Here is a 115343-nt window from a genome sequence, read left to right on the forward strand (position 1 = left end):
GCTACTACGACCTGCCGCAGATCGAACGCGGCGAATACGGCGTGGCCATGCTGGTGGCCGCCGGCGACAGCCAGGACAAGGCGCGCAAGTACGCCGAGCATGGCATCCGCCTGCCCACCACGGTCGAGACCGCCAACTGGTACATGGGCTTCAACTGGCTCGACCCGGTGGTGGGCAAGGGCGACACGCCCGAGCAGGCCGAGAAGAACCGCAAGCTGCGCCAGGCCATCAGCATCGCCTTCGACTGGGAAGAGTACGTGGCGGTGTTCGAGAACAGCCAGGCCTCGGTGGCCTACGGCCCGGTGCCGCCCGGCGTGCTGGGCTACCGCGAACCGCCCGAGGGCGTGAACCCGGTGGTCTACGACCTGGTCGACGGCAAGCCGGTGCGCAAATCCATCGACACCGCGCGCAAGTTGCTGGCCGAGGCCGGCTACCCCGACGGCCGCAACGCCGTGACCGGTGCGCCGCTGGTGCTGTACTACGACTCCATGACCGGCGGCGGCTCCAATCCGCAGTTCGACTGGATGCGGCGGCAGATGGCCAAGATCGGCGTGCAGATGGACGTGCGCTCGACCGACTACAACCGCTTCCAGGACAAGATGCGGCGCGGCTCGGCGCAGATCTTCCTGTGGGGCTGGAACGCCGACTACCCCGACGCCGAGAATTTCCTGTTCCTGCTATACGGCCCCAACGCCAAGGCCAAGAATGGCGGCGAGAACGCCGCCAACTACGACAGCCCCGAATACGACAAGCTGTTCGAGCAGATGAAGTTCCTGGACGACGGCCCCGAAAAGGAAGCCCTGATCCAGCGCATGGTCGCCATCGTGCAGCGCGACGCGCCGTGGATGTTCGGCTACTTCCCGATGTCGGGCGGCGCCTACCAGCAGTGGGTCGGCAACGCCAAGCCCACCCAGATGGTGCGCAACACGCTGCAGTACATGAAGATCGATGCCGCCCTGCGCGAACGCAAGATCGATGAATGGAATTCCCCCATCTGGTGGCCGGTGGGCCTGTTCGTGCTGCTGATCGCGCTGGCGATCTGGCCGTCCTACGTGGCGCTCAAGCGGCGCGAACGCCAGACCGCCTTCGCCCAGGCTTCCCGCAAGGAGCATCAATCATGATCGGCTACGTCATCCGCCGGCTGCTGTATGGCGTGCTGATCCTGATCGGCGTGAACCTCTTCACCTTCATCCTGTTCTTCGCGGTCAACACACCCGACGACATGGCGCGCCTGGCCATCGGCGGCCAGCGCATCAGCCAGGACGCGGTCGAGAAATGGAAGGTCGAGCACGGCTACGACAAGCCGCTGTTCTACAACGCCCAGGCCAAGGGCGCGGCGCAACTGACCGACACCGTGTTCTACCAGCGCTCGGTGCCGCTGTTGGCGATGGACTTCGGCGCCTCCGATGGCGGCCGCGACATCGGCCGCGAAATCCAGACCCGCATGGGGCCGAGCCTGGCGCTGGCGGTGCCGACCTTTTTCCTGGGGCTGTTCGCCAGCATCGTGTTCTCGCTGACGCTGGTGTATTTCCGCGCCACCCGGCTGGATTTCTGGGGCGTGGTGGTGTGCGTCATATTGCTGTCGATCTCCAGCCTGTTCTACATCATCGCGGGGCAGTGGATGTTCGCCAAGCTGCTGCGGCTGGTGCCGTTCTCGGGCTTCGAGGGCGGCCTGGACATGGTCAAGTTCCTGGCGCTGCCGGTGCTGGTGGCGATCGTCTCGCGCCTGGGGCCCGAGGCGCGCTTCTACCGCACCCTGTTCCTGGAAGAGATCGGCAAGGACTACGTGCGCACCGCGCGCGCCAAGGGGCTGGCCGAGCGCGTGGTGCTGTTCCGCCACGTGCTGCGCAACGCCATGCTGCCGATCCTGACCAGCACGGTTGCCGCCTTGCCGCTGCTGTTCATGGGCAGCCTGATCGCCGAATCGTTTTTCGGCATCCCGGGCCTGGGCAGCTACACCATCGACGCCATCAACGCGCAGGACTTCTCCATCGTGCGCGCCATGGTGTTCCTGGGCGCGTCGCTGTACATCGTGGGGCTGATCCTGGCCGATATTTCCTACACGCTGGCTGACCCCCGCGTCCGATTCGAGTAGCCGCCATGCCCAAGTTCGTATTCCTCTGGACCGACATTGCGCTGTGGCTGATGGTGCTGGGCGCGCTGGCCTATGCCTGGCACGTGCGGCGCAGCCCGAACCTGCGTTCGACCTGGTCGCGGGTGGCGCGCGACACGCCGGCGATGTGCTCGGCGGTGGTGCTGGCGGCGTTCGCGCTGGTCGGCCTGCTCGATTCCGTCCACTACCGCCCGCAACTGCCGCCCGCGCCGGGCGCCGCCGCCGACGCCGCGCCGGTCTACGCGCCAGCGGTCAAGTCGGCGCTGGACGGCCTGCTGCGCGGCAGCGTGCTGACCCAGCCCGAGAAAACCTATTCCAGCCCGCTGGCGGTGCGCCAGTTCACCAAGGAAACCCTGCTGGTCGACGACAAGCCGGTGCGCGACTTCCCGCGGTTGCGGGCGGCCGGCACGCACCTGGCCGACCCCGACCGCGACCACCTGGGCGACGTCTATTACCGCCTGGGCCTGGGGCTCGCGGCGGGGCTGGCCGTGTCGCTGATCGGCGCCGGCCTGCTGTTCGCCTGCCTGGCGCGGCGCGGCGGCGCGGCGGCGGCGGCCGAGGCCCTCCTGGGCGGACGCGCCGAGGTGCCGTGGCGCGCCATGGCCATCACCTTCACCCTGCTGTGCCTGGTGACGGGGGCGCTGGCTGGGCTGTCCAGCGGCTACCACGCCCTGGGCACCGACCGCATCGGCAACGACGTGCTGTGGCAGGCGCTCAAGAGCATTCGCACCGCGCTCGTCATCGGCAGCCTGACCACGCTCGCCATGCTGCCGCCGGCCATCGTCTTCGGCATCGCGGCCGGTTATTTCAAGGGCCGCGTCGACGACGCCATCCAGTATCTCTACACCACCATCACCTCGATCCCGGGCGTGCTGCTGGTGGCGGCCTGCGCCCTGATGATGCAGGTCTACATCGACAACCACGCCGATCTGTTCGACACCTCGGCGGCGCGCGCCGACCTGCGCCTGTTCCTGCTGTGCATGATCCTCGGCTTCACCGGCTGGGCCGGGCTGTGCCGGCTGCTGCGCGCCGAGACCCTCAAACTGCGCGAGCTGGAATACGTGCAGGCCGCGCGCGCCTTCGGCGTGTCGCACTGGCGCATTATGACGCGCCACCTGCTGCCCAACGTCGCGCACCTGGTGCTGATCACCGTGGTGCTGGAATTTTCCGGGCTGGTGCTGTACGAGGCGGTGCTGTCGTACCTGGGCATCGGCGTCGATCCCAGCATGAATTCGTTCGGCTCGATGATCGATGGCGCGCGCCTGGAAATGTCGCGCGACCCGATGATCTGGTGGAACCTGATGACCGCGTTCCTGTTCATGCTGGCGCTGGTGCTGGCCGCCAACCTGTTCGCCGACGCCGTGCGCGACGCCTTCGATCCGCGCACCCGCCGCTACAAGCCGGGCCGCCTGCCGGGCATGGGCTGGTTCGGCCGCCGCCCGGGGGCCGCGCTGGCGGCCGATGCCCGATCCACCAAACCGGGAGACGCGCCATGAGCCAGGATATCCGCCAAGACGCCCCCTTGCTGGCCGTGCGCGGCCTGGACGTCGACATCGCCGGCGAAAGCGGCATGACGCACGCCGTCAAGCGCCTGCAGCTGGCCATCTCGCAGCGCGAGACCTTCGCCCTGGTGGGCGAGTCCGGCTGCGGCAAGAGCATGACCGCGCTGGCGCTGTTGCGCCTGCTGCCGGACGCCGGCCGCATCGTCGGCGGCCAGATCGACCTGGATGGCGAAGACCTCAACCGCCTGCCCGAGAGCGCCATGCGCGGCGTGCGCGGCGGCCGCATCGGCATCATCTTCCAGGAACCGTCCACCAGCCTCAATCCGGTGATGCGGGTCGGCGACCAGATCATCGAGACGCTGGTGGCGCACACGCCGCTGCGCGGCGCCGCGGCCCGCGCCCGCGCCATCGACTGGCTGCGGCGGGTCGGCATCCCCGAGCCCGAGCGGCGCGTGGACGATTATCCGTTCCAGTTCTCCGGCGGCCAGAAGCAGCGCGTCATGATCGCCATCGCGCTGGCGGCCGAACCCTTGCTGCTGATCGCCGACGAACCCACCACCGCGCTCGACGTCACCGTGCAGGCGCAGGTGCTGGCGCTGCTGGCCGACATCCAGCGCGAGATCGGCATGGCGGTGCTGCTCATCACCCATGACCTGGCAGTGGTGCGCAACGTCGCGCACCACGTGGCCCTGATGCGCGGCGGCGAGATCGTCGAAAGCGCCAGCGCCGAGGAATTCTTCCGCGCGCCCAAGCACCCCTACGCGCGCCAGCTGTTCGACGCCATTCCCACTTTCGAGAAGCGCGGCGTGCCGTTGAGCGAGGCCGGCCGCGCCGCCCTGGGCGCGGACGCGGCGCGCAAGCGTCCACGCGAGCCCGGCGTGGTGCTGGACGTGCAGGACCTGAAAGTCCATTACCCGGTGCGCAAGGGGCCGTTGCGGCGCGTGGCGTCGTGGGTCAAGGCGGTCGACGGCGTGACCTTCAGCCTGCGCGCCGGCGAGACCCTGGCGCTGCTGGGCGAGTCCGGCTGCGGCAAAACCACCACGGGCAAGGCGTTGCTGCGGCTGATCGACGGCGCCCGCATTTCCGGCCGCGCCATGCTGCAGGGACAGGACCTGCTGACCGCCGACCGCGCCCGGCTGCAGCGCCTGCGCCAGGACATCCAGATCGTATTCCAGGATCCCTACGCCTCGCTCGATCCGCGCATGAGGGTCGGCGACATCCTCGACGAGGGCCTGGAATCGCTGCGCCGCGGCATGAGCGCGCAGGCGCGCCGCGACCGCGCCGTCCGGCTGGTCGAACGCGTCGGCCTGCCGGCCAATACGCTGGCGCGCTATCCGCATGAGTTCTCGGGCGGCCAGCGCCAGCGCATCGCCATCGCGCGGGCCCTGGCGGTCGAACCCAAGGTGCTGATCTGCGACGAGCCGACCTCGGCGCTGGACGTGTCGGTGCAGGCGCAGATCCTGGACCTGCTGCGCGAGCTGCAGGACGAGCTCGGCATCGCCTACCTGTTCATCACCCACAATTTCGGCGTGGTCGAGTACCTGGCCGACCGCATCGCGGTGATGGAGGGCGGCCGCATCGTCGAACTGGGCGAGGCCGACGCCGTGCTGCATGCGCCGCGCCAGGACATGACGCGCCGGCTGCTGGAAGCCGTGCCGCGGCTGCAATTCGGCCAGGCCTGATCCGGCGCCGCCCCTCGCCGTCGAGGCGGGGGAGGGCCGGAATCATGCGATACTGTCTATTCGAACACCGCGAAAAACGATCCTGCGCGTGACGCCGCCGCCCGGCCGCGTCCCGCCCGGATCGCGCACACGTCACCCGGCCCGCCAGGCCAGGTCGGCCAGCGATTCCCCCGACAACCGTCGGAACGTCCCGAGTCATCGCGCCCTTGGCGCACATGGCTCGTTTCACCGGAATACGCCATGCACCGACCTTTCTCTCCCACCCTTTCCCTGACCCACGCCACGATCGCCATTGTGGGCGCCGGCCTTGGCGGCCTGACGTTGGCCCGCGTCCTGCACCGCCACGGCATTGCCGCCACGGTCTACGAGGCCGATGCCTCGCCCGAGGCGCGCACGCAGGGCGGATTGCTGGATATCCACCCGCACAATGGCCAGGCCGCGCTGCGGGCCGCCGGCCTGTACGAGGCCTTCCTGCCGCTGGTGCGGCCGGGCGAGGACGCCAAGCGCGTGGTCGACCGCCACGGCTGCGTGCTGCTCGACCGGCCGGGGCAGGGCCAGGCCCGGCCGGAGGTCGACCGCGGCGAGCTGCGCCGGCTGCTGATCGATTCGCTGCCGCCGTCCGCGATCCGCTGGGGCCACAAGCTCACCGCCGTCGCGCCGCTGGCGCCGGGGCGGCACCGGCTGGCCTTCGCCAACGGCGCGGCGGTCACGGCCGACTTGCTGGTCGGCGCCGACGGCGCCTGGTCGCGGATCCGTCCGCTGCTGTCCGGCGCCGCGCCGGCCTACGTCGGCACGACCTTCTTCGAGACCACGCTGTTCGACGGCGACCGCCGCTATCCGGACAGCGCGCGCGCGATCGGCCACGGCACCCTGATGGCGGTCGAACCCGGCCAGGGCATCCTGGCACATCGCTACGCCGATGGCACGCTGCGCAGCTACGCGGCGCTGAACTGGCCGCTGGCGGCGGTCGACGCGCTGGCCCGCGAAGGCCAGGCGGCCATGCGTCAACGCATCGCCGCCGCATTCGTGGGGTGGGCGCCGGCGCTGCGCGCGCTGGTCGCCGACAGTGACGTGGAGATCATCGCCCGGCCCCTGCACGCGTTGCCGGTCGATCATCGATGGCCGCGCAGCGCCGGCGTCACGCTGCTGGGCGACGCGGCGCATCTGATGTCGCCGTTCGCGGGGGAGGGCGCCAACCTGGCCCTGTTCGATGGCGCCGAACTGGGCCAGGCGCTGTGCCGCCATCCGGCCGACCTGGACGCGGCCCTGGCGGCGTACGAACAGGCGCTATTGCCGCGCAGCGCGGCGGTGGCGGCGCGAACGGCGCGGAACCACCAGCGCTTCTTCGGCCCCGACGCGCCCGGCAGCGTGGTGGCGCTGTTCGGCGCGCATTGAGGGGCGTCCCATGGAAACCGCTCCATGGCCCCCCCAATGAAAACCGCGCCCGGATCCTCGCGGATCGGGGCGCGGCGTGTCGAGACTGGCGCCTCAGTCGTGGGCGTTGCGGGTCTCGAGCCAGACCAGGGTGTCGTGCCTCAGGGCGCGCACGCATTGCGCCAGGAAGGCATGCACCACTTCCAGTTCGCCGGCGTCGTAGCGCCGGGCCATCAACACCACCGCCTCGGCGACCCACTGGCGTTCCTGGGCCAGTTGCTGGCACTGCTCTTCCACCGGCCGGATCACGATCATGCGGCGATCCAGCGGATGGCGGCCCCGTTGCACATAGCCAGCCGCTTCCAGGCGGTTGATCAGGGCGGTGGCGCCGCCGGAGCTGATGCCCATCAGCTGGGCCAGTTGGCCGGTGGGCAGGGCATCGAACTCCATCACCAGTTCCAGCGCTTTCAGATCCGCCAGGGGGATACCCATTTTCTCCGCCAGGGCCGATTGGCAGGCCGCGTTGTACACGGCGAACTGTCGGCCCAGCATCAGGGCGATATCGTCAAGCATTCCGGGCCGCAGATCGTTGTTGCGAGATTCAGGCATCACGGTCACATGCTCGTGGTGAACGATGGATTCTTGTTGCAGCATGGCGTCGCTCCCTCACGGATCCGGTTGATTACTTCTTGGCCGTCAGGCCGCCGAGCAGGCCGCCCAGCAGACCGCCGTTGTTGCCGCCGGTGCTGGCGCCGCCGCTGACGCCGGCCGTCACACCGCCCAGCAAGCCGCCCAGGAGGCCGCCGTTGTTGGCCGAACCCGAGCCGCCCGCTCCCGCTCCGGCGCTGGCGCCGGCCGAGGCGTTGCCGCCGGTCAGGCCGCCGAGCAAGCCACCCAGCAGACCGCCGTTGGCGCCCGCGGTGCCGCCAGCCGTGCCGCCCGCGCCGCCGGTCACGCCGCCGAGCAGACCGCCCAGCAAGCCGCCGTTGGTCGCGCCGCCCGTGGCGCCGCCCAGGTTGCCCGTCAGGCCGCCCAGCAGGCCGGTCACCGGGGCCAGCAGGCCGCCGTTGCCGCCGGTTGCGCCGCCGGTCACGCCGCCCAGGATCCCGGTGATCGGGCTGAGCAGGCCGCCGTTGTTGCCGCCGACCGCGCCGCCCAGGCCCAGACCGCTGGTCAGGGAAGCGACCGCGCCGGTGGCATTGGCCAGGGTGGCGCCGAGCGGGTTGGGGTTGCCCGGCGTGGCGTTCAACAGGCCGCCGGCGCTGCTGACCGCGCCGCCCAGGCCTTGCAGCACGCCGTTCAGGCCGGCCACGTTGCCGCCAGGCAGTTGGGTGCCCAGGTTGCTGACCGTGCCGCCCAGCGTGTTGAGCAGGCCGGCGACCGGCGCGCCCAGCTTGGTGGTGGCGCCGACTTGCTGCGTCAGGCCGACCACCGTGCCCGCCAGGGGGCTGGCCGTCGGGTCGAGCGCCTTGCCGAGGCCGCCCAGGGTCGGCTGCAGGCCCAGCGGCAGCACGTTGTCGACGGTCTTGCCGACATTACCCAGCGCGGGTTCGAGCAGCGGCTTGGAGGGGCCGCCCAGCACGCCGCCGGTAACGCCGCCGACCAATTGGTTGACGGGGTTCAGCAACCCGCCGGGGCCGGACAGGCCCGCGGTCAGCGCGCCCACCGCGTTGGTGGCATTGCCCAGCACCGTGGTCAACGGCTGCGGATTCTTGGGATCGGCATTGAGCAGGCCACCGGTGCTGGCGACCGTCTTGCCCAGGCCTTCCACCAGGCCGCCGACGCCAGCGCTCAGGCCGCCGGGCAGGCCGGTGCCCTTGACCGTGGTGCCCAGGCCTTCGACCAGGCCGCCCACTTGCTTGACGGTGCCGTCGACGGGCTTTCCCAGTCCGGTGGTGGCGCCGACTTGCTGCGTCAGGCCGACGACGGTGTCGGCGACCGGCTTGATGGTGGGGTCGAGCGCCTGGCCGACACCGCCCAGCGTCGTGCCCAGATTCAGCGGCAGGGTATTGTCGACGGCCTTGCCGGTATTACCCAGCGTGGTTTGCAGCAAACCGGTGGTGACCGGGTTGTTGGGGTTATTCGGCTCGTTCGGGCCGCCAGGGCCGCCAGGGCCACCGGGGTTGCTGGGATTATCCGTGCCAGGCAGGCTGGCGGAACTGTTGTGACCACCACCACCGCCGCCGCATGCGGCCAGCGCGCTCATCAGAGCGGCCGCCATAACGGTGGAGGTCAGAATACGTTGTACGCGCTGCGTGTCAATCTTGGCATTCATGGCGAGCTCCTGTGGGGGAAGTGTCAGGCGTCGAAACTGCCCGATACATCGCTACATGCATAAACCGTGCCAATATTTTTCAAACGCGCTTCCGATATGCGTTCAGGTCGTTTTTAGATAAATAAAAATCCTTTTAAATCAATTGCTTGAATTTAAAACAGAGGGTTTGTACCAATATTGGGAATCCCCCATTTTTACGATCACGCCTCACCTGCGAATGTTACGTCCGGGCCCGTTTGGGCCGTTACGTTACGGCCCACGTTACGTAACGTGGTGTATGGAACAGGCAAAAAAAAGCGCCTGTCGAAACAGGCGCGGGTACTTTGGCGGGATCGCGGCGCGGCCGCCGGCGGCGCGCTAGAACGCGTCGTAATACAACGAGTAATTGGCGTTGAAGCGCACGTCGCGGCCATTGTTTATGGTGGCCGAACCGATCGGCTTGGCCACGTTGAAATCAAACAGGTAGTACTTGTCGTCGGTAAAGCGCAGCCCCAGCGCCACTGAAGACAGGTGCCGCTGGTTCAGTTGCTGCAGGCTGGAATTGTTGTACCAGGTGCGGGCGTAGTCGATCAGCGCATACGGCTGCACGCTCGACAGGTACTGCCAGCCGGTGCCGAAGCGGCGATTAACTTCGGCGGAAACGCCGACGCCTTTATCGCCACTCTGCTCGCCTTGCGGATAACCCATCGCATACCGCCAGCTGCCGTACGACACCTGTTCCGACGAGGGCAGGATATTGCTGGAGTACTGGGCGGCCCCGGACAGGGTCAGGCCGAACTGCGCCGGCAGCGCGAAGGTCTGCTTGGCGTTGAGGTTGTAGCGGGTGAAGTCCAGGTCCAGGATCGGCACGGCCGAATAGCCGTAGTTGGTGGTGATCTCTTTCTTGGCCCCGGCGCCGGTGAAGCCCCGGGCCACCGCCAGCGTCACGTCGGTGGTCTTGGACTCGGACACCTGGATATAGCGCATCTCGAGGTTGGCGGCGCGCACCTGGGCGTCCTGCTGCAGCCAGCGGTCGGAATTCTTGGCTTCGTAGCGGTCCTTCGAGTTGGCCGCGTAGACCCCGAGCGTGCCGGTCAGCGAACGGGTGTTGTTCAAGAGGAACGGATAGCTGACGCCGATGCCGATGCGGTCGTTCTTGACCCGGCGGTTGAAGCCCAGGTATTCGATCGCCTCGTCCTTGGGCCGGGCGTCGTAGTGGTAGCCGTCGACCTTGACCGCCAGGCCGTCGTTGCCCAGCGGCACGCGGACCTCGCCGGAAATGTATTTGACGTCGTCGGTGTTGAACGGCACCGCCGCGGTCAGCTTGACCTGTTCGCCCAGCGGCGTGAGGCTGTTGGTGGCCAGGTTCACCAGCGGCTGCATGCCCGTGCCCAGGTCCGCCACTCCGCCGGTCAGGCTGACCGGCTGGCGCGAGGCCGCCAGCACCAGCTCGGTGGCGCCGTCGGCGCGCCGCGGCAGGTCGAGCGACGGCGTGAACTTCACGCCCGGCACCGTGCGCATCAGGTTCAGCACGCGTTCCAGCGTGGCCTGCTTCAGCGGTTTCTCTTCCTTCAGCGGCTCGGCCAGCGATTCCAGCCGGTCCTGGGCGTTGCCGAGATCGCCCTCGATGCGCACCGTGCCGATATAGCCTTCGACCACGGTCACCACCACCAGCCCATTGGCGAAAGTCTGGTTCTGCACCAGGGCGAACGACAGCGGATAGCCACGGTCGCGGTACAGCTGGGTGATCTTGTCGACCTGCTGCACCAGCTCGCCCAGGCTGATTTCCTTGCCGGACAGCGGCGCCAGCAGGGCGGAGACTTCCTCGAACGGCATGGCATGCACGCCGGTGACGTCGAAATGCCGGGGCACGATGCGCTGCGCCAGCCGGGCCTGCAGGGCCAATTGTTCGGGAGTGGGGGCCTGGACCACAGGCGGTGGCTGCGTGGCGCCGGGCGGCCGTTCGATCTGCGGCAGCGCATCCACCGGATTGCCGCGCAACGGGCCGTCGGCGCGTGCCGTGCCGACGGCGGCCAGGGTGCAGATAAGGGCGAGGGAAAGCGGACCTGCGGGAAGCGTGCGTCTCATGCCTGGTTGTCTCTCTTTTGCCGCTGGCGCCGTTTAAACAGGGCACCCGTATTAAGGGTCTGGATAAAGGCTTAAATATATGGGGCCGCTATATAAGTAAACCGGTGGCGCGCCGCTCAGGCGGTATGTTGCCAGCGCGCCGAGGCAATGACAAATTATTTCATTGTGACTGGCCGGAAACGTGGATATAACAACAGAGCGACATACAAGGCAATCTTTCCGCGGCCGAATTCAGGGTTTACCGGTACATTGAAAAATGACCCTGGCTAATTTCCGAGTATTCGTTACAAGTAAGCTGTCGCACTGTTGCGAATACTGGTATAAACCCTGATGTGTATTAATTGTTAATAGATAAGACTATATAAACGTATCAAAACACATCGGGTTTACCGGCTCTCGGGAGTCCACAGATGGACCAGGATGACCGCAACAAAATCGTCGCACGTCGGCCTGCCGCAAGCGCCTGCCGACCGCCGGCTCACAGGGGCCGTGCATGAACCCGGGCGATATCGTTCCCCTTTCCTTCAACGCCGGCCTGGTGGCGCTGTCGTTCCTGATCGCGGCGTTCGGCTCCTACGTGGCGCTGCTGGCCGCGGTGGGTATCCGCGCCGAAATGCGGGACGGCGAGATCCGCATCGGTTACATCATCATCGGCGCCCTGGCGATGGGCGGCGTCGGCATCTGGAGCATGCACTTCATCGGCATGCAGGCACAGGACTTGCCTTTCGCAGTGGGTTACCAGATCGGTTTGACCGTGCTCAGTTTCCTGGTGGCGGCGGGTTTCTCCGGCTGGGCCTTCTGGTATGTGGGCCGCGACCGCTTCACATTTATGCGCTGCGTGGTGGGCGGCCTGGCCGCGGGCCTCGGCGTGGCGGCGATGCATTATGTGGGTATCAGCGCCATGCGCATGCCCGCGGTATTTATCTGGAATCTGCCGATGGTTGTTTTGTCGGTATTCATCGCGGTTGTGGCCGCGTCAGCCGCGCTGTGGCTGGCTTTCAATACGCAGAATGAGTTCCAGCGCGTCGCGGCGGCCATTTTGATGGCGATCGCGGTGTGCGGCATGCATTACACGGGGGCGGCCGCCGGCACGGTGGTTTGCACCGCCCCGCGCGATTTTTCCAGCATGCAGATCGGCGGGGTGATGCTGCCGTACATCGCGTTCGCGCTGTCGTTCGTCATGCTGCTGGTGATGCGCTGGCATTTGCAGCGGGCTTCGCGCCGTTTCCGCGCACGCCTGGCGCAACGCATCGACTCGATCATTGAATCGGCCCCCGTGGTCGATCCGGGCAGGGCGCCCGGCTCGACGCTGGGACCGGGTTGAGGGCCCGTCGGCAGCGACGGACCTGGCGGTACCCCGGGGACGCGAAGGTGTGGAACACGCCAGCGCGCCGGCAGCACCGGGTTTAGGGGGCCACGCCGTCCCTGCGGCATGGCTCGATCATCAAGCGAGACCCGAGGAGCTCGACATGAAAGCGAAACTTGCGCAGTTCTGGAACGATGAAGAAGGCATTACCGCCCTGGAATACGGGCTGATCGCGGGCACCATCGCGGTGGCGCTGGTGGCGGCTCTGGCGACGTTCACGGGCGCGCTCAGCGGCCTGTTCACGTCGCTGCAGGCCAAGCTCGCCAACGCATCCACGTGAGGCCGAAGGCCCCGGTCGTCCAAGTGAGCCTGGCCATGGCCAGGCGGCGTCGGACGGCCGGGTCTGCCGCCCTACGGGTGTGGAGCTGATGTTGACGACACTTCCCGCGCAGCGATTTCGGGCGGTTGCGGATTGACGGCGTTGCGCGCATCGGCTCCTGCGTACTGCGCGCCCATGTTTTGCCAGATTGAACCCGAAACCGTCAGAAGGTCCTGCCTTGTATCCAGGGGAAGTGCTGTGGTGGCTGTTGTTCGCATGCTGGAATCTGGTGTTGATATACACCGATCTGCGCTATCGCCGCGTACCCAACACGCTTATCGTCGCGGGGTTCGCGGGACAGGCGCTGTGGCTGCTCGCGGCGTGGCTCGCGCCAGCCTGGGGCTATCCACCGCGCTGGGCCGGCTGGCCCATGGCGTTGGCCGGATTCGCGCTGGCCTTGCCGTTCTTCCCGCTCTGGCTCAAGCGCCTGATGGGCGCGGGCGACGTCAAGGCGATCGCCGTGCTGGGGCTGCTGACAGGCTTTGCGCCGCTCGTGATGACGCTGGTGGCCGCGAGCCTGCTGGCCGGGCTGCACGCCTTGCTCTACCTGTTTCTTTCCCGAAGCTGGGCCTTGCCGCTTCGGGCTCGCCAGATCCCGTACGGAACCTACCTGGGCGCGGCCGCGCTCAGCGTGGTGTTTATTCCCTTGAATTCGGACTGGTATTCGTGGTGTTTTTCCTGGTGTTCTACGCGATCCTGACGTACGCCCTGGTGTTCACCGCGCAGCATTCGGTCACCCTGGCGGCGCAGGACGGCGCCCGCAAGGTCCTGCAATGGCAGCCGGGCGCCGCCTCGCTGACCGTGCGCGCCAACGCCGGGCGCGACAGGGCGCTGGACCGCGCAGGCTGGATCACCACCATGTCGTCGGCTGCGGTGGCGGTGGCGGTGTGCGGCGCCAGCGGCACGCTCAGCAGCACCGCCGGCGGCGCCTGCAGCGGCCAGCCGCTGAGCGCCGACCAGATCGAGGTGACGGTCAGCTATCCCTACGGCGCCAACCCGCTGATCCCGAATTTCCCGTTCCTGGCGCAGGCGCTGATGCCGCCGTCGAGCGTGCTGTCGGCCCGCGCCACGGTCCACCTGGGCAACGGCCTGGACGGGAGCAACTGACATGAATGCGCGCCGCGCCCCTGGCCATCCCCACGGTCGCAAGCGCGGCCAGCGAGGCATTGCCGCGCTCGAGTTCTCGTTGATGGTGACGATGCTGCTGATGTTCGTCTGCGCCGTCGTCGGCTACGGCGTGCTGTTCTGGATGCAGCAGCAACTGGCCGCGGCGGCCTCGGAAGGCGCGCGCGCGGCGGTCCATGCGCGTTTTTCCGGGCAGGCCGACGTGCCGACCGCGGCCTGCGGCGCGGCCATGAGCGTGTTCGGCAGCGGCTCGGCGGTGATTTGCGTCACCAGTAGCGCGCCGTGCGCCTGGAGCGGCTCGGGCGGGCAACCGGCCCAATGCAGCACGGTCACCATGACATTCAACGTGCAGGCCTGGCCGGTGCTGTCGACCTTCCAGGCGCTCATCGCCATGTTGCCCGGGACGGACAAGAACTGGATACCGACCCGGCTGTCGTCGAAAGCCATCGTGCAAATCTCCCAAGGGACACCATGAGCAGTCTGAGCAAAATCATCGCGGGTGTGTTGTTGGCGGCGGGCCTGGTGCTGGCGTTCGTGGCCTGGCGCCTTGCCTCGGCGCCGTCGGCCCCGGCGCCGGTGCCGACCGGCCCGGTGGCGACGGCGCCGGCCACGCCGGCCGAACCGCCGGCCAAGCGCTATCCGGTGGTGGTGGCGGCGGCGCCGATACCGGCCGGCACGCGCATCGACGGCGACAAGATGCTCAAGGTGGACCAATGGCAGGTGGCGCTGTCGGGTGGCTACAGCTCGCCGGCGCCGTTGCAGGGCGCCTATGTGCGCGTGGACGTCGCGGCCGGCGATCCGCTGCTGCCCGGCATGCTGGCGCAGGGGCTGGGCCGCCAGCTCAAGCCGGGCGAGCGCGCGGTGGCGATCGCGGTGGACGAAGTGGTGGGCGGCGGCAATCGCATTGCGCCGGGCGACCTGGTGGACGTGTTCTTCATGCTGGAGAAGGGCGTCGAGGTCCAGGGCGGACAGGCCCGCTTGCTGCAATCGCAGGTGCGGGTGCTGGCGTATGGCGCGTCTTCGGTGGATGGCCCGGAGGAGAAATCGGCGCTGCCGGGACCGCCCGGACAGCCCGCCAGGACCGCCGTGCTGGCGGTGCCGGTGGAACAAGTCAATGAGTTGATGCTGGCCAGCCGCTCTGGTCGCCTGCAGCTGGCGCTGCGTCCGGTCGGCGACGACGGCAAGCCCGATACCCAGCTGTTCGCGCAGCGCGGCGCGGTGCTGCCGGCGCGGCCGGACCTGACGCCCGAGCAGCGCGAGCAATTGCTGAGCGGCCCGAACCGCGCCTACGCCGGCGAAAGCCTGGCGCAGCTGGAGAGCAGCGTGCCCACGCCCGCCGCCAAGCCGGCCCCGGTCCGCGCCACCGGCGGCGGGGGCGGCCGTACCGTCGAAATCCTGCGAGGAGACAAATCCGAGCGCGTGCGCTATTGAAACGTGGCTGCGCGTGGCCTGGTGCCGCCCGCGGCTGGACCTTACCTGCCAAACCAGATCCAGCACAATGAAGAGATTCCAGCGCACCACCCTGATCTGCGTCCTGTCGGCCGCAGCGGCAATGACCTACGGCGTGGCCGGCATGGCGCAGACCGCCATCCAGTCCGACCCGGGCGCCAGCGCGCCCGCCCGCGACATCGCGGTCGCCGTGAAGGGCCAGCAGACGCTCATGCTGGACGGCGCGCCCGCCCGCATCGCCATCGGCGATCCCGAGGTGGCCGACGTCAAGGTGCTGGCGGCCTCCGGCAAGCGGCAGGCCTCGCTGCTGCTGTACGGCAAGAAGCCGGGCACCACGCAATTGCAGATCTGGACCGGCAACAACGCGGCGCCGCAACTGTGGACCGTGCGGGTGGCGGGCAACGTGCAGCAGGTCATGGCCGGACGCGGCATGGCCGGCGGCGCCAACGTCGACGTGGCCGGCGACCGCGCGGTGGTGTCGGGCCAGGCCGATTCGCCCCTGTCGCACCAGGCCTCGGTGGCCGCGGCCGGCGCGGTGGTGGGCGACAAGAACGTGGTGGACGTCTCGACCGCCGGCACCGGCGGCGTGGTGCAGGTCGAGGTCAAGGTGGTCGAGGTGTCGCGCTCGGTCATGAAGCAGGCCGGCATCAGCTTCGCCGGCCGCGCCGGCCCATGGGGCGGCACCAACTCGATCACGCCCGACGGCTTCCCGGCGCCGCTGGGCTTCAGCAAGAGCGCGGCCCTGGCCTCGGGCTTTTCGCTGTTCTACGACTCCAACGATTTCAGCGCGCGCCTGCGCCTGCTGCAGAACAACGGCATGGCGCGCGTGCTGGCCGAGCCGACGCTGGTGGCCCTGACCGGGCAGAGCGCCAGTTTCCTGGCCGGCGGCGAACTGCCGATTCCGGAGGCCGGCGGCCTGGGGACGACCACAGTGACGTTCAAGCCGTTCGGCATCGGCCTGACGGTGACGCCGACGGTGCTGTCGCGCGAGCGCATCGCGCTGAAGGTGGCGCCCGAGGCCAGCGAACTGGACTACAGCAACGCCATCGCGGTTTCCAGCGGCACGAATACCACCACGTTGATTCCGGCCCTGCGCACGCGCCGCGCCGACACCACGGTCGAGCTGGGCGATGGCGAGAGTTTCGTCATCAGCGGACTGGTGTCGCGCCAGACCAAGGCGCTGGTCAACAAGGTGCCGATGCTGGGCGACCTGCCCATCATCGGTTCGTTTTTCCGTAGTGTCGATTACACCCAGGAGGATACCGAGCTGGTGATCGTGGTGACGCCGCGCCTGGTGCGGCCCATTGCACGCGGCGTGACCTTGCCGCTGCCGGGGGCCAAGCAGGAGGCGGCGGACACCGCGTTCAACGCTTGGGGCTATTACCTGATGGGTCCCGCAGGTGGGCAGCAAATGCCGGGTTTTTCACGGTGAGCGATATGAAGACACATGCCAGGGAGTGGGTTGGCTTGCAGAATAGCAACCGGTTTTTATTTTGTTCCAAGGGTGACGGCGTGGCCGCGCAGCTCGGGCAGGCGCTCGGCGACATGGGCATGCTGACCCAGGAAGTTCCGGGTGTCGAGGAACTGGGGCGGCGCCTGGCCGAAATCGAGCCGCAGGTGGTGTTCCTGGACTTCACCCTGAGCGAGGACGAGCCGGGCAAGCTGTTCAAGTCGGCCGAGTTGGCGCGCCTGCTGGCGCGCATCGCGCCGGCGATTCCGCGCGTCGCGGTGGGGCTCCTGAGCCAGCCGGAAGGCGCCATCGCCGCGTTGCGCGCGGGCGTCAGCGATTTCGTCGACCCGACCGTGGCGCCGCAGGAAGTCAAGGACGTGGTGCAGCGGCTGCTGGACCTGCCGGCGGGCGGCGGCCGCATGGACGGCTCGCGCCGCAGCGTGCTGCTGCTGGGCGCGCGTCCCGGCGTGGGCACCAGCACGCTGGCCGTGCACCTGGCCGGCATGGTGCAGGACCGCCTCAAGCAGCAGCATGGCTCGCGCGCCGCGGCCACGGGCGCCAAGGGCGCCAAGCCGGCCGCCGACAATGGCAGCCAGCTGCCCCTGAACAGCCGGGTGGCGCTGATGGACCTGGGTTGGCCGGTGGGCGACTGCCAGCTGTACCTGAACATCGGCGGCGATTTCGATTTCGCCGAGGCGGCGCGCAACCTGCGGCGGCTGGATTCGACCTTGCTCAGCTCGGCCATGTCGCACACGGCCAATGGCCTGAGCGTGCTGGCGCTGCCGCGCGACCTGGACCAGATGCGCGATGTCTCGCAATCCGACTCGCTGCTGGTGTTCGAGCGCATGCGCCAGCACTTCGGCGTGGTGGTGGCCGATTCCGGCGGTTTCTCCAACCCCGAGTTCGTGGCGGGCCTGGCGCGCGCCTCGGAACAGAACTGGATCGTCACCGACCAGAGCGTGGGCGCGCTGGTGTCGCTGGCCGGCCTGCTGCAGGAACTGGAGCAGCTGCACGTGGACCGCCGCAGCCTGGGCCTGGTCGTCAACCGCTACGACGAGCGCTACGGCATGACGGCCCAGCAAATCGCCGAGCGCTTCCAGCTGGAGCTGATCGGCACGCTGCCGGACCGCACGCTGGCGCTCATGGTGTGCACCAACCAGGGCCACCTGCTGCATGAGGAAGCCGAGCGCGATGTCTACGTGCGCGCGGTGCAGGCGCTGGCCGAGAAGCTGAGCGCGGAAGAGAACACCCCGGGCGGCCGGGCAAGCTGGCTGGCCACGTGGCTGCCCGGCGTGCACCGCCGCATGGTGGTCGAGTAACGGACGGCGGCGGAATCCCACATGATCATGACAGCGACCATAGAATTCGGCGGCGATGGCGATAAGGGTTTCGCGTCGTCCAACCGCTTCCAGGAAGTGAAGACGGCGGCCTACGAGCACCTGCTTTCCCGCATCGAGGAGCTGGGCGCGGAGTTCGGCCGCTGGGCGCGTTCGGCGATCCAGGAGTTCGTCGATATCGAGGTGGCGAGCTTTGTGCGCCTGCGGCGGGTGCCGATCAACGAAGGCGAGATGCGCCAGATCGCCGAGGCCCTGACCAAGGAATTGGCCGGCCTGGGGCCGCTGGAGGACCTGCTGGCCGATCCCGCGGTCGAGGACATCCTGATCAACGGCTACGACAATGTGTTCGTGTCGCGCCGCGGCGTGCTGGCGCGCGAGACGCTGCGCTTCACCGACAACCAGCACGTGCTGCGCATCGTGCGCCGCATCCTGGCGCCGATCGGCCGCCGGCTGGACGAGTCCAGCCCGATGGTGGACGCGCGGCTGCCCGACGGCGGTCGCCTGAATGTGGTGATCGAACCGCTGGCCGTGGACGGCCCGATGGTCTCGATCCGCAAGTTCCGCCAGGATCCGCTCAAGCCGGCCGACCTGCTGACGCTGGGCACCTTCGACGAGGAAATCTACCGGCTGCTGCACGAGGCGGTGAAGAACCGCTGCAACATCCTGGTGTCCGGCGGCACCAGCTCGGGCAAGACGTCGCTGCTGAACGCGCTGGCCTTCTTCATCTCCGACACCGAGCGCGTGGTGACGGTGGAGGACACCGCGGAACTGTCGCTCAACCACCCGCACGTGGTGCGGCTGGAGTCGCGCCAGGGCGGCTTCGACGGCAGCGGCGCGGTCAGCATCCGCGAGCTGATCCGCAACAGCCTGCGCATGCGCCCGGACCGCGTGGTGGTGGGCGAAGTGCGCGGCGCCGAGGTCATGGACATGCTGCAGGCCATGAACACCGGCCACGAAGGCTCCATGGCCACGATCCACGCCAACTCGCCGCGCGAATGCCTCTACCGGATCGAGATGCTGGCGGGTTTCGCCGGCTTCCAGGGCAGTGAAGACAGCCTGCGGCGCCAGATCGCCAGCGCGCTCGACTTCATCGTGCAGATCGGCCGCCTGTCCAACGGCAAGCGCCGGGTGCTGTCGGTGACCGAGGTCACGGGCATGGGCGACAACGTGATCTCGACCCAGGAACTGTACCGGCACGAAACCTTCGCCACGCCCGAAGGCGAGGAAAAGGACCGCTGGAACTGGCTCGGCATCCATCCGCACACTCCCAAGCTGGCCAAGATGCGCAACGAGCAGCGGCCGGCCGAGACCGCGCCGCCCGAGTCCGACGGCGGCGGCTTCTGGAGCAGGAGGCGCTGATGCTGCAAGCCGGGGTGTTCGCGGGTCTGGCGCTGGTGCTGGCCTTGGCGGCGGTGCTGCTGTGGCGCCATGCCAATAGCGGCCAGCGGCGGGCCGCCAGCTCCGCCTTTCTCGAAGACCAGCTGCGGCGCGGCCGCGGCGCGCCGGTCAGCGGCAAGATGCCGTTCGCGCACGGCGCCCGCGCCTTGCGCAGCGGTTTCTCGCGCTGGGACATGCTGCTGCTGCAGGGCGGCGTGCGCCAGAGCCCGGGCTTCTACGCCAAGCTGATCCTGCCCATCGTGGCGGGCGCGCTGCTGGCCTGGGCCTTCCTGGGCTGGCTGTCGGCCCTGGTGGCGCTGGTGCTGCTGACCGTGTTCGCCTATTTCCTGCTGTGGCTGCGCGCCGACCGGCGCCAGCGCCGCCGGGTGTCGCAACTGCCGGCGTTCCTGGACAACATCGTGCGCCTGGTCACCATCGGCAACAGCATGGCGTCGGCCTTCCAGACCGCCGCGGCCACTACCGACGAGCCGCTGCGCGAGGTGGTCGAGACCGCCGCCGCCCTGAGCCGCTCGGCCAAGGAGCTGGACGCGGCGCTGGTGCAGGTTTCGCGCCAGTACGACATGAAGGAACTCTACATGGTGGCGGCGGTGGTGTCGGTGGCCCTGCGTTTCGGCGGCCGCAGCGACCAGGTGCTCGAACGCATGGCCGCGTTCATGCGCGACATCGGCCAGGCGCGCGCCGAACTGTCGGCCAGCTCGGCGGAAATCCGCCTGTCGGCCTGGATCCTGGCGCTGCTGCCGCTGGGCATCGCCGGCTTCATCATGGTGGCCAACAACGACCTGTTCATGGGCCTGTGGGTGGACCCGCTGGGCTTCAAGATGCTGATGACGGCGGTCTGCCTGCAACTGGGCGGCTCCTACATCCTGTATCGCATGGCCAAGGCCATCTGAGGACGACGCGGATGCAAGCGATCGAATCCTGGAATGTCTCGACGGTGTTGGCGGTGGCGCTGATGCTGGTGGCCGCCGCCATGCTGATCCTGGGCTTGAGCATGACGCGGCGCCTGCGCGGGCAGGACCGCAGCCGGCAGGTGGTGGAGCAGGCGCTGGCGACGCGCGAGGGCCGCGTCAAGGCGGCCGCCGCGCCCGCCGCCGAGGGCGGGCAGGGCAGGCTGGCCGCGGCCACGCGCGCGGCCGACTCGTTCGGCAAGCGCCTGAGCGAAGGCCGTTTCGCCGAAGCGCTGCTGGCCGGCGAGGACCGCAAGCTGGTGGACATGGCGGGCTACGAAAACCCGGCCACGGCGCGGCTGCGCTTCATCGTCGCGCGCTTCACGCTGGCGCTGCTGCTGCCGGCGGCGGCCGTGGCGCTCGACCTGGGGCGCAGCATCGGCTCGTCGCTGGGCCTGTTCGTGGCGGCCTTCTTCGGCTTCGCTATCGGCTACATGCTGCCCAAGTGGTTCGTACGCCGGCGCCTGTCGCGCCGCCGCAAGCAGGCCGCCAATGAATTGCCGCTGCTGATCGACCTGCTGCGGCTGCTGCAGGGCGTGGGCCTGTCGATCGACCAGAGCCTGCAGGTGCTGACCAAGGAATTCGACCAAGTGCTGCCGGTGCTGGCGTACGAGCTGCGGCTGGCGTCCGAACTGTATGTGCGCGGCCGCACCCGCGAGCAGTCGCTGGCGCGGCTGGCGGCGGGCTTCGACAACGACGACCTGTCGGCCATCTGCCGCCTGATCGCCCAGGTCGACCAGCACGGCGGCGCGGTGCAGGAACCGCTGAACCGGTTCGGCGAGCGCCTGCGCGAGACGCGGCGCCTGGAACTGAAGGAAAAAGTGGGCAAGACCACCGTGAAGATGACGGCGGTGATGATCGTGACCCTGTTGCCGGCGCTGTTGATCGTGACCGGCGGGGCGGGGTTTGTGGCGGTATTGCGCGGCTTGTCGCGCATGGGGGGATGTAATGGCGGGCGGTATGGAAAGCGCGCGGCGCGCATGGCGTTGGACCCTGGTGGCGGCGGCGGTTGCCGGCGCCGGGACGTTGGCCGGTTGCCAGAGCAACAACGCCGAGACCGCCTGGCAGTTGATCCAGCAACAACAGCAGGAACAGGCGCTGGCGCGCCAGCGCGAGGACGAGGCGGAGAACCGCCGCAAGCCGGCCGAGCCGGAGATGATGCTGTCGATGATCGCCGAGTCGCAGCGCCAGGAACGCTATTTCGCCTCGCTGGCCTATATCGAGGCGTTCCAGCAGAAGTTCGGCAACGATCAACGCATCGCGGTGCTGCGCGCCGAGGCGCTGCGCCAGACTGGCCAGACGGCCTCGAGCGAGCAGGCCTACCGCGCCCTGATCGGCACCGCGCAGGCGGCCGACGGCTGGCACGGGCTGGGCCTGATCGCCGGCTCGCGCGGCCAGTTCGAGCAGGCCGCCGACGACTTCGCCCGCGCCGCCAAGCTGGCGCCGATGGATCCGCGCATCCTGGGCGACCTGGGCTACGCGCGGCTGCGGGCCGGCGATCCGGCCGGCGCCCGCGTGCCGCTGGGCCAGGCCGCCGAGCTGGCGCCCGAGAGCGGCAAGGTGCTGGCCAACCTGGCCCTGCTGCTGCTGGTCGAGGGCGAACCGGTGCGGGCCCAGCACGTGATGGATCGCGCCAAGCTCGGCGACGAGGCGCGCGGCCAGGTCCTGCGCCTGGCCTCCGAAATCCGCAGCCAGAGCGCCGCGCCGCGCGGCGTGGCCCCGTCGGCCGCGGCGGCCGATCCGTCGGCGACCCGGGTGTCCCGTGGCGAAGGCATCGTCATGCCGGTCATGAGCCCCTTGATGGACAGACTGGGCAACGGCCCGATCATGCGCTAACCAGGAATCCCAACATGTCTCGAACCGTACGCTTCGTTCCGTTTTCCCTGGCGCTGCTGGTGGCCGCCGCCATGCCCTGGACCAGCCAGGCGCAATCGAACGCGCCGCTGACCGGCGGCGCCATGGGCGGCGGCGTGGCCCAGGCCTCGCCCGTGCCGCCTGCCGCCGCGCCCGCGGCGCAGATGCCGGCGCGGCCGGTGGTGCAGCAGGTGCAGACCCCGATGCCGCAGCCCGCCGCGCAGCCCGCGCCGCAAGCGGCGGCCGAGGCGCCGGAGGCCTTCGGCGACATCACCCGCGGCCTGCTGGCGGCGCAGGCCGACGGCCGCCGCGCCGGCGCCGCGTTGCCGGTGCTGGGCGCCGCGTCCACCGCTGCCTGGAACCGCTACGTCGACAGCTTCACCCGGCCGATTCCCGAGTGGTTCACCAAGCGGGTACAGACCAACAACACCAACTAGGGTCGACAGGCCCCGGGATTGCCCGTCTCATCGAGTCAGGGAGCCGCGATCATGCCAGCCACTCATCTTCGTTTTGCGTTCCTGCCGCGGCAGCGCGGCAGCATGACGGTGGCCATCGTTTTCGTGGTCATCGTCGGCGTGGTGCTGCTGGGCGTGGCCCAACTGGGGTATGCCTATTACATGAAGCGGGAAATGCAGAAGGCGGCGGACCTGGCCGCGCTGTCGGCGGTGCAGGTGCTGGGCATGGGCGCGCCGGCCGACTGCACCCGGGCCCAGGCCGCGGGGCAGACCGCGGTGCTCGCCAACGTGCCCAGCATTCTGGAGACCTTCGTCGCGGCCGACGTGTCGGTCGAGTGCAAGGTCTGGGACACCACCCGCGCCGACGCCGCGGGCATGTACGTGTTCGATCCGGGCAGCGGCCAGGTGCCGAATGCGCTGCGCATCACCATCACCAAGTCCCTCAGGAGCCTGCTGCCGGGCATTGCCGGCAGCGACACGGTCCAGGCTATCTCGGTCGCGAGCCTGACCCAGCCGGTGGCCGTCTTCACCGTCGGTTCGCGCTTGCTGCGCCTGCAGAAGGGCGGCCTGCTGTCGCAGCTGCTGGCCACCGTGGGCGCCACGCCAGCCCAGCTCGACATCCTCGACGCGGCCGGCCTGGCCACCGTCAACATCACGCCGTCGGGCCTGCTGGAGGCGCTGGGCCTGCCGGTGTCGGTGGCCACCGGCGTGGGCACGCCGTCGCAGCTGGCCGCGCTCAACAACCTGACGCTGGGCCAGCTGCTGCAGGCCACGCTGACCGTGATGAACAAGGCCGGCAACACCGCCGGCGCCAGCCTCGGGCTGCTGTCCAACGCCATCAACGTGGTGCTGAACGTGATGCCGGTGAACCTGCCGGTCAAACTGTTCGGCAACGGCGGCATCCTCGACCTGAACGTGGTGGGCGGCGACGTCAACTCGGCGCTGCAGGCCAACATCAACGCGCTCAACGTGCTGGAGACCGCGCTGGTCATCGCCAACGGCCAGAACCTGGTCAACCTGGGCCTGAACGTGCCGCTGCTCGGCGTGCAGTCGCAGGTGCGCATCGTCGAGCCGCCCACCATCGGCGTGGGCGGGGTGGGCACGCAGGCCACCAGCGCCGGCATCCGCGTCTACCTGCGCGCCAACACCAGCAACATCCCGCTGGTGGGCCCGCTGCTGGCCAACACGCTGGGCACCAAGATCGACCTGCCCGTCATCATCGACGTGGCGCAATCGACCGGCACCGTGTCCAAGCTGTGCCAGGCGCCGCTGACCGAGTCGCAGGCCACCATCGACGTGACCTCGTCGGTCGCCAATATCTGCCTGGGGCGCTTTCCCGGCATGGCCTCGGCGGTCGACAACGTGCAGGCCAATTTCCTGTCCCTCACCAACAGCTGCCAGCCCAGTTCGTTCGCGGCGATCCAGCGCTACCAGATCCTGAACGTGCTGAACATTCTGCCGCTGACCAGCAGGGTCACGCTGCCGATCTTCAACTCGACCGCGCCGGTGTCGGTCACGCTGACCGAGCCGCCGTCGCCCAATTCCACCGCCACCGTCAACGCCACCTCGATCAACCTGGGCGCGTTGGCCTCGAACCTGGCCGACGCCGTGGTCGGCGGCATCCTGGGCGACCTGGTCGGCACTGGCACGCCGCTGACGCCGGAGCAGCGCGCCTCGCTGGCCACCAAGCTGGTGGGCGGTGGCGGCAACAATGCCGGAAAGTCCATTTCGCAGGTGGTCAACGACATGCAGTGGTCCTCGACCGCGCTCAACCAGCTGGGCCAGCGCATGTCGACCGGGGGCCTGACCGGCGTGCTCGGCGGCACGCTGCAGCTGGTGGGCAATATCCTCAACTCGCTGCTGCTGGCGCCGCTGAGCGACCTGACCTGCGCGCTGGCGATCACGCCGGATGCCGTTCGCCAGTGCCGCGTCAACGCGGTCTCGTCGCTGGCGTTGAGCGGCGGCAACCAGGTGGGCGGCGTGCTGTCCATCGTGGTCACGTTGCTGCAGCCGCTGCTGGGCATGCTGACCACCTTGCTGCAGAACTTGCTGGACATGCTTGGCCTGAGTGTCGGCCAGACCGATGTATCGCTGCTGTCGGTGGACTGCGGCAAGCCCCGCCTGGTGTATTGATGATGAAGCCCTTGATTTGCGCCCCTTCGCGGCCGGCCCGGTGGTCGCCATGACCCAGAAATTCTCGCGCGAGGAGTTCGACGTCTACGTCTGGGAGGGTACGTCCGACATCGCCAGCCGGGCCGAGCGCTGCCTGGCCGGCATGGACGTGTCGCTGGTGCGCGCCGATGCCGGCACCGCCTTTCCGCCGCCGCGCGACCCGTCGCGGCCGGCGGTGGCGCTGGTGTCGGTCTCGGTCATGGGCGACAACCGCTTCAGCGGCTACGACTGGCTGTCGGTGCAGGCCATGCCCGTCATCTGGGTGGCGTCCGAGGCCCGCGGCCGCGATCCGCGTTATTACCCGCCGGAATATTCCTATACGTTGCCGCTGGCCTTCACCACCACGGACCTGCGCAAGCTGCTGTTCGAGCTGCTGGGCACGCTCGACCAGCTCAGCCGCACCGCGCCGCGCCGCGAGCAGCCGCTGATCGCCGTGTCGGAGCCGATGCGGGCGCTGCTGGCCGAAGCCGACATGTTCGCCGACTGCCGCAGCAACGTGCTGATCCACGGCGAGACCGGCGTCGGCAAGGAGCGCATCGCGCGCTTGCTGCACGACCACGCCGCCTGGTCGGACGGCCCGTTCGTCGCGGTCAACTGCGGCGCCATCCCGGAAGGGCTGTTCGAGGCGCACTTTTTTGGCCACGCCAAGGGCGCCTTCACCGGCGCCGTGGGCGCCCACAAGGGCTATTTCGAGCAGGCCAGCGGCGGCACGCTGTTCCTCGATGAAATCGGCGACCTGCCGCTGTACCAGCAGGTCAAGCTGCTGCGCGTGCTGGAACAGAGCGCCGTGACGCGACTGGGGTCGACCGTGGAGGTGCCGGTCGATTTCCGCCTGGTGGCGGCGACCAACAAGGATCTGCGGGTGCTGGTGGGCCAGGACGAGTTCCGCGCCGACCTGTACTACCGGCTGGCGGTGATCGAGCTGCGCATTCCCAACCTGGAGCAGCGCGGCCCCGAGGAAAAGGCGGCGATCTTCCGCGCCTTGCTCGAACGGCTGGGCGCCGAGGGCGAGCCGCCCGGCTGGCTGCTGGAACGCGTGGCGCGGGCGCGATACGCCGGCAACGTGCGCGAGCTGTCCAACGTGGCCGAGCGCGTGGCCATCGTGCGGCGCCAGTTCCAGGCCTGGGACCAGACCCGCATCGAGCGCATTTTCGACCAGCTGGCCGAGCCGCTGGGCGGCCCCGCGGCCTTGGCGACGGCGGGCGCCAGCACACAGTGCGAGCCGCCGGTCTTCAGCGACGCCGAACGCGCCGAGCGCGCCCGCATCCTGGCCGCGCTGGACGTCAACGGCTGGCGTCGCCAGGACACCGCCAATACCCTGGGCATCAGCCGCAAGGTGCTGTGGGAGAAGATGCGCAAGCTGCATCTGGGCGGGGGCCAGGGCGAAACCGCCGACGGCATCGTCGAAGCGTCGTGAGGCGCAATAGGGAATGTCCCAGGGCGCGCGACACTATCGCCGCGTGTTATTCACGCGCGTCAGCTTCAAACGGAATAAATTGCTATAGTTCCGCAACGATTTTTTTGGGGAAGGCATGAACGTCCACTTTATCCGTGCCGCCGCTCGCATGGCGCTGTTGGGTACGGCCCTGTCCGGTCTGGCCGCGTGCGCCATCGCGCAACCCGAGCCCCCGCGCCCGACGGTGCAGCAGGTCGAGGACAAGCAAGCCGCCTCCACTCCGGTCACCCCGCCCGCGCCGGCGCCCGCCGCGCGCCCGTCCTCGACGGTGGCCGAGCTGCAGGCACTGATCCAGAACCGCCAGGTTTCCGAGCTGCGTACGACCTACAACGGCACCTACGGCGCCAGCCTGCTGTTCAAGCCGGACGACCTGACCTACTACGTGGCCCTGTTCCAGCAGAAGGATTTCTGGCGCGTGCTCAAGACCAAGTCGGACAAGCAGGCCGAAGCCACCTACCGCGCGTTCGCCGCGCAATCGGTGGAACTGGCCGACGTGGACATCCAGCGCATCAAGCTGCAGGCCGAATACACCCACGCCGAGAAGCTGCTGGCCAGCCGCAACGCCGAGCTGAGCACGCTGCAGGCCGACCGCACGCTGCGCATGCAGCAGGAAGAGCAGGTCGCCGCGCGCCAGGAGCAATCGCGCCAGGAAGCCACCGCGCTGGCTGATCAGCAGAAGGACGTGCGCCAGCAACTGCGCGACCTGCAACGCCAGATCGACGCCTTGCAGGCGCAGCAGGCGCAGATCCAGTCGACGGCCGCGCCCAAGCGCGGCAAGTAAGCGCCAGGCATGGAAAAAACGGGCCCACGGGCCCGTTTTTGTTTGACCCCGCGCTTTCTTGTATTCTGGCCGCTAGCCCCCATATCACTCCCATGGCTCTCAAAGTTTTCGACCTCCAGTGCGAGCACGGCCACATCTTCGAAGGCTGGTTCGGTTCGCACGAAGACTATGACGCGCAGCAGGCGCGTGGCCTGGTGTCGTGCCCGGTCTGCGCCTCGGCCAGCATCACCAAGCGCCTGTCGGCCCCGCGCCTGAACGTGGCGCACCTGCACGCGCCCGCCGCCCAGCCGGCGCTGCCGGCCGGCGCCTCCGACGCCGAGAAGATGTCGGCCCTGCAGGCGGTGGTCATGCGCCAGGTGCGGGCCGTGCTGCGCAACACCGAAAACGTCGGCACCCGCTTCGCCGAGGAAGCGCGCCGCATCCACGAGGGCGACGCCGACGAGCGCCCCATCCGTGGCACCGCCACGCGCGAAGAGCGCCAGGCCCTGGCCGAGGACGGCATCGACGTCATGGCCGTGCCCGACTTCCTCGACGACGAACGCCTGCAGTAGCCGCGTTCGCCGAAAAAAAAGCGCCAGACCCCGAAGGGCTGGCGCTTTTTCGTACCTGCTGCCGGATCAGTTGTTGACGCGGCTGCGGTATTCGTTGGTACGCGTGTCGATTTCGATCTTGTCGCCGATGGCGCAGAACAGCGGCACGTTCAGTTCGTAGCCGGTGTTGATCTTGGCGGGCTTGGTCACCTTGCCCGACGTGTCGCCACGGACGGCCGGTTCGGTGTAGGTGATTTCGCGCACGAGCGTCGTGGGCAGTTCCACCGAGATGGCGCGGCCGTCGTAGAAGACCACTTCCACGGGCATCGCTTCTTCCAGGTAGTTCAGGGCGTCGCCCATGCTTTCGGCTTCGATTTCGTACTGGTTGTACTCTTCGTCCATGAAGACGTACATGGGGTCGCCGAAGTAGGAGTACGTGCACTCCTTGCGATCCAGCTGGACGACTTCGAACTTTTCGTCGGCCTTGTAGACCGATTCGCTGGCCGAGGCGGTCAGGAGGTTCTTGAACTTCAGCTTGACGACGGCGGCGTTACGGCCGGACTTGTTGTATTCGGCCTTCTGGACCACGAGGGGATCCTTGCCGACCATGACCACGTTGCCGACTCGCAATTCCTGAGCGGTTTTCATCGATAAAACTCCGGGGGGAAAGGGTGCACTCGCCGTGCTTGCAGAAAGCCGCCGCAAATGCGGGCGCCAGGCAACGGGGCAGGCCCGCCATCTGAGCCCGCGGGCCCTCGAAACAGGCCCGCACACTCGGCTTCATGCACACCCCGGGAGGCGTCATAGTTGAGGCGCCGACAATCCAGGGCGACTCGGAAAACTCTCTATTCTAGCGTTTCTTGACCAACTCTGCGCAAAAATCGGCCAGATTTTCCGCCAGATCGGGGCGGGCGGCCTGCGCCGCGTCCCAGTCGCGCGCCGCTTGCGTCCAGGCCTGCCAGGCGAGCGGCGCCAGGGCGGCGCCGATGGCGCGGGCCACGGCGCCGGCGTCGGGCAGGTTCCAGGCGCGGAGGGTGGCGGCCGCGGTTTCCGGGGCCGGATAGCGCGCCAGCCAGGCGTCCAGCTTTTCCAGGTGCACGTTCTCTTCCTGGGGGTAGATCTGCCAGACCAGCGGCCGGGCGGCCCAGGCGGCGCGCACGAAGGAGTCCTCGCCGCGCACGAAATTCAGGTCGGCGCACCACAGCACGCGGTCGAAATCGGGTTGCGCCACGAACGGCAGGCGCGCCACCACCGGACCGCCGGGCCGCGCGCAGGCCGCCTCGAGCCCGGGAGCGACGCCTTCCGGCGCCAGCAGCAGCGCGGGGCGCGCATCGGCCGCCAGGGCCTGCGCCAGGCCATCGACCGGGGCGCTCGGGTAGCAAAACAGGGACACGGTGCGAGCACCGTGGCGCCGTTGCGACAGCAGGGGCTCGGCCACGCCCAGCCCGCGCAGGAACGCCGCCTGCGCCTCGGGATCGGCCTGGAAAGCGTCGCGCTCGGCCGACAGGCCCGGTTCGCGCAGCAGGCCGCCGGTGGCGGGGGTGAAACCGGGAAAGAAAAAGTGCTTCACCAGCCCGTCGGGCCGCTGCGACGGCAGGCCGTGGCAGCTTTCCACCCAGGCCTCGGCGCTCAGGTATTCCAGGTTGATCCAGGCCGGATGGCGCTGGCGCATGCTGTCCAGGAAGGCCTCGGGCGGATCGCAGGCGAAGGCCTCGATCACCACGTCGCGGGCCGCCAGCGCCGGATCCGGCGTGTCGGTCCAGCGCACGATGTCGACGTCCTGCAGCCGCTGGCGCGCGGCGCCGGCGTCGATGCCGGGCTGGATGCGCGCGAAGCTGGCCAGGTCGTCCACCCACAGGCGCACGTCCCAGCCACGGCCGTGCGCCAGCCGGCGCGCCAGGCGCCAGCAGACGCCGATGTCGCCGTAGTTGTCGACCACGCGGCAGAAGATGTCCGCTTGCATCGACGCGCTCAGTGGAACTTGGCGGGCGCCGCCTCGGCGTCTTCGGGCAGCTCGGCGTGCACCAGTTCGCCCAGGGGATTGGGGAAGTAGGGCGCGCCGCAGTCCTCGCAGTATTCCGGCGGCAGCACGCCGGGAATGCGGCGCACGTCGCTCACGCCGTATTCCTTGAGCAGCGCCGCGATCTCGTCGACCACGTCGGGCTGGCCCTCGTCGGCCGGCAGGTCTTCCTCGCGGCCGTACAGCGGCCAGACGCAGCCGTAGTAGACGTCGTTGCTGTTGCGCGCGGTGAAGCTGACGCGGTATTCGTCGACCCGGCTTTCGCCGCAGCCGGCCACCACGGCGCGCAATTGGGAGGCCTCGAGATTGACCGCGCCTTCGAGCCAGCTGATGGCGGCGCGCAGCGACAGCGGCCGCACGCGGCGGTCGGCCTCGCGGTTGCTGACGTAGTAGGCGTCGGGCAGCAGGGCCTCGAAACCGCAGCCCGGCAGCAGGCCGGCCAGCGTCGGCTGGGCCTGCGCGGCCCATTGCGCCAGGCAGGCGTCGCGGCTGGCCTCGGCGTCGCCGATCTGCTCCTGCCAGCGGAACACCGGCGCGAATTCGGGCACCGCCACGGCCGCCACGATGTAGCGCGTGTCGGCCAGCATGTTGGCGGTCTCGGCCTCGGCGTTGAGCGCCGGCTTGGTGGTCTCGGCGCCGAGCGCCTGCGAGCCCAGGCGCTGCAGCCATTGCCAGGTCTCGGCGAAGGTGCGCGGCATCTGGTCCACGCTCACCAGCATCGGCATCAGCGCGCTGCGGGCCTGGCTCGACAGCACGTGGCCATGCAGTTGCGCCAGCAGGGCCTGCTGGGCGCTGGCCGATACGGGGCCGGTCGGGATGGCGTAGCGGGTCCACGCCACGATGGGCGCGACGATCAGCAGGATGTCGTAGCGCACGCCGTTTTTCTCGATCTTCATCGATTCGGACAGCGTTTCGGCCTGCTCGATCAGGACTTCGTAGGCGCCCACGTCGCCCTGGGCGAGATGGTCCAGCGCGGCTTCCAGCGGGGCATCCTGGCCTGCCTTGAGCAGCTTCGGAATCGCTTCGCCAAGCTGATTCTCCCAGTACACGTCTTCGACGCGGCTGCCCGAGCGGTTGAGCGACTGGGCAAGCGTGATCAGGCGGGTGGCGTCGCGGGTCAAGCGGGGAGCGGATTGGCTGCGGGATCGGGCCATAACTTCGGAGGACGTCCAGTAAGTGTGTAACGACGTAGTTTAACGCCCGCCAGGGTCAGGGGCGGCGACGTGCGCCACCGCACCGGCCGGCCCGCCGCCACCGCACCGGCCGGCCGATGGCCTCCCGCCATATTGGTGCTGATCTGGCAACAGATCATCCCTTTTGCAGGGGTTTATTGCAGATTCGAAACGACAGAAAATACCTGCATCAACCTTGTTTTCTGGAGGCACCGCCATGCGCTGGCCTACGCTTTTCGTTTCCCACGGTTCTCCCATGCTGGCCGTCGAACCCGGCCTGACGGGCCCGGCCCTGGCCGCCTGGAGCCAGGCCCAGGGCCGCAAGCCGCGCGCCATTCTCGTGGTCTCGCCGCACTGGATGGGCCACGGCCTGGCCCTGTCCACCCGCGACCAGCAGGTGGCCTGGCATGACTTCGGCGGCTTTCCGCCCGAGCTCTATACGCTGCAATACGCCGCGCCCGGTTCGCCCGAATTGGCGGCGCGCACGCAGGCCCTGCTGGCCGAGGCCGGCATCGCCGCCGACCGCGATCCGCGCCGGCCGCTGGACCATGGCGCCTGGGTGCCGCTGCGCTACCTCTATCCCGAGGTCGACGTGCCCGTGGTGCAGCTGTCGCTGGACATGGGCCGCGACGCCGCCGGCCAGCTCGAACTGGGCCGCGCGCTGGCGCCGCTGCGCGACGAGGACGTCCTGATCATCGGCTCGGGGTCGCTGACGCACAACCTGCGCGACGTGCGCATGCCGCAGAACGCGCCGGCCACGCCCTACGTGCCGGCGTTCCAGGACTGGTATGCCCGCCATCTGGCCGCGCACGACGTGCCGGCGCTGCTCGACTGGCAGGCCCGCGCGCCCGGCGCGCGCCAGGCCCATCCGCACGATGACCACCTGATGCCGCTGTACGTGGCGCTGGGCGCGGGCGGCGAACAGGCCACGCGCCTGAACGACGAGGTCTCGTACGGCGCGTTGGCGATGGATGCGTATGCGTTCAACTGAAGCCTGTTGACGCTGCTCACCGCCGCGAACGTTTGGTTACCCCATGCGGTCCCAAACGCCCGAGCGTCTATGCATAATGGCAGCCGCCCGCATCGCGGGCGTTTCCTTGTTCTGGACGCATGCCGGCGCCTGCCGGCCGGGAGTGTAGAGATCGTGAATGCGCATATCGTGAAATCCGCGTGTCTGGCCATCGCCGCCGCAACGCTGGCGGCCTCGTCCGCCTGGGCCGAGGACGTCAAGGGATCGCGCGACCATCCCGCCCTGACTCGTTTCACGGGCGCCGAGATCCGGGCCTACGAGTTCAAGGACTACGACGAGGCCGTGATGCCCGACCGGCCGATCACGCGGGAAGACGAGGCCAAGGGCCTGACGCTGGAAGGCAAGCTGACGCGCATCGCCTATCGCATCGATGGCAAGAAGTCGGCGCTGGAGGTCTACCGTAACTACCAGGGCGCGCTGCAGGCCGGCGGCTTCAAGACCCTGTTCGAATGCAAGGGCGACGAGCAGTGCGGCGGCGACTTCCAGTCGTTCGTGCTGAACAGCGGCAAGGTCAGCCAGCCGGGGCAGGGCGACGCGGCCTTCGGCGGCAAGTACTACGCGGTGCTGGCGAAGAAAGAGGCGCCCACGGGCGACATCTATGTGTTCCTGGATGTGATGGACGACACCTCCAACAACATCACGCCGGTGTTCCAGCAGGTGATCGAGACCAAGCCGATGCAGACCGGCCAGGTCAAGGTGCTGGACATGGCGGCGATGCAGAAATCGCTGGCCGAATCGGGCCGCGTGGCGGTCTACGGCGTCTACTTCGATACCGACAAGGCCGAGGTCAAGCCGGAATCCAAGGCCGCGCTCGACGAGATGGGCAAGCTGCTCAACGCCAACCCGAAGCTGAAGGTCTACGTGGTCGGCCACACCGACAACCAGGGCACGCTGGCCGGCAACCTGGACCTGTCGCAAAAGCGCGCCGACGCCGTGGTCAAGGCGCTGGAGGCGGGCTACAAGATCCCGGCCGCGCGCCTGTCGGCGCGGGGCGTGGCCTCGCTGGCGCCGGTGGCCGCCAACGACGCCGAAGCCGGCCGCGCCAGGAACCGCCGGGTCGAACTGGTTGCCCAATGACGCAGCGAGCCTGACGCGCCGCGATGGCATGAAAAAGGGGCCCACGCGGCGCCTTCGGCTTGCTGCCCCCCACGGGGGCGTTTTCATCTTGAGGCGGCTCGGCGATGAAAAAAGCCCCTGGAACCTCGGTTCCAGGGGCTTTGCCTTTGAGGCTCGCGCGTTACGCGGCCAGCAGCTGGCGCAGCACGAAGGGCAGGATGCCGCCGTGCTGGTAGTAGTCGACCTCGATCGGGGTGTCGATGCGCAGCAGCACCGTCACGTCCTGCTTCGAACCATCCTTGCGGGTGATCGTCAGCGTCACGTCCTGCATCGGCTTGATGCCGTTTTCCAGGCCCGAGATGTCGTAGGTTTCCTCGCCGGTGATGCCCAGCGACTGCACGCTGTCGCTGCCCTTGAACTGCAGCGGCAGCACGCCCATGCCCACCAGGTTGCTGCGGTGGATACGCTCGAAGCTGCGCGTGATGACGGCCTTGACGCCCAGCAGCTGGGTGCCCTTGGCGGCCCAGTCGCGCGACGAGCCGGTGCCGTACTCTTCGCCGCCGAACACCACGGTGGGCGTGCCGGCCGCCACGTACTGCATGGCCGCGTCGTAGATCGACATCTGTTCGCCGGTCGGCTGGAACAGGGTTTCGCCGCCTTCGAAGCGGCTGCCGTCCGGACGCGCCGGGATCATCAGGTTCTTGATGCGCACGTTGGCGAAGGTGCCGCGCATCATGATTTCATGGTTGCCGCGGCGCGAGCCGTAGCTGTTGAAATCGGCCTTCATGACGCCGTTTTCCTTGAGCCACTTGCCCGCGGGCGAGGTTTCCTTGATGGAGCCGGCCGGCGAGATGTGGTCGGTGGTGACCGAGTCGCCGAACACGCCCAGCGCGCGGGCGTTCTTGACGGTCGGCATCTCGCCCGGCGTCATGCCGAAGCCGTCGAAGAACGGCGGCTCGGCGATGTAGGTCGAGTCGGGCCAGTTGTAGGTCTCGCCCGTGACGCCCTTGATGTTCTCCCACAGCTTGCCGGGGTTGCTCTTGACCTGGCCGTAGTTGGCCTCGAAGGCCTTCGGGTCCAGCGCGTACTTGAGCAGCGCCTCGACTTCCTCGGTGGTCGGCCAGATGTCGCCCAGCCAGATGTCGCCGTTCTTGCCGCGGCCGACCGGTTCGGTCATCAGGTCGCGCGTCACGGTGCCGGCCAGGGCGTAGGCCACCACCAGCGGCGGCGAGGCCAGGAAGTTGGCCTTGATGTTCGGGTGGATGCGCGCCTCGAAGTTGCGGTTGCCGGACAGCACCGCCGAGCACACCAGGTCATTGCTGGTGATGACGTCGTTCAGGTCGGGCGTCAGGTCGCCGGCGTTGCCGATGCAGGTGGTGCAGCCGTAGGCGGCCACGTCGAAGCCCAGCTTTTCCAGGTAGGGCAGCAGGCCGGTCTTGGTCAGGTACTCGGTGACCACGCGCGATCCGGGGGCCAGCGAGGTCTTGATGTGCTTGGGCACCTTCAGGCCGGCTTCCACGGCCTTCTTGGCCAGCAGGCCCGCCGCCAGCAGCACGCTGGGGTTGGAGGTGTTGGTGCAAGAGGTGATGGCGGCGATCAGGATGTCGCCGTTCTTGACCTTGGTGCCGGTGCTGGTGGTGAAGGTCTGCTGCAGCTTCTCGGCCGGCTGGTTGAAGCCGTTCTCGGCGACCGGCTTGGAGAACAGGTCGATGAAGGTGCTCTTGACGTTGCCGATCTCGATGCGGTCCTGCGGGCGCTTGGGGCCGGCCAGCGACGGCGCGACGGTGGACAGGTCCAGCGTCAGCAGCTTGGTGAAGTTGATGTCCTTGGCGGCGGGCACGCCGAACATGTCCTGGGCCTTGAAGTAGGCCTCGAACGCGGCGATTTCGGCTTCCGTGCGGCCGGTGCCGCGGAAGTAGTCGATGGTGCGGCCGTCGACCGGGAAGAAGCCCATGGTGGCGCCGTATTCGGGCGCCATGTTGCCGATGGTGGCGCGTTCGGCCACCGACAGGCTGGCCGTGCCTTCGCCACAGAATTCGACGAACTTGCCGACCACTTTTTCACGGCGCAGCATTTCGGTGATGGTCAGCACCAGGTCGGTGGCGGTGACGCCGCCGCGCAGCTTGCCCTTGAGTTCCACGCCGACCACGTCGGGGGTCAGGAAGTACACCGGCTGGCCCAGCATGCCGGCCTCGGCCTCGATGCCGCCCACGCCCCAGCCGACCACGCCGATGCCGTTGATCATGGTGGTGTGGCTGTCGGTGCCCACCAGCGAGTCGGGGTAGTAGACGTTGTTCTTCTTGTCCTGGTGCACGCCGCGCGCCAGGTATTCCAGGTTCACCTGGTGGACGATGCCGAAGCCCGGGGGCACCACGCCGAAGGTGTCGAAGGCCTGCATGCCCCACTTCATGAACTGGTAGCGCTCCTGGTTGCGCTTGAATTCCAGCTTCATGTTCAGGTCGAGGGCGTTCTTGGTGCCGAAGTAGTCGATCATGACCGAGTGGTCCACCACCAGGTCGACCGGCACCAGCGGCTCGATGCTCTTGGGGCTCTTGCCCATTTTGTCGGCGACCGAGCGCATGGCGGCGATGTCGGCCAGCAGCGGCACGCCGGTGAAGTCCTGCAGCACCACGCGGGCCACCACGAACGGGATTTCATCCTCGCGCCTGGCGTTGGCCTGCCAGTTGGCGAGCTGGCGCACGTGCTCCTCGGTGACCTTCTTGCCGTCGCAGTTGCGCAGCACGGATTCCAGCACGATGCGGATGGAGACCGGCAGCCGCTGCACGTCGATGCCCAGGGACTTGCCCAGCGCCGGCAGCGAATAGTACTGACAGGACTTGTTGCCGATCTTGAAATTCTTGAGTGTGTCGAGGGTGTTGTGCGGCATGATGGACTCCGTGGTTTTGCCCGCGTAAAGCCGGCATTTTCAGGCGTTTCGGCGCGTTTGTCATTCCGGGCGACAGCAGCGCGATGAGCGTTATGTCTTATATCTTATATAAGACTTGAGGGGCGCGTCAAAGTTCCGGCCCGCGCCCCGGGGGGCGGGTCGCGCGGCGGCGCCGCCACCCCATACTGTGGAGCAGCCGTGCCGTCCCTGCAAGTCCCCTTTTTTTAACAAAAAAGTCCTACAGGCGCGTGGCGGGGGGCGGGCGACGGGCCGCCGCCGCTCAGGCCAGCAGGGTCGGCATTTCCGCCACCGCGAAATCCAGGAACCGGCGCAGGGCCAGCGGCGCGCCGCGGCGGGCGGGCATCACCGCGTAGATGCGGGCCGGCGCGGTCTGCCAGGCGGGCAGCATGTGGATCAGGTCGCCCTTGGCCAGGGCGCCGGCGCACAGGTAGTGGGGCAGCAGCGCCACGCCCAGGCCGGCCCGGGCCATTTCGCGCAACGCCGCCAGGTTGCTGCTCAGGCAGCGCGGCAGGTATTGGACCGACTCGGTTTCGCCGGCCGGACCGGTGAAGTGCCAGCTCTGCGGGCTGTCCTGGGTGGCATGGGCCAGGAGCGGCAGGGCGTTCAGCTCGCGCGGATGGCGCGCCGCCGCCTGCGCCATGGCCGGCGTGCCCACCAGGATCAGCGGCACCGGCGCGAGTTCGCGCGCCACCAGGCGGGAATCGGTCAGCGAGGCGCCCTGGGCGCGGAAGGCCAGGTCGTAGCCTTCGCCCACCAGGTCGATGATCTGGTCGCGGGTGTCCAGCAGCACCCGCACGCCGGGGTGCTTCAGGCAGAAGCGCGCCACCAGTTCGCCCAGCAGCGTCACCGCCAGCGCCGACGGCGCCGTCATGCGCAGCAGGCCGCTGGGCGTGTCGCCCATGGCCGCCGCCAGGTCGAAGGCGCTGCGGGCCTCGCGCGCCATGGCCAGCGCGTGCACGTAGATCTGCTCGCCCATGGGGGTGAGCGACACACGCCGGGTGTTGCGCTGGAGCAACCGCAGCCCCAGGCGCGCCTCCAGTTCGGCCACGCGCCGGCTCAGCTTGGAGCGCTGCATGTTCAGCACCCGGGCCGCGGCGGAAAAGCCGCCTTTCTCCACCACCTCGCTAAAGAGCAGCAGGTCGTCGAGATGATGGAGATAGGAGTGCATGGGGTTTACGTGGGTGATTGTCCTACTTAACAGGACAATTATTCCTGAAATTGGCCTCTACTGTGCTGGCGGCAGAACCCATAAGCTCTGCGCCACGTAAAAACCTGGTAGCACACCCTTGACCATCCGCCTCAGTCCTCCCGTCGCGCGGCCCTTCGAACCGGCCGGCGACGCTTGTTCCATCCGGCAATTCCGCCACACCGATTTTCCCCTGGGCATGTCGCCGCTGGTGCTGGTCGACCATTTCGTCATGACCGGGCCGACGTTCGCGCCCCATCCCCATGCCGGCATGTCCGCCGTGACCCTGCTGCTGGAAGACAGCCTCGGCGTCATGCGCAGCCGCGACAGCGTCCACAACGACCACGAGATCCGGGCGGGCGACCTGCACTGGACGCTGGCGGGGCGCGGCATCGTGCATACCCAGCAGCCGGTGGGCGAGGCGCGCCTGAACGGCCTGCAGCTGTTCGTCAACCTGCCGCAGCGGCTCAAGGCGCTGCCGCCGGCGACGTCGCTGCTGCGCGCCTGGGAAATGCCGGTGCTGCAGAGCGACGCCGGCCGGCTGCGGGTGGCCGCCGGCCACTACGACGGCTGGGACGCGCCGCTGGAAACGCCCGAGCCGCTGCTGATCCTGGACGGCTGGCTGCGTCCGGGCGCGTCGCGCCTGGTGCGGTTGCCGGCCGGCTGGAACGCCTGGCTGTACGCGGCGCAGGGGGAGCTGGGCGTGCGGGCGCGCCACCAGACCACGCCGCCGCGGGCAGCGCCGGACGCCGTCCCGGCCGAACCCTCGCCGGCGCCGGTGGCGGCGTTCCGGTCGCCGGGACGCACGCGGATCGCCTGCAAGCCGGTCGCCGACCCCGACTTCGCGGTCCTGCCGCCGGGCGCGGCGTTGGCCGCCTCGGCCGACAGCGAGGGCCTGCTGCAGTTGATCGCGTCCGGCGCGCCGGTCCACTTCATCCTGGTGGCCGGGCCGGCCATCGACGAGCCGGTGATCCAGCGCGGCCCGTTCGTGATGGCGGACGCGCGCGCCCTGACGCGGGCCATGGCGGCCTACGAAGCGGGCGAGTTCGGGCAGCTGCGCCAGGAAAGCGGCGTTCCCGGCTAAGGCGGCGGGCCGGCGGCGGCCGGACCGACCTCGTTGCTCCGTAGCAACAGAAACAGAATTCTATATAGGGGACGTAATGAGAATGATTCTGTTTTATTTAGAATCTCTAACGCACGATCTCAATACCCCTTGGAGAACGGGCTCGACAAGGCCGGGATGACCGGCTCCGCGGCAGTTCGAGTGGCAGGCCGTTACCCGCGCGTGACCCCATCGGGATTTTTGCGATTCCCTGCTTCTCGCGAAGCGCCCGCCTACAGACTCCCGACATGAAATTACGAACCCTTGCGTGCGTGGTTGCGGCCCTGCCGTACACCGCCATTGTCCACGCCCAATCCGCCACCCCCACCAACGGCTCCGTCGTCTCGATGGACGCGATCAAGGTCGAGGCCAGCGCCGACGCCTCGGCCGGCGGGCTGGCCGAACCCTATGCCGGCGGCCAGGTGGCCCGCGGCGGCCGGGTCGGGGTGCTGGGCACGCAGGACATCATGAGCACGCCGTTCAGCATCACCAGCTACACCAACGAGCTGATCCAGGACAAGCAGGCGCGTAGCGTCGGCGATGTGCTGCAGAACGATCCGGGCGTGCGCGTGGCGCGCGGCTTCGGCAATTTCCAGGAGTCGTACTTCATCCGCGGCTTCATCCTGAGCTCCGATGACGTGGCCTACAACGGGCTCTACAGCCTGCTGCCGCGCCAGTACATCGCCACCGAACTGTTCGAGCGCGTTGAGGTGCTGCGCGGGGCCTCGGCCTTCCTGACAGGGGCGGCGCCCAGCGGCGGCGGCATCGGCGGCGTCATCAACCTGGTGCCCAAGCGCGCGCCGAACGAGCCGCTGACGCGCTTCACCACCAGTGTGTCGAGCGGCGGCCAGGTCTCCGTGTCGACCGACATCGCGCGCCGTTTCGGGCCGGACGACAGCACCGGCATCCGCCTGAACGTGGCCAACCGCAGCGGCGACACCGCCATCGACGACGAACACTCGCGCACCAGCCTGGTGTCGCTGGGCCTGGATTGGCGCTCGGCGGATACGCGCCTGTCGGCCGACATCGGCTGGCAGGAAAACAAGCTCAAGCGCGCCCGCCCGAACGTGTCGCTGCGCGGCGTGACCAGCGTGCCGGACGCGCCGGACGCCAGCTCCAACTACGCCCAGCCCTGGTCCTATTCGAACGAGCGCGACGTGTTCGGCACGGTGCGCGCCGAGCACGATTTCAGCGACAAGCTGACTGGCTGGGCCGCCTTCGGCATGCGCCGCAGCGACGAGGCCAACTCGCTGGGCAACGTCACCGTGACCAACGGCAGCACCGGCGACGGCAACTTCTACCGCTTCGACAATACGCGCAAGGACAGCGTGAACACGGGCGAACTGGGCCTGCGCGCCAAGGTGCGCACCGGTCCGGTCGGCCACGAGTTCGTCGCCTCCGCGTCCTTCTTCGACCTCAAGAAGAAGAACGCGTATGTCATGGACTACCTGAACACCTTCCCGACCAACATCTACAACCCGGTCAGCTACGACCGCCCGGCCTTCAGTGCAGGGGCGCTGGTCGGCAATGACCTGGACGATCCCGCGCTGCAGGGCCGCACCCGCCTGAGCAGCTATGCGTTCGGCGACACCATGTCGTTCCTGGACGACAAGGTGCTGCTCACCCTGGGCATCCGCCACCAGCGCCTGTCGCAGCGCGACTACGCCTACAACACCGGCAAGGAACAGAGCGCCTACGACGCCAGCCGCAACTCGCCCGCCGCCGGCATCGTCTTCAAGGTGACGCCGAGCGTGTCGCTGTACGCCAACTACATCGAGGCCCTGGTGGCCGGCGATACGGCGCCGCAGACGGCCAACGGCAAGCCCGTGCCCAACGGCGGCCAGAGCCTGCAGCCCTACGTGTCCAAGCAGAAGGAAATCGGCGTCAAGTACGACGGCGGCGGCCTGGGCGCCGGCCTGGCGCTGTTCTCCACCGACAAGCCGCGCGCGGCCTACAACGCCAGCAACGAATTCACCGCTTCCGGCAAGGATCGCCACCAGGGCGTCGAGCTGACCGTGTTCGGCGAACCGGTCAAGAGCGTGCGCGTGCTGGGCGGCCTGACCTTCCTGGACGCCAAGCAACGCTCCACCGGCAACAGCGCCATCGACGGCAACCGCGTCATCGGCGTGCCGCGCTTCCAGGCCAACCTGGGCGCGGAATGGGACATCCCCGGCGTGCAGGGCCTGGCCGTGGATGGCCGCGTGGTCTACACCGGCGCCTCCTACGCGGATGACGCCAATACCCTCAAGGTGCCCGGCTGGACCCGCTTCGACGCCGGCCTGCGCTACATGATGGACGTCGACGGCCACGTGGTGACGCTGCGCGCCCGCGTCGAGAACATCGCCAACCGCAACTACTGGTCGTCGGTGGGCGGCTACCCCGGCAACGGCTACCTGGTGCTGGGCGGCCCGCGCACCTTCTCGCTGAGCGCCAGCATGGACTTCTGATCCCTAGGTCATCAGCCAGCCGCCCGCCACGTCCAGCACCTGCCCGGTGACGAACCGAGCCTGGTCCGAGGCGAAGAACAGGCAGGCGTCGGCCACTTCCTCGGGCGTGCCGAGGCGGCGCAGCGCGGTGACGTCGGCCACCGCGTCGTTGATCTCCTTGGGCACGCTCTTCAGCAGCGGCGTGCTGATGCGGCCGGGCGCCAGGCCGTTGACGGTGACGTCGTGCTCGCCCAGTTCCGCGGCCCAGTGGCGCGTCAGGCCCAGCAGCGCGGCCTTGGTGGCGGCGTAGTGCGCGGCGACGATGTCGCAATAGGCCTTGCCGGCCACCGACGACATGTTGATCACGCGCCCCTGGCGCTGGCGCACCATGTGCGGCGTGGCCAGGTGGGTCATGTAGAACACGCTGTTCAGGTTGACCGCCACCACCTTGTCCCACTCGCCCGGCGTCATCTCCCACACCTTCAGCGCGCGGCCGTCGGTCTTGGGCGAGATGCCGACGTTGTTGACCAGGATGGTGGCCGGGCCCAGGTCGCGGGTGATGCGGTCGTAGGCGGCCTGGCACTGGTCGAAGTGCGAGACGTCGGCGTGCACGAAGGTCACGGCGTGGCCGCGCTTTTTCAGTTCCTTTTCGTAGGCCTGTCCGCCCTGCGAATTGAAGTCGATCAGCCCGACCTTGCCGCCTTCGGCCAGGAAGCCCTCGACGATGGCCGAGCCGATGCCGCCGACGGCGCCGGTGACGATGATGACCTGATCCTGGAAGCGCGCGCTCATGCCCGCACCTTCAACATGATCTTGCCGATGTGCCGGCTGCTTTCCATCAGCGCGTGGGCCTGGGCCGCCTGTTCCAGCGGGAACACCGCGTGGATCAGCGGCCGGCAGCTTCCCTGTTCCATCAACGGCAGCACCTTGTCGGCCAGCGACCGGGCAATGGCGCCCTTGTCCTCGTCGGAGCGCGGCCGCAGGGTGGAGCCGGTGAACGACAGCCGCTTTGTCATGATGGGCAGGGCGTCGATCTCGGCCTTGCTGCCTTCCAGGAAGGCGATCTGCACCAGCCGGCCGTTGACCGCCAGCAGGCGGATGTTCTTGTTGATGTAGGCGCCGCCGACCATGTCGAGGATCACGTCCACGCCCTGGCCGCCGGTGGCCTGGCGGACCGCCGCTTCGAAGTCGGTGTCGCGGTAGATCAGCGCGTGCTGCGCGCCGGCCTTCAGGCAGGCCTCGGCCTTCTCCTGGTTGCCCACCGTGGTCCAGACCTCGGCGCCGAAGGCGCGCGCCAGCTGGATGGCGGTCAGGCCGATGCCGCTGGAGCCGCCGTGCACCAGGAACTTCTCGCCGGCCACGAGGCGGGCGCGCTCGAACACGTTGGTCCAGACGGTGAAATAGTTCTCCGGGATGGCGGCGGCCGACAGCAGGTCCAGGCCGCGCGGCACCGGCAGGCAATGGCGTTCGTCGGCCAGGCTGTACTGGGCGTAGCCGCCGCCCGGCGTCAGGGCGCAGACCGGGTCGCCGACGCGCCACTGCGTGACGTCGGGACCGACGGCGGTGACGGTGCCCGCGACCTCCAGCCCGAGGTAGGGCGAGGCGCCGGGCGGAGGCGGGTACGAGCCCGAGCGTTGCAGCACGTCGGGTCGGTTGACGCCGGCGTAGGCGACCTCGATCAACACCTGGCGGCCGCTGGGGGCGGCCATGTCGCGTTCGGCCAGGCGCAGGCAATCGGGCGCGCCGCCCGTGCCGTGGTCGATGAATGTGCAGCGTAAAGACATGAATGCGGTCCTTCGGGTTCAGTGGCCCAGATAGGCCTTCTTGACATGGGGATCGGCCAGCAGTTCGGCGCCGGTGCCCGTGCGCACGATGGCGCCGTTCTCCAGCACGTAGCCGCGGTCGGCCAGGCGCAGGGTGCGGAACACGTTCTGCTCCACCAGCAGCACCGTGACGCCGTGGGACGTGACGTCGCGGATGATGTCGAACATCTGCTGCACCAGCAGCGGCGACAGGCCCAGCGACGGTTCGTCGAACACCAGCAGCTTGGGGTCGGCCATCATGCCGCGCGCGATCGCCACCATCTGCTGCTCGCCGCCGGACAGCGAGCCGGCGTACTGCGCCAGGCGCTCGCGCACCCGCGGGAAGATCTGCAGCACTTCCTCCAGCTTGCGCTGCACGATCGGGCGGGCGGCGCGCTTGTACGAACCCATCAGCAGGTTGTCGCGCACCGTGAAGTGGGGGAACAACTGGCGGCCCTCGGGAATCATGGTGATCCCGGCGTCGACGATGTCGTAGGGCGTGCGGTTGGTCAGGTCGCGGCCCTCGAATTCGACCCGGCCGGCGGTGGCGGCGACCACGCCGCACAGCGTCTTCAGGGTGGTGGTCTTGCCGGCGCCGTTGGCGCCGATCAGCGTCACGATCTCGCCGGCCCGCACCTCGAAGTTCAGGCCGTTGAGCACCTGGCTCTTGCCGTAGCCCGACGAAAGATCCGAAACCTTAAGCATCCTGGTACTCCTTGCCCAAATAGGCCTCGATGACGGCGGGGTTCTCGACCACGTCCTTCGGCGCGCCGCTCACCAGCACCGCGCCTTCGTTCAGCACGATGATGCGGTCGGACAGCGCCATGGTGGCCTGCATCATGTGCTCGATCAGCAGCACCGACACGCCCGAGTCGCGGATGCGGCGGATCATCTTGATCGACTTCTCGATGTCGGTGGGATTCAGCCCCGCCATGACCTCGTCCAGCAACAGGATGCGCGGCCGGATGGCCAGGGCGCGCGCGATCTCCAGCCGCTTCATGCCGCCCACCGTCAGGCTGCGGGCCTCGGTGTTCAGGTACTTGAGCAGGTCGGTTTCCTCGGCGACCTTCAGCGCGATCTGCTCGGCCTCGTCGCGGTCGGCGGTGCGGATGAAGGCGCCCAGCATGATGTTTTCCAGGACCGTCAGGCCGGTGAAGGGCTTGGCGATCTGGAAGGTGCGGCCCAGGCCCTGGTGCGCGAACTCGTCCGGCGTGCTGCACGAGACCCAGTTGCCGCGCGCGTCCAGCATCGACACCGCGCCCTTGTCCGGCGACAGAAAGCCCGACAGCAGGTTGAACACGGTGGTCTTGCCGGCGCCGTTGGGGCCGATCATGCCCAGGATCTCGTACTGGTTCAGCGTCAGCGAGACATCGTTGGTGGCGCGCAGGCCGCCGAAGCTCTTGAACAGGTTCTCGGCCTTGAGCACCGGCTGCTCGCGCCGCGCCGCGTCGGTCGAGCGGGCGGCCTCGACCCGCTGGCGCCGGGCGCGCGGCGTGCCCAGGTACGGCAGCCGCGCCAGGGCGCGCTCGATCGCCGGGCCGAAGGCGCCGGCCAGGCCGCGCGGGATGGTCAGCACCACCGCCACCAGGATCAGGCCGTAGATCAGCCCGTGCATGCCGTTGCCCACGCTCGACAGCCAGCCGCGCGCCAGCTCGGCGATCGGCAGCACCAGGAAGGTGCCGGCGATGGGGCCGGCCACCGTGCCCAGGCCGCCGATCAGCGCGAACATCGCCACCTGGATCGACAGTTCCAGCGAGAAGGCCGAGCTGGGATCGACGAAGGTCAGGTAGGTGATGTGGAAGGTGCCGATCACGCTGGTCAGCATGGCCGACACCACCGCGGCGATGATCTTGACGCGCACCGTGTGGATGCCCACCGCCAGCGCCGCGTCCTCGCGTTCGCGGATGGCGATCAGGTAATGGCCGATGCGCGACTTGCGGATGGTCCACGAGACCCAGGTCACCAGCAGGAACAGGCCGAAGGCGATGATCACGTAGTTGATCTTCTCGCGGAACACGATCCAGGCCCAGCCGATGTTCAGCGGCAGGCTGATGCCGCTGGAGCCGCCGGTCCAGCTTTCCTCGTGGATCACCAGCAGCCGCACCACTTCCAGGATGGCGATGGTGGCCAGCGCGAAGAACGGACCGCGCAGCCGCAGCGTGGGGTAGCTGATGATGATGGCCACGACGGCCGAGATGAGCGCGCCCGCCAGCATGCCGAACCACGGCGAGATGCCGAAGTTCTGCGTCAGCAGGGTGGCGGTGTAGCCGCCGATGCCGTAGAACACCGCGTGGCCCAGCGACAGCTGGCCGGCGTAGCCGCCGACGATGTTCCAGGCCACCGACAGCGCGGAAAAGACGAACAGCAGGACGAACAGGTTGGTCCAGAAGGGCGTGCCCGTGACGACGGGCACGATGAACATGACGATCAGCAGGATCAGGCTGACGTAGGCTTTGGGGCTTCGAAAGTCGGGAAACACGTCTCGCTCCTTGTGGCTCTGATCACTCTGTGCCGACGCCGAACAGGCCGGTCGGACGCAGGACAAGGATCAAGAGGAAGATCCCGAAATAGACGACCTCTTTCAGGTCGGGGGCGATGTAGTAGCCGGCCAGCGTATCGACGATGCCGATGATCATGGACCCGGCCACCGCGCCGTACAGGCTGCCCAGGCCGCCCAGCACTACGATCACGAAGGCGGTCAGCACGAAATACGTGCCCACCGTCGGGAACACCGGGTACTGCGGCGCCAGCAGGCCCGCGGCGATGCCGACGAAGGCGGTGCCCAGGCCGAAGGCGATGGCATAGACGTTGTTGACGTTCACGCCCATCAGCGTGGCGGCGTAGCGGTGCTGCGCCACCGCCCGCAGCGCGCGGCCCAGGTAGGTGCGGTGCATGAACAGGTGCAGCAGCACGGCCAGGCTCAGCCCGACCACGAAGGTCACCAGCTGGCCGGTGACCATGGAGTAGTTGCCGACGTCGATGGCGCTGGTGCCCAGTTGCACCGGGGCGCGGAACACGTTGGCGCCGAAGATCACCAGCGCCAGGTTCAGCAGGATGGTGGACACGCCCACCGTGGCGAAGATCTGGATGTGCTGGTCGGCGTTGAGCAGCGGCTGGATGATGCCCTTCTGCGTCAGCGCGCCCAGCGCGAACAGGATGACCGCCACCGGCACCAGGCCGATGTACGGATGCACGCCGAACTGCGCCGCGATCAGATAGACCAGGTACATGCCGATCATCAGGAATTCGCCGTGCGCGAAGTTGACGACGCGGACCACGCCGAAGATCAGCGTCAGCCCCAGGCTGATGATGGTGTAGGCGCCGCCCAGCAACAGGCCATTGATGACCAGTTGAATGAATATATCCATGGTGCAACCTCTAAGAGCGGGGTGCGCCCCGGCGCCGTGGCGCGGCCGACGGAACCGGGGCCCGCGGGCCCCAGTGAAACGCCGGACGCCCCCGAGCGTCCGGTTTGCTGGCTTGCCGTGCCGGGCCTGCCGGTTGGCGGCCCTGGCGTTCTATTTCTTGAAGACGGGCTTGCCGAGCGCGAGGTTGTCGGGCGCGATGGTGACCAGCTTGCCGTCCTGCCACTGCATCACGTAGAAGGTCGAGGCGTTGTTCTGGCCGTCCTCGCCGAAGTCGAAGGCCCAGCCGTTGGCGGTCTGGCCGGCGGGCTTCTTGTACGCCAGCACGGCCGCGCGGATCTTGTCCTTGTCGGTCGACTTGGCGTTGGCGATGGCTTCGAAGAAGGCCTTGGCGCCGACGTAGTTGGTCAAGCTGTGGCCGGACTGCGGATCGCTCTTGTAGGTGGCCTTGTAGGCTTCCAGGAACTTGTCCAGGCCCGGCGCGCCGGCCGGGTTGATGGACGATTGCGGGAAGTCCAGGTCGAACACGCCGTTCATGTCGGCGCCCACCGCCTTGGCGGTGTCGGCCAGCGAGTAGCCGCCGCCGGCGCCGATCACCACCTTGGGCTTGAAGCTGGCGGCGCGCGCCTGGCTGAAGTACAGGATGGCGTCGTTCTGGTAGGCCGTCTGCAGCACCACGTCGACCTTGGCGCCCTTCAGGCGCAGGATCAGCGACGACAGGTCGACCGTCTTGGCCGAGTAGGGCAGCACCTCGGCCACGGTGTAGCCGAGCTCCTGGGCGCGCTTTTTCTCGGTGGCGGCCACGTCGGTGCCGTAGGGGCCGTCCTCGTGGATGATGCCGATGCGCACTTCCTTGGGGTTCAGGCCCATGCCCGGCCCGATGATGTCGTGCAGGGCGTTGACCACCGACACGCCGTACAGCGCGGTGTTGGGGTTGCTGCGGAACAGGTACTTGTAGCCGCGCGTGGTGATCTTGTGGGCGGTGGCGCCCAGCTCGAAGTAGGGCACGCCGGCCAGTTCGGTCACGGGCGAGGCCGCGTACGAGATGCCCGAGGCGTAGCTGCCGAACACGCCGACCACGTTCGACGAGATCAGGCGCTTGGTCTCGGACACCGCCTGGGTCGGGTCGACCGCGTCGGCCTTGATGATCTGGATCTTCTCGCCGTTGATCCCGCCGGCGGCATTGATTTCGTTGACGGCCAGTTCCAGGCCGCGATAGCTCTCTTGTCCCAGCAGCGCCAGGGCGCCGCTGAACGGGAAGAGGGCGCCCACCTTCATGTCGGCCGCCGCGGCGCCGCTTGCCAGGGCGCCGCACAGGCCCAGCGCGATGGCGAATTTGTTGATCTTGAACACGGTCTACGCTCCTTTGTGGGATTGGGATGCGGACTGCTTTGTGAATCGTCCGTCTGTTTTTGAATATATGATATATGCACCGGAGGGGTGTGAGAACCTCGTCCTGGATTCTAGTGCCGGACTTGCCCGGCTGAATCGGGGATTTCCCTCAAGCCGCATGAATAAAGCGTTTGCGGGCAGTTTTGCATTGGGGGAAGGGCCAAATTCCGCTGGGCGGGTGCTGTTTCGAGGACCCTTTTCGGGCATCGATCCTGGCAAGAAAGTTCCCCTTTACATCATATATCCTATATGATCGAAAGGCGTTTGAGCATAAGAATCCAGGAGACAAGAGCATGTTCGAGGAAGTGGATTTCGCCGGAAAAAAGGTACTCATCACCGCCGGCGCCGATGGGCTGGGCCTGGAAATGGCGCAGGTGTTCCACCGCGCCGGGGCAGCAGTGCTGGTGTGCGACGTCAACCGCGAGCGGCTGGCCGCGCTGCCGGCCGAATTGCCGGGCGTGCGCGCGGTGCATGCCGACGTGTCCGACGAAACCAGCGTGGCGGCCTTGTTCGAGACGGTGCGCCAGCAGTTGGGCGGCCTGGACATCCTGGTCAACAACGCCGGCGTGGCCGGCCCCACCGGTTTCGTCGAGACGCTCTCCAAGGCCGACTGGGACCGCACCCTGGCGGTCAACATCACCGGCCAGTTCCTGTGCGCGCGCCAGGCCATCCCGCTGCTCAAGCAGTCGCCCGCCGGCGTCATGATCAACCTGTCGTCGGCCGCGGGCCACCTGGGCTTTGCCGGGCGCTCGGTCTATTCGGCGTCCAAGTGGGCGGTGATCGGCTTCACCAAGTCGCTGGCGATCGAGCTGGGCGGCCACGGCATCCGCGTCAACGCCATCCTGCCGGGCGCGGTCGAAGGGCCGCGCATCCGCGCCGTGATCGAGGCCAAGGCCAAGACGCTGGACAAGCCGGTCGACGAGATCGCCGCGCTCTACGAGAACCAGGCGGCGCTGGGCCGCATGGTCACGGCGCGCGACATCGCCAACATGGTGCTGTTCAATGCCAGCGAGGCCGCCCGCAGCGTCACGGGGCAGGCCATCGTGGTGGACGGCTTCACGCAGAAGCTCTACTGATGGCGGCCGACCCGCAGCGGCGCCGCGCCGCCATCGTCGGCACCGGCCTGATCGGCCAGGCCTGGGCCATCGTGTTCGCGCGCCAGGGCTGGCAGGTGCGGCTGTACGACGTCAACGCCGCCATGCTGGCCGAGGCCGGCGCGTTGATCCGGCGCCAGCTGGATGAATTGCAGGCGCATGGCCTGCTGCGCGACGCGGCGGCCGCCGCCGCCCGCATCGAGGTGGCCGCCAGCCTGCCCGAGGCGCTGGCCGGCGCCCGCTACATCCAGGAGAACTCGCCCGAGCGGCTCGATCTCAAGCGCGACCTGTTCGCGCAACTGGACGCGGCGGCCGAACCCGACGCCATCATCGGCAGTTCCACGTCCAGCATTCCCGCCAGCGAATTCACCGAAGGCCTGCCCGGCCGGGCGCGCTGCCTGGTGGCGCATCCGGTCAATCCGCCGTACCTGATCCCGGTGGTGGAGCTGTGCCCGGCGCCCTGGACCAGCGAGGCCGCCATGCGGGCGGCGCGCGACATCATGCTGGATATCGGCCAGAAGCCGGTGACGATGCGGCGCGAGATCGAGGGCTTCATCCTCAACCGGCTGCAGGGCGCGCTGCTGCACGAGGCTTTCCGCCTGGCCGCCGCCGGCATCGCCAGCGCCGAGGACATCGACACCACCGTCAAAGACGGCCTGGGCCTGCGCTGGTCGTTCATGGGGCCGTTCGAGACCATCGACCTGAACGCGCCCGGCGGCATCGCCGACTACTGCGCGCGCTACGGCGGGCTGTACCAATCCATCGGCGCCACCCAGGGCGAAGCCGTGCCCTGGGACGGCGCCCTGGTCGAGGCCCTGGCCGCCGAGCGCCGTGGCCTGCTGCCGGCCGACGACCTGACGGCGCGCCGCTACTGGCGCGACGAACAACTGATGCGCCTCATGCGCCACAAGCAACACCAAGACAACGGAGACGAAAATGGCTAAACCCAAGCAGAAAGTCGTGATCACCTGCGCCGTGACGGGCGCCATCCACACGCCCAGCATGTCGCCGCACCTGCCGGTGACGGCCGACGAGATCGCCGAGGCCGCCATCGGCGCGGCCCGCGCCGGCGCCGCCGTGCTGCACCTGCATGCGCGCGACCCGGAAACCGGCAAGCCGTCGCAGGACCCGGCGCTGTTCGAGCCGTTCCTCAGGCGCATCAAGGCCGAGACCGACGCCATCATCAACATCACCACCGGCGGCAGCCCGCACATGACGGTGCAGGAGCGCATGCGGCCGGCCACCACCTTCAAGCCGGAGCTGGCGTCGCTGAACATGGGGTCGATGAACTTCGGCCTGTTCCCGATGCTGGGCCGCTTCCAGGACTTCAAGCACGACTGGGAGCGCGAGCACCTGGAGAACAGCCGTTCGCTGATCTTCCGCAACACCTACCAGGACATCGAGTCGATCCTGGAGCTGGGCAACGCCAACGGCACCCGCTTCGAGTTCGAGTGCTACGACATCAGCCACCTGTACAACCTGGCGCACTTCGTCGACCGCGGCCTGGTGAAGTCGCCGCCATTCATCCAGTCGGTGTTCGGCATCCTGGGCGGCATCGGCCCGCACCCCGAAGACCTGATGCACATGAAGCGCACCGCAGACCGCCTGTTCGGCAATGAGTACGAATGGTCGATCCTGGGCGCCGGCCGCAACCAGATGCCGCTGGCCACTATCGGCGCCGCCATGGGCTCGAACGTGCGGGTGGGACTGGAGGATTCGCTGTGGATCGGGCCGGGCCAGCTGGCCGAGTCAAACCGCTCGCAGGTCGAGCGCATCCGCACCATCCTGGAAGCGCTCAACCTGGAAGTGGCCACGCCGGCCGAGACCCGCGCCAAACTGGGCCTGAAGGGCGGCGACAACGTGGCGTTCTGAAGCCAATCCGGGCGAGGGCGTGCGCGCCGCCGCCGGGCCGATGCCCCCGCTGATGGGGCGGCGCGCGGCCCGCCGGATGCGGGGCGTGGCGCTCCCGGGCGCCGCCCGCGGGACGTCGCCCGCGCGAGCGGCGGAGCGTCAGGCGTGGCGGCGCAAGGCGTCGACGAGGGTATTGATGTCCAGCGGACGATCGAAATTGGCGGCATGGCGCGCGGCCAGCGTCAGCTCGGCGGCCCGCGCCAGTTCGGCGTCCGACGGCGCGGCCGCGCCCAGCGCACTCAGCGTGGTGGGCAGGCCGACCTGTTCGTACCACTGCGTCAGGGTGGCCAGCATGCCGTCCTGGCGCGCCTCCAGGTCCAGCTGCACCAGCAGGCCGACGGCCACCTGCAGGCCGTGCGGCGCGTTGGCCAGGCCGTTGATTTTCGGCAGGCCGCGCGTCAGGGCGTGGGCGATCGACAGGCCGCCGCTCTCGAAACCCAGGCCGCTCATCAGGATCATGGCTTCCACCACCCGTTCGAACGCGGGCGTGGGCTGGCCGCTGCCGGCCGCCGCCAGCGCGTCGGCGCCGTCGGCCAGCAGCGTGCGCAGGCAGCCGTCGGCGATCAGTTGCGCGGTCAGCGGCGGGACGCCGTCGTACATGTTGCGCCCGCCGTTGCGGGCGCATTGCTCGGCCTCGAATTTCTTCGAGATGGCATCGCCCAGGCCGGCGCGGAAGAACGCCGCGGGCGCGGTGGCGATGACGGCGGTGTCCACCAGCACGATGGTCGGGTTGAACAGCATGTGTTCGACCGCCAGGAGGTTGTGATGGGCGTCGTACAGCACATAGTTCTTGCTGGTGGGCGCGTCGTTGGAGGCCACCGTGGGCACGGTGACGAGATGGCAGTGCTCGGCCTTGGCGACCGCCTTGCCGGCGTCCAGCGCCTTGCCGCCGCCCACCGCGATCACCATGTCGGTGGCGGCGGCCGCGGCCTGCGCGCGCAGCGCCGCGATCGAGTCGGGCGTGATGTCGCCTTCGACCGGCAGGGCGGTCAGCGCCACGCCGTGGGCGCCGCACAATGCCTCGATTCTCGGGCCCAGCACGCCCTGCACGTAGCGGTCGATGACCAGGGCGGCGCGGCGGCCGAACAGGGCGGCGTATCCGCCCAGCGCGTCGAGCGCGCCGGCTCCCTGGATGTAGCGGCCGGGAGCGCCGAAAATCTTCAGCATCGAATCTTCCTATTTGCGAGGCCCGGGCGGGCGGTAGTCGAGTTCTTTTTCGCGTTCGACCAGCCAGTCGATCATGATCTTGCCGCCCCACACCAGGTCGGCCTGGATCGCCTTGGTGGCGGCTTCCGGGTCGCGCGCCTCCAGCGCGGCCAGCACCGCTTCGTGGCGGTGTTCGTCCTGGGAGTAGTCGAGCCCGGCCGTCTTGATGTGGAACACCTTGAGGATCGGGCCGGTGATGACCCAGAACGATTCCACGGTGTTGCGCAGGATGGGCTTGTTGCTGGCTTCCAGGATGCCGAAGTGGAACTTGCGGTTCAGGTAGCTGGCGCGCTTGGGGTCGGTCGAGGTGCAGGAGATGAAGTCCTTCTGCAGCGCGATCAGGTTGTCCAGCTGCTTGCGCGTGATGTTCCTGGCGGCCTCGGCCGCGCCCATGCCTTCCAGGTGGAAGCGGATCTGCTGGATCTCGCGCAGCTTTTCCGAATTGACATAGGGCACGTAGACCGCGGTGGCGGCCTGCATTTCCAGGCCCTGTTCGCTGATGAGGCGGAAGATGGCCTCGCGCACGGGCGTGATCGAGACGCCCATTTCCTGGGCCAGCTCGCCAATGATGAGGCGTTCTCCGGGTTCGTACTGCCCGTTGATCAGGGCGTTACGGATCTCGTTGTAGACCTTGACGGAGAGGTTCTCTTTTTTTACCGGTTTAAGGCTGGGCATGACGGTCGAGGCTTGCGGGTTCGATGGAATGGACGGAAGCCGTGAAACGGCGCCCGGCTGAATTCTATCCCGCCCTGGCCAATTCAAGCGCGATGGGTATATTATATATCATATATTCTAATGAGCGAAGGAGACGCCATGCGCCAGGACCGGGGAGACCCAAGCGAAGACGAGGTCCGGATGCTGCGGGAAAAGGCCCGCCACATCCGGCTGGAAACCATCAGGCTGATCGAGATCGCCAAGGTCGGGCACTACAGCTCGGTCTTCTCGTGTGCCGAGATCTTTGCCGCGCTGTATTACGACGTGATGCGGCTGCGCCCGGGCGAGCCGGCCTGGCCGGATCGCGACCGCTTCCTGATGGGCAAGGGCCACGCCGCGGTGGGGCTGTTCCCGGTGCTGGCCGACCACGGCTTCATCCCGCATGCGTTGCTGGACGGCTACACCCGCCTGGGCAGCCCGCTGGGCGACCATCCCGACATGACCAAGGTGCCGGGCGTCGATTTCAGCTCCGGCTCCATCGGCCACGCGCTGTCCAACGGCGCCGGCATGGCGCTGGGCGGCCGCATGAGCCAGCGCGACTTCAACGTGTTCGTGATGCTGGGCGACGGCGAGATGCAGGAAGGCCAGGTGTGGGAGGCGGCGCTGTTCGCCGCGCACCACAAGCTGTCGCGCCTGGTCGCCATCATCGACCGCAACGGCTACCAGCTCGACGGCAAGGTCGATGACGTGATCGGCGTGGAATCGCTGCGCGACAAGTGGCAGGCCTTTGGCTGGGAGGTGCACGAGGTCGACGGCCACGATCTGGTGGCGCTGACCGCGCTGCTGCGCCGCCTGCGCGCCGACGAGGCGCGCGCGCGGCCCGCCTGCGTCATCGCCAGGACCATCAAGGGCAAGGGCGTCTCCTATATGGAAACCGAACCCGGCTGGCATCTGGGCTACCTGGCGCCGCAGGACGCGCAGGCCGCCATCGACGAAATCATGACCCGCGAGATCTGAATGGCACAGGCACAGACGCTTTCCCCCGATTCCTGGCAGTACCGCGCGCTGAACGCGGTGAACCCCGGGTTGTCGTATCTTTCCGACGCGCTGGTCGAACTGGCGCAGGCCGGGCACCCGGTGATGGCCGGCTCGGCCGACCTGCAGTATTCCAACGGCCTGAACCGCTTTGCCTCGGCCTATCCCGACCGCTACGTGCAGTTCGGCATCTCCGAGCAGAACATGGTGTCGGCCGCGGCCGGCCTGGCCACCACCGGCGCCATGCCGTTCGTGGCGACCTTCGCCTCGTTCCTGGGCCTGTTGTGCTGCGAACAGATCCGCATGGACGTGGCCTACACCAGGCTGCCGGTGCGGCTGATCGGCCATCACACCGGCATCAGCCTGGGTTTCTACGGCACCTCGCACCACGCCACCGAGGACATTTCGACCATGCGCGCCATCGCCGGCCTGACCGTGGTGTCGCCGGCCGACGGCCCGCAACTGGCCGCCGCCATCAAGGCCTCGGTGGACTGGCCCGAGCCGATCTACTTCCGCATTGGCCGCGGCCGCGATCCGCAGGTCTATGAGGACGGCACGCCGTTCACGTTCGGCCGCGCCATCGTCCATTCGCGCGGCAGCGACCTGAACATCATCGCCTGCGGCATCACGCTGCACGCGGCGCTGCAAGCCGCCGCCCGGCTGCGCGAGGACGGCCTGTCGGTGGGCGTGATCGACATGCCCACCATCAAGCCGCTGGACCGCGAGGCGGTGCTGGCGGCCGCCGGGCAGGCGCGCGTCCTGCTGACGGTGGAAGAGCACAATGTGATGGGCGGCCTGGGCTCGGCGGTGGCCGAGGTGCTGGCCGATGCCGGCAGCGGCACGCGGCTGCGGCGCCATGGCATCTACGACGAATACAGCCTGATCGCCCCGCCCACCACGCTGTACGCGCACTACCAGCTCGACGGCGCCGGCATCGAGGCGGTGGCGCGCGAACTCATCGCGCGATAGGGCGTGCCAGCATTCACGGGCGCCGGACGCCGGCGCCACGAAACGGAGACAGAGCAATGAAGGAAATCAGCGGCAACACCCGCCTGTTCGGCATCCTTGCCGACCCGATCTACCACGTCAAGACCCCGCAGCGCATGAACGAGCATTTCGCCCGCATCGGCTTCGACGGCGTCTGCGTGCCGTTCCATGCGCGGCCGGACAACCTGGCCGAGGTGGTGGCCGGACTGCGCCGGCTGGAGAACCTGGGCGGCCTGATCGTCACCATGCCGCACAAGGCGGCGATCCTGGCGCTGGCCGACGACGCCACGCCGGTGGCGCGCAAGATCGGCGCCGCCAACGTGGTGCGGCGCGAGGCCGACGGCCGCCTGGTGGCGCACATGCTGGACGGCGAGGGCTTCGTGCGCGGCCTGCGCACGCACGGCGTGGCGCCCGAGGGCAAGAGCGCCTATCTGGCCGGCGCCGGCGGCGCGGCCAACGCCATCGGCTTCGCGCTGGTGCAGGCGGGCGTGTCGCGCTTGACCATCGCCAACCGCACGCCGGCCAAGGCCGAGGACCTGAAGGCGCGCATCCTGTCGCTGCATCCCGGGGCCGACATCGCGGTCGGCACGGCCGATCCGTCGGGCCATGACCTGGTGGTCAACGGCACCTCGCTCGGCATGAAGCCGGACGACGCGCTGCCGCTGGACGCGGCGCGGCTGACGTCCGACCAGCTGGTGTGCGAAGTCATCATGCAGCCGGCCGACACGCCGTTGCTGGTGGCGGCGCGGGCGCGCGGCTGCAAGGTGCACTACGGCGCGCCGATGCTGGCCGGGCAGATCGAGCTGATGGCGGAAATGATGGGCGTGGCGCCGGCCGCGCAACGCTGAGGCGCGACGGACGAGACGATGGGCGACTACGACTTCATTATCGCGGGCGGCGGCACCGCCGGCTGCATCCTGGCCAACCGCCTGACGGCCGACGGCCTCCACCGGGTGCTGATGCTGGAGGCCGGGCACGAGGCGCGCAGCATGTGGATCTCGATCCCGGCGGGCTTTTCCAAGCTGCTGGTGAACCCGGACTACAACTGGCGCTTCGCCACCGAGCCGGAGGACAACGTCTACGGCCGCACCATCGCCGTGCCGCGCGGCAAGGGCCTGGGCGGCTCGACGCTGATCAACGGCATGATCTACGTGCGCGGCCGGCCGCAGGACTACGACGGCTGGGAGGCCGCCGGCGCCACCGGCTGGGGCGGCGGCACCGCCGAGCGCGTGTTCCGCAAGATCGAGTGCTTTGAGCCCGGCGGCGAGACCCGCGGCAAGTCCGGGCCGATGCACCTGGAGGAAGTGGCCGAGCGCTTTCCGGTGTCCGACGCCTTCCTGCGCGCGGCCCAGGAAGACGGCCTGCCGCTCAACCCGGACTACAACGCCGGCCGTCAGGACGGGGTCGGCTATTACCAGGTGGTGCAGCGCCGCGGCCGCCGCTGGAGCGTGGTGGACGGCTACCTGAAGCCCGCCGCCGGCCGCAAGAACCTGACGGTGGAGTGCGGCGCGCACGTGACGCGGCTGCTGTTCGAAGGCAAGCGCTGCGTCGGCGTGGCCTACCGCAAGAACGGCCAGGAATTCACCGTGCGGGCGCGGCGCGAGACGCTGCTGTGCCTGGGCGCGGTGCAGTCGCCGCAGCTGCTGGAGCTGTCGGGCGTGGGCCACCCCGCGCTGCTGCAATCGTTCGGCATTGCGCTGGTGCACGCGCAGCCGCAGGTGGGCGAGAACTACATCGACCACTTCGCCACGCGCATGAACTGGCGGGTCCGGAACACCGTGACGCTCAACGAGATGTCGCGCGGCTGGCGCCTGGCGCGGCAGGTGGCGCGCTACTACACCCGCCACAAGGGCATCCTGACGCTGGGCACGGGCCTGGTGCATGGCTTCGTCAAGAGCGCGCCGGACCTGCCGGCGGCCGACGTGCAGTATTTCTTCGTGCACGCCAGTTACGCCAACGCGGCCGAGCGCATCCTCGACCGCGCGCCGGGCATGACCATCGGCGTGGCGCAGCTGCGGCCGGAGTCGGTGGGCTCGATCCACCTGAAATCGGCCGACCCGCTGGCCGCGCCGTCGATCCGGCCGAACTTCCTGTCGGCGCAGGTCGACCGCGACAGCCTGGTGGGCGGCATGCGGGTGGCGCGGCGCATCGTGCAGCGGCCGGCCCTGCAACACTATGTGGAAAGCGAGTTGAGCCCGGGGGCGGCGGTGGACAGCGACGAGCAATGGCTGGACTTCGCGCGCCGCAACGGCCAGACCATCTACCACCCGATCGGCACCTGCCGCATGGGCACGGATGCCGGCGCCGTCACCGACCCGCGCCTGCGCGTCCATGGCATCGCCGGCCTGCGGGTGGTGGACGCCTCGGTGATGCCGAAGATGGTATCGGGCAACACCCAGGCGGCGGTGATGATGGTGGCCGAGCGCGGCGCCGAGATGATCCTGGAGGATGCCGCCGCCGCGTGAACGGTGGCAGGGCGTCGCCATCGGCCGGACGGCGCGCGCCAGGGCGGCCATGGCACCGTGCCGCGGCCGCCCTGGCGCGCTATCAACCGTGGCGGCTGCGGTGCAGGGTCAGCTTGCCGATGCGGTCCCAGTCCCAGGCGATGCCCAGGCCGGGTTCATCCGACGGGATGGCGCGGCCGTTCTCGATGCGCATGCCGTGTTCGGTCACCATGTCCAGCTGCGGGATGTATTCCAGCCAGCGGCTGTTGGGCACCGCGCAGCACAGCGCCACGTGGATTTCCATCAGGAAGTGCGGGCACACCGGCACGTTGTAGGCCTCGGCCATGTGCGCCACCTTGAGCCACGGCGTGATGCCGCCGATGCGGCCCACGTCCACCTGCACGACGGAGCAGGCCTCGCTTTGCAGATAGTCCTTGAACTGCGACAGGCTGTAGAGCGATTCGCCCACGGCGATGGGCAGGGTGGTGGACTGGCTCAGCCGGCGATGGGCCTGCACGTCGTCGGCGTGGATCGGTTCCTCGAACCAGGCCAGGTCCAGCGGCTCGAAGCAGCGCGCGCGGCGGATCGCCTCGGGCAGCGAGAACCCCTGGTTGGCGTCGGTCATGATGTCCCAGCCGGCGCCGACGGCGGCGCGCACCGCCGCCAGCCGCGCCACATCCTCGGCCACGTGCGGCCTGCCGACCTTGATCTTGGCGCCGCCGAAGCCGCCTTCGCGCGCCTTCAGCGCCTCGTCCACCAGCTGCGACGGTTCAAGATGCAGCCAGCCGCCTTCGGTGGTGTACAGCGGGATGTCGGGCCTGGCGCCGCCGGCCAGCCGGTGCAGCGGCAGCCGGGCGCGGCGCGCGCGCAGGTCCCACAGCGCGGTGTCGATGGCGGCCAGCGCGATCGAGGTCAGCGCGCCCACGGTGGTGGCGTGGACGCGGTACATCAGGTCGCGCCAGAGCCGTTCGATGTCGTCGGCCTCGCGCCCCAGTAGTAGCGGCGCCAGGTGGTCGTCCAGCAGCCGGATCACCGACGAGCCGCCGGTGCCGATGGTGTAGCTGTAGCCGGTGCCGATGACGCCATCGGCGTCGGTGATGCGCACGATCGGGGTTTCCTGGCGCTCGAAGCTTTGCACGGCGTCGGTGCGCCTGACCTTGGGTTGCAGATCGACCTGCAGGATGTCGACGGAAACGATGCGGGCCATGGGGTCTCCTGTGCGGGGTCAGCCGCCGGTCTTGGTGACTTCCTGCGGCAGGTCGACGCCGTGGAATTGCTTGTAGATGGTGTTCAGTTCGCCGTTCTTGAGGTTGGCGCGCACCCAGCCGTCCAGCTTGTCCTTGAGCGCCGGCTCGTTCTTGCGCAGGCCGATGGCCAGCATGTTCAGGCGCATCACGAACTTCGATTCCATCTGCTTGGCGGGCGCCTTTTCATTGATGGTGCGCAGCAGGGCGGGCGCGGTGGCGAAGATGTCGGCCTGGCCGCTGACGACCGCGGTGATCGAGGTGGCGTCGTCGTCGAAGCGGATGATCTGCGCGTCCTTGGGCGCGATCTTGGTCAGCTCGGTGTCGTTGGTGGTGCCGCGGGTGGCGATGACCTTCTTGTTGGACAGGTCGGCCGCGCTGGTCAGCTTCATGCCCTTGGGCGCGCCGACCACCGCCAGGATGGCGGCGTAGGGCGTGGAGAAGTCGATGACCTTCTGGCGCTCGGGCGTGACCGACATGCTGGAGATGACGATGTCGGCCTTGCCGGTCTGCAGGAACGGCACGCGGTTGGCGCCCGTGGTGGGCACGATCTCCAGCTCCACGCCCAGGCCCTTGGCCAGCAGGCGCGCGGTCTCGACATCGGAGCCGGTGGGGTTGAGCGCGGCGTCCTTCATGCCATAGGGCGGCACGCCCAGGTCGATGGCCACGCGCAGTTTCCCGGCCTTCATGATGTCGTCGAGCTGGTCGGCGTGGGCGGCGCCAGACAGGGCCAGGCCGCCGATCAGGGCCAGGCCGGTGAAAGCGGCGCGCAGCCGCGGCGGGAATACGGACTTGTTCATGCGGGTTGTCTCCATTGTCGTTGTCATCGGGCAGGGGGCGGGGCCGGCGGCCCTACAGTCCGCTGCCCAGGAACTGCCGCAGTTCCGGCGTGGCGGGGGCCGACAGCATGCTGGCCGGCCCCTGCTCCCAGACCTGTCCCTGGTGCATGAAGATGACCTTGTCGGCCACTTCGCGCGCGAACGCCATCTCGTGCGTGACCAGGATCATGGTCATGCCCTCGGCGGCGAGGTTCTCCATTACCTTGAGCACCTCGCCGGTCAGTTCCGGGTCGAGCGCCGAGGTCACTTCGTCGAACAGCATCACCTTGGGCTGCATCGCCAGCGAACGGGCGATGGCCACGCGCTGCTGCTGCCCGCCCGACAGTTGCTCGGGATAGGCCTCGGCCTTGTCGGCCAGGCCGACGTGCGCCAGCGCCTGCATGGCCTGTTCGCGCGCCTGGGCTGGCTTGACGCCCTTGACCGAGCGCGGCGCCAGCGTGATGTTCTGCAGCGCCGTCATGTGCGGGAACAGGTTGTAGCTCTGGAACACGATGCCCACGTCCTTGCGCAGCGCGCGCAGGTCCAGGCCGTCGCTGTCGTGCAGCGCGTGGCCGCAGACGCGGATGGTGCCGGCGTCGGTGGTCTCGAGCCGGTCCATGCAGCGCAGCGCGGTGCTCTTGCCCGAGCCGCTCTTGCCGATGATGGCCGCGACCTCGCCGCGATTGACGGAAAACGACACGCCGCGCAGCACGTGGGTGCCGCCGAAGCGCTTGTGGACCTGGTCCAGTTCAACGACGGGATGCATTGAGTCTCCTTTCCAAGGAACGGCTCCAGCGCGACAGCGGGTAGCACATGAGGAAGTACAGGACGGCGGCGCAGCCGAAATAGACGAAGGGCTGGAAGGTCGAGTTGTTGAGGATCTTGGCGTTGTAGGCCAGCTCCGGATAGCCGATCACCAGCGAGGCGATCGAGGTGTTCTTGATGATCTGCACCAGGAAGCCGACGGTGGGCGGGGTGGCGATGCGCAGCGCCTGCGGCAGCACCACCTTGGCCATGCGCTGCAGCCGCGACAGGCCCAGGCATTCGGCCGCTTCCCACTGGTTCTTCGGCACCGCCTGGATGCAGCCGCGCCAGATCTCGCCCAGGAAGGCGCTGGAATAGATCGTCATGGCCAGGCCGGCCGCGGCCAGCGCCGACAGCTCGCCCAGGCCGAACAGGCTGGGGCCGAAGAAGCACAGGCCCATCAGCACCAGCAGCGGCGTGCCCTGGATCACCTGGATGTAGCCGGCGGCGGCCGCGCGCAGGGCGCGGCGCGGCGAGACGCGGGCCAGCGCCAGCAGCAGGCCGGCCAGGCCGCCGCCGGCAAAGGTCCAGGCCGACAGCTTGACGGTGCCCCAGGCGCCTTCCACCAGGTACCAGGCGTGTTGTTCGGGAATGAAGAAAGCCATGGCGCGTCCCCTACAGCGGCGTGCCGAGCTTGCGCCGGCGCGGGAACACGACCTGGGCCAGCAGCCAGAAGCCCAGCCGCATCAGCCACGACAGCGCCAGGTACACGCCCCACAGCACGATGAAGACCTCGAAGTTGCGGTAGGTGTCCGACTGGATGCGGTTGGCCACGCCCAGCAGTTCCTCGGCGCCCACCGCCGACATGATGCTGGAGGCCAGCATCAGCAGCACGAACTGGCTGGTCAGCGACGGATAGACGCGTTCGACCGCGGGACGCAGCACCACGTGCCAGAACACCTGCAGCCGCGACAGCGCCAGGCATTCGCCGGCCTCGAGCTGGTCCTTGGGGATGGATTCGATGCCGGCGCGCACGATCTCGCAGGTGTAGGCGCCGATGTTGATCACCAGCGCCAGCACCGCGCCCGCCATGATCGGCATGGTGAGGCCGGCGCTGGACAGGCCGAAGATGAGGAAATAGGCCTGGATCAGCAGCGGCGTGTTGCGGATCAGCTCCACATAGCCGCCGGCCAGGGCGCGCAGCCAGCCCAGGCGGCTGTTGCGCGCCAGCGCGCACAGCGTGCCGAGGATGAAGCCCAGCACGGTGGCGCAGAACGACAGCTTGACCGTGACCCACGCGCCCTGCGCGAGCAGGGGCCACTGTTCAAGCACCGAGGCGAAATCAAACGTGTAGTTCACCGTCTCGCTCCCTGGGGCCGCGTCAGGCCGCGCGGCTCAATGGCAGGCAGGACGGGCCGATCGGCTCGAACGCCTTGTAGGTGAGGATGAATTCGCGGTGGCCCAGGTCCTCGGACTTGCTGGGCGCGCCGTTGGCGACCGCGCGGACCTGGGCGTGGATCTCCTCGGCCACCTCCTGCAGCGAGCCGCGGCCCTCCAGGATGCGGCCGGCGTCCACGTCCATGTCCTCGCCCAGGGCGCGGTAGGTGTCGGGGTTGGCGCAGACCTTGATCACCGGCGAGACCGCCGAGCCCACCACCGAGCCGCGCCCGGTGGTGAACAGGATCACGTGCGCGCCGCAGGCGATCAGTTCGACGATCTCGGCGTTGTCGCTGATGTTGGGAAAGCCGAAGCGCGGTTCGCCGTCGGGCACCACGTCCAGCAGGTAGAGGCCGCCGAACGGCGGCACGTCGCCCGGCTTGATGATGCCGTCGATGGGCGAGGCGCCGCTCTTGGCGTAGGCGCCGAGCGATTTTTCCTCGATGGTCGAGAGGCCGCCGTCGGCGTTGCCGGGCGCGAAGCTGCCGTGGCCCATGATGCTGTAGTAGCGCGCCGCCTTGTTGACGCAGGCCACGATCTCCTCGCCCAGCTCGGGCGTGGCGGCGCGGCGCCGCATGTGGAATTCGCAGCCGACCAGTTCGCCGGTCTCTTCGAAGATACAGGTGGCGTCCTGCGCGATCAGCATGTCGAAGGCGCGGCCCACCGCCGGGTTGGCGGTGATGCCGCTGGTGCCGTCGGAGCCGCCGCAGATGGTGCCGATCACCAGCTCGTCGATGCCCATCGGCACGCGTTGCTGTCGCGCCAGGGCCTGCGCGGTGTCGCGCACCCAGGCGCGGCCCTCGGCCACGGTGCTGCGGGTGCCGCCGCGCTGCTGGATGGTGAGGGTCTGGACCGGACGGCCGGAGTCGGCGATGGCCGCTTCCAGCTTGCGCTTGTTCATGCTTTCACAGCCCAGCGACACCAGCAGCGCGGCGCCGACGTTGGGATGGGTGGCGATGGCCGTCATCATGCGTTCGGCATAGGCGTTGGGGTAGCAGCCGGGAAAACCCACCAGGTGCACCTGCACGTCGCCGGCCAGGTCGCGGAAATCCAGCGCGATCTCGCGCGCCACGTGATGGGCGCATTCGACCAGGTAGGCGACGACGACCACGTTGCGGATGCCTTTGCGGCCGTCGGCGCGCGGATAGCCCTGCAGGGGCTGGGACAGATCGGTCATGGCGGAAACCTCAGTGCCGGTCGGTGAAGGCGCGGCCTTCTTCCAACGTGTAGGTGGGGGTGTAGTCGCTGTCGAGGTTGTGGGTGTGGATGTGGTCCCCGGCCGCGACGGCGGCGGTCAGGCTGCCGATGATGGCGCCGTACTTCAGGATCTTTTCGCCGGCCGGCATGGCGCGGCGCGCCAGCTTGTGGCCCAGGCCCAGCGGCGCGGCGATGACGGCGCTGCCGTCCTCGAGCTGCACGCGGGCGCCGGCGGGCAGGGCGTGGCGCACGATCAGGCAGTTGTCTTCGGGGGAGATCAGCAATAGCTGAGGGTCCAGGGTGGCTTGTCTCGTCATGTTTTTTAGCTCTCGTTGTTTTGTATATAAAAGCAATTTTCATATCTATGGTCAACACAGGTTTGCCCTGATTTCTGAAAATCAGGATGAAATTCGGGTAATTACTGAGCATGGACGCCGACATTCCCGTTGCCTGATCTTGGAATTCCCGTATATTTCGTTTTATGAGTGAAAAGTTAATTTCATAAGGCAAATGCGGCGGCACGATAAAACGCGCCGCCGCCCGCGTTCCCCCACCGACGAGAAGAGACATGACCCTACGTTTGCAAGACAAGCGGGCGCTGGTCACGGCGGCCGGCAACGGCATCGGCCGCGCCAGCGCCCTGGCCCTGGCGCGCGAGGGCGCCCAGGTCTGGGCCACCGACATCAACGAGGCCGCGTTGGCCGACCTGGCCCGGGAGGCCCGCGAAGCCGGCCTGGACGGGTTGCGCACCCGCGTGCTGAACGTGCGCGACGGCGCCGCCGTGGCCGACTGCGCGCGCGAGACCGGCGCGGTCGACGTGCTGTTCAATTGCGCCGGCTTCGTCCACGCGGGCTCGGTGCTGGACTGCGACGAGGCCGACTGGGACTTCAGCATGGACCTGAACGTCAAGACCATGTACCGCACCATCCGCGCCTACCTGCCGGCGATGCTGGAGCGCGGCGGCTCGATCATCAACATGGCCTCGGCCGCCTCCAGCGTGAAGGGCGTGCCCAACCGCTTCGTCTATGGCGCCTCCAAGGCCGCCGTGATCGGCCTGACCAAGGCGGTGGCGGCCGACTTCGTGGCGCGCGGCATCCGCTGCAACGCCATCTGCCCCGGCACGGTCGAGTCGCCCTCGCTGCGCGAGCGCATCGCCGCCCAGGCGCGGCTGCAGGGCAGCGACGAGGCCGCGGTGCGCGCCGCCTTCGTGGCGCGCCAGCCGATCGGCCGCGTCGGCCGGGTCGAGGAGGTCGCGGCGCTGGTGGTCTACCTGGCCAGCGACGAATCCGGCTTCACCACCGGTACCATCCAGGTTATCGACGGCGGCTGGTCCAACTGAGCCGCCGGCCCGCTTTCTTTTCCTTCAAGGACTCCGCATGAAACTCGTACGCTACGGCCAACCCGGCCAGGAAAAACCCGGCCTGATCGACGCCCAGGGCGCGCTGCGCGACCTGTCGGGCGTGGTCGCCGACATCGACACCGCCGCCATCGCCCCGGCGACGCTGGCCAGATTGGCCAAGCTCGACCCGGCCAGCCTGCCGCGCGTGGACGGCGCGGTGCGCTACGGCTGCCCGGTCAACGGCGTGGGCAAGATCGTCTGCGTCGGCCTGAACTACGCCGACCACGCCGCCGAGTCGGGCCTGCCGGTGCCTGCCGAGCCGGTGCTGTTCCTCAAGCCCAGCTCGTCGCTCAGCGGCCCGGACGATCCGGTGATCATCCCGCGCGGCTCGGTCAAGACCGACTGGGAAGTGGAGCTGGGCGTGGTCATCGGCAAGAAGGCCTCGTACGTGGAAGAGAGCGAGGCCATGGACTACGTGGCCGGCTACACCGTGGTCAACGACGTGTCCGAGCGCGAGTACCAGATCGAGCGCGGCGGCCAGTGGGACAAGGGCAAGGGCTGCGACACCTTCGCGCCGGTCGGCCCGTGGCTGGTGACGCGCGACGAGATCGCCGACCCGCAGAACCTCGACATGTGGCTGGAAGTGAACGGCCACCGCTTCCAGAACGGCAGCACCCGCACCATGGTGTTCGGCGTCAAGACGCTGGTCAGCTACATCAGCCGCTTCATGTCGCTGATGCCCGGCGATATCATCAGCACCGGCACGCCGCCCGGCGTGGGCCTGGGCCAGAAGCCGCCGGTCTACCTGAAGGCGGGCGACGAGATGCGCCTGGGCATCGCCGGGCTGGGCGAGCAGCGCCAGGCCCTGCGGGCCTGGACCCGGGCCGAATAAAATCGGGTTTCAATCCAACGCCGACGCCATGACCGCTTCCAAGATTTCCTCTCCCGATCCCGCCACGCCCGAGGCCGACGCCGCGGACTCGCCAGGCGCGCAACGCTACGCCGCGCCCGCCCTGGAAAAGGGGCTGGACATCCTGGAGGCGCTGGCGGCCAGCCCGGCCGGCTACACGCTGGCCGAGCTGGCGCAGAAGATCGGCCGCAGCGTCAGCGAGATCTTCCGCATGGCGGTCACGCTGCAGCGGCGCGGCTTCGTGCAGGTCGACGACAACGACCGCTACACGCTGACGCTGAAGATGTTCGAGCTGGCGCACCGCCAGCAGCCGCTCAAATCGCTGGTGAGCGTGGCGCTGCCGCTGCTGCGCGAACTGGCCAACCGCGCGCGCCAGTCCTGCCACCTGGCGGTCTACCAGGCGGGCCGGGTGGTGGTGATCGCCCAGGTCGACAGCCCCGAGCGCTGGTCGTTCGGCCTGAAGGTGGGCGTGATGATGGGCCTGACCGACACGTCCTCGGGCCACGTGCTGCTGGCCTTTCGCGACGAGGTCGAGCGTACCCGCATGCTGGCCGCCCACATCAAGGTGGAAGGCGAGCTGGAGTCGGATCCGGGTGAACTGTTCCCGATCCTGGCGGACGTGCGCAAGAACGGCTGCGCCTGCATGGCCAGCCGCCAGATCCGCGGCATCACCAACGTGGCGTATCCGGTGATGGGCGTGGGCAACCACGTCATCGCCGCCATCAACGTGCCGCACATCGAGCGCATCGACCGCAAGGAATCGCCCAGCATCGCACAGGTGCAGGAGATCGTCGGCAACGTCGCCCAGCGGCTGTCGACCCTGATGGGCTACAGCGGCTACCTGCCGGAACAGGCGTAGGAGCGGCAACGGCGTGAGCGGCGCGGCGCACGCCGTCTTCGCCGACGCCTACAGCGCCCGCACGGGCACGCACAACTCGCACACGAAGCGCCCGCTGGCCGGATCCTGGTCGGCGGGGCGGAAGCGCTCGAACAACGGCCGCTCGTCGCATTGCAGGCCGCTGCCCGGCAGCCATTCGCGGCACAGCGTCATCCAGGCGTCGGCGATCCGCGCGGGCGGCGCATTGAACACGGCGGCGGCGTAGCGGCCGCCGGGCAAGGTCGTGACCAGCGCCTGGCCGCCTGCCAGGAAGCCGTCCGGCACGGCGATGCAGGCGTCGTAGCGGCACTTGGCCGGCGCGGTGATGGCCGGATCGTCGTGGCCGACGCCGAAGCACTCGGCGTTGTCCAGGCCGTGCGACAGCATCCAGGGCTTGACCACGCCGCGCCAGAACTCGCCGATGGCAGGGCCGTAGGGGCCGATCTTGCGCAGGTAGGCGACGCGGGTCGCGGGCAGGTCGATGAGTCTGACTTCCATGGTGGGCTCGCAGAAGAAAACGGAGCCGTCATGGTCGCGGGATTGCCCGTCCGGCGCCTGACCGGGCTTGCGCTCGGCCTGATCAGGATTGCTGTCCGCGCCGCGCCGGCGCAGGCGGCGTTCCTGGATGTCGGCCAGGCGGCGGGCGTCGGCGCCGGCGCGCCAGGCCGTGGGGGTGCAGCCGAACTTCTGCTTGAAGGCGCGCGCGAACGCTTCGCCGGAGCCGAAGCCGGTGGCCAGGGCGATGTCGAGCACGGCGTCGGCCGGACGGCAGCACAGCAGGAAGGCGCCGTACTCCAGGCGCCGGCGGCGCGCGTAGTCGCCTAGCGTCTCGCCCATCCAGGCGGCGAACACGCGGTGGAAATGGAAACGCGAGAAGTTGGCCACGTCCGCCAGCTGCGCCAGGTCCAGCGGCGTATCCAGGTGGCGGTCGATGTGGTCCAGCACCCGGTTCATGCGGCGCGCGTATTCGGCGCGGTGCAGCGGGGCGGCGGTATCGGGCGGGAGGTCGGAAGCGGGTGGGTTCAAGGCCGGGGCGCGACGAACGGAACGGTGACCGGCCGATGCGGCCGGGCGCCCGGGGGGCGGGCGCCTGGCGGCACTATAGAAGATCGCGCCGCCGGCTGCACGGCGTGGCGCGGCCGCGCTCAAGCGGCCTGGATCGGGATCACCGCATGCACCGAACGGCCGCGCGCATCGATCGCCACCGTCACCGGCATGTCGCGCACCTCGAATTCGTAGATGGCCTCCATGCCCAGGTCCTCGAAGGCGACCACGCGCGCCGCGCGCACGGCCTGCGACACCAGGTAGGCGGCGCCGCCCACCGCGCTCAGGTAGGCGCCGCCGTGCGCCTGGATCGCCTGCACCGCCAGCGGCCCGCGCTCGGCCTTGCCGATGGTCACCAGCAGGCCGCTGTCGGCCAGCAGTCGCGGCATGAACTTGTCCATGCGGGCCGCGGTGGTGGGGCCGGCCGGGCCGACCGCTTCGCCGGCCACCGGATCGACCGGGCCGACGTAGTACAGCGCGCGCCCTTGCAGCGGCACCGGCAGCGGTTCGCCCCGCGCCAGCAATTCGTCCATGCGCTTGTGCGCGGCGTCGCGTCCGGTCAGTAGCCTGCCGGACAGCAGCAGCGTTTCGCCCACCTTCCACGATGCCACCTCGGCGCGCGTCAGGGCGTCCAGGTCGACGCGCCGGCCGCCGCTGGCGGGCAGGGCGTCCGGAATGCCGTCCCACGTCGCGGGGTCCGGTTGCGGCCATTGCGCCGGCCCGCTGTCGGGCATGGTGAACGTCACGAATCGGGTGGCGGCGCAGTTGGGCAGCAGCGCCACCGGCAGCAGCGCCGCGTGCGAGGCGGCGGTCGCGACCTTGACGTCGAGCACGGTGGTGTCGCCGCCCAGGCCCTGGGCGCCGATGCGCAGCGCGTTGACGCGCTGGTGGACCTCGATCCGCAAGCGCTCGACCGGATCACGCGCGCCGCGCGCCAGCAGCTCGGGCATGTCGATCGGCGTGAACAGGGCGCGCTTGGCCAAGGCCATGGCCTGTTCCGGCGAACCGCCCACGCCCAGCCCCAGCACGCCCGGCGGGCACCAGCCGGCGCCCATGCCGGGCAGTTGCGCCACCACCCAGTCGGCGACCGAGTCGCTGGGGTTGAGCATGGCATAGCGCGCCTTCACGTCGCCGCCGCCGCCCTTGGCGACCACGGTCAATTCCAGCCCGTCGCCCTCCACCAGTTCCACGTGCAGCATCGCCGGCGTGTTGTCGCGGGTGTTGCGGCGCAGGCCCAGCGGGTCGCGCACCATCGAGGCCCGCAGCGGATTGGCGGCACAGCCATAGGCGCGCGCCACGGCGCGGTCGGCCAGCGCCTGCAGGCTGGGCGTGGGGCCGGGACCGTCGGCGCGGATGCGCGCGTCCATGCCGAGCCGGGCATACACGTGCGCCACGCCGGTGTCCTGGCAGACCGGGCGCCGCGCCCGCGCGCTCATCTTGCTGTTGACCAGCAATTGCAGCAACGCATGGCGCGCGGCCGGGGCGGTCTCGCGCTCATGGGCGGCCTTCAGCGCCCGCACGAAATCGGGCGGATGCGTGTGGCTGACCGCCTGCAGGGCCTGGGCGATGCTGGTTTCGATATCGGAAGCGAGCAGGACGCGCATGGGATGCCGGGCCTATTGCAGCGTGATGCCGGCCTGCTTGATGACGCCGGCCCAGCGCTTGCCTTCGTCGGCGGTGAACTGCTGGAAAGCGGCGGGCGCGTACTGGCCTTCGGGCAGCAACTGGATGCCCTGTTCCACCATCTTGCTGGTGAAGTCATTGTCGGCCAGCGCCTTCTGCCAGGCGCGGTACAGGGTCTGCACCACCGCGTCCGGCGTGCCCTTGGGCGCGTACAGACCGTACCAGGTGGATACCTGGAAGCCCGGCAGGGCCTGTTCGCCCATCGGCGCCACATCGGGGAACTGCGCCATGGCGGTGGCGGAAGTCAGCCCCAGCGCGCGCACTTTGCCGCCGCGGGTCTGCGGCAGCGCGGTGTTGGTCTGGTCGAACATGGCATCGACCTGGTTGCCCATCAGGTCGTTCAGCGCCGGCCCGGCGCCCTTGTAGGCGATGGGCGTGATCTCCATGCCGGCCTGGCTGGCGAACATGGCGGCCACCAGGTGCGAAGTCGAGCCGACCCCGGCGTTACTGAAGTTGAGCTTGCCCGGATGCTGCTTGCCGAAGGCGATCAGTTCGGACACCGACTTGTACGGCGAGCTTTTGCCCACCAGCAGCACCAGCGGCGTGTCGGGGAAGCGGAACACCGCCTGGAAGTCCTTGGTGGGGTCGTACGGCAGCCGCTGGTACAACGACGGCGCGGCGGCCATGTAGCCGATGTGGCCCACCAGGAAGGTGTAGCCGTCGGGCGTCGACTTGGCCGCCTTGGCGGCGCCGATGGTGCCGCCCGCGCCGCCCACGTTCTCGATCAGGATGGTCTGCTTCAGTTCCTGCGCGACCCGGTTGGCGACGTTGCGCGCCATCGCGTCGGTGGGGCCGCCGGCCGCGAACGGCACGATCCAGGTGATGGCGCGGTTGGGGTAGGTGTCCTGCGCGTGCGCGCCCGGGGTCAGGGCGAACGCCGCCGTGGCGGTGATCGCCGCCAGCCAGTTCTTCATGGTTTGTCTCCTTGGGGATTTTTTTATCGGGGGGAAATCGGCGCCGCGGTTCAGGCGGCGTCGGGTTTGAGATGGGCGCGCATGCGGTCCACCATCTGGGGCGCGGCCCCGAGGTAGTGGGCCGGGTCGCACAGCCGTTCGATCTGGTCCGCGCCGAGCCGCTGGGCCACCCGCGCGTCCTCGCGCAGCACGTCGGCCAGGCGGCGGCGCGACGTGGCCGCCTCGCGGCAGGCGTCGTAGACCACGTCATGCGCGGTCTGGCGGCCGATGTGCGGGGCCAGGCCCATCATCACGGCCTCGGCCACGATCAGGCCGCCGGACAGATCCAGGTTGCGCGCCATGCGCGGGGCATCCACTTCCAGGCCGCCGAGCATGAAGCGGGCCTGGCGCAGCGAGCCGGCCGTCAGCACGAAGGCCTCGGGCACGGCCGACCATTCGATGTGCCAGGGGCCGGTGGCGCGCTCGAAGTCCTGCAGCATGGCGTCCAGCGCCAGCCCGGCGTGCTGGCGCACGGTCTTGGACGCCGCCCACATCAGTTCGCACGAGATCGGATTGCGCTTCTGCGGCATGGTGCTGGAGGCGCCGCGGCCCTTCACGAAGGGCTCGAACGCCTCGCCCAGTTCGTTGGTCATCATCAGCATGATGTCGACCGCGATCTTGCCCAGCGAGCCGCACACCAGCGCCAGGAACTGCACCGTCTCGGCCAGCCCGTCGCGCGCCACGTGCCAGGTGACCGGCGCGGCGCCCAGGCCCAGCTCGCGCATCAATGCGCCATGCACCGCCAGGCCCTGGTCGCCGAGCGAGGCCAGCGTGCCGGCCGCGCCGCCGAATTGCCCGATCAGCACCCGCGGCCGCAATTGCGCCAGGCGCTCGCGATGGCGCCGCAGCATCAGCAGCCAGACGGCGGCCTTGTAGCCGAACGTGATCGGCAGGGCGTGCTGCAGATGGGTGCGGCCCGCCATGGGCGTGTCGCGGTATTGCGCGGCCAGGCTGTCGAGGATGGCGTCGAGCGCCTCCAGGTCGGCGTCCACCAGCTCCAGCGCCTCGCGTACTTGCAGCACGGTGGCCGTGTCCATGATGTCCTGCGTGGTGGCGCCCCAATGCAGGTATTCGCCTTCCGCGCCGCACTGGCGCGACAACTGGTGCACCAGCGGCAGGATCGGATAGCCGACGATCTCGGTTTCCTCGCGCAGCAACGCCATGTCCAGGGCGCTGGCGTCGGCGCGCGCCTCGATGGCGCGCGCCGCCTCGGCCGGGATCACGCCCAGCCGGCCCTGTACCCGCGCCAGCGCGACTTCGGTTTCCACATAGCGCCGCACGGTGGCGGCATCGTCGAACACGGCTCGCATCGCGGCGGTGCCGAACATGTCTTTGAACAGGGTGGATTCGAGGACCGAGACTGGCATAAATGTACGCTCTTAAAAAGTTGTACGTACATTTAAGCAGGGCCGTCGGCGGGCGTCAATGCCGGGGAATACCCGCGCCCGGGCAGCAGATAGAATGGAGCCTGTCGCAAACACCCCCGGTTCCATGTCCATCTCGCTGTACACCCGCATCTCCGAAGAACTGGCACGACGGATCGCCGGCGGCGTGTATGCCGTGGGGGCCGTGCTGCCGTCCGAGAACGCCCTGGCCGAAGAGTTCGACGCCAGCCGCCACACCTTGCGGGCGGCATTGCGCCAGTTGCAGGACCTGGGCCTGATCGCGCGCCGGCGCGGCAGCGGCACCGTGGTCACGGCGGCCCGGCCCAAGGCGGGTTTCAGTCAGTCGCTGCGCTCGCTGGAAGACCTGGTGCAACTGGCCGCGCGCACGCCGCGCACCATCCTGCAGGTGCAGGAGATCGTGGCCGACCTGGATCTGGCCGCCCGCCTGGGCGTCGGGCCGGGCACGCGCTGGCTGCGCTTCGCCTCCACCCGCGGCACGCCGGGGCAGGCGCCGGTGGTGTGGACCGAGCTGTACGTGGATGCCCACTACAAGGGCGTGCGCAAGCTGGCGCGCCAGCATCCCGACCGGCTGGTGTCGGAATTGATCGAGGAACACTACGGCCGCCGCATCGCCTCGGTCGAGCAGACCATCTCGGCCTGCGCCATGCCGGCGGCGGTGGCGGGCGAATTGCAGGTGACGCCCGAGTCGCCCGGCCTGCTGATCCTGCGCCACTACAAGGACCAGGCCGGACAGATCGTGGAGGCGTCGTGCTCGTACCATCCGGCCGGACGCTACGAGTTTTCGACGACGTTGATCCGCGAGCACTGAGCCGGTTGGGCCCGGCGCCGCCTCACAGCCGCGTCACCTGCAGCACCGCGTCGGCGAAGGCCTGGGGCGCTTCCTGCGGCAGGTTGTGGCCGATGCCGCCGGTGACGTCGACGTGGCGGTACTTGCCGCTGAACTGGCCGGCGTAGGCGGCGGGCGCGGGGTGTGGCGCGCCGTTGGCGTCGCTTTCCAGCGTGATGGTGGGCACCGCGATCTTCGGCGCCACGGCCAGGCGCTGTTCCAGCGCGTCGTAGCGCGCTTCGCCGTCGGCCAGGCCCAGGCGCCAGCGGTAGTTGTGGATGACGATGGCGACGTGGTCGGGGTTGGCGAACGCGCGGGCGCTGCGCGCATAGGTGGCGTCGTCGAAATGCCATTGCGGCGAGGCCAGTTGCCAGATCAGCTTGTTGAAGGCGTCGACGTTGGCGGCGTAGCCGGCCGCGCCGCGCTCGGTGGCGAAGTAGAACTGGTACCACCACTGGAACTCGGCCTGCGGCGGCAGCGGCTTGCGGTTGCCGGCCTGGCTGCCGATCAGGTAGCCGCTGACCGACACCAGCGCCTCGCATCGCTCGGGCCACAGGGCGGCCATGATGTTGGCGGTGCGCGCGCCCCAGTCGAAGCCGGCGATCACGGCCTTGCCGATCTTCAGGGCGTCCATCAGGGCGATGATGTCGACCGCCACCACCGCCTGCTCGCCGTTGCGCGCGGTGTCGGCCGACAGGAAGCGGGTCGAGCCGTAGCCGCGCAGGTACGGCACGATGACGCGGTAGCCGGCGGCGGTCAGGCGCGGCACCACGTCGATGAAGCTGTGGATGTCGTAGGGCCAGCCATGCAGCAGGACCGCGACCGGGCCGTTGGCCGGGCCGGCGTCGACGTAGCCGATGTCCAGGTCGCCGGCGCGGATCTGGCGAATGGCGCTGAAGGTGGCGCCGGCGGCGCTGCGTGCCGGGGCGGGGGAGGTCTGCGCCAGCGCGCTGGCGTTCAGGCCCAGGTTCAGCAGGCTGGCGCCGGCCAGGGCCGAGGTGGCGCCGAGCAGGCGGCGGCGTTGGGTGTCGATGGGGGCGGGCATGGCGAGGTCTCCGAAAGGGTGGGGAAAGGCTGCAACCGGGTTGTAGCCAGCCTCGCGCCGCCGCGGGTGTCGCAATGTACGGGCCGGGTGGGGCGATACATTACGACGCGAATCCGGCCGGCCGGCGCGGCTTGGCCGTCGGGGAAAGACGCTCGCCGATGACGCTTGCGTGACACCTGGTTGTGCATTCGGCGCGGACTTGGCATGATCCGCGCCATGGCAATGCACCCGAGACCCTCCGCATGACGCGCCCGCGCTTTCGTCGCCCGGGCCGGACCGCATGGCGGTTGGCCTTGGGGCTGGCCGCGCTGGTGGCGGCGGCCTACGCGGCCACCGCCGTGATGGAGATCCCGCCGCCGCACACGCTGTGGCGGCTGGAGGTGTCGGCGCCGTCGCGCCGCGGCGACCTGCTGCCGGTGCGGCAGGTGCCGGCTTCCGCCACGCCCTCGGTGCTGGCGTCCAGTCCATGGCCGCCACCGGCGACGGTGCCCTGGAAGGGCGCCGAGATACCGTTCACCCGATTCCTGCAGGACACCGCCACCAACGCGCTGGTGGTGCTGCGCGACGGCCAGCTGGAGTACGAGTGGTACCGGCCGGGCGTGCGCGCCACCGACACGCAGTCGTCATGGTCGATGGCCAAGTCGGTGGTGTCGCTGCTGGTGGGCCAGGCGATCGCGCGCGGCGAGCTGCGCGAGGACGACCGCCTGACCGCGCTGCTGCCCGAGCTGGCGGGCGCGGGCGACTACGACCGCGTCACGCTCGGGCATCTGCTGGACATGGCCTCGGGCATCGACGTGTCGGAGAATTACCGGGCCTACTGGCCCTTCACCGGCGCCGCGCGCATGTACCTGACGCGCGACCTGGCCGGCTTCGTGCGTGATCATCGCCGGATGCATTTCACGCCGGGCAGCGACGGCGATTACCGCAGCATCGATACGCAGTTGCTGGGCATGGCGCTGACGCGGGTGACCGGCAAATCGTTGGCCGACCTGCTGGCCGAGCGCATCTGGGGGCCGATGGGGGCGGAGTCCGCCGCCACCTGGAACCTGGACCAGCCCGGCGGCGTCGAGAAGGCGTTCTGCTGCCTGAACGCCACGGCGCGCGACTTCGCCCGGGTCGGGCAGCGCGTGCTGGAAGCGGGGCAGGGCGGCGACCTCGTGCCGGCCGCCTGGGTGGCGCGCATCGCGCATCCGGCGCCGCATGCGGTCGACGGCTGGGGCTATGCCGCGCAGTGGTGGCAGCTGGATCCGGCGGGCGGGCCGGATTTCGCGGCCGTCGGCATCCATGGCCAGTACCTGTACGTCCACCCCGGCCGGCGCGTGGTGATCGTCAAGCTCAGCGACTACGGCGAGAACCAGGACGAGCGGGAAACCTACGCCGCGCTGCGGGCGATCGCCGACCGCTGATGCGACGCCGCGCGGGGCGCGGGTGGCTGGGCGCGATCCCTGCGCCCGCTACAGCAGGCCCGAGGTCAGCGCCTTGAGCGTGGCGGCCGCGCGGGTCGAGCATTCCAGCTTGCGGAACACGCTCTCGACGTGGGTGCGCACGGTGCTGGGGCTGATGTTCAGCGCGCGCGCGGCTTCCTTGTTGCTGGCGCCCAGGCTGATCTGCCGCAGCACCTCGAGTTCGCGTTGCGACAGCGGCGAGACGGCGCGGCGCGGGGCGGCGGTCTCGCCGCCCGCCGCGGCGATGGCGGCCTCGGCCACGTCGGCGTCGTAGCGGCCGGCGGCGGCGTCCTGGCGCAGTTGCCGCGCCGCGTCCGCCAGCGCAAGCGCGGGACGCCAGGGGCGGTCCTCGAGCAGCGCCTGCAAGCTCACGCAGGCGGCCAGCACGCGCTGAGGCAAGCCCAGGGCCGCGCCCGCCGCGCCGCGGAAATAGCCGCTGCCGTCGAGCCGTTCGTAGGCATACGAGGCCAGTTCGGCGGCCTGGCTCAGGCCCTTGATCTGGCGCGCCGCGCGCGCGGTCCAGTAAGGCATCAGGCGCACCTGCTCCCATTGGTCCGGCGACAGCTTGCCGGCGGTGTTCCACAGGCGGTTCGGCAGCGCGGCGCGGCCGATGCCATGCACCAGCGCGGCGGCCTGCAGTTGCGCCTGCGTCGCCGCGTCCAGTTCCAGCCGCGCGGCGGTGGTCACGGCCAGCGCCGCCACCCGGCGCGAATAGCCGGCCAGCCAGGGCAGCTTGAGTTCGGCCACGTCGGCCAACAGCGTCAGCGCGGCCGGGGCGCCGGCGCGTTCGCCGGCCAGGTTCCAGTCGGCGCCGTCGGGCGGATCGGTGTCGATCCGGTCGAGCCAGGCCGGGCCGTGGCGCACGGCCAGCGCGGCGACGTCGGCGGGATACTTGGCGCCGGCCTGCTGGCGCAGGAAGTCCAGTGCGCTGTCGCGGCCATGGGCGCGGCTGAGTATCTCGAGGTCGCTGGCGGCGTTGACGATGAACGCCAGCGGCGAGACGGCGTCGCCGTCCAGCGCCTGCGGCATGCCTTTGCCGTCGTGGCGCTCGAAGGCGTGGCGCAAGCCGGTCACGACCGCGTCGGGCATGCCCAGGCTGACGGCGACATCGCCGGAAATCTCGCAATGGATCAGCGCCAGCGGCACGATCAGCGACTGCGTGCGCGCGTCCAGCGGCGGCAGGGTCTGCGCCATCATGGCTTCGCGCGAGGCGATGTCGTCGCCCAGCAGTTCGGCGAAGCCGCCGGCGTTGGCGGTGCAGCCGGACCAGCGCAGTAGCGCCACCGCGCGGGCGTGGTCCTGGCCCGCGAGATCCGCGCCGTGCGCCGCGGCCAGCAGGCCCGCCAGGCAGGCGGTGCGGCGCGAATGGTCGGTGGCCCGGCCCATGCTGAGGTCGCCGATGAAGGCCATGGCCAGCACGGCGTCGGTCAGTTCAATGGCGCTATCGGCGATCATGGGGCCAGGCGGGGCGGTAAATGGGGGCGGTGGCAAAAGCGGAGAGGCGGGAGGGGCGAGGACCGGCGCATCGGTCAATCATCCGATACCGCGCGACCGGCGGGAAAACGACACTGGCGTCAACCAAGCGCCACGTCGGCGTTTGATCCCGAAAAAGGAATCTCCATGAAGCGCCATATTATCGCAGCCTCCCTCCTGGTCGCCGGCCTGTTCGCGGTGCCCGCCTCGCAAGCCCTGGCCGCCGGACCCGATTCGGCCCGCCCCTCCGTCGTGATCGTGCACGGCGCCTTTGCCGACGGCTCGGACTGGGCCAAGGTGGTCGCCCTGCTGCAGGCCAAGGGCGTGCAGGTGCAGGCGGTGCAGAACCCGCTGGAATCGCTGGCCGGCGACGTCGCCGCCGCCAACCGCGCCATCGACAACCAGCCCGGCAAGGTGGTGCTGGTCGGCCACTCGTGGGGCGGTACGGTGATCACCGAGGCCGGCAACCATCCCAAGGTCGCCAGCCTGGTCTACGTGGCCGCGTTCGCGCCCGACGCCGGCCAGTCGGTGGCGACGCTGACCGAAGGCACCCCCAAGGCGCCGGGTTCGGACAGCATCGGCGCCGACAGCCACGGCTGGTTGAGCCTGTCGCCACAGGGCCTGGCGCGCGACTTCGCGCAAGACGTGCCGGCCGCGCAGGCCAAGGTGATGGCGGCCACGCAAGGCCCGATCAAGGCCAGCGCCTTCGGCGAGCCGGTGTCGGCCGCGGCGTGGAAGACCAAGCCGTCGTGGTTCGTGGTCAGCAACCATGACCGCATGATCCTGCCGGCGCTGCAGCACCAGATGGCCAAGCGCATCGGCGCCAAGGTCACCGACCTGCAGACCAGCCACGTGCCGCAGCAATCGCAGCCGGAAGCGGTGGCGCGGGTGATCCTGGACGCGGTGGCGAGCGTGAAGTGAGGGCCGTGACAGCCCGGTGACGTGACATCGGGCTGTCACTTATGAACGCCGCGCGTCCGTCGGGACGCGCGGCGTTTCAGCATCCGGAGGCCAGTTGTTCCAGTGGCGCGAGCCGCAGCACGTACAGCGTGCCGCGTCGGCTGGCGATGATGCCTTCGCGGCGCCACTTGGAGAAGATGCGGCTGAGCGTCTCCGCGCGCATGCCGAGCTTGACCGCGATCTGCGAATGACTCAGGGGCAGCGCCAGCGGCTGGTCGGCCTGGGGCTTGCCGGCGCGCAGCACGTATTCGGCCAGCCGCTCCTCGGCCGAGCTGGAGGTCAGCCAGTCGATCTGGTCGGTATGGTGGCGCACCAGGTTGGCGCCGTGCGCCATGACGCGGCAGGCGAAGCGGGCGTCATCCAGGCACAGTTGCCGGAAGGCGTCGGCCTGCAGCAGGCAACCGTTGCCGGCGGTGCGGGCGCGTACGCTGTGCAGGTGGCGCGGCGTGGTTTCGAACAGCGTCAGCGCCGACAGCCAGCCGCCCGGCCCGACGTGGCCGAAGACCTTGTCGCCGCCGTCGGCGGTGTAGCGCAGGCCCTGCACCGATCCCGCGCAGACCAGAAGGCAAGAGGTCGCCGCCTGGCCTTCCGAGAACAACGTGTCGCCGGCTTCGAACTGCAGCCAGCGGCTGCGTTCGGCCAGCGTGGCCAGCGCCGCGTCGCCGACGCCATCGAACCAGGTATGGTCGCGCAGGGCCGCCAATAAGAGGGACTTTGACGAATTGACAATAGTCATTTGAGGGAGCGGCCCCGCCGCTTAGAATTAAATAAGATTGATTCTTATTTGTAATGGTACCACCGCGTCATCCGACGCCGCCCGTATCCCCTCGCTTCCCATGGCTATCCGATTCCTGCGCAGTGCCGCGTTCGCGGCGCTGGTCCTGTTGCCGCCCGCCGTCCTGCCGGCCCCCACCGCCTTCACCGACATGCTGGGCAACCCGGTGCCGCTGGCGGCGCCCGCGCGCCGCGTGGTCACGCTGCCGATGCCCGCGGGTTCGCTGCTGATTTCGCTGGACGGCGGCGCGCAGCACCTGGCCGGCATGCACCCCAACGCCCATGAACTGATGAAGGACGGCCTGCTGGCGCGCATGTTCCCGGCCCTCGCCGCCGTCCGGACGGACATCACGCGTTCGGGCTTCGCGCCCAACGTCGAGACGCTGCTGCAGATCCAGCCGGACCTGGTGTGGCAGTGGGGGCACATGGGCGATGACCTGATCGCGCCGCTGCGCAATGCCGGCCTGCCGGTGGCGGCGCTGCTGTATGGCGACGAGGCGCGCAGCCGCGAATGGATCCGGTTGATGGGCCGGTCGTTGGGGCAGGAGGCGCGCGCCTCGGCGCAACTGGCGTGGCGCGACCAGGTGCGGGCGGACATCGCCAAGGTGACCGATGGCCTGCGGCCGGACCAGCGTCCAGGGGTGCTGTACCTGGCGCGCTACGCGCCGCAGTTGCGCGCCTCGGGCGCCGGCACCAGCTTCGACGACGACATCCGCCTGGCGGGCGGCCGCAACGTGGCGGCGGCGATCGGCAACGGGCAGACCATCAACATCGAGCAGCTCATGGCGTGGGCGCCGGACGTGATCCTGCTGAACAACTTCGAGCCGGGGCTGACGCCCGCCATGCTGTACCGGGATCCGTTGTTCGCCGACATCCCGGCGGTGCGCAACCACCGTGTCTACAAGATCCCGGCCGGGGGCTATCTGTGGGATCCCCCCAGCCAGGAATCGCCGCTGTACTGGCAATGGCTGAGCCAGCTGCTGCATCCGGACCGCTTCGACTGGCCGCTGCGCGAGCACATCGCGCAGGCGTACGCGCAGCTGTATGGCCACACGCCCGATGCGGCGGATATCGACGCCGTGCTGCACGCGCGGCAGAACCAGGGAGCCGCCGGCTATGACCGCCTGCGCTGAATCCGTGCCGCTCGAGGCGGGCGTGGCACGCCGCCGCCTGGCCTGGCCGTGGTTGTTGATGGCGCTGGCGTTGCCGGCGTCGATGCTGGCGGCGTTGTGCGTGGGGCGTTATCACTTGCCGCTTGCGCATGTGTCCAGCGTGCTGGCGGGGCTGGCGCTGCCCGATGGCCTGGCCGACTGGCTGCCGGCCGTCAGCGGCGCCGAGCAGCGCGTGGTGTTGCAGGTGCGGCTGCCGCGCGTGCTGCTGTCGGTGCTGGCCGGCTCCAGCCTGGCGCTGTGCGGCGCGGCGCTGCAAGGCGCGTTCCGCAATCCGCTGGTGGGGCCGCAGATCCTCGGCATCTCGTCCGGCGCGGCGTTTGGCGGTTGCGCGGCGATCCTGCTGTTCTCGTCGCTGTGGGCGACGCTGGGGCTGGCCTTCGCCGGCGGGCTGCTGGCGGTGGCCATCGTCTATCTGCTGGGGCGCTCGCAGGGCCGCACCACCATCCTGATGCTGGTGCTGGCGGGCGTGGTCACCAGCGCCTTCTTTTCGGCGCTGATCTCGCTGGCCACGTACTTCGCGGATCCCAATGACAGCCTGCCGGCGATCGTGTTCTGGCTGATGGGCAGCTTCGCCACGGCCTCGTACGTCAAGCTGGCGGCCGCCGCATTGCCGATCTTGGCGGGCATGGGCCTGCTGTATGCGCTGCGCTTTCGCATCAATGTGCTGTCGCTGGGCGACGAGCAGGCCAGCGCCATGGGCATCGCGGTCGAGCCGCTGCGCTGGCTGCTGCTGGGCTGCGCCACGTTGGTGGTGTCGGCCAGCGTGGCGGTGTCGGGCACGGTCGGCTGGGTCGGGCTGGTGGTGCCGCACATCGCGCGCATGCTGGTCGGCCCCGACCATCGCGCGCTGCTGCCGGCCAGCGCGCTCATCGGCGGCACCTACATGGTGTTAGTCGACACGGTGGCGCGCAGCGCCACCAGCGCCGAGATTCCGCTGGGCGTGATCACCGCGCTGATCGGCGCGCCGCTGTTCGCCTGGCTGTTGCGCCGCACGCAGGGCGGGGGAGCGCACCATGCTTGAACTCGATCGCCTGGCGGTGCAGGCGGGCGGCCGCCGCTTGTTGTCGGACCTGTCGTTGCAACTGCGGGCCGGACAGATCCTGGCGGTGCTGGGGCCGAACGGCCGCGGCAAGACGTCGCTGCTCAAGACCCTGCTGGGCCTGCGGGCGCCGGCCGCCGGCACGGTGCGGTTGCAAGGCCATGCGGCCTACGTGCCGCAGCGCACCGACGCGCTGTTCGCCTACGACGTGCTGGCGATGGTGACGATGGGCCGCGCCCGCCATCTGCGCTGGTATGCGTCGCCCGGCCCGCGCGATCGCCAGATCGCCCGCGACTGCCTGCGGGCCGTGGGGCTGGAGTCGTTGGCCGAGCGGCCGTTCCAGGCCTTGAGCGGCGGCCAGCAGCAACTGGTGTGCATCGCGCGGGCCATGGCCAGCGCCAGTTCCCTCATCGTGCTCGACGAACCGGGCGCGGCGCTGGACCTGCGCAACCAGGACATCATCCTGTCGCTGCTGCGTCGGCTGGCGCGCGAGCAGGGCCTGGCGGTGGTGTTCTCGACCCACCAGCCGCAACACGCGCAGCACATCGCCGACCAGACGCTGCTGATGCATGACGACGCCTGCGAAGTCGGCCCCACCGACCGCATGTGCACCGACGAACGCCTGAGCCGCCTGTACCGCATGCCGGTGCGGGTGGCGTCGCTGAGAGGCGAGGCCGGCGAGGTGCGCGGCGTGATTCCTCTTTTCCGTTGATCCATGATGACCTCCATCGTCTACCTGAACCACTGGAGCGGCAACGGCCCCGCCGCGCTCACCGGCGGCGAGCGGCCGCGCGCCGTGGCCGAACCGCTTTACGCGCTGGACCGGCTCGACCTGGCGCGCGTGCGCGCCTTGCTGGTGCCCGCCAACGTCGACCAGCGCTACCTGCTGGGGCAGCAGGGGCGGCTGGAAGCCTACCTGCTGGCCGGCGGCGCCATGGTGTTCAACGGCCACGTCGCCTATCCGTTCCTGCGCTGGCTGCGGCCGTTCGTGCCGGGGGCCGCGCGCGGCCTGGATGGCCTGCGGGTGCATCGCGCCGCCGCGCATCCGGTGTTCGAGGGCGTGGACCCGGAACACCTGACCTTCCGGCGCGGCGTGGCCGGCTTCTACGCCCGCGGCGGCAATCCGCCGCCCGATGGGGCGCGGGTGCTGAACACCCTGGGTCCGGATGCGCTGGCGGTGGATTGGGTGCTGGCGCTGCCCGGCGGCGGCCGCCTGCTGACGCACAGCGGCAACGACCTGTGGATGTACGCAGGCAGCGCCGACAGCGCCGGGCGCATCGTGCCGCAGCTGTTCGACTGGCTACGGGGAGACGCCGCATGACCGCCGCCATGACTGCGCGCACACCTGTGGTCGCGGCGCTGGACGCCGGCACGTATTACCACCACCGCACCTTCCACACGCCGGAACTGATGCCGTATCTCGACCGCCACCTGTACCTGCCGGAGCTGGATGACGCCGCGCTGGCGGGCTGCGATGCCCTGATCGTGTCGTGCCGCACCAATCCGGACCTGCTCGTGCCGCACCGGGAACGCTTCGCCCGCTTCCTGGCCGCGGGCAAGACGCTGGTGGCGATGGGCGAGACCGGCGCGCACCGGTGGCTGGATGGCGTGCGCTGGACCGATTGCGAAGTGAATTTCTGGTGGTGGAAGACGCCGGGCGCCGATTCGGGCCTGCGGCTGGCGCACCCCGCGCACCCGCTGTTTTCCCACCTGACGCTGGCCGACGCCACCTGGCACCAGCACGGCACCTTCACGCCGCCGCCCGGCGCGCGGTCGTTGATCGACAAGGCCGGCGCGGGCTCGGTGCTGTACGAGGACCGCCACAGCACGCCGGGGCGCCTGATCGTGACCTCGCTGGATCCGATGTACCACCACGGCAGCTATTTCATGCCCGCCGCGTCCCGTTTCCTGCGTGGCTTCCTGCCCTGGCTGAAAGCTTCGACTCCCGCCGCCTGATGCGGCTTTGCCCGACCCCTGGTCTCTTCTATCGCGCTCTCGTATGTCACGTCCTTTCCCTCTTTCGCCCCTTGCCCGCGCCGGTCTGCTGAGCGCCGCGGCCATCAGCGCGCCGGCGGCCGCCGCCGAGGCGCCGCAACTGCCGGCCATCCAGGTCAGCGCGGAACGTCCGGCCGACGACGGCCGCCCGCAGCCGCTGGGCGCCACGCCCGCGCCCGCCACCATCGACCACGCGGTGACGCAGCCGGTCACCGTGATCGAGCGCCAGGACATCGAGCGTCTCAACACCGACAGCACGCTCGACCTGCTGGGCCGCGTGCCCAACGCCACCGTCAGCCGCAGCGGCGGCATCGCCGGCACGATCTTCCTGCGCGGCCTGAACACCAACGACATGCGGGTGCCGATGTTCATCGACGGCGACCGCTTCCGCGGCCGCAACACGCTGCAGTTCATGCTGATCAGCCCGACCGAGATCGAACAGGTCGAGGTGGTGCGCGGCCCGAATTCGTCGCGCTTCGGCAGCGACGGCCTGGGCGGCCTGATCAACTTCGTCACCAAGCGCGGCCATGGCAACCTGGAGCAGCCGTTCAGCCTGAACGGCGGCGAGGCCTCGGTCACCTATCGCAGCAACGGCCACGGCGTGCAGAGCAACGTGGCGGTGGAAGGCGCGGGCGACGGCTTCGACCTGCGCGTCTACGCCACCGGCCGCCGCGCCAGCAACTACGACAGCGCCACGGGCGAGGTGCCCAACAGCGACTACCGCGGCGCCGGCGGCGGCATCGTGCTGGGCTACATGCCCGACGCCCGCCAGCGCATCGAGGCCAGCGCGCGCGTGGCCTACGTCAAGGACGGCGCCGCCGGCACCGTGCCGCCCTATCCCGCCGCCAGCAGCCGCCGCGACCCCAATCGCGTCAAGCAGGCCCGGCTGGCCTACAGCGGCGAATTCGACGGCGCCATCAGCGCGCTCAAGGCCAGCGTCTACGTCAACGAGTTCGATACCTGGATGTCGGCGCGCAACCAGACCAACCCGGCGCGCCTGGTCGAGACCCGCAGCCACGTGGTCGGCCCGGTGGTCTATGGCGGCAGCGTGGCCGCGACGGTGCCGTGGGCGCAGACCACCACCACCTTCGGCCTGGACTTCACGCACGAACGCCGTCCGGGCTCGGAAAGCCGCAGCGACATCACCGTGTACCGGCCCAACGGCACCTCGACCACCACCAGCACCCCCTACGCCAAGACCGGTCCCAACCAGTACCAGACCAACGTCGGCGCGTTCGTGACGACGGAATGGAAGCCGGCGCCCAAGTGGACGGTGACCGCCGGCGGCCGCTTCGACTGGTTCCGCTCGGACGTGGGCCTGGATGCGCTGCCGTCGCCCAACCTGCTGCCGGCCTTCCGCGCCGCGCAGGACAGCAAGCAGACCGCCACCACCGGCAGCCTGGGCCTGTCGTATCGCGCCACCGAGGTGGTTGAGCTGCTGGGCAGCGTGGGCACCTCGTTCCGCATGCCGTGGACGTCCGAGATGTTCAGCGCCGGCTATACCGGCACCAGCTACACCATCCCCAACCCCGAGCTGAAGCCCGAGCGCGGCACCACCGTCGAGGCTGGCACCCGCCTGCACTTCGACACCGCCACCGTCGGCCTGACCGCCTTCCGCAGCGACTACCGCGACTTCCTGGAGAACGCCACCACGACCTACCTGGGCCTGCCCGCGACCCAGCGCCGCAACGTCGGCAAGGTGCGCATCCAGGGGGTGGAGACCGATTGGCGCTGGCAGCTGACGCGCACCGTCAACCTGTACGGCAACGCCAGCTACCTGCACGCCACCAATCGCAACACCGAGCGGCCGCTGGCATCCATCGCGCCGCTCAGCGGCATCGTGGGCCTGCAGTATGTGGGCGCCAGCGAGGCCTATGCGCTGAGCGGCGAGGTGCAGTGGGCCAAGGGCCAGAGCCGCTATGACGCCCGCACCGAATATCCGGCGGCCGGCTACGGCGTGGTCAACCTGTACGCGCAATTGCAGCTGGACCGCCTGGGCCTGCCACAACTGGGCAATACCCAGGTGGTGCTGGGCGTGAACAACCTGTTCGACCGCGCCTATCGCACCGCTGCCACCTCGTCCAACGTGGCCTACGCCATGACCGACCTGAATCCGCTGCTGGAACCGGGCCGCAGCTTCAGCCTGACGCTGCGCACGCGCTTCTGATAGCCCCCCGCCGGCCGGCCGCCTGGCGCGGCCGGCTTTTCTTCTTATGGAGACCTTCATGACCATTCCGACCATTCCCGCCGGCAGCGAACTGCGCGTGCAAGGCGAGCAGGGCCCCCTGCGGATTCCGTTCGACGCCGTCATGGCCTATCACGGCCACGGCGCGCTCGCCATGCTGGCGCTGATCTTCCAGGGGCTGCGCGGCGCGCTGGCCCGGCTGGAAGAGGACGGGGCGCCGGTGCCGCGCGGCGAACTGAGCGTGGTCAGCGGCCATCCCGGGCCGGGCGTGCGCGATGCCATCGAGTTCGCCACTCGCGCCGTCACCCGCGGCTGTTACCGGATCGACCTGTCGCTGCCCGAGGCGCGCTACAGCCAGGCCGCGGACAAGTCGTATAGCTTCTGGCTGACGCGCGGTGAGCGGCAGGTGCAGGCGGTGCTACGCGAAGGCGTGCTGCCGCCGGCGTTCTTCGCGCTGCTGGGCAACCCGGCGCCCGAGGCGCAGCGCGAACATGCGCGGCTGCGGGCGCGGATCGCGGAAACGGTGCTGGGGCAGGTGCCGGAGGCGTTGTTCGTGTTCCGCGCGCACTGACGGCGTCCGCCGCGGGGGCGGCACTGGCCGGGTGATTTCAGAGCAGTCTGATTCCCGCCGCGCGGGCGCGCCGATACAGTGCCGCCATGACTGCCGCTCCTGCATCGCCGCCGTTTCCGGATGACCCGGGCGTGTCCACGCCGGGCGATGACGCGCTGGCGCCGGTCGAGGGGTTGAGCACGTCGGCCCTGTTGTCCATGTGGCTATCGGCGCGCGCCGCCGCCCCGTTGCATTGTTCGGTGGTGCGGGCGCTGATGCGGACGCATGGCTGGACCAGCCTGCGCGCCTGGCGCCATTGGCGCGGCTATGCCGCGGACGACATGGCGCGCCGGCTCAACGTCCATCCGGCCACCTATGCGCTGATCGAGGACGGCACCGTTGACCTGGGGCCGTGGCTGCTGCCGGCGGTGGAGAAAGTGCTGGCGGACTGAGGCGCCGGCATGCCGGGAACTGATCGGACCCGCGCCGGTCTACCTGCTACGGCTCAGCCGCGGGCCCTTCCCACGACGGCACATTCTAGGAATCTCACATGTTCGGTATTGGAATCGCCCTGGCCATTCTCGGGGTCGTGTGCCTGCATGCCGCCTATGGCACCCATCGGTCGGGCTGCGAACGGCGCGACACCTACGCGCTGGCCGGGCTGGGCGTCGTTGCCTCGAGCGGCGGCGCCTTGTTGCTGGTCTAGTTTCGTCCGTTCCCCCTCGTTGTCTCGCGCCGCGGCCCTGTCGCGGCGCGTTTGCTTTGCGGCCGGGATTCCGCTCCCCCGACGCCGCCATCACGGGCTCCTGAAGCAATCGCCAACGCGCGCTTTCAGATTTAGGAGCATTCCGATTCCGGCATGAAATCGATGCCGATACAGTGCGATCCACGATGTTTCTTCGTGCGATGCGCGCTTCCCCATCCGAGGCGCCGGCCGGTTCATGGCCCGCGACAGGCATCGCGTTCAGCCGCCGGCGCCTCGCATGAGCCAGGCGCCGGCGCGCAACACCCAGACCCGCGCCGGGCATCGTCACGCGGATATCCAGGCAGGCCGCCACAGCAGGGGCCGCCGACCACGAATCAGCAAGTGAGCGTATTGTGAAGACCCATCCCTTTGTGGCCGCCGGTTCCGGCGCTCCCGATCACGGCATCCCTGCTTCGCACGCAGGCGCGGGCATGGCGGCGCAGGTTGCGCCCCGGTCGTTGCGCAGGCGCGTCAGCGCGCTGCTGCGGCTGGCCTGCCGCGTGTTGGGGCTGAAGCGGCGCAAGGGCATGGGGCTGGCGCTGCTCGGGACGGCGGGCCTGGCCCTGGGCGCCACGCCGCCGGCCTTCGCGGCTAATGGCTTGCACATCAATGCGAACGCGGACTTTTCCTGCGTCAGTATCAACGACCCGCAGACGTCCGTCAGAGGGGGCAGCAGCGTCGACACATACTTGCGCGAGAACTTCCAGTTCACGGATAACACCGAGCGCTGCTCCCCGGAGGTCGGTGGCAAGATCAACTACGGCGGCGTTGGCCAATCCAGGGACTATGTTCTGTTTTTCCCGGGCAGGGGCGCGAGCGGTGTCGGCGCCAGGTCCTTGATGCTCGGGGGCGAGCTGGCCGTCAACAGTGGCTACATCAAGTTGGGCGACGCCACGACCGGCCAGCGCATCGGCTTGTTCGATATCGACGTAGGCGATCCGCTGGGCCTGGAACTCGGCGGGTTGGCCGAAGCGAAGCGATTGGGCATCGCGCTTGGCCATACGGCGCAGGCAACGGGCGCCGAGGGCGCCACCGCGCTGGGCAACGGCAGCAGGGCGCTTGGCGAGTACGCCACCGTGGCTGGCATCGCATCCCTGGGCCGTGGCTTGCGGTCGACCGTGCTGGGGCCGAGTTCGCTCATCAATGCGGACTATTCGGTCGCGGTGGGACGTTTCGTACAGATCGGGGCCGACGCCACCCACGCCGTGGCGTTGGGCCGAAGCACCATTGTGCGCAATGCCGACAGCGTGGCGATCGGGTTGAGCGCGGCGACGTCCAGCGGCTTGTCCGTCTCCCTGGGCTCCGGCGCGCAGACGCGGGACGCGATTGCGCCGTCCGCCGTTGTGCTCAATGGCATTTCCCATCGCTTCGACAGCACTCCGCTGCAGGCGGTGGTCAGTGTCGGCAGCGCCATCCGCCAGCGGCAGATTCTCTACGTGGCGCCGGGGATGGTCGATGCGCGAAGCACCGACGCGATCAACGGCTCGCAACTGTTTGCCGCCTATGACGCCATCAAGGCCCGAGGCGCAGTCGATCAGGCGCAGGAGGGCGCGTTGGCGCGCAATGCGGCGGATCTCGCCAGCGCGCGCGGCGGGCAGGCCGCCATGACCGGATCGTTTGCGCGAGCGGTTGGCAACGCCTCGGTCGACGCGCAGGGGCGGGTCGTCATGCCGGCGGCGGCATCCGGCAATGGCGCCGCGCCAGGGCAGCCGGCGACGGTCCTGGGCGCGGTCGCTGCGTTCGATCGTGATCTCAGGGGCCAGGACGACCGCCTGGGGCAGACGTTCGATCAGGCGCTGGCCCTGATCGACAAGGTCGACGGTGTGACGCTGCCCTTGCAGGGGCTGTCGTCCGGCGAGACCGTGGCGGGCCGTATCGATGACCTGAAAGAGGCCCTGCTGATGTGGGATCCGGTCCAGGGCGTCTACCGCGCCACGCCGGTCGCCGGCTCATCGCGCCGCATTTCGAACCTGGCGGCGGGCCAGGCGGAGACGGATGCGGTCAACAAGGGGCAGCTGGATCAAGCCATCACCCAGGTGGTGGCGCAGCGTGACGGGCTGCTGCGCGAAAGCGGCGGGCAGTTGCAGGTGGGCGCGCAGTCGGCGGCGACAGTGGTGAACCTGGCCGGGAACGCGCCGCAACGCGATGCCCGCGGCAACCCGGTGTTGGGCGCGGACGGCCAGCCCGTGATGGCGGCGACGGATCGCCAGGTGACGGGCGTGGCGGCGGGCGTGAACGGCAATGACGCGGCCAACAAGGGCCAGCTGGATGGCGTGGCGCAGACCGCGACGGCGGCGCGCGACGCGGCGGCGCAGGCCGGACAGGCCGCCAATGCGGCCGGCGAGGCGGCGGCCGGCGCGCAGCGTGCCGCGGACGCGGCGCAAGGCACGGCCAGCGGCGCGCAGCAGGCGGCCACGGCGGCGCGGGACGCAGCCACGGCGGCGCAGCGCTCGGCCGACAGCGCCAATGCCAGGCTGGCCGGCATCGGTGATGGGGAAACGGTGGCGGGCCGCATCGATCAGGCGGCCAGCGCCGCGACCGACGCGGCCGGGCGGGCTGCCAATCAGGCGCTGGCCGCCGCGTTGGGCGGCGGCGCCACGGTGGGCGCGGACGGCAAGGCCGGCGCGCCGGCCTATGCGATCAGCCAGATCGGCGCGGACGGTCAGGTCGCCGGGCAGGCACGGACCGCCGCCAACGTCGGCGATGCGGTGGCGGCGCTCGACGCCAATGTGATCAGAGTGAATGACCGGGTGCTGGCGCAGGACGGCAAGCTGGGCCCGTTGATGCAGGACCTGAGCGGCCTGCGCGACGACAGCCTGTTGTGGGACGAGGGCGCGCAGGCCTTCAGCGCCAGCCATGGCAGCGCTTCGCCCAACCGCGTCATCAACGTGGCCGAGGGCCAGGCCCGCACCGATGCGGTCAACCTGGGCCAGCTGGATGCCGTGGCGCAGCTCGCGGACGCGGCGGGGGATACGGCGGCAGCGGCCCAGTCGGCGGCCGACACGGCACAAGGCGCGGCGACCCAGGCCCGGCAGGACGCACGGCAAGCGCTTGGCGCGGTGGACGGCGCGCGGCAGGCCATCGACACGGCGGACAGCGTCGCGGCGGCCGCGCGGCAGAGCGCGCAGGCGGCGCAAGAGGATGCGGCACAAGTGCGGCAGCGCGCCGAGACCGCGCAACGTGCGGCGGCGCAGGCACAGCAACAGGCCGATGCGGCACAGGGCGCGGCAAGCGGCGCGAAGCTGGTCGCCGACGACGCCCAGGCGGCCGCGACGCAGGCCGGACAGCATGCCGGAACGGCGCGGGCCACGGCCGCGACGGCCGGCACTGCCGCCGAGGCAGCGCGGCAGGCCGCGGCGGCCGCGCAGCAATCGGCCGACAGCGCCAATGCCAGGCTGGTGGGCATCGGTGATGGGGAAACGGTGGCGGGCCGCATCGATCAGGCGGCCAGCGCCGCGACCGACGCGGCCGGGCGCACCGCCAGTCAGGCGCTGGCCGATGCACTGGGCGGCGGGGTCACGGTGGGCGCGGACGGCAAGGCCGGCGCGCCGGCCTATGCCATCCGCCAGATCGGCGCCGACGGCGAGGCGGCCGACCAGGCCTTGACCGCCGCCAATGTCGGCGATGCCCTGGCGGCGCTGGATGGCAGCGTCATCAAGGTGAACGATCGGGTGCGGGCACAGGACGCCCGCGCCGCGCAGCTGACGCAGGACCTGAGCGGCCTGCGCGACGACAGCCTGTTGTGGGACGAGGGCGCGCAGGCCTTCAGCGCCAGCCATGGCGGCGCCTCGCCCAACCGCGTCATCAACGTGGCCGAGGGCCAGGCCCGCACCGATGCGGTCAACGTGGGCCAGCTGCATACGGTGGCGCAGGTCGCGGACGCGGCGGGGAACGCGGCGGCAATGGCCCAGTCGCAGGCCGACACGGCACAAGGCGCGGCGACCCAGGCCCGGCAGGACGCACGGCAAGCGCTTGGCGCGGTGGACGGCGCGCGGCAGGCCATCGACACGGCGGACAGCGTCGCGGCGGCCGCGCGGCAGAGCGCGCAGGCGGCGCAAGAGGATGCGGCACAAGTGCGGCAGCGCGCCGAGACCGCGCAACGTGCGGCGGCGCAGGCACAGCAACAGGCCGATGCGGCACAGGGCGCGGCAAGCGGCGCGAAGCTGGTCGCCGACGACGCCCAGGCGGCCGCGACGCAGGCCGGACAGCATGCCGGAACGGCGCGGGCCACGGCCGCGACGGCCGGCACTGCCGCCGAGGCAGCGCGGCAGGCCGCGGCGGCCGCGCAGCAATCGGCCGACGACGCCAACGCCAGGCTGGTGGGCATCGGTGATGGGGAAACGGTGGCGGGCCGCATCGATCAGGCGGCCAGCGCCGCGACCGACGCGGCCGGGCGCACCGCCAGTCAGGCGCTGGCCGATGCACTGGGCGGCGGGGTCACGGTGGGCGCGGACGGCAAGGCCGGCGCGCCGGCCTATGCCATCCGCCAGATCGGCGCCGACGGCGAGGCGGCCGACCAGGCCTTGACCGCCGCCAATGTCGGCGATGCCCTGGCGGCGCTGGATGGCAGCGTCATCAAGGTGAACGATCGGGTGCGGGCACAGGACGCCCGCGCCGCGCAGCTGACGCAGGATCTGGGGGCGTTGGGCGGCGATGGCATGCGCTGGGACGCCGGCGCCGCGGCATTCAGCGCCGCCAGGGCGGGCGACTCGCCGCAGCGCATCGTGCAGGCGGCGGCGGGGATCGACGCCACCGACGCGATCAACCTGGGCCAGGTGCAGGCGGTGGCGGGCACGGCGGCCACGGCGGCCGATCTGGCGGACGGGGCGGGGCGAACGGCGCAGGCCGCCGATGCCACGGCGACAGCGGCCGCGCAGTCCGCGGACGCCGCGGGCGTGACGGCTGGCGCGGCGCGACAGGCGGCGGATGCGGCCGACGCCAGACTGGCCGGCCTGGGCGCCGGCGAGACGGCGGTCGGCCGCATCGCGCAGGCGAGCCAGGCGGCCAGCCAGGCGCGCGCCGATGCGCTGGGGGGCGGCGCGGCGGTGCGCGCCGATGGTTCGCCGCAGGCGCCGGCGTATGCCGTGACCGCGATCGGGCCGGACGGGCGAGTACAGGCGCCGACGGCGCCGGCCACCAGCGTCGGCGCCGCGGTGCAGGCGCTGGACGACAGTCTGGTGGCGGTCAACGACCATGTGCGACAGGTGCGCGCGGAGGTGGCGACGATGCGCGATCAACTGGACGCGGGCGAACTCGGTCTGGTGCGCCAGGACGCGGCGACGCGCGACATCACGGTGGCCCGGCAGGCCGATGGCACGCGGGTGACGTTGGCGGGCACGGACGGTGCGCGCACCGTGTCGGGCGTCAAGGAAGGCGGGATCAGCGCGAGCAGCAGCGAGGCGGTGACCGGCTCGCAGCTGTTCCGCGTGAATCAGGATCTGTTGGCCAATACCCGGGCCGTGGGCGACCTGGAAGCCTTGACCGGCCGACAGGGCGTGACGCTGACCGCCTTGTCCGACCAGGTGCGCAGCGGCGATGTCGGGCTGACGCGGGACGAGCCCGCCAGCAACCGGGTGACCGTGGCGGCGGATCGCGGCGGCGACCAACTGGCGGTGTCCGGCACGCAAGGCGCGCGCCAGGTCACGGGCGTGCGGGACGGCCGCGTCCAGGCCGGCGGCAATGACGCGGTGACCGGCGGGCAATTGCACGCGGTGACCGAGCGCGTGAACCGGCTCGATGCGCAGGCGGGCGGCGTGGCGGTGGACAACCGTGGCGCCGGCCGCGGCGCGGCGGCGACGCCGGGCAATGGTGGCGTGGCGGCGGGCGCCAATGCGCGGGTGACGGGCGAGCGCGGCACGGCCATCGGCGGCGACGCCCAGGCGCGGGCCGAACAGGCCAGCGCCCTGGGCGCGGGGGCGAACGCGCAGGCGGCGGGCGGCACGGCCGTCGGCGCCAACGCCACGGCGACGGCGACGGGCAGCGTGGCGCTGGGCGAAGGGTCGCAGGCCATCCTGGCCAATACGGTGTCGATCGGGGCGGATGGCGGGGAGCGCCAGCTCGTCAACGTGGCCGAGGCCACCGCCGCCACCGACGCGGTCAACCTGCGCCAGGCGATCCAGCTATCGCGCCAGGACGCGAACCAGGCGCGGCAACAGGCCAATCGCTACACCGACAGCCGCGTGGGCCAATTGCGCCGCGCCAGCCAGGCCGGCATCGCATCGTCGATGGCGATGGCGGCCCTGCCGTCGACCTCGACGCCGGGCAAGTCGATGGTGGCCGTGGGCGCGTCCAGCTACGGCGGCCAGTCCGCCGTGGCGATGGGGGTGTCGGCGCGCTCGCGCGGCGGCGCCTGGGTCTACCGGGCGTCGTTGTCGGGAACCACCGGCGGGCAGACCGGCGCCTCGGTCAGCCTGACCTACGCCTGGTAAGGCGGCCTTGCGGTTTTCGGAGCATTCCGATTTCGAGGCCGGCGCCGCGCCGATACAGTGCAGACACTCCCAGACCCGCGCGGGATAGCGCTACGCGGGGACTCCACCGGCCGCCACCACCGTGGCCGCCCGATCCAGAATCAGCCAGTGAGCGTATTGTGATGACCCATTCGATTGCGGCCGCGGCCAGCGGCATTTCCTTGAACCGTGGCGCGGGCCGCGCCGGCCTCCTGGGCAGGCGCGTGCGCGCGCTGCTGCGGCGCGTCTGCCGCGTGCTGGGCCTGGGACGCCGCAAGGGGCTCGGCCTGGCCCTGCTGGGCGCCTCGGGCGCGGCCTTGATGGGCGCGACGCCCGCGCATGCGGCCAACGGCATCCACATCAACGCGAATGCCGACAGCCGGTGTGTCAGCATCAACGACCCGCAGGCCGCCCCCCCGGGCGGCCCGACGCCCGGCAATTACCTGCAGGCGAACGTGAATTTCACGGACACCACGGAGCGGTGCGATCCGACCCGGGCGCCCAACCAGAAGGACTACGTCCTGTTCTACCGGCCCGCTAATGTGCCCGGCGTGGGCGCCACGTCGCTGATGCTGGGCGGCGATCTGGCGGTCAACAGCGGCTTCATCAAACTGGGCGGCGAAGACATCGGCATGCGCATCGGCGATGCGACCACCAAGGCGGAGCTGTATGGCCTGTCGATCGGCAATGGCGCGGAGTCGAGCGCCTACAGCGCCAGCGTGGGGCGGCAGGCCAAAGCGACCGGGCGCACGGCGCTGGCGATCGGCGACAAGGCGGTCGCCAGCGGGGCGATGAGCGCGGCGCTGGGGGCCAATGCCAGCGCCGCGGCGGATCGGACCGTGGCGGTGGGCGCGGGCGCCGGCGCTAGCGGCGACAGTTCCGCGGCGGTCGGGGTCGACGCGAAGGCGTCGGGGGCCAGCGCCTTGGCCGTGGGCAAGGACGCGAAGGCCGAGGGCCAGGAGAGCGTGGCGATCGGCTACGGCGCCACCGCGACACAGGATCGCTCGGTGGCCCTGGGCAGCGGTTCGACCTCGCGCGCCTTCCAGGCCCCCGCGGCGGTGGTGCTCAATGGCAAGACCTATGCGTTCGACAGCCAGGACCTGCAAGGCGTCGTCAGCGTGGGCAGCCCCACGCTGACGCGGCAGATCGTCAACGTGGCGCCGGGGGATGTCAGCGCCAGCAGCAAGGACGCCGTCAACGGCTCGCAGCTGTTCGCGGCCTATGACGCCATCAACGCGCTGGGTGAGGTCGACAAGACGCACCAGGCCGCCATCGACAAGGGCGCCGCCGACGCGGCGGCGACCCGTGCCAGCCAGGCCGCCGCGACCGCGTCGGTGGCGCAGGCGATCGGCGGCGGCGCCAGCGTGGGCGCCGATGGCGCGATCATCATGCCGAAGCTGTCGCTGACCAGCCTCGGTACCGACAAGACCCAGCCAACCACCTTGTTGGGCGCGGTATCCAGCCTGGATGGCGCCTTGCAGGACCAGGCCCGGGCCCTGGGCGACGTGACCCGGATCGTCGGCGTGGCGGACGCCAAGGCCAGCCAGGCCGAGCGCCAGTTGCAGGGCTTTGGGCCGGACGAGACCGTAGCTGGCCGCATCGACGAGGTCAGGAAGAACAGCCTGGCGTGGGACGCTTCCCGCGATGTGTACAACGCGGCCAACGCCACCGCCGGTCAGAACCGCATCTCGAACCTGGCGGCGGGCCAGGCGGAGACGGACGCGGTCAACAAGGGGCAGCTGGATCAGGCCATCACCCAGGTGGTGGCGCAGCGCGACGGGCTGCTGCGCGAAAGCGGCGGGCAGTTGCAGGTGGGCGCGCAGTCGGCGGCGACGGTGGTGAACCTGGCCGGGAACGCGCCGCAACGCGACGCCGGCGGCAACCCGGTGTTGGGCGCGGACGGCCAGCCCGTGATGGCGGCGACGGATCGCCAGGTGACGGGCGTGGCGGCGGGCGTGAACGGCAACGACGCGGTCAACAAGGTCCAGCTGGACGGCGTGGCGCAGACCGCGACGGCCGCGCGCGACGTGGCGGCGCAGGCCGGACAGGCCGCCAATGCGGCCGGCGAGGCGGCGGCCGGCGCGCAGCGCGCCGCGGACGCGGCGCAAGGCACGGCCAGCGGCGCGCAACAGGCGGCCACGGCGGCGCGGGACGCGGCCGCGGCGGCGCAGCGCTCGGCCGACAGCGCCAATGCCAAACTGGCCGGCATCGGTGATGAGGAAACGGTGGCGGGCCGCATCGACCGGGCGGCCAGCGCCGCGACCGACGCGGCCGGGCGGGCCGCCAGCCAGGCGCTGGCCGATGCACTGGGCGGCGGGGCCACGGTGGGCGCGGACGGCAAGGCCGGCGCGCCGGCCTATGCCATCCGCCAGGTCGGCGCCGACGGCTCGGTGGCCGACCCGGCCCAGACCGCCGCCAATGTCGGCGATGCGCTGGCGGCGCTGGACGCCAATGTGATCAAGGTCAACGACCGCGTGCGGGCGCAGGACGCCAGCTTGACCCAGCTGACGCAGGACCTGAGCGGCCTGCGCGACGACAGCCTGTTGTGGGACGAGGGCGCGCAGGCCTTCAGCGCCAGCCATGGCGGCGCCTCGCCCAACCGCGTCATCAACGTGGCCGAGGGCCAGGCCCGCACCGATGCGGTCAACGTGGGCCAGCTGGATACCGTGGCGCAGGCCGCGGACGCGGCCCGATCGTCGGCGGACAACGCCCAGCGCACCGCCGCAACCGCGCGCGATACGGCCGTCGCGGCCCAGGCGGATGCCGCCACGGCCCGCGACACGGCGGTCGCCGCGCGGCAGGCCGCCGAGGCGGCCCAGGGGACCGCGACGGACGCCCGCCAGACGGCGCAGGCGGCGCAGGGAACGGCCGCCGACGCGCAACAGACGGCGCAGGCGGCGCAGGCGGCCGCGACCGGCGCGCAGCGCACCGCCGGGGCAGCCCAGGACACGGCGCGCGAGGCGCAACAGACGGCGTCGGCGGCGCGCGACACGGCGGACGGCGCCCAGCGCACCGCCGACGCCGCGCAAGGCGCGGCCAGCGGCGCGCAGCAGGCGGCCACGACGGCGCGGGACGCGGCCGCGGCGGCGCAGCGCTCGGCCGACAGCGCCAATGCCAGGCTGGCCGGCATCGGTGATGGGGAAACGGTGGCGGGCCGCATCGATCAGGCGGCCAGCGCCGCGACCGACGCGGCCGGGCGCACCGCCAGTCAGGCGCTGGCCGATGCACTGGGCGGCGGGGTCACGGTGGGCGCGGACGGCAAGGCCGGCGCGCCGGCCTATGCGATCAGCCAGATCGGCGCGGACGGCAACGTCACGGCGCCGGGGGTGACCGCCGCCAACGTCGGTGACGCGATGGCGGCGCTGGATGCCAATGTGATCAAGGTGAACGACCGGGTGCTGGCGCAGGACGGCAAACTGGCCCAGCTGACGCAGGACCTGAGCGGCCTGCGCGACGACAGCCTGTTGTGGGACGAGGGCGCGCAGGCCTTCAGCGCCAGCCATGGCGGCGCCTCGCCCAACCGCGTCATCAACGTGGCCGAGGGGCAGGCCCGCACCGATGCGGTCAACGTGGGCCAGCTGGATACCGTGGCGCAGGCCGCGGACGCGGCCCGATCGTCGGCGGACAACGCCCAGCGCACTGCCGCGACGGCGCGCGATACGGCCGTCGCGGCCCAGGCGGATGCCGCCACGGCCCGCGACACGGCCGTCGCCGCTCGGCAGGCCGCCGAGGCGGCCCAGGGGACCGCGACGGACGCCCGCCAGACGGCGCAGGCGGCGCAGGGAACGGCCGCCGACGCGCAACAGACGGCGCAGGCGGCGCAGGCGGCCGCGACCGGCGCGCAGCGCACCGCCGGGGCAGCCCAGGACACGGCGCGCGAGGCGCAACAGACGGCGTCGGCGGCGCGCGACACGGCGGCCGGCGCCCAGCGCACCGCCGACGCCGCGCAGGCAGCGGCCACGGGGGCGCAACAGACCGCCGCCGTGGCGAGCGACGCGGCCGCGGCGGCGCAGCGCTCGGTCGACAGCGCCAATGCCAGGCTGGCCGGCATCGGGGAAGGTGAAACGGTGGCGGGCCGCATCGACCAGGCGGCCAGCGCCGCGACCGACGCCGCCGGACGGGCCGCCAGCCAGGCGCTGGCCGCCGCATTGGGCGGCGGCGCCACGGTGGGCGCGGACGGCAAGGCCGGCGCGCCGGCCTATGCCATCCGCCAGGTCGGCGCCGACGGCTCGGTGGCCGACCCGGCCCAGGCCGCCGCCAATGTCGGCGATGCGCTGGCGGCGCTGGACGCCAATGTGATCAAGGTCAACGACCGCGTGCGGGCGCAGGACGCCAGCTTGACCCAGCTGACGCAGGACATGCGCGACCTGCGCGGCGACAGCCTGCAGTGGGACGCGGGCGCGCAGGCCTACAGCGCCATGCGTGGCGACGCCTCGCCCAACCGTATCGTCAACGTGGCGGACGGCCAGGCGCCGACGGATGCGGCCAACAAGGGCCAGCTGGATACGGTGGCGCAGGCCGCCGGCGGCGCCCGCTCCGCCGCCGAGGCGGCGCAGCAACAGGCGGCGTCGGCGCAGCAGGCGGCCACGCAGGCCCGCGATACCGCGCTGTCGGCGCAGGCCGTGGCGACGGATGCGCAACGGTCGGCCACTGCCGCCAATGCCAGGCTGGAAGGCATCGGCGAAGGCGAGACGGTGGCGGGACGGATCGCGCAGGCGGGCCAGGCGGCCAGCCAGGCGCTGGCGGCGTCCCTGGGCGGCGGCGCGGCGGTGCGCGCCGATGGTTCGCTGCAGGCGCCGGCGTATGCCGTGACCGCGATCGGGCCCGACGGGCGAGTACAGGCGCCGGCCGCGCCGGCCACCAGCGTCGGCGCCGCGGTGCAGGCGCTGGACGACAGCCTGGTGGCGGTCAACGACAACGTGAATCGGGTCGGGGCGCAGGTGGCGGCGACGCGCCAGCAACTGGACGCGGGCGAGCTGGGGCTGGTGCGCCAGGACGCGGCGACGCGCGACATCACGGTGGCCCGGCAGGCCGACGGCTCGCGGGTGACGCTGGCCGGCACGGACGGCGCGCGGACCCTGGCAGGGGTCAAGGAAGGCGAGATCAGCGCGAGCAGCAGCGAGGCGGTGGCCGGCTCGCAGCTGTTCCGGGTGAATCAGGATCTGCTGGCCAACACCCAGGCCGTGGGCGACCTGGAAGCCCTGACGGGTCGGCAGGGCGTGACGCTGACGGCCCTGTCGGACCAGGTGCGCAGCGGCAATGTGGGACTGGTGCGGCAGGACCCATCGACCCAGGCCGTGACGCTGGCGGCGGATCGGGGCGGCAGTCAGCTGGACCTGTCCGGCACCGCCGGCGCGCGCCAGGTCACGGGCCTGCAGGACGGCCGCATCCAGGCCGGCAGCAGTGACGCGGTGACCGGCGGGCAACTGCATGCGGTGACCGAGCGCGTGAACCAGCTCGATGCGCAGGCCGACGGCGTGGCGGTGGACAGCCGCGGCGACGGCAGCGACCGCGCCGTGGTGGCGCCGGGCAGCGGCGGGGTCGCCGTGGGGGCCAGCGCCCAGGCCATGGGCGATCGCGGTACCGCCGTCGGTGGCGGCGCGCAGGCCCAGGCCGCGAATGCGACGGCGGTGGGGGCCGGCGCAAGCGTGCAGGCGGCGGGCGGCACGGCCATCGGCGCCAATGCCACGGCGACCGCGCCGGGCAGCGTGGCGCTGGGCGAGGGATCACAGGCCACCCGCGCCAATACCGTGTCGGTGGGCTCGGCGGGCAACGAACGCCAGGTCACCCACGTGGCGGCCGCCGCCCGGGACACCGACGCGGTGAATCTGCGCCAGGCCACGGGCATTTCGCGCCAGGCCGCCGGGCAGGCGCTGGAGCAGGCCAATCGCTACACCGACAGCCGCATCGGACAGCTGCGCACCGAAGTCAATGCCGGCATCGCGTCGGCGATGGCCATGGCGGCGCTGCCGTCGGCGTCGTCGCCAGGCAAGTCCATGTTCGCCATGGGGACGTCGCTATACAACGGCCAGTCCGCCATCGCGATGGGGCTGTCCGGACGGTCGGCCAACGGTGCGTGGGCATATCGAGCCTCCAGTTCCAGCACCAAGGACGGCGACATCGGCGCGGCGGTGGGGGTTGGCTATGAGTGGTAGCGCCAGATTCCGGCTTGGCGGGCAAGCCGTGCCGGCTTTGCGGTATGAACCGCGTCAGAACCCCATGCGGGGGGAGGCAATCATGTTGTATCGGGCATTGATGATCGGGGCGCTGGCGACGCTGGCGAGTGGCTGCGCGACCGAGCGGTCGCAAGCGTTGGCCGTGCCGGCGGTGGCCGCGGCGCAGCAACCGTATCAAGGGGTGCGCAGCGCGGTGTCGATCGGAAAATTCGAGAACCGGTCGAGTTACCTGCGGGGGGTGTTCTCCGACGGTGTCGATCGCCTCGGGGGGCAGGCCAGAACGATCCTGACCAGCCATCTGCAGCGCAGCGGGCGCTTCGTCGTGATGGATCGAGAAAACCTCGGTGAAATCGCGCAAGAGGCGGCCTTTCGCGCCAAGGCCCCGCAGGTAAGGGGCGCCCGCTACCTGGTCACCGGTGACGTCACCGCTTTCGGCCGCAGGGTGACCGGCGACCGGCAACTGTTCGGCATCCTCGGACGCGGCAAGGAGCAGGTCGCCTACGCCAAGGTGGATCTCAATGTGGTCGACGTGGAGACGTCCGAAGTCGTGTATTCCGCGTCAGGCGCGGGCGAGTATGCCCTGTCCAACCGTGAAGTGGCGGGATTCGGCGGCACCGCCGGTTATGACTCCACGCTCAACGGCAAAGTGCTCGACCTGGCCATCCGCGAGGCCGTGGATGCGTTGGCAAGCGGCATGGACAGCGGCGCCTGGCGGCCCGCGCAACAGTAAAGGAAAAGACATGCCGATGTGTTGCGCCGCAGAAGGCGGTGGACTACACACGGCCTTGCGCGAAAGCCGGCCGGCGTCCATCGTGGTATTGCCGCCTTTGAATACCTCCATCGAACCCCAGGCCGCGGCGGCCGTGCTATCGCAGGCCACGCCACGCTGTCGGACAAGCGCTATGGCGTGGCGGGCCGGGCAAGCGAAGCGCTGCTCGGCGCCGGCCAACCGGGCGGGTTGCTGCCCGGGCCAAGATCGCCACGGCACACCGAAAAATGATCCGAAACCCCGGCCCTCGCACCGGGGTTTTCGCTGAGAACGGTTGCCATCAGAGGGCATCGAGCTGTTCGCGCAGCTTGAACAGGTCGTTATTGGACGCGATGCCCAGTTTGCGGAAGGCCGATGACTTCTGCGTGCTGATGGTCTTGATGCTGCGGTCGAATTTCAAGGCGATCTCGCTGACCGTCATGCCTTCCAGATAGCAGCGGATGACGTCTTTCTCCCGCGTCGACAGGGCCGCGCCCGGGGGCGGCCCGGCATGTGGCTCGGCCCACGCGCTGGCGGCGGTGCCCACGCCCACATACACCGAACCCTGCGCCACCACGTGGATGGCATCGATCAGCTCGTGCATGGGTTGGCGCTTGCCGACGAAGCCGCTGGCGCCGGCGCGCAACGCCTGCGATACCCGCGAGGGATCGGGGCTGGCGGAGAACACCAGGATGCGGACCGCGGGAAACCGGGCGCGCAGCGCCAGGATCAATGGCGTGCCGGCCAGCTGCCGTGACGGCAGCGCGTCGTCCATCACCACGATGTCGGCCGGCTGCGCGCGCAGGCCGTCGAGCAAGGCCTGGCTGCTGTCATGGATGCCGGTCAGCTCCATCCGCGTCTCCGAACTCAAGCGCACGATGAGCCCGGTGCGCACCACCGGATGGTCGTCCAGGAGCGCGATGCGCAAGCGTTTGAAGGATCTGCCGGTCGCCATGTATGCGGGATTCCAATCGAGCAAGGGAGCGGTCCGCGATGCGCCGTCGGCGCCTGTGCGGATCTGGTGCGGGCACTCTACGCAGGCCCGCCGGATGCCTGAATCGGAACGCTCCTAAATGGGTCTGCCGCGCCGCCGATTTAGTCCCAATCCGATGTGCGCCGCCAAACCCCGTTGATACAGTCCCGCCCATTCCGCCCAACGCAATCCAGCGAGGATGAAATGGCGCCCGGCAAAACCCACGCAGTCTCCCGTCTACCTTCCTTGCGCATCCTGCTGCTGATGCGCGACGGCGCGTTCGCGCGCCACACCCGATCCCTGCTGGAGGACGCGGGCGTGCGGCAATGCACGCAGGCCGCGACGCTGGCGGCCGTGACGTCCGTGCTGCGCGCGCAGGACACGGACGTCGTGATCGCCGAGATCCATGCCGACTTCAGCGACGGCCTGATGCTGGCCAGCCTGCTCAAGGAGCTGAGCGCGGCCGGCCGGCTGGCGCGCGTGCCGCAGGTCCTGTGGGTGGGCGATGCGGCCGACGCGGCGGGCGATGCCGATCGACGACCCGCTGGCGGCGAGGTGCCGGCGGGCGTCCGGCAGGGCTGGTGCCGGCAGCTGGGCGGCGTGTCGCTGAACGCATTGGCATCGCACGCGCGGCTGGCGCGGGCCGCGGGGCTGCGCGTCGAGATCGTTGGCGAGGCGGCGGCCGACGGCCTGCGCGAGGCGCTGGAGCGGCTGCCCGAAAGCGCGGCGCCCGCGCCCCGGCCGCGCGCCGCCGCGAACGCGGCGCTGCCGGACGAACAGGACGTGATCGCCGCGCTGACCTCGGGCGAGGGGTTGCGCGTCGTGTTCCAGCCGCAGTACGACCTGATGACCCGTCGCATGGTCGGCGCCGAGGCGCTGATCCGGTGGCGCCATGCGCGCCTGGGCGACATCTCGCCCGCCGTGCTGATCCCGATGGTGAACCGGCTGGGGCTGGATCTGCTGCTGTTCAGCTACATCGAGAAGAGCGCCATCGACACCCTGCTGGCGCTGGAGCGGGCGGGCATCGACCTGCCGCTGGCCGTGAACGCGTCGGCCAATACCTTGTGCGCGCCCGGCCTGGCCGAACGCCTGGCCGGCAAGATGCAGCGCGCCGGCCTGCCGCCGCGGCGCCTGAAACTGGAGCTGACCGAGGACATGGCGGCCGCCGACGAACTCTGCCTGTCGGCCTCGATCGCGGCGTTGCGGGCCAAAGGCTTCCAGGTGTCGCTGGACGATTTCGGCGCCGGCGCGGCCACGTTGGCCCTGCTGTCGCGGATGCCGTTCGACGAGATGAAGATCGATGGCGCGCTGGTGCGCGCCGTGGCGCAGGCACCGGCCTCGCGCGGCATCATCACCGGCATCGTGGCGCTGGCGCGCCTGTTCGACCTGCGCCTGGTCACCGAGGGCATCGAGGACGCCTCGACCATCGCGCTGCTGTGCCAGCTGGGTTGCCGCGTGGGCCAGGGCTACGCGCTGGCCTATCCGATGGAAGGCGCGGACTTCCTGCGCCAGGCCGGCGAGCCGCCGGCCGCCTGAGCACGTCGCGGCGCGGGCGCCGCATCCTTGCCATTCTTGACAATTGATGCGGCGGGCTTAGGAGTATTCCGATATCCGCCGCGACGGACGCTTCATACAATTTTTTGATGACGAATGATCGTCCGTCGCCCCTCCGGCGTCGCCTGCGCGGCCGGGAAAACAAATGGGGGACGCATTTCACAAAAAAATGTCAAATTATTGCCATGCATGTCCTGCTGATGCTATCAATAGGACTACTCCTAAAAATACGTCCGGCATCTTGCGAGTCTGTGACCCGATATGAAGCGCATACGCATTGCCTTGCTTGACGATCATGCGGTAGTGCGGCACGGGCTGGTCAGCCACCTGACCGCCGAGCCCGACATCGATGTGGTGGGCGCCTTTGAGAGCAGCCGGGAGCTGATGCGCGCCCTGGGCCAGACCCAGGCGGACATCCTGCTGCTGGATTTTTCGCTCGGACGCGACGAACTGGATGGCGTGTCCCTCATCCGCGCGCTGCGCGCCCGTCATCCCGACTGCCGCATCCTGGTGCTGTCCACCCACCATGAGCCCGCCACGGTTTCGCTGGCGCTGCGCGTGGGCGCCCGTGGCTTTGTCGGCAAGGGCGAGGACATGGCCGACCTGATGAAGGCGATCCGCGCCGTCGCCTCGGGCGCGATCTACCTGAGCGCCGAGATGTCCTATCAGGTGGCCGACGCCACCACCTCGGGCGCGGCCGCGCCAGAGGGCGAGACGGATGATCCCTTGCATCAGGCGTCGCTGTCGGCGCGCGAGCAGGAAGTGATCCGCTGCTTCCTGGCGGGCATGACGGTCAGCGAGATCGCCGAGAAGTTCCACCGCAGCATCAAGACCATCAGCTCGCAGAAGGCGGCCGCCTTCCGCAAGCTCGGCGTCACGTCGAACAACGACTTGTTCCGCATCCGCCAGACCTTCGATTGACCATGACCGCCCGCGCCTTCCTGGGGTTTGCCGCGGCCGCCTGCCTTGGGCTGCTGGCAGGGTCGCCCGCGTCTGCGCAGTCGCCGTCGGGATTTTCCCTGACGCAGGTCGAGCAGGCGTGGATCCAGCAGCATCCGGTGCTGCGGGTCAGCGTGCTGAGAGAGCTCGAACCGATCGAGTACCTGCAGGACGGCAACCTGCATGGCCTGTCGGCGGAGTTTCTCGACGAGGTCGCCCGCAAGACCGGCCTGCGCTTTACCTACGTGCCTGCCGATACCAGCCAGGAGCGGGTCGATATGGTCACGCGGGGCGAAGCCGACCTGATCTCGGCCTTGCGCGTCAACGGCGATGTGGCGGCGCGTTCCGGTTTCCTGCATACCGATCCGTATCACGTCAGCGCGGGGATCGTGATCACGCGTGTGAAAAGGCCCTTTCTGTTCGAGCCCGACCAGCTCAATGGCATGACGGTGACCTTGCCGTCCCTGGATCGCTACCGCGAGGAACTGCGGCGCAAGGCGCCGCGGGCTTCCTTGATCAATGGCGGCTCGTCGAGCAGGATGCTGGAGCAGGTGGCCAACGGCGAGGCCGACGCGGCGGTCGGCACCGAAGCCTTCCTGGTGCCTTATATGTATCGCGGCTACCAGGGTCAGCTGCAGATATCGGGAGTGCTGTCCGGGATGACGACCGAGATTGGCATGAGCGTGCGCGCCGACCAGCCGGTGCTGCATGGCATCCTGGAAAAGGCGCTCGCATCGATTTCGCCTGAGGAGATCCGGCAGATCCATGAACGCTGGCTCAGTCAGCACATGAACGATGATCCGACGTTCGCCGACATCACGCGGCACTTCTGGCACGAATTGGTGCTGGCGGGCCTGGTGCTGGCCTTGCTGGCCATCGTGTCCGGGGTGACCTACCGCATGCGGCAGAAGGCCGTACGCAACGAACGCGAAAAAACCATGTTCCTGGCCGTCATGAGCCATGAAATCCGCTCGCCCATGAACTCGGTGCTTGCGGCGGTGGAGTTGCTGCGCAATACGCCCTTGGACAAGCAGCAGCGACATTACGCCGAGTTGGCCAATCACGGCGCGCAATCGCTGCTGACGCTGATCGACGACGTGCTGGACGTGACCAAGCTGGAGGCCGGACAGGTCAGGCTGGAGCTGGAAGCCGTGGATCTTGCCGCGCTGGTGCGCAACGTGGTCGATCTGCACCAGCTGCGTGCGCGCGAACGCCATATCTCATTGAGCTATGACGGCGCCGTGGACCTGCCTCTCCTGATGCTGGACGATGCCCGGCTGGGCCAGGTATTGAACAACCTGGTGTCCAACGCCATCAAATTCACGGAAAGCGGTGGCGTGACCGTGCGCTACGCGCTCGAGGACAGCGACATTCCCCGGCACCGCAACCTGCGCCTGTCGGTCAGCGATACCGGCATCGGCATCGCCGAAGACGCGCAAGCCAAGCTGTTCCAGCCGTATGCCCAGGTGGCGCGGTCGTTCAGGCGGTCGGGAGGAACGGGGCTGGGGTTGGCCATCACTCGCGACCTGGTGGCGTTGATGCAGGGCAAGGTGACGTTGACCAGCCGGCTCGGCGCGGGCACCACGGTCGAGGTGTCATTGCCGGTGCAGCCGGCGCCCAGGCACGCCGTGGCGGCCGAGCCGCCGGTGCGCCAGCCGGCCGGTGCGCGGCCCGATCACGGCCTGCGGGTCCTGGTGGTGGAGGACACGCCCGCCAACCAGGCGGTGCTGCAGGCGCAGCTGGAGGGTTTCGGCTGCACCGCGGTGATTGCCCAGGACGGCGTCCAGGCGCTGGCCTGCTTCGCGCAGGGGACCTACGACCTGGTGCTGATGGATTGCGATCTGCCTGACCAGGACGGCTATGCCTTGACCATGCGCCTGCGGCTGATGGAGCGCGAGACGGGCCAGTCGCGTTGTCCGATCATCGCCATCTCGGCCTCGACCGGCGCCGACCATACCGCCCGGTGCTTCGATGCCGACATGGATGGCATCCTGGGCAAGCCCATCCGCATGCGCAAGTTGCAGGACACCATCGAACTCTGGTGCGGGGTCGAACTGGATCCCATCGCGCAGCCCGAACACGGGCGGGGCATGTTCGGGCCGGAGCAAGTGGTCGAGGCATTGCAGAGCGATTTGCATGCCTTGCTGCACCGGGCGGCGCTGCAGGACGCCGACGGCGCCCGGCGCGCGGCGCACCGCCTGTATGGCGCGGCCTTGACGGTGGAGTGGCCGGAAGTCGCGGAGCAGGCGGGTGTGCTGCAGCGCCTGCTGGCCGCCGAGCCGCCCTGGCAATTGCCCGCATGGCAGGCGGCGCTGAGCGCGCTGGCGCGCGCGTTTCGCGATAGCCGTCCGCGGCTGACGGTCACGGATGATCCTGAGGCGATCGCGGGCCTGGCGCCGCAATCGCCCTGAAGCGGCCCGGCCTACAGCGCTTCGCCGCGCCGCGCGCCCACGCCAGGGCCGCGCTGGCGGGCCGCCTCCCGTTCCGGCGTAGGCAGGTAGATCGCGCACAGCAGGTTGGCGCCGGCGATGATGGCGAACATCAGCGCCATCGGCTGCCAGGTCAGGCCGAAGGTGTGGGCCACCCACAGGCCCACCAGCGGCGTGGTGCCGCCGAAGATCGCGCCGCACAGCTGGAAGCTGAGCGAGATGCCGGTGTAGCGCATCTCCACCGGGAAGGCCAGCGGCAGGTAGGGCGCCAGCACCGCGTAGTAGGCGCCGATCAGGAAGATGGCGGTGAGGATGCCGATGGCGATGTTCTGGATGTCGCCGGTCAGGATCAGCATCATCATCGGCACGGCCCACAGCGTCGACAGCGCGGTGACCCAGATCAGGAAGCGGCGCTCGCCGACGCGGGTGGCGATGTACGAGGCGATCGGGAAGCTGATCAGCTCGACCACGCCGGCCCAGGTCACCACGTCCAGGATCTGGCTGCGCGTGATCTTCAGGTAGGTGGTGGTGTAGGTGATCATCAGGGTGGTGACGAAGTAGAACCCCGAGATGCCCAGCAGGCACAGGCCGATGCCCAGCAGCAGCGCGCGCTTGCGTTCGCGCAGCACCAGGCGGATGGGGGCGGTGCTTTCCTTTTTCTTTTCCTTCAGGCGCGCTTCCAGCTCGGGGCTCTCGTTGACGCCGCGGCGGATGACGAAGGCCACCAGCACCAGCACGCCGCTGATGATGAAGGGCAGGCGCCAGCCCCATGACAGGAAGTCCTCTTTGGGCAGGTCCGACACCAGGCGGAACACGCCGGTGGCCAGGATCAGGCCGATGGGGCTGCCGTACTGCGGCGCCGAGGCCAGGAAGGTGCGCCACTTGGGCGGCGCGTGTTCGGCCGCGATCAGCACCGCGCCGCCCCATTCGCCGCCCACCGCGATGCCCTGCACCAGCCGCAGCGCGACCAGCAGCACCACGGCGGCCAGGCCGATGGAATGATAGGAGGGCAGCAGCCCGATCAGCGTGGTGGCCACGCCCATCAGCAGCAGCGTGATGACCAGGCTCTGCTTGCGGCCGACGCGGTCGCCGAGGTGGCCGAACAGCACCGCGCCGACCGGCCGCGCGAAGAAGCCGATGGCGAAGGTGCCGAGCGAGGCCAGCGTGCCCATGTAGGGATCGTTGGTGGCGAAGAACACGTCGCCGAACACCAGGGCGGCCGCCGTGGCGTAACAGTAGAAGTCGTACCACTCGATCATGGTGCCGAAGAATGCCGCGGCCGCGGCCCTGACCGGCTGTCTGCGGCCGTTTGAGTCGTTCATTTCATTCCCCTTGTTGGTCGCGGCTGGCCTGTCGGCGCCGCATTGAATACGGCGTTGACGATAGCAACTACTGGCTATATCTTGTATAGCCACAATCCAATCAGACATAGGTCCACTTCATGAAGGAAGTCCTGCTCGCCGACCTGCTCTCGGGCGCGCTGTCGCGCGAATCGGCGGACCCGCTGCAAAAACAGATCTACGACATCGTGCGGCGCGGCGTGCTGGACCACACGCTGGTGGCGGGGCAGCGCCTGCCGTCGTCGCGCGTGCTGGCGCAGGACCTGGGCATTTCACGCATCACGGTGACGCTGGCTTACGAACGGCTGATCGCCGAGAACTACCTGAGCGCGCGCGGCGGCAGCGGCACCTTCGTCGAGAAGACGGTGGACCGGCCGCTGCTGCCGCCGGCCTCGCCCGAGCACGTGCAGCGCCACGTGCCGGGCCTGTCGACGCGCGGCGAGACCATCGCCGGCGGCGCGGCGGGGCTGGGCCAGCACACCGGCGCCTTCGTGCCGGGCGTGGCCGACGCCAGCCTGTTTCCGTTCCACCTGTGGCGCCGGCTGGTGTCGCGCCACCTGGGCAAGTCGAACCTGGCGCTGTCGGGCTACGCCAAGGACGGCGCGGGTTTCCTGCCGCTGCGCGAGGCCATCGCCAGCTATCTGCGGCTGGCGCGGGCCGTGGTGTGCGAGCCGGAGCAGGTCATCGTCACGGCGGGCACGCACCAGTCGGTGGACCTGTGCGCGCGCATGCTGGCGGGGGCGGGCGACGCCGCGCTGGTGGAAAGCCCGTGCCACTGGGCCTTTCCGCCGGTGCTGGCGGCGGCCGGGGTGCGCGCGTACGCGGCGGTGGTCGACGAGCAGGGCCTGGATCTGGCGGCCAGCAAGCTGCCGCGCCGCGCCCGATTGCTGATCACCAGCCCGTCGCATCAATACCCCACCGGCGTGGTGATGCCGCTGGCGCGGCGCCTGGAACTGCTGCAGGCGGCGCGGGCGCGCGGCCTGTGGGTGCTGGAGGACGACTACGACAGCGAGTTCCGCTACGACGGCGCGCCGATCCCGTCGCTGCAGGGCCTGGATGCCGACGGCCGCGTGATCTACATGGGCACGTTCAGCAAGACCATGTTCGCCGGCTTGCGCATGAGCTACATGGTGGTGCCGCCGCAGGTGGCCGAGTCGTTCTCGCGCGCCTGCGCCAGCATCTATCGGCCGGGGCAGCTGCACTTGCAGGCGGCGCTGGCCGACTTCATGGCGGACGGCCATTTCTCGCACAACATCAAGCGCATGCGCACCGAATACGCCGGCCGCCAGATCGTGCTGCGCGAGGCAATCGCGGCGCGCGTCGGCGACCAGGTGCAGTTGTCGCAAGCGCGCGCCGGGCTGCATGTGTATGCGCGGCTCGACCGCAAGGTGTCGGTGCCGCGGCTGGCCGAGGCCGCCCGCGACGAGGGGATCGTGCTGGGCCAGCCGCACTACCTGCCCGATGCCGCGCGCGCGGCGGCGCCGGCGGTGGTGCTGGGCTATGGCGGCGTGCCGTGCGAACGCATCGACGACGGCGTGGCCCGCTTCGCGCGGGCGCTGGGCCGCGTCACCGAGGCCCGGCCGGCGCGCCGCGCCAGGCGCTGAACCGGCGCGTTGGCCGCGGCGCGCGGCGGTGCGGGTCGCGCCAGGCCGCCGCGTCCGCTTGCCGCCTACAGTTCCGCCAGCGTCTCATCCGCCGCCGCCAGCAGCAGGTCGGCATGCTCCCGCGCGAACGGCAGTTGCGGCCGCAGCTTGAGCACGTTGCCGTGCAGGCCGGTGGCGCTGAGCAGCACGCGGCGCTGGCGCATCAGGTTGACGAAGCGATGCGTTTCTTCCTTGGCCGGTGTTTTCGCGGCGCGGTCGCGCACCAGTTCGACGCCGATGAAGAGGCCGTCGCCGCGCACGTCGCCGATCAGCGCGTGACGCTCGGCCAGCGCGCGGAAGCCGTCGCGCAGGTACTGCCCGGTGCGGGCGGCGTTGGCCTGCAGGCCTTCGTCCTCGATCACCGAGAGCGTGGCCTGGGCCGCGGCGCAGGCCACCGGATTGCCGCCGAAGGTGTTGAAGTAGCGCGCCTCGCGGCCGAAGCGTTCCAGGATGTCGGGGCGCGAGACCATCGCGGCGATGGGGTGGCCGTTGCCCATCGGCTTGCCCATGGTGACGATGTCCGGCACCAGGCCGTGGCGCTGGAAGCCCCACATGCACGAGCCGGTGCGGGCGAAGCCGGCCTGCACTTCGTCGGCGATGAACAGGCCGCCGGCGTCGCGGATGGCCTGCACCGCCGGCGCCAGGAAGCCGGCCGGGTCGCTGTAGACGCCGTCGCTGGACAGGATCGTGTCCACCAGCAGCGCGGCCGGCTTGATGCCGTGGCGCCGCATGTCGTCGATGGCGGCCTGCACCTGCCGGCCGAACCATTCTCCGAGCGTGGCCGGATCGTGGCGGTAGCTGTCGGGCGCGGCCACGGCGCGGGTGTCCACGCCCAGCGGCACCGCCTGGCCGAGCGACGGCGAAACGGCCGCCACCGCGGCGGTGACGCCGTGGTAGGCCAGCTGCGTGACGATGACGCCGGTGCCGCCGGTGTGGCTGCGCGCCACGCGCAGCGCCAGGTCGTTGGCCTCGCTGCCGGTGCAGGTGAAGATGACCTGCGACAGCGGCTGCGGGAACGTCGCCAGCAGGCGCTCGGCGTAGTCGAGCACGCCGTCGTGCAGGTAGCGGGTGTGGGTGTTCAGCACCGCCGCCTGTTCGGCGATGGCGCGCACCACGCGCGGATGGCTGTGGCCCACCGACGCCACGTTGTTGTAGGCATCCAGGTAGCGCTGGCCGTCGGCGCCATGCAGCCACACGCCTTCGCCGCGCACGATGTGCAGCGGCTGGTCGTAGAACAGGCGGTAGGCCGGCCCCAGCACGCGCTGGCGGCGGGCGATCAGGTCGCGTTCGGCCTGCGGCAGCGCGTCGGCCGCGGCGGGGTCGAAGGCGTTGAGCATGGCTTGGTCTCGGCTCATACAAGAGTCTCCATCGGGGTCTGGCTGGCGGCCAGCAGGATGTCGCTGGCCTGCTGCCGGGGCAGGGCGTCCAGGCGCGCCAGGCCGGTCCAGGCCAGGCCGTTGTTGCGCAGGATGTACTGGCGGTTCTCGGGGTGCTGCTGCGCGCGCCAGCCGGTGATGGCCACCGTGATCAAGAGGCGCGTGGCGATCAGGTCGGGCAGCAGCGCGATTTCGGTTTCGGTCAGGGGCAGCGTCTGGTGGTAACTCGCCAGGCACTGGCGCAGGCCCGCCGACAGCGGGTCGGGCGCGTCGTCCAGCAGGTAGGCGGCAGCCACGGCCAGGTCCTGCGCCAGGGGGGCGCGCACCATGTCGCCGAAGTCGAGCAGCGCCGCGATCTGTTCGGGATCGTCGCGCGCGACCATCACGTTGTAGGGGTTGAGATCGTTGTGGATGACCTGGCGCCGCAACCCGCCCAGGCGCGGCCGCAGGTCATCGACGAAGCGTTCGAGCTGGCGTTCGGCCAGCCGCCGGCGGTCCGCCTCGGGGATCTTCGGCAGCAGGTCGGCGATGCGCTCGGCGTGCTGCAGGTCCCACAGCAGTTCGTGGTCGGCCATGGCGTGATCGAAGCCGGCCAGGGCCAGGTCGAACTGCGCCAGGGCGCGGCCCAAGGCGCGGTATTGCGCCGGGCTGCGCGCCACCTGGTGCAGCGGCACGCCATCCACGAAGGTCATCAGCCGCAGCGCGCGGCGCGCGCCGTCGCCAGCGTCGTGCCAATGCACGTAGTCGCCTTGCAGACCCGGGATCAGGCGCGGCACCGGCGGTTCGCCGTCGGCCCGCATCAGGCGCAGCTGCGCCTGGGTGTGGAAGTCGGTGACCGCCGGGTCCTCGGCGGGGTGGGTGGCCTTGAGCACGTAGGCGCCGCCGTCGGCCGCGCGCAGCAGGAAGTTCTGGTCACGCTCGCTCGACAGCAGAGTGGCCCGCGTCGCCAGGCCGTAGTGGCGCAGCGCCAGGGCTTCGGCCTCGGGCAGGGACAATTTGGGCGGCTCGGCCGCGAACAGCGCCTGGCCGGCGCTGGAGGGGTTGCTGCGGCTCATGCTTGGCGCTCTTCCAGTCCGCACCATTCGGCGATGAACAGCGCGATGGTCTGGGTGACCTTGCGCACCGATTCCAGGTTGACCGCCTCGTCGTAACCGTGCGGCATGCGGCATTCCGGGCCGTAGACGATGGCCGGGGTGTCGGCGTACAGGCCATAGAAGCGGGCGTCGGTCGCGGCCGAGGTGGCGTATTCGCGCAGCGGCTCGCCGAACACCTGTTCGTGCGCGGCGCGCAGCGCGGCCTCGGCCTCGTCGGCGTTCTGCAGTTCGTAACCCTCGGCCATGAAGCCGTGGTAGATCACCTTGGGCGGATGCTTGGCCAGGAACGGATCGCGCGCCGCCGCCTGGGCCACGAAGGCCTCGATCTCGGCGCGCGCGGCCTCCAGGCTCTGGCCGGGGTAGACCGCCACGCGCATGTCGAAGGTGCACCAGGCCGGCACGCTGGACGGCCAGTCGCCGCCGGCGATCTTGCCGAGGTTGAAGCGGATCGGGTGGGGGTGGTCGCAGAAGTGGCGGTGGTCGCACTTGTTGGCGTTCCAGCGGGTTTCCAGTTCGTCCAGCGCCTGGATCAGGAAGATCGCCTTCTGGATGGCGTTGGCGCCGGCGCCGGTGAAGGCGGCCGAGGCGTGCTGGGGGTCGCCTTCGACCTGCACCTGGAACCACATCGGCCCGACCTGGGCGCGCATCAGCATGGGCAGCAGCGGTTCCGGGATGAAGGCGGCGTCGGCGCGGTAGCCGCGCGCCAGGCAGGCCAGGGCGCCGTTGCCGGTGCATTCCTCTTCCACCACCGATTGCAGGAACACGTCGCCGGCCGGCGCCAGGCCGATCGCGGCCAGCGCGTCCATGGCCGAGAGGCAGGCGACCAGGCCCGATTTCATGTCGCCGGCGCCGCGACCGTGCATCCAGCCGTCGACGATGGCCGGGTCGTAGGGATCGCGGCTCCATTGCGCCAGCGGGCCGACCGGCACCACGTCGATGTGGCCGTTCAGGATCAGCGAGCGGCCCTTCAGGCTGCGCGCGCGGTGCGCGCCGACCACGTTGTAGGCGTTGTCATAGGACACCGCCACCGGCGAAAAGCCCGGCAGGTGGCGGATGGCGTCGACGTCGATGCGCCAGCGGTCCACCGCGTAGCCGCGTTCGGCGTAGCGCGCCGCCATGAAGTCCTGCGCGGTGGCTTCCTCGCCGCGCTGCGAGGGCAGGCGCACCAGTTGCGCCGTCAGTTCGGTCTGGGCCGCGAAGCCCGCGTCCACGGCTTGGAGGATGCGCTGCCGGAGCGCCGGGGTCAGTTCTGGCATGGATGTGCTCGAGTTTGACTATCAATCCGGCCATCCTAGGCAAAATTGGATCGGTGAAAAATAGCCAATCCTGGTTATTTGATATAGCCACTTTCGGTGCGCGGCGCCCCGGGGCCGCCGCCCGGGTCAGTCCGCCAGCAGTTCCTCCAGCTTCGCCTTGAGCGAGGTGGCGCGCTCGGGGGCGCGCGCCAGCCCCGAGCGGGCGAAGGCGTGCGCCCGTGGCGTGTCGCCCAGGTGGCGGGCGATGCGGGCCAGGTTCAGCGTCCTGGCCGGGTGGATGGCGTCGGGATCGGTCTGCCGCAGCAGCCGCTCGCAACTGGCGGGGTAGGCGTCGTGCCCGGCGAAGAAGGCATGGCCCTGGCGCGCCCATTCGCTGACGATGAAAGCGACGTTTTCCTCGGCGCTGGCCGCGTCGAGGCCATAGGCCCAGCCGAACGCGGGGCCGGGCGGCGGGTCGATGCGCTCGCGGAACACGCAGTGCGATTCCTCGATCTCGGCCGGGGGCACGAAGGCGCCGCCTTCGCAGGGCAGGAAATCGTAGTGCGCGCCCAGGTTCAGGTAGCAGGCCTTGCCGCCGCTGGCGCCCTGCACATTGAAGACGTGCACGATGGGGCCGCGGATGCGCCGCAGGGTCTGGCCCGAGCCTTCGAACCCCTCGGCCTTCAGGATGGGGTAGAGGTGTCTGGTCAGGAGCTTGAGGAACGCGGTGCGGGTCATGGCGGCCTTGCGCAAAGGGCGGTGGGGCAATCATTGAACCGTGGGCGCGGGCGGCGTGTGCGGCAAATCGTGACTTGTGAAACCGAAGGTGGCGCGGGCGGGCATGCGAATTGCTGCATACCCAACCGCCGCCGGCGGATTGGCGTTGGCGCCCGTCGGCGCGACAATAGCGCCAGGCGGCAAACCCAAACAGCGTGCGGGGCGGCGGTCGGGCCCCGAAGGAGAGCGGCATCATGGCGACGCGAACCATCTGGAAAGGGGCGATTTCGTTCGGGCTGGTGCACATCCCGGTGGGCCTGCACACGGCGACGACCGAATCGGGCGTGGACTTCGACTGGCTCGACAAGCGCTCGATGGACCCGGTCGGCTACAAGCGCATCAACAAGCGCACCGGCAAGGAAATCGACAAGGACAACATCGTCAAGGGGGTGGAGTACGAGGACGGCCAGTACGTCATCATCTCCCCGGAGGAGATCAGCGGCGCCTATCCGCGCACCACGCAGACCATCGAGATCCAGCAGTTCGTCGATGCGGCCGAGGTGCCGTTCGTGTACCTGGAGCGGCCCTACTACCTGGCGCCGATCGACAAGGGCCAGAAGGTCTACGCCCTGCTGCGCGACACGCTGGCCAGGAGCGGCAAGATCGGCATCGCCAAGGTGGTGATCCAGACCAAGCAGCACCTGGCCGCGCTGATCCCGGCGGGCGACGCGCTGGTGCTGAACCTGATGCGCTGGGGCGACGAGGTCAAGGCCGCCGACGACCTGGACCTGCCCAAGTCCGGCGCCAAGGCCACGTCGCCCAGCGCCAGCGAACTGAAGATGGCGCGCATGCTGGTCGAGGATATGTCCGGCCATTGGGACCCGGGGCAGTACAAGGACGAGTTCAAGGCCGCGGTCATGGACCTGGTGGCGCGCAAGGTCAAGGCGGGCAAGACCGAGACGGTGGTCGAGCCGCGGGAGGAATCGCCGGCCTATGCCGATAACGTCATCGACCTGACCGAGTTGCTGCAGCGCAGCCTGAAGGGGCGGGCGCCGGGCAAGGCGTCGAACGGCGGCGGGTCTCGGACGGCGGCCAGGAAGACCGCGAGGAAGGCGGTGACCAAGGCGGCTACCAAGGCCGCAACCAAAGTCGCAACCAAAGCGACCAACAAGGCGACCACGAAGACGACCACGAAAACAGCGAACGGCAAGGCCGGCACCTCGGCCAAGACCCGCAAGGCGGCCTGACCATGACCGACACCCTGGCGAAGTACCGCGCCAAGCGCGATTTCAAGGTGACGTCGGAGCCGGTCGGCGGCGGCGAGGCCAACGCGGCCGCGCGCGCCTTCGTGATCCAGAAGCACTGGGCCAGCCACCTGCATTACGACTTCCGGCTGGAACTGGACGGCGCGATGAAGAGCTGGGCCGTGCCCAAGGGACCCAGTTTCGACCCGTCGGTCAAGCGCATGGCGGTACAGGTCGAAGACCATCCCATCGCCTACAACCGCTTCGAGGGCGAGATACCGAAAGGCCAGTACGGCGCCGGCAAGGTCATCATCTGGGACCGGGGCACCTGGACGCCGGTGGGCGACCCGGCCGACGGCTACGAGCGCGGCCATCTCAAGTTCGACCTGCACGGGGTCAAGCTGCGCGGGCGCTGGGCCCTGATCCGCATGAAGGGGCGGGGATCCGAGAAGCAGCCGCCCTGGCTGCTGGTGAAGGACCGCGATGCCGCCGCCCGCGCCGAAAGCGAGTTCAGCGTGGTCGACGAGCAGCCCGACAGCGTGGTGTCGGCGCCTAAAGCGCGGGCACGCCGGGTGCCCGCGGCGGCGCCGGCCGCCTCGCCACCGCCCAAGGCAAGCGAGTCGCATCTGCCTGGCGTGGCGGCGACATTGCCCGACCTGCTCAAGCCGCAATTGGCGACGCTGGTCGAAGGCGTGCCGCGCCAGGCCGACCAGGATTGGATCTACGAGATGAAGTTCGACGGCTACCGGCTGCTGGCGCGGCTGGACCACGGCGAGGTGCGCCTGTACACGCGCAACGGCCACGACTGGGCGCCGAAGCTGCCACACCTGGCGGCGGCGCTGCGGCGCATGCCGCTGGAAACCGCGTGGCTGGACGGCGAGATCGTGACGCTGGCCGACAACGGCGCGCCCAGCTTCCAGGCCTTGCAGAACGCTTTCGACGGCGAACGCACCGGCGGCATCCTGTTCTATGTGTTCGACCTGCCTTACGTGACCGGCCGCGACCTGCGCGGCGAGCCGCTGCGGGTGCGCCGCGCGGTGCTGGCGCGGGTGATGGAGGCGGCCGGCGGCGACCCGCTGCGTTTCAGCGACGCGTTCGACGCGGCCCCGGCCGACCTGTTGGCGTCGGCCTGCAAGATGGGGCTGGAGGGCATCATCGCCAAGCGCCTGTCCTCGCCGTATGTCTCGCGCCGCAGCGACAACTGGATCAAGCTCAAGTGCGCGCGGCGCCAGGAATTCGTCGTGGTCGGCTACACCGATCCCAAGGGCGCGCGGGTGGGGCTGGGCGCGTTGCTGCTGGCGTATCACGACGAGGCCGGCCAGCTGGTGTACGCCGGCAAGGTCGGCACCGGGTTCGACGACGCCGGATTGGCCGCGCTGCGGGAGCGGCTGGCGGCGCTGGAGACGCGCCAGGCCAGCGTCAAGGCCGGCGGCATTGGCCGCGGCGCGCACTGGGTGCGGCCCGAACTGGTGGCGGAAGTGTCGTTCGGCGAATGGACGGAATCGGGCCATGTGCGCCATCCCGTGTTCCGTGGGCTGCGCACCGACAAGCCGGCGCGCGCGATTACCAGGGAGGCGGCGATGGCAGCGGATGCGATGCGGGAGGCCGGAGCGGGCGAAACGACGCGGCAGGGCAGCAAGGCGACTGCCAAGGCAACAACCAAGGCGACAGGCAGGACCACGGCCAAGGCCGCCGGCAAGCTGACCCACCCAGAACGCGTCATCGACCCATCCACCGGCCTGACCAAGCTGGACCTGGCGCGCTACTACGGCCTGGTGGCGCCGATGCTGCTGCGCCACCTGGAGGACCGCCCGGTCTCGTTCCTGCGCGCGCCGGCCGGCATCGAGGGCGAGTTCTTCTTCCAGAAGCACCTGGAAGCGCCGATGCCGGGCGTGAAGCCGTTGCCGCAGGCCCTGGACCCGGACCACCCGCCCTTGATGGAAGTGCCGACGCCGCAGGCAGTCATGTCGGCCGCGCAGATGAACGTGGTGGAGTTCCACACCTGGAACGCCGTCAAAAGCGCCATCGGCAAGCCCGACCGCATGGTGTTCGACCTGGACCCGGGCGAGGGCGTGGCGTGGGACGCCGTGCAGCGTGGCGCGCAATTGCTGCGCGTGCTGCTGACCGAGATCGGCCTGCGCGGCTGGCTCAAGACCAGCGGCGGCAAGGGCCTGCACGTGGTGGTGCCGCTGCGCCGCCAATACGACTGGGACACGGTCAAGGCGTTCTCGCAGGCCATCGTGCAGCACCTGGCGCGCACGCTGCCGCAGGTGTTCGTGGCCAAGAGCGGCCCGAAGAACCGGGTCGGCCGGATCTTCGCCGACTATCTGCGCAACGGTTTCGGCGCCACCACGGTGGCGGCCTGGTCGGCGCGCGCGCGGCCGGGGATGGGGGTCTCGGTGCCGCTGGCGTGGGAGGAACTGGAGCAGGTCCGCGCCAGCGACCAGTGGACCATCGCCAACATCCACGAGCGCCTGGATGTGGGCGATACGCCATGGGACGACTCTACGCCGCAGGCCATCGCCGGCGCCATGAAAGCGATGGACTTCACGCCGGGTCGATGACCTGCCGGCGCGGCGCGGTCAGTCGTCGCCAGCCGCCGCCAACGCGACGGATTCGCGCGTGCGCGTGCCGATGCCGAACACCTGCGCCACGACGCCCATGGCGACGATGACGCCGGCCAGGATCGAGGTGTAGACCACCTCGTTGCGGTAGGTGCCCTCGATCACCATGGTGACCAGCGCGGCGATGATGCAGACGATCACCGCGTACGTCAGCCACGGGAACAGCCACATCCTGAATTCCAGCCGCACGCCGCGCGCCTGCAGGCGCTGGCGCATGCGCAGCTGCGAGCAGGCGATCGCCAGATAGACGAACAGCGCGATGGTGCCGGTGGCCTGCATCAGCACGTCATAGACGTCCATCTTCGAGGTGGCCATCATCCAGACGGCGGCGAAGGCGAACAGGCTGGAGATGATGACGCCGACATACGGCGTGCCGGTCTTGCGGCCGGTGATCTGCATGACGCGGTGGGCGTCGCCGCGCCTGGCCAGCGAGTAGAGCATGCGCGAGGCGGTGTAGAGCGCCGAGTTGAAGCAGCTGCACACCGAGGTCAGCACGATGAAG

The 115343-nt window shown here is 69.7% G+C and carries 94 protein-coding genes and 1 pseudogene (2 of these 95 cut by a window edge); 58 read left to right on the forward strand and 37 right to left on the reverse strand.

From position 1 onward, the window contains the following. The 5 genes from I6I07_RS17070 to I6I07_RS17090 all read left to right on the forward strand — a co-directional run. Positions 1-1121 carry the 3' portion of an ABC transporter substrate-binding protein gene (locus I6I07_RS17070; RefSeq protein WP_198482979.1) on the forward strand. It extends 1117 nt beyond the left edge of the window, so 1121 of the gene's 2238 nt are visible here — the last part of the coding sequence; its start codon lies beyond the left edge, outside the window; its stop codon occupies positions 1119-1121. Continuing rightward, positions 1118-2095: an ABC transporter permease gene (locus I6I07_RS17075; protein WP_054431935.1), complete on the forward strand. Its 978-nt coding sequence runs from the start codon at positions 1118-1120 to the stop codon at positions 2093-2095. Before I6I07_RS17070 ends, I6I07_RS17075 begins: the two co-directional genes overlap by 4 nt. A gap of 5 nt (positions 2096-2100) precedes the next feature. Further along, positions 2101-3609 (forward strand): ABC transporter permease, encoded by a 1509-nt coding sequence (locus I6I07_RS17080; RefSeq protein WP_116519936.1) that lies wholly within the window; start codon positions 2101-2103, stop codon positions 3607-3609. Between the two features lie 8 nt (positions 3610-3617). Continuing rightward, positions 3618-5297, forward strand: a complete 1680-nt coding sequence (locus I6I07_RS17085) for an ABC transporter ATP-binding protein (protein ID WP_198487565.1) — start codon at positions 3618-3620, stop codon at positions 5295-5297. A 240-nt stretch (positions 5298-5537) separates the two neighbouring features. Then, complete coding sequence (locus I6I07_RS17090) at positions 5538-6692, forward strand: FAD-dependent oxidoreductase (protein ID WP_198482980.1); 1155 nt, start codon at positions 5538-5540, stop codon at positions 6690-6692. A 93-nt stretch (positions 6693-6785) separates the two neighbouring features. Here I6I07_RS17090 and I6I07_RS17095 read toward each other — a convergent pair whose 3' ends face one another. The 3 genes from I6I07_RS17095 to I6I07_RS17105 form a co-directional block, all read right to left on the reverse strand. Then, complete coding sequence (locus tag I6I07_RS17095; protein WP_006390271.1) at positions 6786-7325, reverse strand: MarR family winged helix-turn-helix transcriptional regulator; 540 nt, start codon at positions 7323-7325, stop codon at positions 6786-6788. A 28-nt stretch (positions 7326-7353) separates the two neighbouring features. Further along, a complete protein-coding gene (locus I6I07_RS17100; protein ID WP_198482981.1) occupies positions 7354-8946 on the reverse strand; it encodes a collagen-like triple helix repeat-containing protein in 1593 nt (530 codons plus the stop codon). Between the two features lie 357 nt (positions 8947-9303). Further along, on the reverse strand, positions 9304-11013 hold the full coding sequence (locus I6I07_RS17105) for a ShlB/FhaC/HecB family hemolysin secretion/activation protein (protein WP_198482982.1): 1710 nt from the start codon (positions 11011-11013) through the stop codon (positions 9304-9306). Between the two features lie 493 nt (positions 11014-11506). On the opposite strand from I6I07_RS17105, the gene I6I07_RS17110 reads away from it, so the two are divergent. The 17 genes and pseudogenes from I6I07_RS17110 (at position 11507) to I6I07_RS17190 (ending at position 27673) form a co-directional block, all read left to right on the forward strand. Then, positions 11507-12337, forward strand: coding sequence for an MHYT domain-containing protein (locus I6I07_RS17110; protein WP_198482983.1), 831 nt, complete (start codon positions 11507-11509; stop codon positions 12335-12337). A gap of 145 nt (positions 12338-12482) precedes the next feature. Beyond that, positions 12483-12659 (forward strand): Flp family type IVb pilin, encoded by a 177-nt coding sequence (locus I6I07_RS17115; RefSeq protein WP_116519941.1) that lies wholly within the window; start codon positions 12483-12485, stop codon positions 12657-12659. 232 nt (positions 12660-12891) lie between these two features. Then, on the forward strand, positions 12892-13398 hold the full coding sequence (locus I6I07_RS17120; RefSeq protein ID WP_050813078.1) for an A24 family peptidase: 507 nt from the start codon (positions 12892-12894) through the stop codon (positions 13396-13398). After that, on the forward strand, positions 13365-13805 hold the full coding sequence (locus tag I6I07_RS17125) for a TadE/TadG family type IV pilus assembly protein (RefSeq protein WP_054431928.1): 441 nt from the start codon (positions 13365-13367) through the stop codon (positions 13803-13805). The genes I6I07_RS17120 and I6I07_RS17125 overlap by 34 nt, the downstream gene beginning before the upstream one ends. A 1-nt stretch (position 13806) precedes the next feature. Beyond that, on the forward strand, positions 13807-14298 hold the full coding sequence (locus I6I07_RS17130) for a TadE/TadG family type IV pilus assembly protein (RefSeq protein WP_198482984.1): 492 nt from the start codon (positions 13807-13809) through the stop codon (positions 14296-14298). Continuing rightward, complete coding sequence (cpaB, locus tag I6I07_RS17135; RefSeq protein WP_198482985.1) at positions 14295-15254, forward strand: Flp pilus assembly protein CpaB; 960 nt, start codon at positions 14295-14297, stop codon at positions 15252-15254. The genes I6I07_RS17130 and cpaB overlap by 4 nt, the downstream gene beginning before the upstream one ends. A gap of 67 nt (positions 15255-15321) precedes the next feature. Next, a complete protein-coding gene (locus I6I07_RS17140) occupies positions 15322-16704 on the forward strand; it encodes a type II and III secretion system protein family protein (RefSeq protein ID WP_198482986.1) in 1383 nt (460 codons plus the stop codon). Next, on the forward strand, positions 16701-18041 hold the full coding sequence (locus I6I07_RS17145) for a pilus assembly protein CpaE (RefSeq protein ID WP_198482987.1): 1341 nt from the start codon (positions 16701-16703) through the stop codon (positions 18039-18041). Before I6I07_RS17140 ends, I6I07_RS17145 begins: the two co-directional genes overlap by 4 nt. Positions 18042-18062: 21 nt before the next feature. Further along, the gene (locus I6I07_RS17150) at positions 18063-19418 is read left to right on the forward strand and encodes a CpaF family protein (protein ID WP_198482988.1); all 1356 of its coding nucleotides are present in this window, start codon (positions 18063-18065) and stop codon (positions 19416-19418) included. Next, entirely contained in the window at positions 19418-20347 is a 930-nt protein-coding gene (locus I6I07_RS17155; RefSeq protein ID WP_198482989.1) for a type II secretion system F family protein, read from the forward strand. The genes I6I07_RS17150 and I6I07_RS17155 overlap by 1 nt, the downstream gene beginning before the upstream one ends. Positions 20348-20358: 11 nt before the next feature. Next, positions 20359-21348, forward strand: a pseudogene (locus I6I07_RS17160) (type II secretion system F family protein); the annotation flags it as partial. 16 nt (positions 21349-21364) lie between these two features. Next, positions 21365-22240 (forward strand): hypothetical protein, encoded by an 876-nt coding sequence (locus I6I07_RS17165; protein WP_420094506.1) that lies wholly within the window; start codon positions 21365-21367, stop codon positions 22238-22240. Between the two features lie 14 nt (positions 22241-22254). Then, on the forward strand, positions 22255-22695 hold the full coding sequence (locus I6I07_RS17170; RefSeq protein WP_198487566.1) for a DUF3613 domain-containing protein: 441 nt from the start codon (positions 22255-22257) through the stop codon (positions 22693-22695). A gap of 51 nt (positions 22696-22746) precedes the next feature. Beyond that, on the forward strand, positions 22747-24846 hold the full coding sequence (locus tag I6I07_RS17175) for a pilus assembly protein TadG-related protein (RefSeq protein WP_232625619.1): 2100 nt from the start codon (positions 22747-22749) through the stop codon (positions 24844-24846). Positions 24847-24895: 49 nt separating this feature from the next. Further along, complete coding sequence (locus tag I6I07_RS17180) at positions 24896-26302, forward strand: sigma 54-interacting transcriptional regulator (RefSeq protein WP_198482991.1); 1407 nt, start codon at positions 24896-24898, stop codon at positions 26300-26302. 115 nt (positions 26303-26417) lie between these two features. After that, entirely contained in the window at positions 26418-27122 is a 705-nt protein-coding gene (locus I6I07_RS17185; protein ID WP_035359207.1) for a DUF2968 domain-containing protein, read from the forward strand. Positions 27123-27214: 92 nt separating this feature from the next. After that, positions 27215-27673, forward strand: coding sequence for a DUF1178 family protein (locus I6I07_RS17190; protein WP_198482992.1), 459 nt, complete (start codon positions 27215-27217; stop codon positions 27671-27673). Positions 27674-27739: 66 nt separating this feature from the next. On the opposite strand, the gene efp is transcribed toward I6I07_RS17190, so the two are convergent. The 3 genes from efp to I6I07_RS17205 form a co-directional block, all read right to left on the reverse strand. Beyond that, positions 27740-28300: an elongation factor P gene (efp, locus tag I6I07_RS17195; RefSeq protein WP_006225610.1), complete on the reverse strand. Its 561-nt coding sequence runs from the start codon at positions 28298-28300 to the stop codon at positions 27740-27742. Between the two features lie 202 nt (positions 28301-28502). After that, positions 28503-29615, reverse strand: a complete 1113-nt coding sequence (gene earP / locus I6I07_RS17200) for an elongation factor P maturation arginine rhamnosyltransferase EarP (RefSeq protein ID WP_198482993.1) — start codon at positions 29613-29615, stop codon at positions 28503-28505. Between the two features lie 8 nt (positions 29616-29623). After that, the gene (locus tag I6I07_RS17205) at positions 29624-30826 is read right to left on the reverse strand and encodes a DUF2863 family protein (RefSeq protein ID WP_006390250.1); all 1203 of its coding nucleotides are present in this window, start codon (positions 30824-30826) and stop codon (positions 29624-29626) included. Between the two features lie 235 nt (positions 30827-31061). Between I6I07_RS17205 and I6I07_RS17210 the strand changes: the two genes are divergently transcribed. Both I6I07_RS17210 and I6I07_RS17215 read left to right on the forward strand, forming a co-directional pair. Beyond that, entirely contained in the window at positions 31062-31835 is a 774-nt protein-coding gene (locus I6I07_RS17210; RefSeq protein WP_180188018.1) for a DODA-type extradiol aromatic ring-opening family dioxygenase, read from the forward strand. 168 nt (positions 31836-32003) lie between these two features. After that, a complete protein-coding gene (locus I6I07_RS17215; RefSeq protein WP_420094507.1) occupies positions 32004-32951 on the forward strand; it encodes a DUF4892 domain-containing protein in 948 nt (315 codons plus the stop codon). A 160-nt stretch (positions 32952-33111) separates the two neighbouring features. On the opposite strand, the gene acnA is transcribed toward I6I07_RS17215, so the two are convergent. Beyond that, positions 33112-35817, reverse strand: coding sequence for an aconitate hydratase AcnA (acnA, locus tag I6I07_RS17220; RefSeq protein ID WP_198482995.1), 2706 nt, complete (start codon positions 35815-35817; stop codon positions 33112-33114). Between the two features lie 280 nt (positions 35818-36097). After that, the gene (locus tag I6I07_RS17225; protein WP_198482996.1) at positions 36098-37006 is read right to left on the reverse strand and encodes a LysR substrate-binding domain-containing protein; all 909 of its coding nucleotides are present in this window, start codon (positions 37004-37006) and stop codon (positions 36098-36100) included. Between the two features lie 118 nt (positions 37007-37124). Here I6I07_RS17225 and I6I07_RS17230 point away from each other — a divergent pair, with 118 nt between their 5' ends. Continuing rightward, complete coding sequence (locus I6I07_RS17230) at positions 37125-38108, forward strand: pirin family protein (protein ID WP_198482997.1); 984 nt, start codon at positions 37125-37127, stop codon at positions 38106-38108. A 266-nt stretch (positions 38109-38374) separates the two neighbouring features. Further along, positions 38375-40573, forward strand: a complete 2199-nt coding sequence (locus I6I07_RS17235; protein WP_198482998.1) for a TonB-dependent receptor — start codon at positions 38375-38377, stop codon at positions 40571-40573. A 3-nt stretch (positions 40574-40576) separates the two neighbouring features. Here the strand turns inward: I6I07_RS17235 and I6I07_RS17240 are convergent, their stop codons facing one another. The 6 genes from I6I07_RS17240 to I6I07_RS17265 form a co-directional block, all read right to left on the reverse strand. Further along, complete coding sequence (locus I6I07_RS17240) at positions 40577-41344, reverse strand: SDR family oxidoreductase (protein ID WP_006390235.1); 768 nt, start codon at positions 41342-41344, stop codon at positions 40577-40579. After that, positions 41341-42336, reverse strand: a complete 996-nt coding sequence (locus I6I07_RS17245; RefSeq protein ID WP_198482999.1) for an NAD(P)H-quinone oxidoreductase — start codon at positions 42334-42336, stop codon at positions 41341-41343. The genes I6I07_RS17240 and I6I07_RS17245 overlap by 4 nt, the downstream gene beginning before the upstream one ends. An 18-nt stretch (positions 42337-42354) precedes the next feature. Next, on the reverse strand, positions 42355-43059 hold the full coding sequence (locus I6I07_RS17250) for an ABC transporter ATP-binding protein (protein WP_006390233.1): 705 nt from the start codon (positions 43057-43059) through the stop codon (positions 42355-42357). Continuing rightward, positions 43052-44833 (reverse strand): ABC transporter permease subunit, encoded by a 1782-nt coding sequence (locus I6I07_RS17255; protein WP_198483000.1) that lies wholly within the window; start codon positions 44831-44833, stop codon positions 43052-43054. The genes I6I07_RS17250 and I6I07_RS17255 overlap by 8 nt, the downstream gene beginning before the upstream one ends. 22 nt (positions 44834-44855) lie before the next feature. Next, positions 44856-45722 (reverse strand): branched-chain amino acid ABC transporter permease, encoded by an 867-nt coding sequence (locus tag I6I07_RS17260; RefSeq protein WP_006390231.1) that lies wholly within the window; start codon positions 45720-45722, stop codon positions 44856-44858. Positions 45723-45872: 150 nt separating this feature from the next. Continuing rightward, positions 45873-47072, reverse strand: a complete 1200-nt coding sequence (locus tag I6I07_RS17265; RefSeq protein ID WP_198483001.1) for an ABC transporter substrate-binding protein — start codon at positions 47070-47072, stop codon at positions 45873-45875. A 332-nt stretch (positions 47073-47404) separates the two neighbouring features. On the opposite strand from I6I07_RS17265, the gene I6I07_RS17270 reads away from it, so the two are divergent. From I6I07_RS17270 to I6I07_RS17280, 3 genes are read left to right on the forward strand one after another with little or no spacing between them, the layout of a single operon-like run. Continuing rightward, positions 47405-48187: an SDR family oxidoreductase gene (locus I6I07_RS17270; RefSeq protein WP_198483002.1), complete on the forward strand. Its 783-nt coding sequence runs from the start codon at positions 47405-47407 to the stop codon at positions 48185-48187. Then, a complete protein-coding gene (locus I6I07_RS17275; protein WP_198483003.1) occupies positions 48187-49149 on the forward strand; it encodes a 3-hydroxyacyl-CoA dehydrogenase in 963 nt (320 codons plus the stop codon). The genes I6I07_RS17270 and I6I07_RS17275 overlap by 1 nt, the downstream gene beginning before the upstream one ends. Then, positions 49142-50077: a 3-keto-5-aminohexanoate cleavage protein gene (locus tag I6I07_RS17280; protein WP_198483004.1), complete on the forward strand. Its 936-nt coding sequence runs from the start codon at positions 49142-49144 to the stop codon at positions 50075-50077. The genes I6I07_RS17275 and I6I07_RS17280 overlap by 8 nt, the downstream gene beginning before the upstream one ends. Positions 50078-50215: 138 nt before the next feature. Here the strand turns inward: I6I07_RS17280 and I6I07_RS17285 are convergent, their stop codons facing one another. Continuing rightward, positions 50216-51283 carry a glycerol dehydrogenase gene (locus I6I07_RS17285; RefSeq protein ID WP_198483005.1) on the reverse strand — a complete coding sequence of 356 codons (1068 nt, stop codon included), beginning with the start codon at positions 51281-51283 and terminating at the stop codon, positions 50216-50218. Between the two features lie 9 nt (positions 51284-51292). Further along, entirely contained in the window at positions 51293-51997 is a 705-nt protein-coding gene (locus I6I07_RS17290) for a GntR family transcriptional regulator (protein WP_006387160.1), read from the reverse strand. A 180-nt stretch (positions 51998-52177) separates the two neighbouring features. Between I6I07_RS17290 and I6I07_RS17295 the strand changes: the two genes are divergently transcribed. The 4 genes from I6I07_RS17295 to I6I07_RS17310 are packed head-to-tail and all read left to right on the forward strand — an operon-like array spanning position 52178 to position 56463. Further along, positions 52178-52993, forward strand: coding sequence for a transketolase (locus I6I07_RS17295; RefSeq protein WP_198487568.1), 816 nt, complete (start codon positions 52178-52180; stop codon positions 52991-52993). Next, positions 52994-53980 carry a transketolase family protein gene (locus tag I6I07_RS17300; RefSeq protein WP_198483006.1) on the forward strand — a complete coding sequence of 329 codons (987 nt, stop codon included), beginning with the start codon at positions 52994-52996 and terminating at the stop codon, positions 53978-53980. A gap of 56 nt (positions 53981-54036) precedes the next feature. Next, the gene (locus I6I07_RS17305; RefSeq protein ID WP_198483007.1) at positions 54037-54846 is read left to right on the forward strand and encodes a shikimate dehydrogenase family protein; all 810 of its coding nucleotides are present in this window, start codon (positions 54037-54039) and stop codon (positions 54844-54846) included. An 18-nt stretch (positions 54847-54864) separates the two neighbouring features. Continuing rightward, positions 54865-56463, forward strand: a complete 1599-nt coding sequence (locus I6I07_RS17310) for a GMC family oxidoreductase (protein ID WP_198483008.1) — start codon at positions 54865-54867, stop codon at positions 56461-56463. 82 nt (positions 56464-56545) lie between these two features. Here the strand turns inward: I6I07_RS17310 and I6I07_RS17315 are convergent, their stop codons facing one another. Genes I6I07_RS17315 through I6I07_RS17345 form a run of 7 tightly spaced genes read right to left on the reverse strand, consistent with a single transcriptional unit; the run spans position 56546 to position 62199 of the window. After that, positions 56546-57649 carry a mandelate racemase/muconate lactonizing enzyme family protein gene (locus tag I6I07_RS17315; RefSeq protein ID WP_198483009.1) on the reverse strand — a complete coding sequence of 368 codons (1104 nt, stop codon included), beginning with the start codon at positions 57647-57649 and terminating at the stop codon, positions 56546-56548. Positions 57650-57667: 18 nt separating this feature from the next. Then, complete coding sequence (locus tag I6I07_RS17320) at positions 57668-58486, reverse strand: transporter substrate-binding domain-containing protein (RefSeq protein ID WP_198483010.1); 819 nt, start codon at positions 58484-58486, stop codon at positions 57668-57670. A gap of 52 nt (positions 58487-58538) precedes the next feature. Then, positions 58539-59270: an amino acid ABC transporter ATP-binding protein gene (locus I6I07_RS17325; protein WP_006390219.1), complete on the reverse strand. Its 732-nt coding sequence runs from the start codon at positions 59268-59270 to the stop codon at positions 58539-58541. Then, positions 59254-59913, reverse strand: coding sequence for an amino acid ABC transporter permease (locus I6I07_RS17330; protein ID WP_020928764.1), 660 nt, complete (start codon positions 59911-59913; stop codon positions 59254-59256). Before I6I07_RS17330 ends, I6I07_RS17325 begins: the two co-directional genes overlap by 17 nt. A gap of 10 nt (positions 59914-59923) precedes the next feature. Continuing rightward, positions 59924-60607, reverse strand: coding sequence for an amino acid ABC transporter permease (locus I6I07_RS17335; protein ID WP_061073941.1), 684 nt, complete (start codon positions 60605-60607; stop codon positions 59924-59926). A 22-nt stretch (positions 60608-60629) separates the two neighbouring features. Further along, a complete protein-coding gene (locus I6I07_RS17340) occupies positions 60630-61862 on the reverse strand; it encodes a UxaA family hydrolase (protein ID WP_198483011.1) in 1233 nt (410 codons plus the stop codon). Between the two features lie 10 nt (positions 61863-61872). Continuing rightward, positions 61873-62199: a UxaA family hydrolase gene (locus I6I07_RS17345; protein ID WP_198483012.1), complete on the reverse strand. Its 327-nt coding sequence runs from the start codon at positions 62197-62199 to the stop codon at positions 61873-61875. 251 nt (positions 62200-62450) lie between these two features. On the opposite strand from I6I07_RS17345, the gene I6I07_RS17350 reads away from it, so the two are divergent. From I6I07_RS17350 to I6I07_RS17360, 3 genes are read left to right on the forward strand one after another with little or no spacing between them, the layout of a single operon-like run. After that, a complete protein-coding gene (locus I6I07_RS17350) occupies positions 62451-63221 on the forward strand; it encodes an SDR family oxidoreductase (RefSeq protein WP_198483013.1) in 771 nt (256 codons plus the stop codon). 37 nt (positions 63222-63258) lie between these two features. Next, the gene (locus I6I07_RS17355) at positions 63259-64113 is read left to right on the forward strand and encodes a fumarylacetoacetate hydrolase family protein (RefSeq protein WP_006390213.1); all 855 of its coding nucleotides are present in this window, start codon (positions 63259-63261) and stop codon (positions 64111-64113) included. Between the two features lie 28 nt (positions 64114-64141). Then, a complete protein-coding gene (locus tag I6I07_RS17360) occupies positions 64142-64990 on the forward strand; it encodes an IclR family transcriptional regulator (RefSeq protein ID WP_198483014.1) in 849 nt (282 codons plus the stop codon). 48 nt (positions 64991-65038) lie between these two features. On the opposite strand, the gene I6I07_RS17365 is transcribed toward I6I07_RS17360, so the two are convergent. The 4 genes from I6I07_RS17365 to I6I07_RS17380 form a co-directional block, all read right to left on the reverse strand. Then, a complete protein-coding gene (locus I6I07_RS17365) occupies positions 65039-66034 on the reverse strand; it encodes an AraC family transcriptional regulator (protein ID WP_232625620.1) in 996 nt (331 codons plus the stop codon). A gap of 119 nt (positions 66035-66153) precedes the next feature. Continuing rightward, positions 66154-67656, reverse strand: coding sequence for a fumarate hydratase (locus I6I07_RS17370; protein ID WP_198483015.1), 1503 nt, complete (start codon positions 67654-67656; stop codon positions 66154-66156). 12 nt (positions 67657-67668) lie between these two features. After that, the gene (locus I6I07_RS17375) at positions 67669-68649 is read right to left on the reverse strand and encodes a Bug family tripartite tricarboxylate transporter substrate binding protein (protein WP_198483016.1); all 981 of its coding nucleotides are present in this window, start codon (positions 68647-68649) and stop codon (positions 67669-67671) included. A 50-nt stretch (positions 68650-68699) separates the two neighbouring features. Further along, positions 68700-70055, reverse strand: coding sequence for a class-II fumarase/aspartase family protein (locus I6I07_RS17380; protein ID WP_198483017.1), 1356 nt, complete (start codon positions 70053-70055; stop codon positions 68700-68702). A gap of 94 nt (positions 70056-70149) precedes the next feature. Here I6I07_RS17380 and I6I07_RS17385 point away from each other — a divergent pair, with 94 nt between their 5' ends. Next, positions 70150-70902 carry a GntR family transcriptional regulator gene (locus tag I6I07_RS17385; RefSeq protein WP_232625621.1) on the forward strand — a complete coding sequence of 251 codons (753 nt, stop codon included), beginning with the start codon at positions 70150-70152 and terminating at the stop codon, positions 70900-70902. A 22-nt stretch (positions 70903-70924) separates the two neighbouring features. On the opposite strand, the gene I6I07_RS17390 is transcribed toward I6I07_RS17385, so the two are convergent. After that, the gene (locus tag I6I07_RS17390) at positions 70925-71965 is read right to left on the reverse strand and encodes an alpha/beta hydrolase (RefSeq protein WP_198483018.1); all 1041 of its coding nucleotides are present in this window, start codon (positions 71963-71965) and stop codon (positions 70925-70927) included. 242 nt (positions 71966-72207) lie between these two features. Between I6I07_RS17390 and I6I07_RS17395 the strand changes: the two genes are divergently transcribed. Next, positions 72208-73371 (forward strand): serine hydrolase domain-containing protein, encoded by a 1164-nt coding sequence (locus I6I07_RS17395; protein WP_198483019.1) that lies wholly within the window; start codon positions 72208-72210, stop codon positions 73369-73371. Between the two features lie 48 nt (positions 73372-73419). On the opposite strand, the gene I6I07_RS17400 is transcribed toward I6I07_RS17395, so the two are convergent. Continuing rightward, positions 73420-74865 carry an HD domain-containing phosphohydrolase gene (locus tag I6I07_RS17400; protein ID WP_198483020.1) on the reverse strand — a complete coding sequence of 482 codons (1446 nt, stop codon included), beginning with the start codon at positions 74863-74865 and terminating at the stop codon, positions 73420-73422. A 165-nt stretch (positions 74866-75030) separates the two neighbouring features. Between I6I07_RS17400 and I6I07_RS17405 the strand changes: the two genes are divergently transcribed. Then, complete coding sequence (locus tag I6I07_RS17405) at positions 75031-75804, forward strand: alpha/beta fold hydrolase (protein ID WP_198483021.1); 774 nt, start codon at positions 75031-75033, stop codon at positions 75802-75804. 76 nt (positions 75805-75880) lie between these two features. Here I6I07_RS17405 and I6I07_RS17410 read toward each other — a convergent pair whose 3' ends face one another. Beyond that, on the reverse strand, positions 75881-76579 hold the full coding sequence (locus tag I6I07_RS17410) for a Crp/Fnr family transcriptional regulator (protein WP_198483022.1): 699 nt from the start codon (positions 76577-76579) through the stop codon (positions 75881-75883). A gap of 100 nt (positions 76580-76679) precedes the next feature. Here I6I07_RS17410 and I6I07_RS17415 point away from each other — a divergent pair, with 100 nt between their 5' ends. The 13 genes from I6I07_RS17415 (at position 76680) to I6I07_RS17475 (ending at position 97962) form a co-directional block, all read left to right on the forward strand. Next, positions 76680-77750 (forward strand): ABC transporter substrate-binding protein, encoded by a 1071-nt coding sequence (locus I6I07_RS17415; RefSeq protein ID WP_198483023.1) that lies wholly within the window; start codon positions 76680-76682, stop codon positions 77748-77750. Continuing rightward, the gene (locus I6I07_RS17420) at positions 77734-78810 is read left to right on the forward strand and encodes a FecCD family ABC transporter permease (RefSeq protein WP_232625623.1); all 1077 of its coding nucleotides are present in this window, start codon (positions 77734-77736) and stop codon (positions 78808-78810) included. The genes I6I07_RS17415 and I6I07_RS17420 overlap by 17 nt, the downstream gene beginning before the upstream one ends. Further along, positions 78803-79540 carry an ABC transporter ATP-binding protein gene (locus tag I6I07_RS17425; protein WP_198483024.1) on the forward strand — a complete coding sequence of 246 codons (738 nt, stop codon included), beginning with the start codon at positions 78803-78805 and terminating at the stop codon, positions 79538-79540. Before I6I07_RS17420 ends, I6I07_RS17425 begins: the two co-directional genes overlap by 8 nt. A gap of 3 nt (positions 79541-79543) precedes the next feature. Beyond that, the gene (locus I6I07_RS17430; protein WP_232625624.1) at positions 79544-80149 is read left to right on the forward strand and encodes a hypothetical protein; all 606 of its coding nucleotides are present in this window, start codon (positions 79544-79546) and stop codon (positions 80147-80149) included. Continuing rightward, on the forward strand, positions 80146-80784 hold the full coding sequence (locus I6I07_RS17435) for a hypothetical protein (protein ID WP_232625625.1): 639 nt from the start codon (positions 80146-80148) through the stop codon (positions 80782-80784). Before I6I07_RS17430 ends, I6I07_RS17435 begins: the two co-directional genes overlap by 4 nt. Before the next feature lie 43 nt (positions 80785-80827). Then, positions 80828-82990, forward strand: a complete 2163-nt coding sequence (locus tag I6I07_RS17440; protein WP_198483025.1) for a TonB-dependent receptor — start codon at positions 80828-80830, stop codon at positions 82988-82990. Positions 82991-83048: 58 nt separating this feature from the next. Continuing rightward, positions 83049-83579 carry a hypothetical protein gene (locus I6I07_RS17445; RefSeq protein WP_198483026.1) on the forward strand — a complete coding sequence of 177 codons (531 nt, stop codon included), beginning with the start codon at positions 83049-83051 and terminating at the stop codon, positions 83577-83579. An 86-nt stretch (positions 83580-83665) separates the two neighbouring features. Continuing rightward, positions 83666-84010 carry a helix-turn-helix domain-containing protein gene (locus I6I07_RS17450; RefSeq protein WP_198483027.1) on the forward strand — a complete coding sequence of 115 codons (345 nt, stop codon included), beginning with the start codon at positions 83666-83668 and terminating at the stop codon, positions 84008-84010. Between the two features lie 98 nt (positions 84011-84108). Further along, positions 84109-84264 (forward strand): hypothetical protein, encoded by a 156-nt coding sequence (locus I6I07_RS17455; RefSeq protein ID WP_198483028.1) that lies wholly within the window; start codon positions 84109-84111, stop codon positions 84262-84264. Between the two features lie 470 nt (positions 84265-84734). Further along, positions 84735-90731: a YadA-like family protein gene (locus I6I07_RS17460; RefSeq protein ID WP_198483029.1), complete on the forward strand. Its 5997-nt coding sequence runs from the start codon at positions 84735-84737 to the stop codon at positions 90729-90731. Between the two features lie 161 nt (positions 90732-90892). Next, positions 90893-96904 carry a YadA-like family protein gene (locus I6I07_RS17465; protein WP_198483030.1) on the forward strand — a complete coding sequence of 2004 codons (6012 nt, stop codon included), beginning with the start codon at positions 90893-90895 and terminating at the stop codon, positions 96902-96904. 82 nt (positions 96905-96986) lie between these two features. Then, a complete protein-coding gene (locus tag I6I07_RS17470) occupies positions 96987-97655 on the forward strand; it encodes a CsgG/HfaB family protein (protein WP_198483031.1) in 669 nt (222 codons plus the stop codon). A gap of 16 nt (positions 97656-97671) precedes the next feature. After that, positions 97672-97962 carry a GNA1162 family protein gene (locus I6I07_RS17475; RefSeq protein WP_232626124.1) on the forward strand — a complete coding sequence of 97 codons (291 nt, stop codon included), beginning with the start codon at positions 97672-97674 and terminating at the stop codon, positions 97960-97962. Positions 97963-97974: 12 nt separating this feature from the next. Here I6I07_RS17475 and I6I07_RS17480 read toward each other — a convergent pair whose 3' ends face one another. Next, positions 97975-98628 carry a response regulator transcription factor gene (locus I6I07_RS17480; RefSeq protein WP_232625626.1) on the reverse strand — a complete coding sequence of 218 codons (654 nt, stop codon included), beginning with the start codon at positions 98626-98628 and terminating at the stop codon, positions 97975-97977. A 264-nt stretch (positions 98629-98892) separates the two neighbouring features. Here I6I07_RS17480 and I6I07_RS17485 point away from each other — a divergent pair, with 264 nt between their 5' ends. The 3 genes from I6I07_RS17485 (at position 98893) to I6I07_RS17495 (ending at position 103550) form a co-directional block, all read left to right on the forward strand. After that, positions 98893-100182 carry an EAL domain-containing protein gene (locus tag I6I07_RS17485; protein WP_198483032.1) on the forward strand — a complete coding sequence of 430 codons (1290 nt, stop codon included), beginning with the start codon at positions 98893-98895 and terminating at the stop codon, positions 100180-100182. A gap of 300 nt (positions 100183-100482) precedes the next feature. Next, positions 100483-101121, forward strand: coding sequence for a response regulator transcription factor (locus tag I6I07_RS17490; protein WP_332840418.1), 639 nt, complete (start codon positions 100483-100485; stop codon positions 101119-101121). 2 nt (positions 101122-101123) lie between these two features. Next, positions 101124-103550 (forward strand): ATP-binding protein, encoded by a 2427-nt coding sequence (locus tag I6I07_RS17495; protein WP_198483034.1) that lies wholly within the window; start codon positions 101124-101126, stop codon positions 103548-103550. 11 nt (positions 103551-103561) lie between these two features. Here I6I07_RS17495 and I6I07_RS17500 read toward each other — a convergent pair whose 3' ends face one another. Continuing rightward, positions 103562-104890: an MFS transporter gene (locus tag I6I07_RS17500; RefSeq protein WP_198483035.1), complete on the reverse strand. Its 1329-nt coding sequence runs from the start codon at positions 104888-104890 to the stop codon at positions 103562-103564. A 119-nt stretch (positions 104891-105009) separates the two neighbouring features. Here I6I07_RS17500 and I6I07_RS17505 point away from each other — a divergent pair, with 119 nt between their 5' ends. Beyond that, on the forward strand, positions 105010-106512 hold the full coding sequence (locus I6I07_RS17505; protein WP_198483036.1) for a PLP-dependent aminotransferase family protein: 1503 nt from the start codon (positions 105010-105012) through the stop codon (positions 106510-106512). Positions 106513-106577: 65 nt separating this feature from the next. On the opposite strand, the gene I6I07_RS17510 is transcribed toward I6I07_RS17505, so the two are convergent. The 4 genes from I6I07_RS17510 to I6I07_RS17525 form a co-directional block, all read right to left on the reverse strand. Continuing rightward, positions 106578-107906, reverse strand: a complete 1329-nt coding sequence (locus I6I07_RS17510) for an aspartate aminotransferase family protein (protein ID WP_198483037.1) — start codon at positions 107904-107906, stop codon at positions 106578-106580. Continuing rightward, positions 107903-108982 carry a phosphotransferase gene (locus tag I6I07_RS17515; RefSeq protein ID WP_198483038.1) on the reverse strand — a complete coding sequence of 360 codons (1080 nt, stop codon included), beginning with the start codon at positions 108980-108982 and terminating at the stop codon, positions 107903-107905. The genes I6I07_RS17510 and I6I07_RS17515 overlap by 4 nt, the downstream gene beginning before the upstream one ends. Continuing rightward, complete coding sequence (locus I6I07_RS17520) at positions 108979-110277, reverse strand: ArgE/DapE family deacylase (protein ID WP_198483039.1); 1299 nt, start codon at positions 110275-110277, stop codon at positions 108979-108981. The genes I6I07_RS17515 and I6I07_RS17520 overlap by 4 nt, the downstream gene beginning before the upstream one ends. Before the next feature lie 126 nt (positions 110278-110403). After that, entirely contained in the window at positions 110404-110994 is a 591-nt protein-coding gene (locus I6I07_RS17525; RefSeq protein WP_198483040.1) for a DUF4304 domain-containing protein, read from the reverse strand. A 233-nt stretch (positions 110995-111227) separates the two neighbouring features. Here I6I07_RS17525 and I6I07_RS17530 point away from each other — a divergent pair, with 233 nt between their 5' ends. Together I6I07_RS17530 and ligD are read left to right on the forward strand one after the other, a co-directional pair. Beyond that, entirely contained in the window at positions 111228-112220 is a 993-nt protein-coding gene (locus I6I07_RS17530) for a Ku protein (protein WP_198483041.1), read from the forward strand. A gap of 2 nt (positions 112221-112222) precedes the next feature. Continuing rightward, positions 112223-114781 (forward strand): DNA ligase D, encoded by a 2559-nt coding sequence (ligD, locus tag I6I07_RS17535; RefSeq protein WP_198483042.1) that lies wholly within the window; start codon positions 112223-112225, stop codon positions 114779-114781. A gap of 18 nt (positions 114782-114799) precedes the next feature. On the opposite strand, the gene I6I07_RS17540 is transcribed toward ligD, so the two are convergent. Next, positions 114800-115343 carry the final stretch of an amino acid permease gene (locus I6I07_RS17540; protein ID WP_198483043.1) on the reverse strand. Its footprint extends 869 nt past the window's final position, so only the last 544 of its 1413 coding nucleotides appear in the window; its start codon lies off the right edge, out of view; it ends in the stop codon at positions 114800-114802.

The sequence above is a fragment of the Achromobacter deleyi genome, from assembly GCF_016127315.1.
Classification (GTDB): domain Bacteria; phylum Pseudomonadota; class Gammaproteobacteria; order Burkholderiales; family Burkholderiaceae_B; genus Achromobacter; species Achromobacter insuavis_A.

What these genes read in the sequence shown, in the direction of transcription:
- I6I07_RS17075 (WP_054431935.1), top strand. Translation starts at nt 1,118, where the DNA reads ATGATCGGCTACGTCATCCGCCGGCTGCTGTATGGCGTGCTGATCCTG.
- I6I07_RS17080 (WP_116519936.1), top strand. Translation starts at nt 2,101, where the DNA reads ATGCCCAAGTTCGTATTCCTCTGGACCGACATTGCGCTGTGGCTGATG.
- I6I07_RS17090 (WP_198482980.1), top strand. Translation starts at nt 5,538, where the DNA reads ATGCACCGACCTTTCTCTCCCACCCTTTCCCTGACCCACGCCACGATC.
- I6I07_RS17095 (WP_006390271.1), bottom strand. Translation starts at nt 7,325, where the DNA reads ATGCTGCAACAAGAATCCATCGTTCACCACGAGCATGTGACCGTGATG.
- I6I07_RS17100 (WP_198482981.1), bottom strand. Translation starts at nt 8,946, where the DNA reads ATGAATGCCAAGATTGACACGCAGCGCGTACAACGTATTCTGACCTCC.
- I6I07_RS17105 (WP_198482982.1), bottom strand. Translation starts at nt 11,013, where the DNA reads ATGAGACGCACGCTTCCCGCAGGTCCGCTTTCCCTCGCCCTTATCTGC.
- I6I07_RS17110 (WP_198482983.1), top strand. Translation starts at nt 11,507, where the DNA reads ATGAACCCGGGCGATATCGTTCCCCTTTCCTTCAACGCCGGCCTGGTG.
- I6I07_RS17115 (WP_116519941.1), top strand. Translation starts at nt 12,483, where the DNA reads ATGAAAGCGAAACTTGCGCAGTTCTGGAACGATGAAGAAGGCATTACC.
- I6I07_RS17130 (WP_198482984.1), top strand. Translation starts at nt 13,807, where the DNA reads ATGAATGCGCGCCGCGCCCCTGGCCATCCCCACGGTCGCAAGCGCGGC.
- cpaB (WP_198482985.1), top strand. Translation starts at nt 14,295, where the DNA reads ATGAGCAGTCTGAGCAAAATCATCGCGGGTGTGTTGTTGGCGGCGGGC.
- I6I07_RS17140 (WP_198482986.1), top strand. Translation starts at nt 15,322, where the DNA reads ATGAAGAGATTCCAGCGCACCACCCTGATCTGCGTCCTGTCGGCCGCA.
- I6I07_RS17150 (WP_198482988.1), top strand. Translation starts at nt 18,063, where the DNA reads ATGATCATGACAGCGACCATAGAATTCGGCGGCGATGGCGATAAGGGT.
- I6I07_RS17155 (WP_198482989.1), top strand. Translation starts at nt 19,418, where the DNA reads ATGCTGCAAGCCGGGGTGTTCGCGGGTCTGGCGCTGGTGCTGGCCTTG.
- I6I07_RS17165 (WP_420094506.1), top strand. Translation starts at nt 21,365, where the DNA reads ATGGAAAGCGCGCGGCGCGCATGGCGTTGGACCCTGGTGGCGGCGGCG.
- I6I07_RS17170 (WP_198487566.1), top strand. Translation starts at nt 22,255, where the DNA reads ATGTCTCGAACCGTACGCTTCGTTCCGTTTTCCCTGGCGCTGCTGGTG.
- I6I07_RS17175 (WP_232625619.1), top strand. Translation starts at nt 22,747, where the DNA reads ATGCCAGCCACTCATCTTCGTTTTGCGTTCCTGCCGCGGCAGCGCGGC.
- I6I07_RS17180 (WP_198482991.1), top strand. Translation starts at nt 24,896, where the DNA reads ATGACCCAGAAATTCTCGCGCGAGGAGTTCGACGTCTACGTCTGGGAG.
- I6I07_RS17185 (WP_035359207.1), top strand. Translation starts at nt 26,418, where the DNA reads ATGAACGTCCACTTTATCCGTGCCGCCGCTCGCATGGCGCTGTTGGGT.
- I6I07_RS17190 (WP_198482992.1), top strand. Translation starts at nt 27,215, where the DNA reads ATGGCTCTCAAAGTTTTCGACCTCCAGTGCGAGCACGGCCACATCTTC.
- efp (WP_006225610.1), bottom strand. Translation starts at nt 28,300, where the DNA reads ATGAAAACCGCTCAGGAATTGCGAGTCGGCAACGTGGTCATGGTCGGC.
- earP (WP_198482993.1), bottom strand. Translation starts at nt 29,615, where the DNA reads ATGCAAGCGGACATCTTCTGCCGCGTGGTCGACAACTACGGCGACATC.
- I6I07_RS17205 (WP_006390250.1), bottom strand. Translation starts at nt 30,826, where the DNA reads ATGGCCCGATCCCGCAGCCAATCCGCTCCCCGCTTGACCCGCGACGCC.
- I6I07_RS17210 (WP_180188018.1), top strand. Translation starts at nt 31,062, where the DNA reads ATGCGCTGGCCTACGCTTTTCGTTTCCCACGGTTCTCCCATGCTGGCC.
- acnA (WP_198482995.1), bottom strand. Translation starts at nt 35,817, where the DNA reads ATGCCGCACAACACCCTCGACACACTCAAGAATTTCAAGATCGGCAAC.
- I6I07_RS17225 (WP_198482996.1), bottom strand. Translation starts at nt 37,006, where the DNA reads ATGCACTCCTATCTCCATCATCTCGACGACCTGCTGCTCTTTAGCGAG.
- I6I07_RS17235 (WP_198482998.1), top strand. Translation starts at nt 38,375, where the DNA reads ATGAAATTACGAACCCTTGCGTGCGTGGTTGCGGCCCTGCCGTACACC.
- I6I07_RS17240 (WP_006390235.1), bottom strand. Translation starts at nt 41,344, where the DNA reads ATGAGCGCGCGCTTCCAGGATCAGGTCATCATCGTCACCGGCGCCGTC.
- I6I07_RS17245 (WP_198482999.1), bottom strand. Translation starts at nt 42,336, where the DNA reads ATGTCTTTACGCTGCACATTCATCGACCACGGCACGGGCGGCGCGCCC.
- I6I07_RS17250 (WP_006390233.1), bottom strand. Translation starts at nt 43,059, where the DNA reads ATGCTTAAGGTTTCGGATCTTTCGTCGGGCTACGGCAAGAGCCAGGTG.
- I6I07_RS17260 (WP_006390231.1), bottom strand. Translation starts at nt 45,722, where the DNA reads ATGGATATATTCATTCAACTGGTCATCAATGGCCTGTTGCTGGGCGGC.
- I6I07_RS17270 (WP_198483002.1), top strand. Translation starts at nt 47,405, where the DNA reads ATGTTCGAGGAAGTGGATTTCGCCGGAAAAAAGGTACTCATCACCGCC.
- I6I07_RS17275 (WP_198483003.1), top strand. Translation starts at nt 48,187, where the DNA reads ATGGCGGCCGACCCGCAGCGGCGCCGCGCCGCCATCGTCGGCACCGGC.
- I6I07_RS17280 (WP_198483004.1), top strand. Translation starts at nt 49,142, where the DNA reads ATGGCTAAACCCAAGCAGAAAGTCGTGATCACCTGCGCCGTGACGGGC.
- I6I07_RS17285 (WP_198483005.1), bottom strand. Translation starts at nt 51,283, where the DNA reads ATGCTGAAGATTTTCGGCGCTCCCGGCCGCTACATCCAGGGAGCCGGC.
- I6I07_RS17290 (WP_006387160.1), bottom strand. Translation starts at nt 51,997, where the DNA reads ATGCCCAGCCTTAAACCGGTAAAAAAAGAGAACCTCTCCGTCAAGGTC.
- I6I07_RS17295 (WP_198487568.1), top strand. Translation starts at nt 52,178, where the DNA reads ATGCTGCGGGAAAAGGCCCGCCACATCCGGCTGGAAACCATCAGGCTG.
- I6I07_RS17300 (WP_198483006.1), top strand. Translation starts at nt 52,994, where the DNA reads ATGGCACAGGCACAGACGCTTTCCCCCGATTCCTGGCAGTACCGCGCG.
- I6I07_RS17305 (WP_198483007.1), top strand. Translation starts at nt 54,037, where the DNA reads ATGAAGGAAATCAGCGGCAACACCCGCCTGTTCGGCATCCTTGCCGAC.
- I6I07_RS17310 (WP_198483008.1), top strand. Translation starts at nt 54,865, where the DNA reads ATGGGCGACTACGACTTCATTATCGCGGGCGGCGGCACCGCCGGCTGC.
- I6I07_RS17315 (WP_198483009.1), bottom strand. Translation starts at nt 57,649, where the DNA reads ATGGCCCGCATCGTTTCCGTCGACATCCTGCAGGTCGATCTGCAACCC.
- I6I07_RS17320 (WP_198483010.1), bottom strand. Translation starts at nt 58,486, where the DNA reads ATGAACAAGTCCGTATTCCCGCCGCGGCTGCGCGCCGCTTTCACCGGC.
- I6I07_RS17325 (WP_006390219.1), bottom strand. Translation starts at nt 59,270, where the DNA reads ATGCATCCCGTCGTTGAACTGGACCAGGTCCACAAGCGCTTCGGCGGC.
- I6I07_RS17330 (WP_020928764.1), bottom strand. Translation starts at nt 59,913, where the DNA reads ATGGCTTTCTTCATTCCCGAACAACACGCCTGGTACCTGGTGGAAGGC.
- I6I07_RS17340 (WP_198483011.1), bottom strand. Translation starts at nt 61,862, where the DNA reads ATGACCGATCTGTCCCAGCCCCTGCAGGGCTATCCGCGCGCCGACGGC.
- I6I07_RS17345 (WP_198483012.1), bottom strand. Translation starts at nt 62,199, where the DNA reads ATGACGAGACAAGCCACCCTGGACCCTCAGCTATTGCTGATCTCCCCC.
- I6I07_RS17350 (WP_198483013.1), top strand. Translation starts at nt 62,451, where the DNA reads ATGACCCTACGTTTGCAAGACAAGCGGGCGCTGGTCACGGCGGCCGGC.
- I6I07_RS17355 (WP_006390213.1), top strand. Translation starts at nt 63,259, where the DNA reads ATGAAACTCGTACGCTACGGCCAACCCGGCCAGGAAAAACCCGGCCTG.
- I6I07_RS17360 (WP_198483014.1), top strand. Translation starts at nt 64,142, where the DNA reads ATGACCGCTTCCAAGATTTCCTCTCCCGATCCCGCCACGCCCGAGGCC.
- I6I07_RS17370 (WP_198483015.1), bottom strand. Translation starts at nt 67,656, where the DNA reads ATGCGCGTCCTGCTCGCTTCCGATATCGAAACCAGCATCGCCCAGGCC.
- I6I07_RS17375 (WP_198483016.1), bottom strand. Translation starts at nt 68,649, where the DNA reads ATGAAGAACTGGCTGGCGGCGATCACCGCCACGGCGGCGTTCGCCCTG.
- I6I07_RS17380 (WP_198483017.1), bottom strand. Translation starts at nt 70,055, where the DNA reads ATGCCAGTCTCGGTCCTCGAATCCACCCTGTTCAAAGACATGTTCGGC.
- I6I07_RS17385 (WP_232625621.1), top strand. Translation starts at nt 70,150, where the DNA reads ATGGAGCCTGTCGCAAACACCCCCGGTTCCATGTCCATCTCGCTGTAC.
- I6I07_RS17390 (WP_198483018.1), bottom strand. Translation starts at nt 71,965, where the DNA reads ATGCCCGCCCCCATCGACACCCAACGCCGCCGCCTGCTCGGCGCCACC.
- I6I07_RS17395 (WP_198483019.1), top strand. Translation starts at nt 72,208, where the DNA reads ATGACGCGCCCGCGCTTTCGTCGCCCGGGCCGGACCGCATGGCGGTTG.
- I6I07_RS17400 (WP_198483020.1), bottom strand. Translation starts at nt 74,865, where the DNA reads ATGATCGCCGATAGCGCCATTGAACTGACCGACGCCGTGCTGGCCATG.
- I6I07_RS17405 (WP_198483021.1), top strand. Translation starts at nt 75,031, where the DNA reads ATGAAGCGCCATATTATCGCAGCCTCCCTCCTGGTCGCCGGCCTGTTC.
- I6I07_RS17410 (WP_198483022.1), bottom strand. Translation starts at nt 76,579, where the DNA reads ATGACTATTGTCAATTCGTCAAAGTCCCTCTTATTGGCGGCCCTGCGC.
- I6I07_RS17415 (WP_198483023.1), top strand. Translation starts at nt 76,680, where the DNA reads ATGGCTATCCGATTCCTGCGCAGTGCCGCGTTCGCGGCGCTGGTCCTG.
- I6I07_RS17420 (WP_232625623.1), top strand. Translation starts at nt 77,734, where the DNA reads ATGACCGCCTGCGCTGAATCCGTGCCGCTCGAGGCGGGCGTGGCACGC.
- I6I07_RS17425 (WP_198483024.1), top strand. Translation starts at nt 78,803, where the DNA reads ATGCTTGAACTCGATCGCCTGGCGGTGCAGGCGGGCGGCCGCCGCTTG.
- I6I07_RS17430 (WP_232625624.1), top strand. Translation starts at nt 79,544, where the DNA reads ATGATGACCTCCATCGTCTACCTGAACCACTGGAGCGGCAACGGCCCC.
- I6I07_RS17435 (WP_232625625.1), top strand. Translation starts at nt 80,146, where the DNA reads ATGACCGCCGCCATGACTGCGCGCACACCTGTGGTCGCGGCGCTGGAC.
- I6I07_RS17440 (WP_198483025.1), top strand. Translation starts at nt 80,828, where the DNA reads ATGTCACGTCCTTTCCCTCTTTCGCCCCTTGCCCGCGCCGGTCTGCTG.
- I6I07_RS17445 (WP_198483026.1), top strand. Translation starts at nt 83,049, where the DNA reads ATGACCATTCCGACCATTCCCGCCGGCAGCGAACTGCGCGTGCAAGGC.
- I6I07_RS17450 (WP_198483027.1), top strand. Translation starts at nt 83,666, where the DNA reads ATGACTGCCGCTCCTGCATCGCCGCCGTTTCCGGATGACCCGGGCGTG.
- I6I07_RS17455 (WP_198483028.1), top strand. Translation starts at nt 84,109, where the DNA reads ATGTTCGGTATTGGAATCGCCCTGGCCATTCTCGGGGTCGTGTGCCTG.
- I6I07_RS17460 (WP_198483029.1), top strand. Translation starts at nt 84,735, where the DNA reads ATGGCGGCGCAGGTTGCGCCCCGGTCGTTGCGCAGGCGCGTCAGCGCG.
- I6I07_RS17465 (WP_198483030.1), top strand. Translation starts at nt 90,893, where the DNA reads ATGACCCATTCGATTGCGGCCGCGGCCAGCGGCATTTCCTTGAACCGT.
- I6I07_RS17470 (WP_198483031.1), top strand. Translation starts at nt 96,987, where the DNA reads ATGTTGTATCGGGCATTGATGATCGGGGCGCTGGCGACGCTGGCGAGT.
- I6I07_RS17475 (WP_232626124.1), top strand. Translation starts at nt 97,672, where the DNA reads ATGTGTTGCGCCGCAGAAGGCGGTGGACTACACACGGCCTTGCGCGAA.
- I6I07_RS17480 (WP_232625626.1), bottom strand. Translation starts at nt 98,628, where the DNA reads ATGGCGACCGGCAGATCCTTCAAACGCTTGCGCATCGCGCTCCTGGAC.
- I6I07_RS17495 (WP_198483034.1), top strand. Translation starts at nt 101,124, where the DNA reads ATGACCGCCCGCGCCTTCCTGGGGTTTGCCGCGGCCGCCTGCCTTGGG.
- I6I07_RS17500 (WP_198483035.1), bottom strand. Translation starts at nt 104,890, where the DNA reads ATGAACGACTCAAACGGCCGCAGACAGCCGGTCAGGGCCGCGGCCGCG.
- I6I07_RS17505 (WP_198483036.1), top strand. Translation starts at nt 105,010, where the DNA reads ATGAAGGAAGTCCTGCTCGCCGACCTGCTCTCGGGCGCGCTGTCGCGC.
- I6I07_RS17510 (WP_198483037.1), bottom strand. Translation starts at nt 107,906, where the DNA reads ATGAGCCGAGACCAAGCCATGCTCAACGCCTTCGACCCCGCCGCGGCC.
- I6I07_RS17515 (WP_198483038.1), bottom strand. Translation starts at nt 108,982, where the DNA reads ATGAGCCGCAGCAACCCCTCCAGCGCCGGCCAGGCGCTGTTCGCGGCC.
- I6I07_RS17520 (WP_198483039.1), bottom strand. Translation starts at nt 110,277, where the DNA reads ATGCCAGAACTGACCCCGGCGCTCCGGCAGCGCATCCTCCAAGCCGTG.
- I6I07_RS17525 (WP_198483040.1), bottom strand. Translation starts at nt 110,994, where the DNA reads ATGACCCGCACCGCGTTCCTCAAGCTCCTGACCAGACACCTCTACCCC.
- I6I07_RS17530 (WP_198483041.1), top strand. Translation starts at nt 111,228, where the DNA reads ATGGCGACGCGAACCATCTGGAAAGGGGCGATTTCGTTCGGGCTGGTG.
- ligD (WP_198483042.1), top strand. Translation starts at nt 112,223, where the DNA reads ATGACCGACACCCTGGCGAAGTACCGCGCCAAGCGCGATTTCAAGGTG.